This window comes from Mycoplana sp. 10N416 (genome assembly GCF_056394765.1).
This window is the reverse complement of sequence record NZ_JBFTIM010000004.1, coordinates 166,997-282,339: the sequence shown is the minus strand read 5'-3', so window position 1 is coordinate 282,339 and position 115,343 is coordinate 166,997. Positions and strand designations below refer to the sequence as shown.

Below are 115,343 nucleotides of genomic sequence, written 5' to 3'. Positions count from 1 at the left end.
CTTGCGGGACTGGCCGGTGCAGGCGAGGTGGGCGGCATCCAGTTTCAGGTCATCGCGTCGATTTCCTCCGGCTATGGCTATGCCGGCATCGTCGTCGCCATGCTGGCACGACTTTCCCCCGCGGGAATCATACCTGCCGCACTGTTTCTGGCAGCGGTCACCACAGGAGCGGATGAAATGTCGAGGCAGACGGGCGTTCCCTTCTTCATCGCCGACGCGATGCAGGGGATCTGCCTCATCGCCGTGCTCGTCGCGATGACGCTCTCGCGTTACCAGATCCGCTTTCGCCCAACCTCCGACAGCAAGGCCAGCCCATGAACATTTTCGACATCGTCATGGATATCGGCTTCTTCGCCGCTGCCGTGCGGCTCGCCGTTCCTCTCCTCCTCGGAACGCTGAGCGAACTCACGGCGGAACGGTCCGGCGTTCTCAATCTGGGGATTGAAGGGATGATGCTTTCCGGCGCCCTGGCCGGTTTCGGTACCGCGTCGGCGACCGGCTCGTTGTGGCTCGGCGTCACCGCCGCGATCGGGGTGGGAATGCTGGTTGGCGCGCTGATGGCGCTGCTAGTGGTCACGCTCCGGCTTGACCAGACGGTCACCGGTCTCGGCGTCAGCCTGATGGCCACCGGACTGGTGTTCTATAGTTATCGCCTGGGCTTCGGCGAGAGCAGCACGCCGCCGGCAATCACCCCGTTCAGCACGATTCCCCTGCCTTTCCTGTCGGACATACCCTTCATCGGCCCGGTCTTCTTCAACCAGTATGCCCTGACCTACCTCGCCTACCTGCTGGTGCCGGCGCTTGCCTTCTTCCTGTACCGAACACCAGCGGGCCTGGCTCTGCGCTCCGTGGGAGAAAACCCGCAAGCCGCCGCCGCCGCCGGCATCGACCCGATCAGGGTCCGCTTTCTCGCCCTGATCGCGGCCGGCGGGCTCGCGGGCCTTGCCGGTGCCTATCTCAATCTGGCAGCCTTCGGCTCGTTCACCTTCGGCATCATCGCGGGGCGTGGCTGGATATGCCTGGCGCTTGTCGTGCTCGGACGGTGGAATCCGATCGCCTGCGCTGGAGCAGCATTCCTGTTCGGGGCCGTGGACGCACTCCAATTGCGCTTGCAAGCAAGCGGAGCCGTCGACCTGCCCTATCAGCTCTTCCTGGCGCTGCCTTACGCCGCAACACTGGTCGCGATGATCCTCAACGCCAGCCGGGCCGTCGGCCCGACCGCCCTGATGCAGCCCTACGACGCCGAGCAGCGGTAGAATGAATTGATCTAGTCAGGGCGGCGTGTCAGCAGCCGCCTGACGATAGCGACTGCCGCGAAAGCGCGCCGCGATCTTTCGGATTCGCTTGCCACGCTTTAGACCCTTGTTGTCTTTGCCCCGAAACCGGTTCCCACTTTCGGGAGACATGCTCTAGTGAATACGTCGAGGGAACCGGAATTCCGTTTCGGGTCTGTCCAGGTTTCCTGTGGAACGGATCATTCGAGGAAGTTGGCGTCCTTGTTGTCCTCGAGATAGCGCGCCAGGGCGCGTGAGGCTTCGGCCTTCACTGCCGCAGCAATCCAGTGCGAGAACAGCTCGTCATCGTAGGGCTCCAGTCCGGCACAGGCGACGACAATCCCGTCCACGACAGCGCTTCCCCAATAGACGGTATCGCCGCTGCGAAAATGATGCGCCGCCAGTTGGGCGGTCGGGAGCCCCGTCCGGGCCGACATCTCGGCCTTCTTCAAGGCGATGTCCAGATTCGGATAAGTGGAGCGCGAGAGGTCGCCAATCGAAGTGACCAGATAGCACGCGTCCCGAAATGTCGACGCAAGGTCATTCCGCCAGGGATTGATGGTGTCGACCGCGGTCACCACGATCGCAACGCCGACGCGCCCCGGCATCGTCTGGCGCATCGTCAGCTCGAGCGCGGGCCGCACCTTGTCGAAAGCATTTTCGACAAGCGTCTTGTTCAGGATCGATGACATGCGTTCCCCTTACATTTATTCCGATTTCGGGACGTCAGACGACGCCCGCCCAGGTCGTGCGACGCCAATCGGCGCAGGCGACCGGAGCGCCGTCGATGATACCGGCTGCCGTGACGGCCCCGGCCCGCATGTCACCATCCGGCATTTCGGTCACGGCATGGCCGAGCGAGGCCAGGATTTCACGGCGGCCATGGCTCCTTTCAATGAGCAGGCGACCGTTTTCGCTGCGCCAACGCGGGCGATCGATGGCCTTGGCCAGATCCATCTTCTCCATCACCAGGGCGCTGATGACCTGGAGCAGCGTCTGCACCTGTCCGTCGGCGCCGGGCGTCGACAGCGCGAGCGGTCCACGAGGCGTCTCCAGTATTGCCGGAGCCAATGTATGGACAGGCCGTTTGCCCGGCGCGGCGTCATTGGGCGCGGCGGTAAAGCCCCCCGCGCGATTGTTGAGCGTGAAGCCGCATTCCGGAACGAAGACGCCGGAGCCGAAATCATCAAACACGCTGACCAGCGACGATATGCAGTAGCCGTGACGGTCGGCGACCGAAACACCTGCGGTATGCAGGTAGGCGCGCGGACCGCCCCTGTTCGCGGCCTTGTCCAGATCGACCGTCAACGGCATGTCCAGAAGGCTTTCACCCTCGGCGATGCGGTCACGGAAAGCGAAACTGGCTTCAGTCAGCTCGATGCCGGCGTGATCGATCCGGTCCAAGGGAATGTCTCCCAGCGCAGACAAAGCCTTGGCCGACATCGCCAGCAGAACCCCCTGCGAGATCGGCGGCTGCACCAGCAAGCGCATGCCGCGGAAACCAACCGAGATCGGGTCGGCGACGACCGTCTGATGGGACGCGAGGTCTTCCAGGTCGAGGTCTCCACCATGCGCCTGCACGGCTCGCACGATGGCGTTGGCGCAGACGCCGGAATAGAAGGCGTGGCGACCTTCCTTGCCGATCCGGTCCAGGGTCATGGCCAGCTCTTCCTGGACGACCAGATCCCCCGCCGCGGCCGACAGGAGTTCCCACTGCGCCGCGCCGTTGCGCTCCAGACGGGCGCGGTGTTGCTGCACGGCGTGCACGAGGGACGGCGGCATCGGCATTTTCAGGCGCGCCAGCCGCACGGCCGGTTCGAGGACCTGGTAGAGAGGCATTCGCCCATAGGCGTCGAGCAACGCGCACCATGCGCTGACCATGCCGGGCACGGTCACGCTTGCCCCTCCGTCGTCGGAGATCGACTTGAGGTGTCGTGGCGCCGCCCCCGTGCCGTTGAAGGCGCGGGTTCGACCGCCGGGTTCGCGCACCAGGCACAACATGTCGCCACCCAAGCCGCAGGCATTGGGCGCGACGACAGCCAGCACCGCCTGCGCAGCCACCAGCGCGTCGGCGACGCTGCCACCGGCAGCCAGGATTTCCTGGGCGGCCGCCGCGGCGAACGGATCCGCCGCCGCCACGGCTCCTCCACGCCCTGTCAGGACGGGCCTTTCGTGAGATGCAAAAGCATCGGCAAGCATGGTATTTCCCCCATCTTCTGTCATATCGCTGTGTACCCGCCATCGACCACGATCGAGGTTCCGGTGATGTACCGGGACGCAGGCGAGGCCAAGAACAGGATCGTGCCCGCGACATCCTCCGGCGTTCCCTGCCGCCGCATCGGGATCTGCCGCAAAAGGTTCTGTTCGGCTGCAGCCGGATCGGACTGGAATGACCAGAACGAGTCGTTGAACGGCGTTTCGATCCAACCAGGCAGGAGGCAATTCACACGTGTCCCCTGCGGCGCCAGTTCATCGGCGAGAGCGCGGCAGAGGCCGAGCAGACCCGATTTGGTCGCGTGATAGGCCGGCATGCCCGCGTGCCCCCGGAGCGCACCGGTCGACGCGGTGAAAATGATGCTGCCGTTGTCTGACCGAGCCAGTGCCGGGGCCGCTGCCTGGGCAAGGAAGAAGGGGCTCGACAGATTGAGGGCAAGCGACTTCTGCCATCGTTCGGGCGTCCAGTCTTGCAGCGGCGCTGACTCCAGCACCGCAGCGTTGGCAAAGACACAGTCCAGCTGACCGAATGCTGCCAATGCCGCCTCGACCGCCGCGCGAGGACCGTTGCTGTCAGCAAGGTCGCAGATGAAGGCGCGCGCCTCCCCCTTGCCGGGCTCGGACACCGCCTGTTCGGTACGAACACCGTCGATATCCGCTAACAATACGCAATCGCCTTGCGCCCGAAGGGCGCGCAGCGCCGCCAGGCCGATGCCCGACGATCCACCGGCGACAAGAACCACACCCATGGCTTACTCCAATGTTTGATTGCCGGGCGCCGCGCAGATGGTCAGCGCGGCCGCCATATAGACCCCGACGCAGTCCACGACGTCGTTTTCGAAGACATAGTCGTTTATGCCGGAAGCGAGCTCGGCCTGCGGCCCGTAGCACACCGCGCCGACGCCCCTGGCGCGCCAACGCACCGCGTCGCTGGCCGGAAGACGCACCACCGGTTTGCCCGGTTGCCCGCGAATGGCGGCGCTGGCATCGAGCATGGCCCTGCACAGCGGATGTTCGATCGGCGTCCAGCTCGGGTTCCAGCCCTTGATCCGCCGCACCACAATTCCACCGATTGCTTCGGCCTGTGCCTGCAGCCGGGCTTCCACCTCTTCGATCGTCATGCCCGGCGGGACACGGAAGTCGACTTCCGCAACGGCTTGCGTCGCCACCTGGCTGACGAAACTGCCGCCCTGCAGTGTTCCGACGTTCACCGAAAGTCTCAGGTCATGCGGGCCGGCGCCTTCGCCAAGGATCTCCATGTCCTTCGGAGGGGCCACCCTCTCTTCGTTCCAGGCATCAATGGCCGTCAGGAGCCGAGCCAGCCGGGCGGTCGCGGAGGTGCCGACCCCTGTCAGCATGCCCTGTCCCGCCGGCGCGTGCGCCTCGATGGACACCCAAAGCAGGCCCTTTTCGGCGACGGCCAGACCCATGTGTCCCGGCCCCTCGGCGTTGATGAGAAAGTCGCCAGTGAGACCCGGGTCGTCGGCCAGAAGAAACGCCGCGCCGTCCGGGCCGAACACGACCTCATCGGCGACAAGGGTCAAAGTTACCCGCCCGGCGAGCATGGAGCGATACCGGTGCAGGCCGACGAAAGCCATCGCGAGGGCGGCCGAGCCGGCTTTCATGTTGCCGATGCCCAACCCGGTCAGCCGCCCGGCATTCCTGCCCATTTCGAAGACAGGCACCGACCAGGCGGCCTCGTCGCCGGGGTTGAGCGTATCAAGGTGCCCGTTGAGAACCAGATGCGGCCCGGGACAGGCGCCGTCAAAGGTGCAGACGAGATTTGGCTTGTTGCCTGTGGCGGCGACGATCCGGGGCTCCAGCCCGTTTTCCTGCAGGAATGCCTTTATCACCGCAACCGGCGCGGTCGTGTCGCCCACCGGCTGTGGGCTGCGCGCAGCCACCAACTGCGCGCACAGATCGACCAGTCGCTCCCTGCTTGCCTCGGCAAGTTGTCTCGCGGTCTCGGCGCCAGTTTCTGGAATCGTCATCAGCCGACCTGCCATCCGCCATCGACCACATGTGATTGCCCGACCACGTAGCGCGCGAGATCCGAGGCAAGGTAGACGTAAGCGCCCGCCAGTTCCTCAAGCGGCCCAAGCTTGCCGATCGGGATTTTCGCCTCGAAGTCCCGTTGCAAGCTTTCCGCGCTCGTGCCGCGAAGTGCGGCACGCTCGCTGAAGAGCGCCCGGATCATCTGGGTGTCGATCTGGCCAGGACAGACGCTATTCACCAATATGCCCTTCTCGGCCAGTTCGGCAGCGAGGCTCTGCATCAGGCCGATCATGCCGAACTTGGACGCCGAATAGGCGCTGTTCTCGCGTCCGCCGCGTACCCCGAAGAGCGAGGCGGTGAAGATGATCCGTCCGGGGCGATGGTTGGCGACCATACGCCGGGCAAAGGACGTCGCGGTGATGAAGGCCCCCGTGAGGTTCACGTCGAGAACCCGGCGCCAAGTCGCCAGATCCATGTCGATCGCATGCTTGAGAGCGAGGATCCCGGCATTGGGCACCACGATGTCGACGCCACCCTCCGAAAAAAGTGCGTCGGCGCACCGCTCGGTGGCATCCTGATCCGTGACATCAAGGGAAACAACGCTTGCCCGCCCGGGAGCGAGTGAATCGAGCCGCAGCCGCGCAGCGTCGATCATACGCTGGTCGATATCGGCTGCGATCACCTTGGCGCCCTGTTGGAGAAAAGCTTCCGCCACCGCGAGCCCGATGCCTTGGGCACCGCCAGTGATGAACGCCGTCTTGCCGGCGAGCAGGGAATTGACGTGGCCGTTCATGATGTCCTCCGGTTCAGGCCGCGACGGTCTCGGACGCGCGTCCGACGATGCGCCGGTATGCTTCCTCGTCGGTCGCCCCCTCGCTGCCGATCGCGACGATGCGGGATTGCGGCCCGATGGCGAACCTCTCGCGCAACTCAGGATCGAGTGCGGCCGCAATCAGGCCGGCGGTGGCAGCGCATCCGGATTCACCCGCGACAATGGCCGGGTCACCATCGACGCCATCGGCAAGAACCCGCATGGCATCGGGCGCCGCCTCTTCTGGCAACGTGATTACGCCGTCGACGGCATGTTTCAGGATGATCCACGCCGGGGCGGACACCGTACCTGCAGCAAGACAGGCCATGACCGTGTCTGTGTCGCCCGGAACCGGAGTCGGCTCACCTGCGGCAATGCTGCGGAAGACGCAATCTGCGCGATGCGGCTCCACGACGATTATCTGCGGTCTTTCGGCGCCCAGCTTCTCCCAGTAATGCGCACCGACCGCCGCCGCGAGCCCGCCGACGCCGGCCTGTACGAAGACATGCGTGGGCCTGCTGTCGCCGAGTTGCGCCAGTATTTCGTCGGCGACAATGGTGTAGCCTTGCATGATCAACACGGGAACCCGTGCGCCGGCTTCCTCCGACGTATCGCCCGCAAGCCGCCAGCCATTGGCGACAGAGTCGGCGGCGCATGCCTGAACCGAATCGTCGTAGTGTCCTTTCACCCGGACGATACGAGCGCCGAAGCGGGCGATCTCGCGCTCACGCGTGAGGCTGACATGCTCATGAAGGTAAATGACGCAGGCGCAGCCGAACATCTTGGCGCCCCAGGCCACCGACCGGCCATGATTGCCGTCGGTCGCCGCCGACACCGTCACCTGCTCGACATGCTCGCGATATTTCCCGGCGATTAGCTCGGCCGCAGTGACATGCTCGGCGATCTTGTTGGCCGCAAGGTGGTTCTGCAGGATCGCCAGCACCGCATAGGCGCCACCGATCGCCTTGAAGCTCTTGAGGCCCAATCGCTGGCCTTCGTCCTTATAAAAGAGCTGTCCGACATTGAGCCGGCCGGCCATGCCCCGCAACGGGATCAAGGGTGTTTCCCGATATCCCGGCCAGGACGAGATCTCGGCATGAGCCTTGCGGAAGCCGTCCTGGCTTAGAACGCGTCGCTCGGTTTCCCCATAAGGCCGGGAGCGATCTGAATGGGCGTTTCGAACTGCCCGTGCGACGAAGCGCGTGAGTTCCATGAATTCAATTCTCCAAATTGGGCCAGGCGGATTTTATTGACCTGGCCCGGTCTCGAATTTACGACCGCTTGGCCAGTTCCTCGAACCACTTGTCTCGCAACCTGACGTTCTCGCCGTTGCGGACGACATCGCGGATGAAGGTATTGAGGAAGTTCAGGAAATGCTGCTCGCCGGGGCGGATGGCGTATGCCAGGCCGACGGGCTTGACCAAGGTATCCTCGCCGTTGAGGACCGTCAGCCGCGACGCGAGCGCCGGGCTGCGCACTTGCAACAGGCGCAACGTGCCGGGATCGATGAAGGCGGCGTCGGCCTGGCCGGAAGCGACCTCGCCGATCCATGCAGCGATATCGTTGGTCACGACGCCGCGCACATTGGCCTGCGGGTACAATTCCTTCGGATAGCTTTCCTCGACCGTCCCGCTCTCGCCGACGAATGTCACCTCAGGCGAGTTGAGGGTATCCATCGAGGTGATGCCGGACTTGGCGTTCACGATGACGTGGAAGCCATAGGTGAAGTAAGGTTCGGTGAAGTCGACGACGATCGCCCGCTCTGGCGTGGCGAAGAGGTTGGCGAAAACGGCATCGTATTGGCCAGCCTCAAGCCCCGGGATGATCGTGGCCCATGTGTTGGGAACGATTTCAAGCTGAACCCCGAGGACCTTGGCCACCTGCTCTGCGAGATCGACGTTGAAGCCCTCGTATTTGCCGGTGGTCGGGTTCGGCGACTGCCAAGGCGGGCTCTCCGCCATGCCCACCCGAAAGACCCCTCGCTCCTTGATCTCCTTGACGAGATCGCCTGCGAAGGACGGCGTCGCCGCCAGGGCCACCGCGATAACCAGAAGTGCTTTGAACAAGCCCAGCATCCGCATCAGTTGCTTCATTTCCATTCCCCTTTTTTGATGGATTTATTCATGCCGGAATTTGGTCAGGTCGCCTCTCGCGGAACCTTCAGCAGACTGAAGAAGCTCGCCCTGGCAGGGCGCGAACGCGCGCCCTGGCTGCCCAGTCGTCGTTCGAGTTGCCGGGCATAGAGAGTGACCGGAAAGATCATCGCGAAGTAAATGATCGCGATTACCGAAAGGAATGTGAGGTATTGGTATGTCCTGCCGCCAAGCAGATAGGCCTGAAGGGACAGATCCATGACGCCGATGGCGGACAGAAGCGTCGTATTCTTCAGGAATTCCGAGAAGTAGTTTACAAGCGGCGCGATGACGAACCGGAACGCTTGCGGCAGGATGACCACCGCCCACTTGGGGAACGCCTTCAGCCCCAGGGACTCCGCCGCTTCCTTCTGCCCCCGGGGGACCGCCTCGATTCCGGCACGGAATATCTCCGCCAGGAACGCCGCGCCGATCAGCCCGAGCACGATCGATCCGGCCCAAAACCCGGATACTTTGGCGTCGAAGATCAGCGGAATGCAATAGTACGCCCAGAAGATCATTATGACTTCCGGCGTGATCCTGAAAAACAGGATGTAGCCCCGCGCGATCGCACGGAAGACAGCCGACCTGGAGATGCGCATCGCGCAGATCGCACTGCCGAAGGTCAGCGCGATGGTCGCGCCCACCAGCGCGATCGCGAGGGTCACTTTGGCACCGTCGAGAAGCGATCCGCTGTTACGGAGGACCAGTTCAATGTCCATGCGCGGCTCCTCGCTTGAGCGCCTGTTCGGCGTAGTAGCCGGAGACGCTGATCCCCACGCCGACCGCGAAGGCGAGCAGCGCTGCGGTGGTGTAGATCTCAACAGGCTGGAAGGTGAAGGTCGACAGCCGGCTGGCGGTCTTGAGCAGGTCGTCGATCGCCAGGATCGACAGGATCGCCGTCGCCTTGAAGATACTGATGATCGTGCCGACGAGAGGCGGAAGCATAAGGCGGACCGCCTGCGGCAGGATCACCTTTCGCCAGGTCACATAGGCGCGCATCCCGAGTGCATGCGCAGCCTCGAACTGCCCCTTGCCGACGCCAAGAATGCCGCCGCGGATGATTTCACTGCAATAGGCGGCAACGTTGAATATCAGAGCGATAGAGGCACTCTGGAAAGGCGTTGTGGCGACGCCGGTCAGTCCCGGAACCGCGAAATGGATCCAGATCGCCTGGACGAGGAGAGGCGTCGACCGCCAAAACTCGACGAAAGCAAGCGCCGGCCAGCGCACGAGCCGTCTGGGCGAGAGATTGGCCAGCGCCAGCACCGTGCCGACAATGACGCCGCCGCAAAGGAACCCGATCACGGTGAGCAGAATGTTCGTCAAGAGCCCGCCGAAGAGCACGGGCAGATAGGTCCATGAAACGGAAAAATCCAGCGATCTCAGGAAGTTGTAGTCAATCATCAACATCACTCGATTGGGCGGGATCTTGGGCTCTGCATGACCTGGGCCCTAGCGATCCGGAAATGCCGGATGCCACAGCCTTCGCGCCGGCGAATCTTCCGTTCCTTTGCCGGACGGATAACTCACCAGTTCGAACTGCATTCCCCACGGCGCCAGGAAGTAGACCCACAGCGAGCCTTGCGCCGGCCCGCTGTCGATCCGCTGGATGTTACCAAGGACCTTGATGCCCTCGCGCTGGAGATGGGCGATGGCTGCATCGATGTCATCGACATAGAACGCGATATGATGGCCGCCAATGTCGCTGTTTCGCGGCGGCGACGCCACCTGGTCAGGCGCCGTGTACTCGAAGATCTCGAAGTTCGGACCGCTCTTGCAACGCACGAATCCCCAGCGGAAACTGGACCGCCTGTCGACGCCGATCTGGCGCTCCATGAAGTCCGGATCGGAATAGGCGCCGCCGTCGAGAACGAACTCGCAGCCGATCACGCGCACGAAAAAGTCGATCGCGGCGTCGAAATCAGGAACCGTTATTCCGATATGCTCGGCGCCCCGCAGTCCCGGCAATCCAGTTGGTGCTTGCATCGTCAGCCATCCGCTCCGGCCAGGTGGGAAGACAGGAGGCGGTTCACCGCCGCCGCAGCTTCCATCATTGGCATGTGACCGGCATCGGCGATGCGCTCGACCTTGACGTTGCCGGGCAGCGCGTCGCCTTGCGAGGACGGAATGACGGCATCCTTTTCGCCCCAGACGACCAGCACCGGCGCATCGACCTGTGCGAGCGAGGCGCGAAGATCGAGGGCCTGTCTGCCTCCGGCGACCAGGTTTCCGGAAATCGCCTCGAGCGCTTCGGACACCCCGTCCAGTCGCTTGAAGCGCAAGACATTCTCCACCATCTCGGCGCTCATGGCATCAGGCTGGGCAAAGAGCTTGGAAAGAACCTCCTTCATCGGCTTGCGCCGATCCGCAGCAAGGAACCCTTCGATGTAGTCGACGGAGATTTCCGGGCCGAGGCCGGCGGGCGCCACCAGCGCCAGGGAACTGACGCGATCCGGCGCCGACGCCGCAATCGAGAGCGCAACCGCCCCCCCGAGGGAATGGCCGACCAGATGCGCCTTGGCGATCCCCAGTGCATCCAATGCATCGATGATCGCAGCCGCCATGTCTTCCACTTTTCCGGACGGCACGGTCGGTGCCGATCCGCCATGCGCCGGCAGGTCGATCACATGGACCGCGCGGTTCTGAGCAAGGGCGTCCTGGGTAAACAGCCACGTTCCGCCATCACCGCCAAATCCATGGATGAGCACGACGGGTGTCGTTTCACCGCCGCCAATGCTGAGGACATTGAGCCGGTGCGGTCCAGCTTCGACCAGGCGCGGGGTCGGATCGCCCGCGCCGTCGGCATCGGATGAACCGGCGCGTCCGGCATAGCTGGCGATAAAAGCTTCGACTTCGCCCTCAGGGACGCTCATCTCCGCCACGACGGCCAGTAGGGCCCCCACCGGCGCGGTTGCGCCTTGATCGACAACGACCCGGCGAAGCAGGCCCTCAACCTGGCTTTCGACGACATTGGTGATCTTCTCGGTCTCGACTTCCATGATCTCCTGGCCGAGCGAGATACGCGTGCCCTCTTGTGAGAGCCAGGCGGCAAGGCGGCCTTCAGTCATGGTCATGCCCCACTTGGGCATCGTGATCGCTTGGATGGTCATGATCGTTATTTCCTGTAAGCCATGGTCTTGCGTACGGCTTCTGCGATCCGCCTTGCATCCGGCAGATACGCCGCTTCGAGATTGGGCGCGTAGGGCACCGGCGTGTGCGGCGCCGTCACTTTCATGATGGGGGCCTTGAGCGCGCCGAAGGCGTTCTCGGCAATGATGGAGGAAATATCGGCGGCCATGCCGCAGCGCGGATTGGCTTCATCGACAATGACGACGCGGCCGGTTTCTTCCGCCGTTTCGAGGATGGTGTCCACGTCGAGCGGCGATGTCGTCCTGGGATCGACTACCGTGCAGTCTATGCCTTCCGCGGCCAGAATCCTGGCCGCCTCCTGCGCGAAGTGCACCATGCGGCCGATCGCAATAATGGTCGCGTCACTTCCTTCCCGCACGATGTTGGCTTCACCGAACGGCACCACATACGCACCGTCCGGCACCTCGCCCACTGTGTCGTAAAGCACCTTGTTCTCCAGGAAGATGACCGGATCGTCGTCGCGGATCGCCTGGATCAAGAGGCCCTTGGCGTCGTAGGGATTCGACGGGATCACCACCTTCAGACCCGGCACATGGGTGAAGATCGGATAGAGCGCCTGGCTGTGCTGGCTCGCCGAACGCGTGCCCGCGCCGAAGGTGGCGCGCAGGACAAACGGCGTCACCGCCTTGCCGCCGAACATGTAGCGGAACTTGGCTGCCTGGTTGAATATCTGGTCGAAACAGACACCGAGGAAATCGACGAACATGATCTCGACAACCGGGCGCAATCCGGTGACCGCGGCTCCAGCCGCAGCCCCGACGAACGCGCTCTCGGAAATCGGCGTATCGCGCACGCGCGTCGGGCCGAATGCGCCGAGCAGCCCCTTGGTGACGCCAAAAGCGCCACCCCAGGCATCCTGCTGGCCGGACGCGCCGGCACCGCCTGCGATGTCCTCGCCGAGCACGATCATCTTGGGATCACGCGCCATTTCGTGGTGGAGGGCCTCATTGAGGGCCTGACGGAAAGATTTTTGCGGCATTTTGATCTCGCTCAGGCGTAACGGACGTAGACGTCTGTGGTGAGTGTATCGAGAGAAGGTTGTGGAGCGCCCCTGGCTGCCTTGACGGCGCCGTCGATCAGGGCCTGAACCTCCGCGTCGACCGCGTTCAGGTCGCCTTCGGCGAGAAGCTGCGCTTCGCTGACGCGACGGCGGAAGATGGTCAGGCAGTCGCGGTCGCGGCGCATCGCCAGCTTTTCCTCAGCGGTACGGTAGTTGTCCGGATCACCGCTGAAGTGGCCGTAGTATCGCGGTGTTTCGATGTGAAGGAGCGTCGGCCCCTCCCCCCTGCGGCCTCGGGCGACGGCCTCACCGGCAGCGTCGTGGACGGCAAAGAAATCGACGCCATCCACCTTGATGGCAGCCATGCCGAGCGCCTCTGCGCGCTTGACGATTTCGCCAGCCACAACGAAGGAACTCGCCGTCGCCTCGCCAAACCCGTTGTCTTCCACCGCGAAGATCACGGGAAGTTTCCAAACCTGCGCGAGGTTCATGCTTTCGGCAGTTGTGCCCTGGTTGATCGCCCCGTCGCCGGTGAAGGCGACGGAGACATCGCTACGCCCGAGAACCTGAGCGGTCAGAGCTGCTCCGCAGGCGAGCGGCGGACCGCCGCCGACGATGCCGTTGGCACCAAGCATGCCTTTCGAGAGATCGGCAATGTGCATCGAGCCACCCTTGCCCCGGCAAATCCCGCTTTCCTTGCCGAAAATTTCGGCCATCATGCCGTCGACATCGCATCCCTTGGCGATGCAATGGCCATGGCCGCGGTGCGTCGAGGCGATGTGATCGTCCTGGGTAAGATGGAGGCAGATCCCCACGGCGGATGCCTCCTGACCCGCGTAGAGATGCGTGTTGCCCGGGATGTCGCCGCTCGCCATCTCGGCGCTGACGCGATCCTCAAACATGCGGATCGTCCGCATCATGCGATACGCTTCAAGCAATTTATCGCGTGATAGTTGCATTCCCGTCATTTCGAACTCCGGCGCGGCCAGCGCATTGGCGGTGGAAACTAGATTCGATGTTCAATTTTGAGGATAGAGAGAAGGCGCGCGGAAATTTATCAAACATTGACTTTTTGCGAGAAAGATTTGCGCCAAAACGCGAATAACGCAAAAAAAGGGGCAACAGATGCTAGATGCTTTCGACGCTAAACTTCTCAATCTCATGCAGACAGACACACGGCGGACCGCGCAGGAGCTGTCCGAGGCCGTTGGCCTCTCGCCGTCGGCGTGCCTGCGCCGCCTCAACCGGCTCCGCGAATCCCGGGTGATAGAAGCCGAGATTGCCGTTGTCTCACCGGCAGCGGTCGGACATCGGCTCACAATGGTGGTGGAGGTCTCGCTCGAGCGCGAACGGCCGGACATCATGAGCGACTTCAAGAAGATGATGCGCGCGACACCTGAAGTTATACAATGCTACTACGTCACCGGTGAGGTCGACTTCATTCTCATCGTCGCCGTCAAGAGCATGAGCGACTACGAGACCTTCACCAATGATTTCCTGTTCAACAACAAGAACATCAAACGCTTCAACACACTTGTCGTCATGGACCGAGTGAAAGTCAGCCTGGCGGTACCCATCGAGTGACAAGGGAAAGGGCATCGGGGGGATGCAGGAACGTGGTCAAAGGACATCACCTGCGGCCACACAAGCCTTCGAATCAGGCAAAGCTCGATAGCCTCGTCAAAGCCTGCCTCGCAGCCACCGTGACGGCTCAGGAGCCTAAAACACGAGGAGAGGATACGGGCACCTCGTCGACGTCACGAACAGGGCGTTAACCAAGCGTTAAGAACCTTCAGGGTAACTCTTTCCCTACCGGGAGGATCTTGCCGAACAATTCGTTGGCGAAACGATTGGGCAGGTCCAGCCCCCAACGGGATTTCCCGTTCTGAGCGCAGGATTTCGGGGCTGCCGCCGGCTTCGAACACATGATGTCCTTCCCGCGCGCGGCTCCTCAGAGCCATGTATTTTCAACCTTTTTCGACGTGTACTCGCAGTATTTTTTTCCAGATTTCCATTTTGGGGATCAAGGCTCTGAAGGAGCCAGTGCATTCTCGATATCAGGAAATGACGTTACGATTTAAAGGTACGCCCCATGGTATCGACCGTTTCCTCGCTTTCCATCAGTCAGATTCGGGCCCTCTCCACGGCTGCAATCCAAGCCTGGTCTTCACAGGACGTAGCCGCCCTCAGCGCTGACCAGATCGGCGCGATGAGCTCGCGCCAGGTTGCAAGTATCGACGCACAACACGTCCGCACCCTGCAGGTCGGCGCCGTGTCGGCGGGCGCCATCGTCGGCCTGACGGTTGACCAGTTGGCCGTCCTGTCGTCGCAGCAGATTCAGGCCCTGTCGACCAGTCAGGTTGCCGCGCTGTACTCACGCCAGATCGCCGCGCTCGATACCGATCAGATCGCCGCCTTCACCAGCACGCAGATCGGCGCATTCACCGCCGCTGAAATCCGTGCACTGTCGCCCGAGGACATCGCGACCTTCACGACCGACGAAATCGCGGCGATCCGACCCGATGCACTGACGGCCCTGTCCACCGCCGCTGTCGCAGCGCTTTCCACCGCCCAGGCGGGCGCACTGAAATCCGCGCAGATCGCAGCCTTGTCGGCCGCGCAGACGGCCGCCCTGTCTGCTGGCGGGCAGCTCGGTGCGCTGAGCACCGCGCAGATCAGCGCGTTGACGTCGCGCCAGGTCTCGGGTCTCGATGTGACGGCCCTTTCGGCGCCCCAGACCGCCGCCCTGTCTACGAACGTGATCGGAGCGCTAAAAAGCACGCAGATCGCCGCGCTCTCAACCAGTCAGGCCGCAGCGCTCACCAGCAACCAAATCGCTGCTCTAACGCCGATCGCGTTGCGCGCCATGCCGCCCGAGAACCTGGCGACCTTCGAGACCGCTGAGATCGCGGCGATCGACGCCAGGGCAATGCCGGCCCTCACACCCGACGCTATCGCCGCCCTTTCCACCGCCCAGGTCGCAGCGCTGACACCGGGGCAGGTCGCAGCACTCTCGACCGCCCAACTCGCCACCCTGACCACCGGCCAGGTGGGCGCGCTGAGCACGGCGCAGATCGGCGCGCTGACCGGACGCCAGGTCGCGGGCCTCGATATAACGACGCTTTCGACCGGCCAGACCGCCGCCCTGTCGACGGCCTTCATCGCGGCTCTGAATGGCAGCCAGATCACCGCGCTCTCGACCGGCCAGGCAGCGGCCCTGACGAGCGGCCAGATTGCAGCACTGTCGGCGGCCGGGATTGCCGGCCTGGAGGGCGAGGATCTCGCAACCTTCACGACCGACGAAATCGCGCGCATCAAAACGCAGGCACTGGCGCGGCTCTCCACCGACGCCGTCGCCGCCCTTTCCACCGCCCAGGTCGCGGCGTTGACGCTGGAGCAGGTCGCGGCGCTCTCGACCGCCCAGCTCGCCAACTTGACCTCCGGCCAGATGGGCGCGCTGAGCACGGCGCAGATCGGCGCGCTGACCGGACGCCAGGTCGCGGGCTTCGATGTAACGACACTTACGACCGCCCAGACCGCCGCCCTGTCGACGGCCTTCATCACCGCGCTGAAAAGCAACCAGCTTGCCGCCCTCTCGACCGACCAGGCAGCAGCCCTGACGAGTGGCCAGATCGCCGCACTGTCTGCCACCGCCGCCGCCGGCATGGAGGGCGAGGATCTCGCAACCTTCACGACCGACGAAATCGCACACATCAAGACACACGTGCTCGCGCGGCTGTCCACAGACGCTATCACTTCCCTTTCCACCGCCCAGGTCGCGGCACTGACACTGGAGCAGGTCGCGGCGCTCTCGACCGCCCAGCTCGCCAACCTGACCACCGGCCAGATGGGCGCGCTGAGTACGACGCAGATCGGCGCGCTGACCGGACGCCAGGTCGCCGGCTTCGATGTGACGACACTTTCGACGGCCCAGACCGCCGCCCTCTCGACGGCCTTCATTGCCGCGCTGAAGGGCAACCAGATCGCAGCCCTTTCGACCGATCAGGCGGCGGCACTGACGAGCGGCCAGATCGCGGCCCTGTCATCGGCCGGGATCGCTGGCCTGGAGGCCGAGGATCTCGCAACCTTCTCCGCGGATGACATTTCGCTTATCGACTCCCGGGCACTGGGGCGGCTTTCCGCAGGCGCCGTAGCCGCACTGAAGAGCGACCAGATTGCGAAACTGACAACAAGCCAGATCACAGCCCTGTCGCAGGAACAGATCGCCGCACTGTCGTCGGCGCAGATCGATCTTCTCAACAGCACGCAGATCGGCGCGCTGTCCAGCAAGCAGATCGCGGCGATGCTGCTGGAGGACATCAAGACCTTCACGACCGACGAGATCGCGGCCATCAGTTCCAGTGCCGTTAAGGGGCTGTCCGCATCCTACTTTGCCGGACTGAGCCTGGCACAACTCGACAGCTTTACGACCGCACAGGCGCAGGCGTTGACCAAGGCGCAAGTGGATGCGGTGGTGGCGGCCTACACCGAATTCGGCGGCCCCTGACTATCGCATCACCAGCTTTTCCCGGCAGACGAATTGAACGGATCGCATGTTGCATGCGATCCGTTCATGCTTTCGGGTAGAGACGTGTTGCGACAGAAAAAACAATCATTTGGTGCACTTTTAACCGAAAGTTAAGCTGTACCAAATAGGGTCCTTACGAAGCGAAAATCTCTCGCGGACAAAGATGCTTTCGAGCCGCCGCTGCTGGCAAGATGGCATTCAGTCGAGGGATGATTGCTTTCACGGGCGTAGGGATCAGAGACATTCGTTGCTCTGGAAGCATGATGCCATTCCAATGCGCTGGCTCGCGCGAGCCATGTTTCACCTAGCACCAACGCCGGTCAAGGGCGGTGCCGGGCTTGCGGATGCCGGTGGCGGCTCCGGGAGAACGGTAGCGTCGCGCGATGCGCAAGGGCTTTAGACCCTTGCCGTGAAGCCCCTTGGATTATCGGAGGTGAGGCGGGTGATTGCGTCTGCCAACTTTAATCCTGGAGCATATTTTCATGGGTCTCACTACTTTTGTTTCGAACCTGTCCACCGCACAGATCAAGGGTCTTTCCACTAACTCGGTCAAGGCACTCGACACCGCCGCCGTCGCGGCTCTGAAAAATGAGCAGGTCGCTGCGCTTACCTCCAGCCAGCTTGCAGTAATCGACAACGATGAAATCAGCTCGCTGAAACTGAGCAACCTTTCGACCGGCGCTCTCGCTGGCCTGACGCTCGGCCAGTTGCGGGAGATCAACACCGACACGACTGATGCGGTGGCTCTTACGGCCAGCCAATACGCCTATCTTTCCACGGACACGATCGGCGGGCTCCTGGAGGCAGATCTGGATAAGCTCAGCGCAGGCGACGTAGGCAGCCTGACGTCCAAGCAGGTCGCTGCACTGAAGCTCGACCAGTTCAGCGCAACGTCCGTCGTCAATCTGAGCAAGGACCAGGTTGGCAAGCTGTCCGCGGCCCAGGTCACAGCCCTCAAGGACGAGGCTGCCGCAGCGCTGACCGTCAGCCAGCTCGAAGGCCTGAGCGCCGCCGGCGCCGCCGGTCTCGAAGCGGCGGACATCGCCGCACTCTTCAACGATGCGACGAAGGGTGCTGCCAACGTCGGCGCTCTCAGCGCCAAGGCGGTTGCCGGTCTGGGCGCCAACATCGCCCAGCTCGACGGTGTCGGCGGCGGCGCGCTGTCGGTAGACCAGATCAAGGGGCTTACCACGGCACAGGTCAGCGTCCTGACCAACGACGAGATGGACGGCTGGGATGCCACCAAGATCGCGGCCCTGTCTTCGCAGCAGATCCAGGCCCTGAACATCGCCGAGCTCAAGGATACGCAGGCTGGCGCGCTGACGGCGACCCAGATCGGTGCGCTCGACGCAGGCAAGATCGCAGCCGTCAACAAGGATGGCTTCGCCCTGTGGGATGCCGCCAAGCTCGGCGCCATCAGCGCCGCCGGCGCCGCCGGCCTGACCCCCGACCAGGTTGCCTCGTTCAACACGGCCGACGTGAACGCCCTCAATGCGAAGGCCTTCGCTGCCCTGTCGCCCACGCATCTGGCATCGCTTGACGACGGCATCATCGCTGGCCTGAAGGCAGAGCATGTCAAGGCGCTGACGTCCGCCCAGATCGTGGCGCTGACCGACAACCAGGTCACGGCCCTGACCGGCGCCCAGCTCAAGGAAATGTCGTCGGCCCAGATTTCGGCCTTCGAAGATGGCGATATTGCCCGCTTCACCGACGTCGAACTCGCCGAGATGTCCAGCGCCGCCCTCAAGGGCCTTCAGGAGGACGACTTCCTGACCTTGACCGACGCTCAACTCGACAAACTGACAGGCGGCAAGGAAACGGCGTTCACGCAGGACCAGGCCAACTGGATCATCGCCGCCTATACCGAAACCGGCGTCCAATAATCAGCAAGGCGGCGGGCGCGGCTTCGGCTGCACCGCATCCTCCATCGGAACACCGGAACGGGCGGCGCGCAAGCGTCGCCCGTTTTCATTTTAGGCGCCCTCACGACAGCCAGCCCCGCACAAGCCCGGCTGGCAATAAGCGCAAGGTGTTTCACTGCGCCTGCAATTGCGGCTCCGTGCCGCTCGTCGGAGGGACGTCATGAATGTAAAGACCGCCTTGGCTCCAGACCCGGCATCGCCTCTGGTCACCGTGTTCCAGCAGGCGCGCAGCCAGAAACTGTCATTGGCGGACCTGTTGCAATCGGCCGAGGCCTTGGCGACGGCGGGCCTGCTCGCCCAGGCGGTCGAGCTCTACAAGACCTGGATCGCCTTCAATGACAGCAACCCGCTGCTGCACATGGCCTGTTTCAACTACGCCGTCGCGCTTCGCCAGACGGGCGACGTCGTCGGCGCGATCCATGCGCTGCAGGCTTGCCTGAAACGGGATCCGGCCTTCGGTCCCGCCTATATCAATCTCGGCCGCGCCTTCGAGGACTGCGGCCAGATCGACCAGGCCGTGCGGCAATGGCTGGCCTTTGCAGAGGCGACCAGCGAAATCACCCCCGAGAAGCTGGGCCACCGCCTGATGGCCCTCCAGCACACGGGGCGCGTGCTGGAAAACGCCGGCCGACTCGAGGAGGCGGAAACCGCGCTTTGGCAGGCGATCGAGCTGCAGCCTTCGAAACCCGAAGCGGCTCAGCATTGGCTGTCGACACGCCAGCACCAGTGCAAATGGCCGGTCCTCGTTGCATCGACTCATGTCACTGCCCGCCAGCTGACCGATGCATTCTCGCCGTTGACGCTCGGCTGCTATGCAGACGACCCGATCTTCCAGCTTGCCAAGGCCTATCGCTACAATAAATCGTTGGTCGGCCGGCCCGACATCAGCAGCGTCCCGCGCAAGCCGGCGCGGCGCAAGTCGGGTACGGGCCAGCGCCTTCGGGTCGGCTACGTTTCATCGGACCTGCGCCAGCATGCCGTCGGTTTCGCGCTCAGCGAAGTGCTGGAACTGCACGACAAGAACAGCGTCGAGGTTTTCGCCTATTACTGCGGGGAACCGTGCGTCAACGATCCGACCCACGACAGGATCAGAAACGCCGTGGATTGCTGGCGCGATATCGCGACGATCACGGATATCGACGCGGCAAAGCTGATCTCCGCCGACGAGATCGATATCCTTATCGACGTCAACGGATACACCAAGCACGCCCGCACGGCGATCTTCGCCTATCGACCGGCCCCGGTCATTGTCAATTTCTGCGGTTATCCGGGTTCCATGGCCAGCCCGTACCATCAATACCTGATCACGGACGATCATATCATCCCGGCGGAAAACGAGATCTACTACACCGAGAAGGTCCTGCGGATCGCCTGCGGTCAACCGATCGACCGCAAGCGGGAGATTGCCGCACGGCCGACCCGGGCGGAAGCGGGCCTGCCGGAGGGCGCGTTCGTCTACGCCTGCTTCAATGGCATGCAGAAGATCACTGAGGAGTGCTTTGCGCGCTGGCTGTCGATCCTTTCGGCCACACCCGACAGTGTGCTCTGGCTGCTCGGCGAGAACGCGAGCGCCAACAAGCGCTTGCAGCAGAAGGCCGAAGAGGCCGGCATCGCCGCCGAACGCATCATCTTCGCCGGCAAGATGCCCAACCCGAAGCATCTCGCCCGCATCGCACTCGCCGACCTGTTCCTGGACACGCACCCCTATGGCGCACATTCCACTGCCGCCGATGCGATCACCATGGGATTGCCGGTTCTGACCGTTGCCGGCAAGAGCTTCCCGGCCCGCTTCTGCGCCAGCATCGTCGCCGCAGCCGGCATACCGGACCTGATTTGCGCATCCCCGGAGGAATATGTGCAGCGCGCCATAGCGTTCGCTCATGATCGCAAGAGCCTTGAGGCTGTCCGCGAGACACTCGCTCAGAACCGCGACACCTCTGTCCTGCGCGACATGCCAGGGCTGGCCCGCCGGCTGGAAGAACTGTTCTGGCAGATGCAGGGCGAGGCCGAGCGCGGCGAAACGCCGGTGCCGGACCTGCTCAACCTCGACGTCTATTACGAGATCGGCGCGGAGCTCATCCAGGCGCACATCGCGTTCGAAGGCGAAGAGGCCTACCGCCACCGCTACACGGAGAAGCTGGCCCGCTGGCACGAATTCTCACCGCTCCCGCACGATACCCGCTTGTGGACTGCCCCGAGCGCGGACGCGTGAGCGAACGATGACTTCAGGCACCATCGGAATCGTCGGCGCAGGGCTTTCGGGCGCCGTTATCGGGCGCACACTTGCGGAAGCGGGCCATCGGGTGGAGATCTTCGATGCCCGCAATCACGTGGCCGGCAACTGCCATACCGAGCGTGACCCCGAGACGGGCATCATGGTCCATGTCTATGGTCCGCACATCTTCCACACGGACGATGCGGAGGTCTGGGACTATGTGAACCGCTTCCAGACATTCCTGCCCTACAAGAACCGCGTCAAGACGACCAGCAACGGCCATGTCTATTCCCTGCCCGTCAATCTTCACACGATCAACCAGTTCTTCGGCACAGCCTTGCGGCCGGACGAGGCCCGCGCTTTCATCGAGACGCGAGCCGATCAGTCAATAACCGATCCGCAGACCTTCGAAGAGCAGGCCCTGCGCTTCGTCGGACGAGACCTCTACCAGGCGTTTTTCGAAGGCTACACGCAAAAGCAATGGGGTTGCTCGCCAATGGAGCTACCCGCCTCAATCCTGAAACGCTTGCCTGTCCGTTTCAATTACGACGACAACTACTTCTTCCACAGACACCAGGGCATGCCGGAAAATGGATATACGGACATGGTCGAGCGCATCCTCGACCATGCCAATATCGTCGTACAGCTCGAGACGCATTTCGACCGCGCCGAAAGCGCCGGCTTTGCTCACATTTTCTATTCCGGCCCACTAGACGGCTATTTCGACCATGAATTCGGCCGGCTCGGATACCGCACCCTCGATTTCGAGCGTTTTACCTATAGCGGCGACTATCAGGGCTGCGCCGTGATGAACTACGGCGACTTCGCCGTGCCCTATACTCGCATCACCGAACACAAGCATTTCTCCCCATGGGAAGAGCACGCCGAATCTGTCTGCTATCGCGAGTTCTCGCGGGAATGCGGCCCCGGCGACACGCCCTATTATCCCATCCGGCTGGTGAAGGAGAAGGAACAACTGGAGCGCTACGTGGCGCGCGCGCGACAGGAAGCAGCCGTCACCTTCGTCGGTCGGCTCGGAACTTACCGCTATCTCGACATGGACCTGACGATTCGGGAAGCCCTCGACACCGCTCGCCTCTATCTCGCCTGCAGGTCGCAGGGCAGCGCCATGCCCGCCTTCGCGCAGCCGCCGGTCTGACCCGGTCGGCTGGAGCGAGGCAGGGGAAGCCTATTGACCCGCGCGCGTTGCGTCAGTTCGCAGCGAAGCAGTAGAACAGCCCGTCGCCGCCCGTGCTCTTGAAGGCCTCGAGCGTGCAGCCGCCCCGCGTCGGATGCGAAGCATTCCAGGACTTGGCTTCGGCGGATTCATCCAGGCCCGTGCGATCACTGTGGCCCACGATTGCAGCCCCGTCCGTCCCGCCCATGGTCCAGTTCCCGCAGGTTTCAGGCGCGGCTGTGCCATCGGGCTTGGAGCCTGTGAGCATGTCGTGGCGGTTCGGTGTGTCACCGCGACCGTTGATGACCTCCCCCTTCTCGTTGAGGGCGGTCTGTTTCGTCAGGTTGTTCTTGTCGCTGTGCAAGGAGGCGACGTCGTCGGCAATTTTCTCGCCTTTGGCATTGTACCAGGGACCGGCGCCGATTCGGTCCTTTGCATTCTCTGAATCCGTCGAGAGGTAGGCCTTCCAGGTCTTGCCCGTCGACCCTGCGGCACTTGCGAGCTTGTCGCAATAAGCGTCCGCCCCCTGCAGGCCGCCAAGATCCCCGCCCTGGCCCGGATTGACGCTGGTGACAAAGAAACTCATGCTCGTGTCCTGCGCATGGGCCGTCCCGAAACAGGCCAAGGCGACTGCGATCACTGCAAAGCGATGTTTCATCGATCTTTCTCCCTGGTGCACAATTGTCGCGCGAGCCTATCGGCAGCCTCGCCGCGAGTAAAATCGAAATCCCGTGAAGTCAGATCGCGTCGTTACCGCCGGACTGACGGCGGCCCCGAAGAGCGACAGTCCTCGCTCGGGACGAACGCGCCAGCATGAAGCGCACGCGGCGTGCCGTTCCGTATGCCCCGTTCCCTGCCAAGTTGGGGGCATTCCAGAATCGGCAGCGCGTCGGAGTGGCGAAACTACCGGAAGACCCGAACGCGGTTCCTTTGTGAGACGGCGACAAGATTGCCGGGAACGGGCTGGAGCCGAAACGCTCCACCCGAAAGGCTGCCATGGTCGCGCGCCAGCGTGGGAAGCGGTGACTCGGCCCCGCGACTTCACCGATCTTAGCCGTTGGGCTTCGGTTCCGGCTCCGGCTCCGGTTCGGGCTTCGGTTCGGGCTTCGGCTCGGGCTTCGGTTCGGGCTTTGATGGACTGACATCGTATGGACCGCGGTCAGACGCCCCGCTTGCCCAAGGTGGGTTCCAGGTGTGCGACTTATCGGGGGGAACACATCCCGCGAGGGCCGCACTTCCCACGAGCATCCCCGCTAACACCAGTCGTGAAGCACTGTTATTGAGAACTACAATTTTGCTCATTATCCCCTGCTCTTCTCCACTTTAAGTATCCGGGCGCTGTAGCGTGTGGCTGAGAGCAAGTAAATAAAAAATCAACCTGTAGGCGAAACGCGGGTATCGTTGCGGCCACCACTGATCCTGTCCCGCAGGCCATCCGCCTGCATTTCGACGGCAAGACCGCGCAACTGGTAAACCTCGGAACCAGTGACTTGAAGTTGACGATGACGAGGAGTGACGACATCGAACGGGAGACGGACAAGCTCTACCGTCAGGCGCGCGAGGGCGGACCGCCGTCCACCTGTCAGGACAACGTCCGCAGCGGTCCAGGTACGATGCCCTTACGGACAGGTGAGCAGCACCGGGACGGCCCAAAGCGGCCCGATTTCGGAAGATTGATTGAATATATCCATTAGTTTGCGCTAATATTCTGGCCGCGCCACCGGGGTTCACGGGGTGCCGCAGCAAGACCCAAGGTTTCATTCAGATTTAGCCGTACACCTCGGCAGATGGAGGAACCATGCGTAGCACTCACAACAGATTGATGGGTTTGTGTGCAGGCGTCGCTGCGACCTTGACCATGTTCGCGTTCGCGCCGGCAATGGCTCAACAGACCACCGGCGTGCCTGGCTCACCCGACGCCACGACAACGGTCGACGGCCGCTACCTCCCTCCACCACCCCAGCCATTTCGTGGCGACATCGGCCTCAACGCAGTTCAGTCGAAGATGGCGTGGCCAGCGCGTGTGGTGCCGCCGAATGGCGCGCCGAATATCCTCCTGATCATGACCGACGATGTCGGCTTCGGTGCGCCCTCGACCTTCGGCGGCGTCATACCGACGCCAACGCTCGATCGTATCGCCGCCAGCGGCCTACGCTACACCAACTTCCATTCGACCGCGATGTGCTCACCGAGCCGTGCCGCCATCATCACCGGCCGCAATCACCATAGTGCGGGGTATGGCGTCGTCGGCGAGATGGCGACCGGGTTCCCTGGCTACAACAGCATCATTCCCAAGGACACCGCCACGATCGGCCGCATCCTCCTGGAGAACGGCTATCGCACTTCCTGGTTCGGAAAGGATCACAACACGCCGACCTACCAAACCAGTCAGGCTGGGCCGTTCGACCAGTGGCCGACCGGCATGGGTTTTGAGTACTTCTACGGCTTCGTCGCCGGCGACACCAGCCAGTGGTCTCCGCTGCTGTATCGCAACACGACGCGGATCAGTCCCTATGTCGGGCATCCGGGGTGGAACCTGACCACCGCCATGGCCGATGATGCCATCGACTGGTTGAACCAAATGAATTCCGTCGACCCGTCGATGCCGTTCCTTCTCTACTATGTCCCGGGCGGCACCCATGCGCCACATCATCCGACACCCGAATGGATCAAGAAAGCGACTGACCTGCACCTGTTCGACAAGGGCTGGAACGCGCTGCGTGACCAGATTTTCGCCAATCAGACGAAACTCGGCGTCATCCCGCAGGATGCCAAGCTCACGCCCTGGCCGGACGATCTGCTGAAGACTTGGGACACCCTGTCGGCCGACGAGAAGAAAATGTTCATCCGACAGGCCGACGTCTACGCCGCGTACCTCATGTACACCGACCATGAAATCGGCCGCGTTGTGCAGGCGGTGCAGGACCTTGGCAGGCTCGACAACACGCTCATCATCTTCATCAGCGGCGACAACGGCGCGAGCGCCGAAGGCACGGTGAATGGTACGCTCTCGGAGGTTCTCGCCATCAACGGCGTCAATATGCCGGCCACCGAACAGTTGAAGTATTACGATGCTTGGGGCACCGACCGGACCTTCCCGCTCTACGCGGTGGGATGGGCCTGGGCATTCGACACGCCGTTCAAATGGACCAAGCAAATTGCCGGATACTTTGGCGGCACCCGCCAGGGCATGGCGATTTCCTGGCCGGGTCATATCACCGACAAGGGTGGCATTCGCACCCAGTTCCACCATGTCATCGACATCGTGCCGACCATCCTGGAGGCGACGGGCATTCCCGCACCGGTCATGGTCGACGGCATCGCGCAAAAGCCGATCGAAGGCGTCAGCATGGTCTACAGCTTCGACAAGGGCAATGCCGAAGCGCCGTCACCGCACCGCACCCAGTACTTCGAGATGATGGGCGAGTATGGGTTCTACAATGACGGCTGGATGCTCAGCGCGGTTCCCATCCGTCCGCCCTGGGAGATCGTCGGCAAAGCGATCGAGAACCCCGCAACCGCCTACAAGATGGAGCTGTACGATGTCCAGAACGACTGGACGCAATCCACCGATGTGGCTGCTGCCAATCCTGACAAGGTGCGGGAGATGAGGGACCTGATGTTTGGCGAGTTCGCCAAGTACCAGGTGCTACCGATCGACGCTTCGGCGATGACGCGCTGGGTATCCCAGCGCCCTTCGCTGACGGCCGTGGCGGCGAAGGTTCGATTGTTGCCGAAGGCGGGCGCTTGGGCGGATACGGATTGTACCTGGTGAAAGGGAAGCCTGTATTCACCTACAACCATCTCGGGCTCAAACGGGATCGCTGGGAAGGCCCGGATGAACTCTCACCCGGTAGACACACCTTGGTGTTCGACTTCAATTATGACGGGCTTGGTTTTGCCACGCTTGCCTTCAACGATCTGAGCGGCGTTGGCCGTCCCGCTACCGGAACACTGACGGTGGACGATAAAGTCGTCGCGACGCAAAGAATGGAGAACACCATTCCATTCGGTCTTCCACTGGATGAGACGTTCGACGTTGGCTCGAAGACTGGCACGCCAGTCGACGATCGCGATTATCAAATTCCATTCACCTTCACTGGCAAGCTCAACAAGCTGTCGATCACTGTCGAGCCACCAAAGCTAACGCCGGAGGATGAGCAGAAGCTTCGGGACGCGTCTCGGGCCGCTCAGGACGCAAAGTAGCGGTGAAGGCAATCGGACGGCCAGTGCGTTACTCGTTCATCAACTATGCGTTTTCGCCCTAAGCGTGACAAAGTCGAACGAGAGCAGCGGGTTGCCTTGATGATGCTGTCCAGCTCTGCCCACCGGCCAGCATCTGGACGATAGCAGGGCTGCGCTCGGCATCTTCCGGGCGTCCCCTGTAGACGCCATCGTTCTTGGCCTTGGCAATGCCCTGCGCCTGTCGCCTTCTGCGGTCCTCACAGTCCTTGCGGGCATTGGCTGCGAGCATGTCGAGCATCATGCCGTTGATGGCGTCCAGTATACGGCTCTGGATGTCTGCCACGCTCGTCTGCGGTCGGGCATCAGGTAAGATGGGGACGGAGATTAGACCAGACCCCTGTCGCACAGACGGCGGAATGTTTTTGCGGGTGGAGTATTAGCAACAGCCGAAAATTGGTCTGAAACGCTGGTCTGACTTGGTCTGGGCCGTCGTCGAGCACGTCAGTTAACTGGCTGAATTTCTCCGATCTTTAGAGAAGATAGATTTAATGGTGGAGCTAAGCGGGATCGAACCGCTGACCTCTTGCATGCCATGCAAGCGCTCTCCCAGCTGAGCTATAGCCCCATCAAGGGTCCGGCGAGGCCGGTTCCGGGATACCGAACCGGGGTTTTCCCGGGCAGGTGCGGCTTCATACTTCCGGTTTCCGAAGATGGCAAGCCGAAAAATCCTTTCCGGCCGGATTTTTTTGATTCCGGCCGGAAAAACAAAATCTTAGGCTTCCTCGTCGTCGCCGGTGACGCCGATGATGCCCGTCATGTCGTTGTCGTCGTCATCTTCGTCCTGCTCGAGGAAGGTGTCGTCCTCGTCGCCCATCTCGACGTCTTCGTCGTCCATATCCGGCAGATCGTTGCCGCCTGCTGCTTCATCATCAGCGTCCTCGAGCGAAACCAGTTCGACGTCCGTGTTCTCGGTATCGACCTCGTTGACCTCTTCGTCCTCATCCTTTTCCAGAACGGCGGCCGCAGAGGTTTCCTCAAAGAAGGAGAGCGGATAGGACTTGCCCGTGTAGGGCGAAACGATCGGATCACGGTTCAGGTCGTAGAATTTACGGCCGGTTTCCGGGTCAATGCGCTTGGTTCCAAGTTCCGGTTTTGCCACAGTCAAAGCCTCTTGAATGGCCGAATATTTCCGGCGAAGCCGGATAACCGGCGGGATGTTCGAGAAAAAGAATTAGCCGGCTCCCATAATCGTCTTGCCCGCCGCTGTCAAAGCCTAAGTTTACAGGGCTTTGCGAGGCCGGCGCGCGCATGAAAAACGGCCATGGCTTTTTCCCAGGCAAGGAGGATGACGCTTCCGGTGCTTTGTGCTAGCAAGCCGCACAACTTCGGTGGGGGATGGCGCCAGGACAATCGCGTTCGCAGATCGGCCGGCCGTCCAGCACGCTCTGAATCGAGGATCTCCGTTCCATGTCGCATGGTGCCCAGCCAAAGCCCGCAACCGCACGCAAGTCATCGACCGCCCTTTCCGGGACCGTCCGCATCCCAGGCGACAAGTCGATCTCGCATCGTGCCTTCATGTTTGGCGGGCTTGCCAGCGGCGAGACGCGGATCACCGGCCTGCTCGAAGGCGAGGACGTGATCAACACCGGCAAGGCCATGCAGGCCATGGGCGCGAAGATGCGCAAAGAGGGTGACACCTGGATCATCAACGGGGTGGGCAACGGCGCGCTGTTGGCACCCGAGGCACCGCTGGACTTCGGCAATGCCGGCACCGGCTGCCGCCTGATGATGGGCCTCGTCGGCGTCTATGACTTCGATTCGACCTTCCTCGGCGACGCCTCGCTGACCAAACGCCCGATGGGGCGCGTGCTGAACCCGCTGCGCGAGATGGGCGTGCAGGTGAAAGCCGCCGACGGCGACCGCCTGCCGGTGACGCTCCGCGGACCACAAGCGGCAACGCCGATTACCTATCGGGTGCCGATGGCCTCCGCCCAGGTGAAGTCGGCCGTTCTGCTCGCCGGCCTCAACACGCCGGGAATCACCACGGTGATCGAGCCGGTGATGACGCGCGACCACACGGAGAAGATGCTGCAGGGTTTTGGTGCGAACCTGACGGTCGAGACGGATGCAAGCGGCGTTCGCACGATCCGCCTGGAAGGCCAGGGCAAGCTGAGCGGCCAGGTGATCGACGTGCCCGGCGACCCCTCCTCCACCGCCTTCCCGCTCGTTGCCGCCCTCCTCGTGCCCGGCTCCGACGTGACCATCCTCAACGTGCTGATGAACCCGACGCGGACCGGGCTGATCCTGACATTGCAGGAGATGGGCGCGAACATCGAAGTCTTGAACGCGCGCCTTGCCGGTGGAGAGGACGTGGCCGACCTGCGCGTGCGCCACTCGCAACTGAAGGGCATCACCGTGCCGGAGGACCGTGCGCCCTCGATGATCGACGAGTACCCGATCCTTTCCGTCGCCGCCGCTTTCGCCGAGGGCACGACGGTGATGAACGGGCTGGAGGAACTGCGGGTCAAGGAAAGCGATCGCCTGTCCGCCGTCGCCGTTGGGCTGAAGCTGAACGGCGTGGACTGCGACGAGGGTGAAGCGGCGCTGGTCGTGCGCGGACGTCCCGATGGCAAGGGCCTCGGCAGTGCGTCGGGCGCGGCCGTCGCCACCCATCTCGACCACCGCATCGCCATGAGCTTCCTCGTCATGGGTCTCGCCTCCGAACACCCGGTGACGGTGGACGATGCGACGATGATCGCCACCAGTTTCCCCGAGTTCATGGGGCTGATGGCGGGGCTAGGTGCGAGGATCGAAAGCAACGCCTAAGATTGCAACCCTCCCGGGAATGAAGCGTTAATGCCCGTCAGCTAGGTTTCGCTGAAACCGGAGGACAGAGCATGACGAAGCTCCCCAGCCGCCTTGTGCGCCGTCTCGCTGACGGGCGCGTCGTCTATCGCCGGCTCCCGCGGGCGAAGGCGGTAATACTAAGCGAGGCGGATTATCAGGCGGTTGAGACGCTGGGTCAGCGCAAATCGTTGAGCGCCGTGGCAATCGCATTCTCGATGCTCATTTCGTTCCTGCTGTATCGTCAGGGTGTGCTGCCAGCGCCATTTGCAGCTATAAGCGCCGCGGCCGTCTTCTCTCTGTCGTTCCTGGCCGAGGCGGTCTGGGGCAGGCGACAGAACGCAATCCTTGACGCAGCTCCGCTGTTCGAAGGTGAGGGACTAGAACCTGTTCCATCGAGGCTGGATTTGATCCTCTCAGCTCCAACTCTCCTCCTTGGAGCGATGGACAATAAAGGGCTTCGCTCAGGTATCATCCTCTTCGGTGGGATCCTGTTCGCATCCTTGTTCGTGCTCTGGAAACAGATCGAGGGCAGCGACCCGACTGTTCCCGACACCCATCCCGTTGCCCTTGTCCTGGCGGCAATCGCTTCCGCCATAGCCTTGCGAGCCCATCTTAAGGAGCGCCAGAGACGGAAGGCAGAGCAGTCACGATAGGTGTTCCCATCCTTGCAGTGTCACCATTCGCCTTGCGATCGCCAAAGCGTCAGAGATGCGCTCACGGCGGCGGACCTACTCATTCGCACTTGGCATCACGGCCCATTCTCCGGTAACACGAAACGTGAAGCGATCCCGAAACAAGGAAATTCAATGACGACGATTGCTATCGACGGTCCAGCGGCTGCCGGCAAGGGCACGTTGTCCCGCCGGATTGCCGAGGTCTATGGCTTTCATCACCTTGATACCGGCCTGACCTATCGCGCCACCGCCAAGGCGCTGCTCGACCGCGACCTGCCGCTCGACGACGAAGCCGTCGCCGCCGATGTCGCGCGCAAGCTCGACCTTTCCCACCTCGACCGCGGCGTGCTTTCCGCCCACGAGATCGGCGAAGCCGCCTCGAAAATCGCCGTCATGCCGACGGTGCGGCGCGCCCTTGTCGAGGCGCAGCGGGCGTTTGCCCGGCGGCAGCCCGGCACGGTGCTCGACGGGCGCGACATCGGCACCGTCGTCTGCCCAGACGCCACCGTGAAGCTTTTCATAACGGCCTCACCCGAGGTCCGGGCCCAGCGCCGCTACGACGAGATCATCGCCAATGGCGGCACGGCGGACTACGACGCCGTGTACGATGACGTGCGCCGCCGTGACGAACGCGACATGGGCCGCGCCGACAGCCCGCTGCGCCCCGCGGAAAACGCGCACTTGCTTGACACCTCGGAAATGGATATAGAGGCGGCGTTTTTGGCGGCGAAATCCATCATCGATGCCGCCCTTAAGCACTAGAGCGACAGCCGTCCCCGCGCCGGTTTAGCTTCCCCTTGGGGAAGCGGACGTGCCTCGCTTTTTGTCAACGCTAACCCCCCGGCGCCCGTGCCTTCATCCGGCACACCAGGAGTTTCCATGTCCCAAGCTAATCCCACGCGCGACGATTTCGCAGCCCTCCTGCAGGAATCGTTTGCCACCCACGACCTGGCCGAAGGCTATGTCACCAAGGGCATCATCACCGCCATCGAGAAGGACGTCGCCATCGTCGACGTCGGCCTCAAGGTCGAGGGCCGCATCGCGCTCAAGGAATTCGGCGCCAAGTCCAAGGACGGCACGCTGAAGGTCGGCGACGAAGTCGAAGTCTATGTCGAGCGCATCGAAAACGCTCTCGGCGAGGCTGTTCTGTCGCGCGAGAAGGCTCGCCGCGAAGAAAGCTGGGCCAAGCTCGAAGTCAAGTTCGAAGCTGGCGAGCGCGTCGAAGGCGTCATCTTCAACCAGGTCAAGGGTGGCTTCACCGTCGATCTCGACGGCGCCGTTGCCTTCCTGCCGCGTTCGCAGGTCGACATTCGTCCGATCCGCGACGTCACGCCGCTCATGCACAACCCGCAGCCCTTCGAAATCCTCAAGATGGACAAGCGCCGCGGCAACATCGTTGTATCGCGCCGCACGGTTCTCGAAGAGTCGCGCGCCGAGCAGCGTTCTGAAATCGTTCAGAACCTCGAAGAAGGCCAGGTTGTTGACGGCGTCGTCAAGAACATCACCGATTACGGTGCGTTCGTTGACCTCGGCGGCATCGACGGCCTGCTGCACGTCACCGACATGGCCTGGCGCCGCGTCAACCATCCGTCGGAGATCCTGTCCATCGGCCAGCAGGTCAAGGTTCAGATCATCCGCATCAACCAGGAAACCCACCGCATCTCGCTCGGCATGAAGCAGCTCGAGAGTGATCCGTGGGATGGCATCGGCACGAAGTACCCGACCGGCAAGAAGATCTCCGGTACGGTTACGAACATCACCGACTACGGTGCGTTCGTCGAGCTGGAGCCGGGCATCGAAGGCCTGATCCACATCTCCGAAATGTCCTGGACCAAGAAGAACGTCCACCCCGGCAAGATCCTGTCCACGAGCCAGGAAGTCGACGTGGTCGTTCTCGAAGTCGACCCGACCAAGCGCCGCATCTCGCTCGGCCTCAAGCAGACGCTCGAGAACCCGTGGGAAGCCTTCGCGCACAGCCACCCGGCTGGCACCGAAGTCGAAGGCGAAGTCAAGAACAAGACCGAATTCGGCCTGTTCATTGGCCTCGACGGCGACGTCGACGGCATGGTCCACCTCTCCGACCTCGACTGGAACCGTCCGGGCGAGCAGGTCATCGAGGAGTACAACAAGGGCGACGTCGTCAAGGCTGTCGTTCTCGATGTGGACGTCGACAAGGAGCGCATCTCGCTCGGCATCAAGCAGCTCGGCCGCGACTCGGTCGGCGAAGCTGCCGCTTCCGGCGATCTGCGCAAGAACGCTGTCGTTTCGTGCGAAGTCATCGCGATCAACGATGGCGGCATCGAAGTGAAGCTCGTTGACCACGAAGACATCACCGCGTTCATCCGTCGCGGCGACCTGTCGCGTGACCGCGACGAACAGCGTCCGGAGCGTTTCTCGGTCGGCCAGACCGTTGACGCGCGCGTCCTGAACTTCTCGAAGAAGGATCGCAAGATCCAGCTTTCGATCAAGGCACTGGAAATTGCCGAAGAGAAGGAAGCCGTCGCACAGTTCGGTTCGTCCGACTCGGGCGCTTCGCTCGGCGACATCCTCGGCGCGGCTCTGAAGAACCGCGGCAACGCGGAATAATCTCCGCGTCAGTCAAAATAAGGAGCCCGCGGGGAGCGATCCCCGCGGGCTTTTTTCATGATCGGAGTGCCGCACGGGCGAGCGGCCCGCGCCCTTGCCGATCAGGTCCAGTAGTCCCCAAGCTTCTGGTAGAAGGCAAAGCCCGGATCGGGTGGACCGGCAAGCTCCTCCATCTTGCGCCTGCGGTCCGGCAGATCGGGATCGGCATCTGCCGGCTCCTCTGCCTGCTGATCGTCGTCGCCTGCTTCTTCATTGCCGTCGTCAGGCTCGTTGTCGTCCGCCGTGTCAGACGTCCCTTCCTCGTTACCCTCCTCGCGACGGAGAGCCTCGCCGCTCTCGAGATCGTCCTGCGCAAGCTGGTGAGGGACGACGGGAAAACCAAATCCCTCCCGCAACGCTAGCGGCATGAGCAGCCTTTCCAGCGGTCGATCCAATAGGGGAAGTGCATTCGCAGCCGTTCGTGCGAGCTTGTCGCCCTGCTCGGTCCTTGGCTGCAACGCCTCGGCGCTCTCTTCCTCGCGCGGTGCGGCGGGCACGGCAGCGGGGCCCGCGTCGCCGCCGGCGCCGTCCGACTGGGATGGCTTGGGGCCTCCCGGTTCGTTCCCACCCGCTCGGTCGGTCGTGCCCGGCTTTGCCTCGAATGTGCGCGGGTCTGGGGCTGAATCGTCAGCGGTATGTTCGGGCAGCGGCGTCTGGTCCACAGCATCCGGTGGCGCCTCGGGCAGCGGCGCTTCCAGCAGCAGGCGCAGAACGAGCGCCTCGTCGTCCGTCAGGTTGGAAATGATGCCGGCTACCAGTCGCTGCATGCTTTCCTGGGGCGTCCCGCGGGAACTCCCAATTGGATTGGCTTTGCCTGTCAACCGATCACCCGCATCGGCGTCGAGCCGTGACTGGCCGTTGCTCATGCTGTTTTCCGGCGCCTTCGCCGCATCAAAGCGTAAACGGGCGCTGTCGTTGCTCCCATGCTGCAAAACGCTGGGGGCGCCCTGCGTTCCAGTTCCAGCAACGGCGGAGGCCTGCGTCGACATTCTGACAGCGGCAGGCGCCATCGTCGGCCCCGGCTCGATACGCGAGCGGCCGTGGCTTGGGCGCGCTTCGCCTCCAGCCTCGAACATCCTGCGCAAAGTCGCCTGCAAGGCCCTGCTGTCGCCTGCACCCGGATTGACTCCGCCGGAGGGCCCATCCCGCCCAAACTTCCGCGACGAGGCCGCAAGCTGCGCCTCCAGGCCGGCAAAGCGCCGATTGAGCCTGCCGGCCACTCGGTCGACATTCGGAGTGTCGGTGGCGATGGCAAGCAGCGCCTGCGCCAGCCGCTGCGCGTCCCGACCTCCGGGATTGCGGATGATCTCCATCAGCACACGTGTTGAAGCAACGGACAGCGCCGTCGTCAGCAGCCGCTCGATCGACGGCCGCATCTCGGCCGGCAGACGCGAAAGCAGGTTCGCAAGGTGCTTGGCCGGTTCGTTGTCCTTGCCGTCGCGGGGCGGCATCGTCTTCATCGCCGCAAACAGAACGTCGAGCAGTTGATGGGCGACCGCGCCCTTGTCGCCCCTTTGAGCGATCTGGCGCATCATGGCCTCGAGCAGACGAAGAACCACGGCGGCTCGCAGGTTGGCCAGCGCCTCGGCGGAAAGCACCGGGCGTGGCCCGCCCTCGGTGCTCGGTTCCGGCGGCGGATTTGGGACTGTGACTTGTGTCGCCAGGCGCGGCAGCATCACTTCCTCCATCCGGCATCTTCTGCGCGCCGCCATCCGACTGGCACGATGCCTCTCTCCAACGATCCATGGTCAAACTGGGAGGGCATCATGCGCGCCCATCAGGTTCGGACTGGCTGGCGGCCCGCGCGGCGAGGGCCCTGCAAGCACGCGCGGCAAATCGTGGCCGCGGATGCAAGAACTGACGATGCACGCACCGACAGCGATCGGTTCGCCGATCTCCTGCCGGGATGTCGCGCAAGACAATCAATGGGCCAAGCCTCTCATCATATGGTTAACACCTGGTAAAATCGGCTCTGCCAGACGTTACAGGCGGGGGCCGCGCTGGCGGACTCCGAAATGCGGGGCATCGCCCAAAGGGAGCGGAGACGAGCTCTGGCCGGGACCATCAGCGCGCAAAATCGCGATGCTTTTTTGGCTTGCACATCGTCCTGCCATTTCCGATCTTCACGATATGCCTGGCCAGCATCATTGGAGGTCCCAATGTCCGTACGCCCGCCGCAATCGCTTGCCCGACCGACGTTCTCCGGTTTCAACGTGCTCGAATACGAGTTGATGGCCGAACGCGCCGACGCGCTTGGCCGCCACGGGCTCAAGGTCGAAAAGGTACTGGAGCGATTGAAGATGGATGCCGGGCCTGGGTGCGAGCCGAAACTGCGCGAGGACCTGCTGGACTCGGCGGCGGATGCCGTCTGGGCCTTCTTCATCCAGCGCGAGATGTGCGGCCTGCGCGACCAGCGTGACATCATCCGCCGCTACGAGATCCCGAAAGCGGTCCTCGCGCGGGTCGGGATCGTGCGCAAAAGTGGGCCGTAGGGAACGGGTTCAATCAGCGCGCATGACGGCCTGGTTCAGGCGGCCTTGCGCCTCAGCAGGTCGTAAATCCCGATATCGTCGACGGGCAGCACCAGCACATTGTTTTGATCGATGGCCTCGGATAGCTGCAGGATGTCGCGCATCTCGTTTTCCGCTTGCGCGCCCAGTGCAGCGTTCGACAGGTTCCCCGCACCGTTCTCGGCCGAAGCGTTACCGCTTTCGGTTGCGTCGTCATTGTCCGCTTCGTGCCTGACCGCCTGGGATGCAAGGACCTGGATGATCTGCAGGCTGCCGTCGGTGGATGCCGTTGCGTCAACAGTGCTCTCAACACCGTCGAGGTGCTCCTTCACGGCGTCCTGCTGTTCGCGGACGTCTTCCAGCTTCTCGGCGTTCTCGAGATTCTGGATGTCCTGCTTGCGCTCCGCTTTTGTCTCAGCGTCCTCGACCCTGCCCGGTTCGGACCTCGTATCGCGCTGTTTCAGTTCCTCGACGGTCTTCGGATCCGCGACATCCTCAAGACGCTGAAGCACCTTGCGCATCTCCCGCGTCATCGACTTGTCGTCTTCGGCCTTCTCTGCCAGCGCCGCCTTTACCTTCCGGGCCGCCTCACCCCAGGGATTGGCGATCGCGTCGATGATGTCCTGCGCCTTCAGGCCAAGCTCCTTCAGACCGGTCTTCTCTTCGATGCGATCGACGTTCTCGGGCAAGGTGGCACGCACTGACATCAGCGCGGCGGAGATCTGTTCACCGAAGTCCTTCTCCTCTCCGGTCAAGCCTGCTTCCTTGGCAATGCGCGCGGCCATTTGCGCCGCGGGGTCGGCGCCCGTCGTTGCCGTGCCATTGAGGACGGCGATGACATCTTCTTCGGGAACACCCAGCGATTTCAGCGAAATCTTGACGGGCTTTCCAAGCGAATCGGCCTTCTGGTACTCCAGCATGGCCACAGCGTCACTGAGCCGTTGCGCAAAGGCTTTTCCCGATTCGTCATGTCCCTGCGACAGTCCCACTGCCGACGCGAAGCGTGCGATCAGGGTCGCCAACGGATCTGGATCGCCCTTCATCGCGCCAAAGAAATGGGCGTTGATCTTTTCGTTCGCCGCCGCCGAGACCGGATCGGCATGTGTTCCGACGATTCTGTCGTTCTTGTCCTTGCCCGCGGCCTTGTCCTCGGCCTCCTTGCGCCGTGCCTCGATGTCTTCGAGCATCGAGCGAAGCTGGTCGGTCGCAAATTGGCCGTTTGACTGTTGAAACGGCGGGAGCATGCAATTGTCCTGATTGCAAAATCGATAGACTCTGCAGCAGAGGATAAAGAGGCATGGTTAAGCCGGTGTTACCCGGGGCACCTGCAGTATTCGGGACACCGGCTCCTCAGCTATGGGCGAAGATATCGGTTTCTTCCCAGCCGAGCAGATCGAGCTTGGCCCGCGTCGGCAGGAAGGCGAAGCAGGCCTCCGCATGTTGCAGTCTTCCGTCCCGGACAAGCCGCGCCATGAGCTTGTCGCGCAGTGCATGCAGGTGCAGCACGTCGGAAGCGGCATATTCGAGCTGCGCCTGCGACAGCGTTTCGGCAGCCCAATCGGAGGACTGCTGCTGTTTGGAGATATCGATGTCCAGGAGTTCTTTCAGATTGTCCTTCAGGCCGTGCCGGTCGGTGTAGGTCCGCGTCAGCCGCGAGGCGATCTTGGTGCAGAACACGGGCGAACAGGTGACGCCGAAGGTGTGAAAGAGCACGGCGATGTCGAAGCGGCCATAGTGAAAGATCTTCTGGCGGGACGGGTCGCTCAGCATTGCGACGAGGTTGGGCGCGCGCGTCTGGCCGGCGGCGATCTTGATGACGTCGGCCGTTCCGTCCCCAGGCGAAAGCTGGACGACGCAGAGCCGGTCCCGGCGCGGGATCAGGCCGAGTGTCTCGGTGTCGATCGCGATCGCACCGGTGTAGCGCGCCGCATCCGCCGCCGGGATGTCGCCCTCGTGATATCGTATTGCATTCGCCATCGAAGACCCCACATGAAACCGCACAAACTTTGAGTGCGCTATATCGCATGTTTGGCCGTCGGGGTACTCCAAAGCGGCGATATGGCGCGCCGATCAGAAGACCAACGATGAATAAGCCCTTTAGACACCGCACTTTGAGCTGCCTCCTCGCTCTTTTCCTCTCGGCGCTCCCGCCAATGGCTTTTGGGCAGCCGCTGGGTGCATTCACCGTCGACGGTGGAAGTGAGACATTCACCGACCTTCCCGGCGTCAAAGCCCCGGAAGACGCGGCCCAAAAGGACGAAGTGGTTTGCACGCGAGATTACGAGGAGACCGAGCCGCGTCGGTGGGGTGAATTAAAGCAGCCGGTCTACACATGCACGCAGAACGGCCGGACGTTTACCAGCCGCAACCCGCCCCCTTCGCGCGAACGTGATCTGCGGGGTATCGGCTGGTAGCCTGACACGCGGCGTGCCCGTATTATCGGGCGCTCAGAAAGAGTAGCGATTGACGAGCGGGGGGAAAGCCATGACCGAGACGACCAAGCCACTGGTAATCAGCGCGCCCGAGCCGCGAACACTCGATCTGATCTTCACACCCGAGGCACTTGGACGCCTCAAAACAAACTACCGGATTGTCGAGGCAGATTCCGAAAACATCGGCAGGCTCGACGACTCCATTCTTTCCGAGGCACGCTACATCATCGGCCAGCCGCCGCTCTCGGCAGAGACGCTTGGCCGGATGCCCGAGTTGCGCTGCATCCTCAATGTCGAGAGCAATCTCATCAACAACATGCCCTACGACATCCTGTTTTCCCGTGGGATTCATGTGGTGACGACCGGGCAGGTTTTTGCCGAACCCGTCGCTGAACTCGGCCTCGCCCTGGCACTGAACCTTGCCCGCGGCGTCATCGATGCCGATGTCGATTTTCGCGAGGGGCGCGAACGCTGGGGCGGTGAAGGCAATGCCGGCGCGCGCCTCGTTTCCGGTTCCGACATCGGCATCATCGGTTTCGGCGACCTTGGGAAGGCGCTGAACCGTGTCCTGTCAGGCTTCCACGCCCGCATCCGCGTCTTCGACCCCTGGATGCCGCCGTCGATCCTGAGGGAAGCCGGCGTCGAACCCGCCTCGCTCGACGCGGTCCTGTCGGAGAGCGATTTCGTCTTCGTCGTCGCCGCCGTGACCAGCGAGAACAAGAGCTTTCTCGGCGCCGAAGCCTTTGCGCGGATGCGCAAGGGGGCGGCCTTCATCCTGCTCAGCCGCGCCGACGTCGTCGATTTCGACGCCCTGATCGCGGCCGTCGAGAGCAGCCGGATCGTCGCTGCGAGCGACGTTTACCCGCAGGAGCCGCTTGCGGCGGATCACCCGGTCCGACGGCTCAAGGGCTTCATCCGGTCGGCCCATCGGGCCGGCGCGCTCGACAGCGCCTTCAAGAAAATGGGCGAAATGGTGCTCGAGGACATGGACCTGATGGACCGCGGCCTTCCACCCATGCGCTGCAAGCGGGCGGAGCGGGAGACCGTGTCACGCATTCGCTCCAGGCCGGTGAGCGTGAACTGATACGAACTCTCCCGGCGGCCTCCCGGCGAGACCGGTGGACCCTAGTGGCCAGGATGCAGCGCGTCGTTCAGGTACATGCAGGTGAGCATAGTGAAGATATAGGCCTGGATCACGGCCATCAGCAGTTCGAGGCCAGTAAGGGCAACCGTCATGGCGAGCGGTGCGATCGCAGACAGCATGCCGAGCGATCCCAGACTTCCGAGGCCGACGACGAACCCCGCAAACACCTTCAGCGTGATGTGGCCGGACAGCATGACGGCGAAGAGACGCACGGAGTGGCTGACCGGCCGCGAAAGGTAGGAGATCACCTCGATCGGAACGATGAGCGGCGCCAGGACGATCGGAACGCCGGAGGGCAGGAAGAGGCGAAAGAAGCCAATACCGTGGCGGACCACCCCGCAGATCGTCACCGTGAGAAAGACCAGCATCGCAAGCGCGAAGGTGACGACGATGTGGCTCGTCACGGTGAAGGCGAACGGAAACATGCCGATCAGATTCGCCGTTAGGATGAACATGAAGAGCGAAAAGACCAGCGGAAAGAAGCGCGCTCCGGCCTCTCCGGCATTCTCCCGCAACGTTTTGGCGACGAATTCGTAGAGGAGTTCGCTCGCGGACTGCCAACGATCGGGCACCAGCAGACGGCGGCTCGTCGTGAGCACCAGAAACAGGCTGGCGGCGACGACGGTAAGCACCATGTAGGCCGCGGAATTGGTGAAATCGATATCAATCGCGCCGAACTCGGCAACGTCGAAGAGTGATCTGATTTCGAATTGTTCGATTGGCCCCGCCATCATCGACCCCTTGGTTGGTGGGGCCGTCCCCGACGAAGCGTAGCGGCATAGGTCGTCCTATGCAGGGTCCCGGGTACTACGGCGCCGGATGCTGATCAACCTGCTGCGACAAAATGACCGAAGGCTTCCATCGCCCCCTTCTCCCGCCTGGGCGCCGAAGCGGACCGCCTAAGGGTCCGGCGGAGGACCTCCTGACGATCCTATAACGGCAGCCTCGTCACCAGCAACGGCCATCCCCGCCTCGATCGTCGCAACCCAGGCGCGCGCGATCGCGAGCCCAGCAGCGTCGGCGTCCGGTCCATGGGCGGCGGCAAGCTCATCGTGACGTTCGAGCCATCCTGGCGACACACGCTCGATCTGATCGGGAAAGACGTCGCGCCAGTGCTCGGCAACGCTTCGGTCGACCTCGAAATGAAACTGCGTCCCGTAAGCTGCGCGGCCGAGGCGAAAGGCCTGGTTGGCAGCGATCGCATTGTGCGCCAGATGCGTTGCCCCAGCGGGCAGCGTGAAGGTATCGCTATGCCATTGGAAGATCGGGAACGTACCACCGACCGATGCCAGCAGCGGGTCAGTGAGTCCCTCGTCCGTGGGATGGATGTCGCACCAGCCGAACTCCGCTGCCACGCCGATCAGGTTTGTCGCACCGTAGCCACGCGCCAACAATTGACTGCCGAGGCAGACCCCCAGGACCGACTTTCCGGCGTCCCCGTATTGGCGCATCAATGCCGCCAGGTCGGGCAGATAGGGGTGCTTCTCATCATCGATCGCCGATTGCGGCCCGCCCATCACGACGAGGGCATCGTGACTGACTACATCCTCCGGCAGGGCCTCCCCGGCATGGGGCCGGCACAGCACGATTTCGGCCCCAGCCTCCCTGAGCGCCGTCTCGACCTGCCCGAGGACCGTCACCCTGTCATTTTCGACGACAAGCACCCGCATCAAACAATTCTCCTTGTCCGTGAACACGTGCAAGGAAGCACGGGCGGGCGGGCGTTTCAAGGACGCACAAAATTGCCCGGCTGCGTTCGCAGCCGGGCAAGGCGGGGAGGATTTCGAAGGCAAGTCGAACATGCCATGAGATCCGCGGCCTGGCTGTTCCCTACGGAACAGCCTCTACCCCGTCGATATCAGGCGGTTTCCTTGAAGAGGACGTTCTGGTCGAGCAGGTAGCGGGCAAACAGCGGCAGGCTGGCGGCACCGATGGTTCGCGCCTGACTGCCGGCCTCGCCCTCGAGTATCTCGGGCATGATCACGCCCTGCAGATCGTGCCGGTCGAGCGCGATGCGGGTGGCGATCACGATCCGCTGCCGCACCCAGGCCGGAAAGCCGCCGTCGATCACCGCCGCCGAAAAGTCGATGACGGAGGCCGCGGCGACGAGCGCCTGGGCGAGTGCTGCAGCAGTATCCTGGATCCACGTCTCGAGCAGTTCGCCGAAATCGATCCAGTCGTCCGGCGAATACCACAACGGTCTCGGGTCGATGCCGCGGGCACGCAGATGATTCTCCAGCACGAAGATCGAGGCGATCTTCAGCAGTTGCACCGTCCTTCCATCCCTGCCCTGCACGGGCAGCGGGCCGATCGCGCCGGCCGTTCCGGTGCGGCCGGAAAAGAGTGCCGAATTGAGCACGACGCCGCCACCGATAAAGGAACCGATGAAGAAGTAGATGAAATCGGGATAGCGCTGGCCCAAGCCGAAGACGAGTTCCGCGGCGCAGGCGCTGGTCGCATCGTTCTGAAGGAAAACCGGGTGGCTGACGCGACGGGCGACATCCCGCTGCAGGTCGACGCCGCGCCAGCGATCCATGTCATGCTGCGGCGCGCCGACCTCTGCGGCCCAGTTCCACAGCTCGAACGGCGTCGCAATGCCGATGCCGGCGATGCGCTGACGCTGCTCATCGGTGAGTTGCCCTTCCAGTTCGGCAATGCCATCGATGATGAACGACAGAATATCGTCCGGCATGGGATAGGCGTAGATGCGGCGCACCTGCAGTCGGACCTGGCCGACGAAATCCATCACGGCGAGCTCGGCGCTGCGTCGCCCGATCTTGACCCCAAAGGAATAGACCGCATCCGGGTTGAGCCGCATGGGGATCGACGGCTGGCCGACTTTGCCGCGCGTGGGCTCGCCACGGATCAGCAGTCCATCGGCCTCGAGCGCGCGCATGATGACTGTGACGGTCTGGGCAGAGAGACCGCTGCGGCGGGCAATTTCAGCCTTGGACAGTTCGCCGTGCCGGCGCACCAGCGACATGACGAGCCGTTCGTTGTAGGCCCGCACGCGCACCTGGTTCGACCCGCCGGACGGATCAAGAATCACCGCCGGCGAGATCGCCGGTGCGGTTGTCTCAGCCATGCAGGTCTCCTCCCGAAATCCGGCAAGGGATTCAATTCGAGTCTTCTGCGCCATCCCCAATTCCCGGGCATGCGCGTTGCTCTGCGGGCTATGCCCCGATTTGCCGCAGCATGCCACAACGAATTAATAATTCAATTCGATTTATTTATTGACAACACCCCGGCTTCGGTGCTTCCCTTGAAAGTGGAAGCGCGACCACGGACCTGCGGAGGAGCAGGCGGGCATCGGCATCCTGGATGCCCAGACGGCATCGACCATTTCGTCCTTGGGAGGATTACATGAAGAAGACCATTGTGAGCGCTGCTCTCGGCGCACTCGCGCTCGGCGTCGCATTTGCTTCGCCTGCCGCCGCTGAAGATGTCACCGCCTGCCTGATCACCAAGACCGACACCAATCCCTTCTTCGTCAAGATGAAGGAAGGCGCGACGGCGAAGGCCAAGGAACTTGGCATGACGCTGAAGGCCTACGCCGGCAAGATCGACGGTGACCATGACAGCCAGGTTGCCGCGGTCGAATCCTGCATCGCCGACGGCGCCAAGGGCATCCTGATCGCCGCTTCCGACACCAAGGCAATCGTCGATCAGGTCAAGAAGGCGCAGGACGCCGGCCTGCTCGTGATCGCGCTCGATACCCCGCTCGACCCGGCGACTGCCGCCGATGCGACGTTCGCAACCGACAACCTGATGGCCGGCAAGCTGATCGGCCAATGGGCCGCCGCCACCATGGGCGACAAGGCGAAGGACGCCAAGATCGGCTTTCTCGACCTGATCCCGTCGCAGCCGACCGTGGACGTGCTGCGCGACCAGGGCTTCATGATCGGCTTCGGCATCGATCCGAAGGACCCGAACAAGATCGGCGACGAGGACGACCCGCGCATCGTCGGCCACGACGTGACCAACGGCAACGAGGAAGGCGGCCGCAAGGCGATGGAAAACCTCCTCCAGAAGGATCCCGACATCAACGTGATCCACACGATCAACGAGCCGGCCGCCGTCGGCGCCTACCAGGCGCTCAAGGCCGTCGGCAAGGAGAACGACGTGCTGATCGTCTCCGTCGACGGCGGCTGCCCGGGCGTCAAGTCGGTTGCCGAAGGCGTCATCGGCGCCACCTCGCAACAGTACCCGCTGATGATGGCCGCGCTCGGCGTCGAGGCGATCAAGAAGTATGCCGAGACCGGCGAGAAGCCGAAGCCGACCGAAGGCAAGGACTTCTTCGATACCGGCGTGGCGCTCGTCACCGACAAGCCGGCCGCCGGCGTCGAATCGATCGACGTCAAGACCGGCACGGACAAGTGCTGGGGCTAGCCCTTTCGCCCCAACACCGCGGGCATGAACCGAAGGGCGGCCCGGCCGCCCTTCGCACACCGACGCTTTGACAAGACAGCAAAAACCGCGCAGCTTTCCATGAGTGCCGGGCCTGTTGGTCGCAGGCGGGCGGCGCGGAACGCACGCACCCCAATGAAGCGGGGCACGGGAGGAAGGTCATGGGCGAGCCCAACCTAGCCGCACAACCCCAGGACTTCGAGAAGGTCCTGGTCCACAGCGCCACCGAGGTCGCGTCGTTCGACACGCACGACAAGACCGCGGTCCAGAAAATCCAGCATTTCCTGCATTCGACGCCGGCCGCAATCCCGTTCATCGTGCTCGTGGCGGCGATCATCATCTTCGGCATGGCGATCGGCGGAAAGTTCTTCTCCTCCTACACGTTGACGCTGATCCTGCAGCAGATCGCGATCGTCGGCATCCTCGGCGCCGCCCAGACACTGGTCATCCTGACGGCCGGCATCGATCTGTCGATCGGCGTCATCATGGTGTTTTCCGCCGTGATCATGGGCAACTTCGCCGTCACCTACGGCCTGCCCGCGCCGCTGGCGATCCTCAGCGGTTTTGCCGTCGGCGGACTCTGCGGCTTTCTCAACGGCTTCCTCGTTTCCAAGATCAAGCTGCCGCCCTTCATCGTCACGCTGGGCACCTGGTACGTCATCATGGCCACCAACTTCATCTACTCGGCAAACGCGACCATCCGCGAAGCCGATGTGACGGCGGTGACACCGCTGCTGCATGTCTTCGGCATCAGCTTCAAGATCGGTTCGGCCGTGTTCACGCTCGGCGTCGTGATGGTGGTTCTGCTCGTGTTCGGCCTCTGGTATGCGCTCAACCACACGGCCTGGGGGCGGCATCTTTATGCGGTCGGCGACGACCCGGATGCTGCTGAACTCTCCGGTATCCGCGTCGATCGCGTGCTTCTCGGGGCCTACACGCTGGCCGGACTGATCGCGGCGCTCGCCGCCTGGGTCTCGATCGGGCGCAATGGCTCGATCTCGCCTTCGGCCGCCGTCACCGACTACAACCTCCAGGCCATCACCGCAGCCGTGATCGGCGGCATCTCGCTGTTCGGGGGGCGCGGCTCGATCCTCGGCACGCTGATCGGCGCCATGATCGTCGGCGTGGTCTCGATGGGCCTCAACATGCTCGGCGCCGACCCGCAGTGGAAGGTCTTCCTCACCGGCGTCCTCATCATCACGGCTGTCGCCGTCGACCAGTGGATCAGAAAGGTAGCAGGCTGATGGCAAGCGATCCGATCCTCACCGCACGCGGCCTGACCAAGCGCTATGGCCGCGTCACCGCACTCGACAACGCCGATTTCGACCTCTATCCCGGCGAGATCCTTGCCGTGATCGGCGACAACGGCGCCGGCAAGTCGACGCTGATCAAGGCAATCTCCGGCGCCGTTACCCCGGACGAGGGCGAGATCAGCCTGGACGGCCAGCCGGTGCATTTCCGATCGCCGATCGAGGCCCGGCGCGCCGGCATCGAAACCGTCTACCAAAACCTCGCACTTTCTCCAGCGCTCTCGATCGCCGACAACATATTCCTCGGCCGCGAGATCCGGAAACCCGGCGTGATGGGATCGTGGTTCCGCAAGCTGGACCGGTCCGCGATGGAAAAATTCGCGCGCAACAAGCTCTCCGAGCTCGGCCTGATGACGATCCAGAACATCAACCAGGCCGTCGAGACGCTGTCTGGCGGCCAGCGCCAGGGCGTTGCCGTGGCGCGCGCCGCCGCCTTCGGCTCCAAGGTCATCATCCTTGACGAGCCGACCGCAGCGCTCGGGGTGAAGGAAAGCCGCCGGGTGCTGGAACTGATCCTCGACGTGCGCTCACGCGGCCTGCCGATCGTGCTGATCTCGCACAACATGCCGCATGTGTTCGAGGTGGCGGACCGCATTCACGTCCACCGGCTTGGCCGGCGATTGTGCGTCATCGACCCCAAGCAGCACACCATGTCGGACGCGGTCGCCTTCATGACCGGCGCCAAGGAACCGCCTGTGGAAGCGCTTGCTGCATGATCGCGACCGTCGACGATATCGCCGCGGAGGTCGCCCGCCGGGCGAAAGATGCAGGACGTTTCCTCATCGCCATCGCCGGTCCGCCCGGTGCTGGCAAGTCGACGATGGCCGACCAGTTGGCCGAAGCCCTGAAGACAAGGGGAGAAAGCGCCGAAGTCCTGCCCATGGACGGCTTCCACATCGATAACGGCCTGTTAATCGAGCGCGGGCTCCTGGCGCGCAAGGGCGTGCCGGAGAGTTTCGACGTCCGCGGCTTTCTCGACATCCTTCGCGCCGTGCGCGCGGCCGACCAGGAGGTTCTGGTCCCGGTCTTCGACCGATCGCGCGAGATCGCCATCGCCTCGGCGCGAGCCGTTTCACCCCGGCATCGTTTCATCGTCGTCGAGGGCAACTACCTCTTGCTGAACCAGGGCGAGTGGACCGACCTGGAAGGCCTGTTCGACTACTCGATCATGCTCGCGCCGCCGATCGAGGTTCTTGAGGAAAGACTCTGGGCGCGCTGGCGCGGCTACAAGCTGGGTGAGGCAGCCGCGCATGCGAAGGTCTACGAAAACGACCTGCCGAACGGGCGCTTGATCCTGGAAAACCGCAGACCGGCTGACCTCACCCTGGAGCAGGGTTGATCCCCCTACATTGCGCCCGGGCGCGAATCGTTGCAACGTCGCCCGGACACAACCTTGGTGTGCAAGCACTCAGCCATGGGGCCAGAGGGATCATGAATTTTCAGGAAGCAGTCTCAACCGTCTTTTCGAAGTATACTGATTTCACCGGGCGCGCGGGTCGTTCGGAGTTCTGGTGGTTTGCGCTTTTCAACCTCCTCGCCTCGGTGGTCCTCGGCATGGTCGACCAGGCGATCTTCGGCCAGGAGATCCTTGGCTTCATCTTCGCGCTCGGCGTGCTCCTGCCGGGCATCGCCGTGGCCGCCCGGCGTCTGCACGATACCGATCGCTCCGGCTGGTGGCTGCTGATCGTCCTCGTTCCGCTGATCGGCTGGATCGTGCTCCTCTACTGGTACATCAGCGAGGGCACGCCGGGGGCGAACCAGTATGGTGGCCAGCCGGCCTGAGGCGGCAAAAGGTTTGCCACAGGCCCTGTCGGGGTGATAATGCGCGCGGCATCCCATCAAGTTAGCCGCGGAGTTCCAGCGCATGCAAACAATCACCATTCGCCGCCCCGACGACTGGCACCTGCACCTGCGCGACGGCGAGATGCTGAAGGGGGTGATCGGCGATACGAGCCGTCACTTCGCCCGCGCCATCATCATGCCGAATCTCGTTCCGCCGGTGGTCACCACGGCGGACGCGACCGCCTATCGCGAACGGATCATGGCGGCGGTGCCGGCCGGCGACCGCTTCCAGCCGCTGATGACGCTGTACCTGACGGAAGACACCAGCCCCGACGACGTCGAGGCCGGCAAGGCGAGCGGCCTTGTCACGGCGGTCAAACTCTATCCTGCCGGCGCGACGACGAATTCGCATGGCGGCGTGCGCGACATCGAAAAGGCGATGCCGGTGCTGGAGCGGATGGCGAAGATCGGCCTGCCGCTCTGTGTCCATGGCGAAGTAACGACACCGTCGGTCGACATCTTCGACCGCGAAGCGGTGTTCATCGAGACCGTGCTCGATCCGCTGCGCCGGCGGCTGCCGGAACTGAAGGTCACGATGGAGCACGTGACGACGAAGGACGGCATCGACTACATCAGGGCGTCGAAGGCCAACCTCGCCGGGTCGATCACGACCCATCACCTGATCATCAACCGCAATGCCATCCTGGTCGGCGGCATCAAGCCGCACTACTACTGCCTGCCGGTCGCCAAGCGCGAGCAGCATCGCCTGGCCTTGCGCGCCGCTGCCGTCTCCGGCGATGCGCGCTTCTTCCTCGGCACCGATTCTGCCCCGCATGTCGATCCGTTGAAGGAATGCGCCTGCGGCTGCGCCGGCATCTACACCTCGATCAATACGATGAGCTGCCTGGCGCACGTGTTCGAGGAAGAGAAGGCGCTCGACCGTCTGGAGGCCTTCGCGTCGCTGAACGGGCCGGCCTGGTACGGCTTGCCCGCCAACGACGAGACGATCCGGCTCGTGCGCCGCGAGACGCCCGTCGCCTTCCCGGCGAAGATCGAGACTGGCGCCGGGCCCGTCACGGTCTTCGATCCGATGTTCCCGCTTTACTGGGACGTGGAGGCCTGACCGCGCAAGCAGGTCAGCGTGCCAACGCTCAGAACTGACGGCCGATCCGGGCGTCGACCGACTGGCCATTGGCGCTGCGGACGGCGACGTCCTTGGTCAAGTTAACCTCGCATCGCCGCCTGCACTATCAAATGGGTGGTCGCAATCTATGCGGCATGCGCACATCCGCCGACACGGCTTCCCTGTAATGCCGTGTCGATAGCTGAAATGGCCCTCGTCAGAGGGTCGCGCCGACTTCGCGCAACTCTTTCAGTGCCGGCGCCTTGGGCAGCCAGATCTTGTCATAGGCCGCGATGATGTCTGCAGTGTTCTGCAGGTCAACGTCCACGATCTTGATTCCGGAATCCTTGAAGTTCTGGAGAAGCGTGGCCTCCTTGGCGACGGTTGCGTCGATTTGCTTGTCGAGCTCCTCGCGGGTGAGGCGCGTGATGATCTCACGGTCTGCTTCGGGTACACCCTTCCATACGCGGGCGGATGCCAATGCAACACAGGGCATGAAAATGGCGTTCATCCGCAACATAGTCTTGGCGACCTTGTCGTAGCGCTGGTTCCAAGACAGATCGAGGTCGGCTTCAAGACCATCCACCTGACCGTTCGACATGGCGTCGAACACCTGCGGTGTCGGGATGGGCGTCGGGGCTGCACCGAGCAACTGATAGAAGTCGCGATAGGCCGGTGTCGTATTGATGCGCAGCTTCATGCCCCTGATGTCGTCAATGCCAGCGGTTTCCTTGCCGGTGAAGACGACGCGCAGGGTCGTGATGCCATAGCCAAGGCCGATCGTGCCCGTTTGAGCAGGCAGCACATCCAATAGCTTGGTTGCAACAGGATGGCGAACAAGCTTTGCTACCTTTTCCGTGCTCGATACGAGCCATGGTGCGTTGATGGCCGCGATCTGCGGAATGCGCGAGCCAAGCTCGGCCGTCATGATCCAACCTAGATCCAGCGCGCCCGACTGCATCTGCTGCAACATCGCGCCTTCATTCCCGAGCTGGTTCGACGGAAAAACCTGAATCGTGAGACGGCCGTTGGTTTCCTCCGAAAGGCGCTTCCCGACGGCCTCGGCCGCAACGTTCCAGGGATGGCCAGGAGGCGTGGTGATCCCGAGCCGGTAGATCTTGGCGCTCTGCGCACGCAGGATCGAAGGTGCGGAAACAGCCATTGCTGCTCCCAACGAGAGCGTTTTCGTGAAGGTTCGGCGTGTAATGGTCATGGTGGTCCCCCTCTATGTGAGTTTGCGGTTACGAAAAGTAGGTTGAAAGCGCCGGGAAGATCGAAAGCAGCACCAGAATGATGCAGCAGATAAAGAAGAACGGCAGCGTCACGATGAACATCTTGCCGGGCTTCGCTCCGGTCACGGCGGCGGCGATGAAGAAGTTCAGACCAACCGGCGGCGACAGGAAGCCCAGGACCAGGTTTATGACGGCGACGACGCCAAAATGGACCGGATCGATGCCATAGACGTCCGTTGCGATGGGCAGCAGGATCGGAATCGTCATGATCAGTCCAGGCGCTCCGTCGATCACCGTCCCGATGACGAGCAGGATCACATTGACCAGAAGCATGAACGTGACCGGGTCTTTCGCGATGGTCTGGATCCATTCTGCTACACGCTGGGGGACCATCCCGTACACGAGAACCCACGAGAATACGGCTGCGGCTGCAATCAGGAACAGAATGCCTGCCGACAGAACCCCTGCCTTGATGAACATGTCAGGGAGCTGCTTCAGGCGGAGATCGCCCGTGACGAAACGGCCGACGAGGATCGCTGCAATCACGCCCATCGCCGCAGCTTCCGTCGGGTTGGCAAGCCCGGTCACGATCGACCCGACGATGATCAGCGGAATGATCAGTGTTGGCACTGCCTTCAGCGTAATGGCTACCCGCTCACGCATCGGCAAACGCTCACCGCGCGGATAGTTGTAAACGTATCCCATCAGGGCAATGACGATGCAGAAGGCCGCAGAGAGAATGATGCCGGGGATAATGCCCGCGGCCAGCATGGTTCCAACCGGCACCTGCGCGATGACGCTGTAGACGACGAACATGATCGACGGCGGAATGATCGGTCCGAGCATGCCGGCATAGGCGGTCAGTCCTGCGGCGAAGGTCTTGTCATAGCCTTTGCGCTCCATTTCCGGCACGACCATCTGGGACATCAGTGCAACCTGCGCCGCTGCCGAGCCGAGAATGGAAGCCACGAACATATTGGCCAGCAAATTGACATAGGCGAGCCCGCCCTTGAGGGCGCCGACGAAAGCCATCGCCATATCGATAATGCGCCGTGTAATGCCGCCGCCATTCATGATCTCACCGATGAGAATGAAAAGCGGAATGGCAATCAGGCCATAGCTGTCCAAACCGGTAAACATCTGGGTCGGAAAGGATATGAACAGAACCGTATTGTCAGTTTGCCAGATGTAAGCTGCCGCCGTCAGGCATAGCACGATGGAGATCGGCAGACCGATCAACATGAAGGCAACGAATGCGCCGAAGGTAACCATCAGGCAGCTCCTTCTGCAGTCGTCAGCGAAACCTGCTCGCGCTTGCAAGCAATTCCGAGATCTTCAAGCAGGTTGGCTGCACAGTGTACGATTAGTGTGACAGCAAAAATCGGCAGGATGAGATTGACGATCCAGGTCGGCCATTCCAGCGTCTGGGTTTTTTCCGTGTAGAGGAAGTTGAACGTTTCTGCCGCATAGCCCTGTGCGTCGAAACCATGGGAAGCAATTCCCGCAGGATCCATCCAAACCCAGCACATTACTAAAAACCCGATAGCGAACGCCAGCGACATTGCGGTGGCGAGCGCCCGCAAGCGTGCAACCCACTTGGGCGGCAAGTGATCGGAAAGAAGGGTAACAGCAAAATCGATACGGAGCCGCGTCATAACCGAGGCGCCAATGAAGCCTAGCCAGATCATCGCGAAAATCGAAGCTTCATCGATCCAATAGATCGGCACCTTGGCAAAGCGCGTCACCACGTTCACCAATATCAGGGCCAAGAGCACCGTTATGAATATTCCGGCCAGGAACTTTTCGCTCCGCAGGATCGCCTGGGATAGTCCGGTGATTTTTTCCGCCCAGCCACACCGGCTCGACGGCTCCTCTGCAGACGACATTGCGTGCACTCCTCCCTTTGCATACTTATTGTATTCATAAAGTATGCGATATTTCTGGTGTCAACTGCTTTCCGGTATGAGGGGAGAAAAACCCACTATCCGTAGCCGGCGCGCTCGTCAGATTGCGGGATTTAAACTGAGATAGCGCGCTGTCATCGGCGATGACCTTCCCGACCTCGTAGGCTTCTGTGGCTGCGGGCGCCTGCGAAAACTGGCGATTGTCGCTGCTGCGAACGCCATCACATCGTGGTGAAAAGCGCTATCAGGGCGAGGCCGGGGACACCCAACGGCCAACGCCATCGATGCGACGGTGAGATCTACACCTCGATCAACACCATGATCTGCCGGCGCACGTGTTTGAGGAAGAGAAGGCGCTCGACCGGCTGGAGACCTTCGTGTCGCTGAACGGGCGGCCTGGTATGGCCTGCCCGCCGACGGGGGACGATCTGTGCGCCGCGAATCACCCCTCGCCTTCCCCACGAAGATCGAGCGCCGGGCCGTCACCGTTTTCGATCAGATGTTCCCGCTCTACTGGGATGTGGACACCTCACCGCGCAGGCACATCACCGCGTCACGATCAGAATTGACGACCGATCCTGGCGTCGACCGACTGACCGTTGGCGCCGCGGACGGCAAAGTAGAGCATGATCGCCGCCCAGAGAATTGATTTCTCCGCCCCCATCAGTCCTTCAGCCTTGACGACCCAGTGGAAGTAGACGGTTACAGCGAGAACGATCATCGAGGCGAACGCGGCCGGCCGCGTGAATAGGCCGATCGCGATCAGAATGCCGCCGAAAAACTCGGTCGCCGCCAACAACGGCGACCAGATCGCGCCCGGATAAAAACCGAGGCTTTCCACCATGCCGACCGCTCCGAAGGGATTGAGGATCTTGCCGTAGCCATGGACGGCGAAGAGCGCCCCGGCAAGAATGCGCAGCAGAGTCTCTGTGCTTTCGCCAAGGGAGGAATAGACCGGGCCAAGGAGGGGCAGGATCAATCGGGGCTGCCGAGAGATGGTATCGCTCATGAGGAATCCAATCAGGAATTTTTTGCACCGCACACCGTTTCGGGGCAGCGCTCTTCCGGCGCAAGATCGGCCGCGGTAAAGCCTGATGAACTCAGTTGACATGTTCGTGAACCGCGCAGCAACTCACTTCAAAAGCGGTCCGCGTGCCCGGACGCCTGCCCACCACTAAGGAAAGACAATCATGAACGAGCAGAAGCCCCGCATCTCCATCCTCTACTGCACGCAGTGCAACTGGCTTTTGCGGGCAGGCTGGATGGCACAGGAACTCCTGCAGACTTTCGGCGACAGCCTGGGAGAAGTTGCGCTGCTACCGGGTACCGGCGGCAGCTTCGAAATCCGGGTTAACGACGAACTCATCTGGGAGCGCAAGCGCGACGATGGGTTCCCGGGGCCGAAGGAACTGAAGCAGCGCGTGCGCGACGTGATCGAGCCGGATCGCGATCTCGGCCACGTCGACCGAAGCTGAAAATGCCGGGTTGCCGAATTGCCGGCCGCTTGCTCAACGATAGGGCGAGGAGCAGACGCGATAAACGCCGCCGCCGGCATGGTAGCGGTTCGTTCCAGGGTCGTAAGTGCGGTAACGATTGAGGCACCACGTCACGTGGGAGTCGTAATTGCCGTAGTCGGGCGCGTAGTACGGGCTGTCATAGGTTTGATAATAGGTCCGGTACGGCGGATAGTAGGGTCGGTTGTACGGGCCGTTGTAATAGGGCCGGTAGTACGGCCGGTAGATCGGCCAGTAATACGAACGATAGTAAGGCTGATAGATTGGATTGTTATAAGGCCGATAGAAGGGGCTATAAAGCGGCGTGAAGTTCCAGCAGCTATAGGCATTGCACACGGCACGGGCCGGAACGACGTCGGATCCAACCACGTGATCCGGAAAAGCCGGCGGCAAAGCGTTGACGGAAAGCGGGAACAGAACAGCCGCAAGACCCATGGCGCCGGCTGGAGCGAGACTGCGAAACCTGGACATTGCGATCCTCTCTGACTTTTCCAAAAAGGCGATTTCCTATTGCATTCCCTCTCTGCGTCTTACTTCGACGCGTTTCCGCGCCGTATAATTCCCTAGCCTTTCGCGCGCTCCGTCCAGCACCGCATTTCTTGGAAGCAGAGGACAAGGCGAAGAAAATCGGGCATGAGATGCGGGTTGCATCAGCATACTACAACTCGGAGCACGGCATGAGTCTGAAATTCGGCACCAGCGGACTGCGCGGTCTTTCACGCGAGCTCGAGGGTCCACCGGCGGCACTCTACGCCACCGCCTTCGCCCGCCATCTTCTCGGTTCCGACCTCGCCAGGCCGGGCGACGCGGTTCTCGTCGGCCGCGATTTCCGCCCATCGAGCCCGGCGATCGCCACGATCGTCATCGCCGCGCTGCGGCAGGCTGGGCTTGCGCCGCGCGATTGCGGCACGATTCCGACGCCGGCGCTTGCGCTCCTCGGGATCAAGTGCGGCGCCGCGAGCCTGATGATCACCGGCTCGCACATTCCCGCTGACAGGAACGGCATCAAGTTCTACCGACCGGATGGCGAGATCGGCAAGGCGGACGAAACGGCAATCATGGCGATCGCCGAAACGATCGCAGCCAACGGAGAAACCATTCAACCATCGGCCACCACGGCAAGCGATGCGTCCGGTGACGCCGAGGCCTTGTTCCTCGAGCGCTATGCCGGCCTGTTGCCGCCGGGGGCGCTGACCGGGCTGCGGATCGGCGTCTACCAGCACAGCACCGTCGCGCGCGACCTTCTCGTGACCGTTCTTTCCGGCTGCGGTGCTGAGTGCATCGCGCTCGGGCGCTCGGACACTTTCATTCCGGTCGACACGGAAGCGGTGCCTGTCGAGACGATCGACCGGATGCGCGGCTGGGCAGCCGAGCATCGGCTCGATGCGATCGTATCGGCGGACGGCGACGGCGACCGTCCGCTCGTCGCCGACGAGACCGGCACGCCGCTGCGCGGCGACCTGCTCGGCCTGATCGCAGCGAATTTCCTCGATGCGGATGTCGTGGTGACGCCGGTGACCTCGAATTCGGGGATCGAGACCGCCGGCCGCTTCAGCGTGCTGCGGACGCGTGTGGGGTCGCCCTTCGTGATCGCGGCCATGGACGAGGCTGTGGCGAAAGGCGCCAGGGCTGTCGTCGGCTTCGAGGCGAACGGGGGCACCCTGACGGGCACGCCCTGCACGGTCAACGGCAAGGTTCTTGCGCCGCTTCCGACCCGCGACTGCTTCCTGCCTGTGCTTGCCGTCCTCGCGTTGGCCGCCAAGAGTGCACAGCCGCTTTCCGCCGTCGCCTCCTCGTTCCGCCTGCCGTTCGCCGCCGCCGACCGTCTGGAAAACTTCCCGATCGAGACCAGCGCGGCGCTGATGGCCATGTTGCGCTCGGGTCCTGCAGCTCTTGCAGCCTTCCTGGCTCCAATCGGCGTGCCGACACGCACGAGCGACCTCGACGGGCTGCGGGTGACGCTCGCGGACGAGCGAATCATCCACTTCCGCCCTTCCGGCAACGCCCCGGAAATGCGCTGCTACGTCGAAGCGGCCAGCGAGGAAGTGGCGCAAACCCTTCTCCAACAGGGCCTGGCCATGATCCGTGACTGGGCGGCGCGCCCCAATTGAAGGATTTGCACATGTCATTGCAAAAACTTCAAAAAGCCCGTTGACACCGACGGGCTATCCCCGTACATCCGCCTCCGTCGCCCAGATGGCGGAATTGGTAGACGCGCCAGCTTCAGGTGCTGGTACTCGCAAGGGTGTGGAGGTTCGAGTCCTCTTCTGGGCACCAATTTCACGTTCCGGATCGTCCGGTACAGCTCAAAAAACCCCGCGTTAGCGGGGTTTTTTGTTGCCCTTTTGCAAGGTTTTCGTCCGCTCGCATCCATCGGCGGCCACGGGCATCCAAAGAATTTGATGGCATTTCTGATGGCATTTTGCTGGGACGCCATCAGTTGGCAAAGAGCGGCAAGGCCGTGCGTCGCACCTACCATCGTGCCTCCTACTGGGATGAGCGCCTCAAAATGGCAGCCTGGCTCGATGGCCCACTGCCTGACCCAGTGGTGGCCGTCGCCGATAAGGTTCCGCTGAACGAAGTCTGCGCTGCCAAGGAGCGCCGCGGCTTCATCAAATGGCTGCGCCCGAAACGGTTTGGCCCCCTTATCGCAACGATGTCGTCAAACCAGCCTTGGAATGGCCTCGAGGAGCATCCTTGTGTAGGCATCCTGCGGCGTTCTGAAGATGTCCTCTGTCGTGCCTTCTTCCACGATCTTGCCGCGGTACATCACGACGACGCGATCACAAAGATGACGCACGACCGAGAGGTCGTGGCTGATGAACAGCAGTGTGAGGCCGAGTTCCTTGCGTAGCGTCAGCAGCAGATTGAGAATCTGCGCCTGAATCGAGACGTCCAGTGAAGCTACCGGTTCGTCACAGACGATCACCTCGGGTCGCATGGCAAGCGCGCGGGCGATCGCAACACGCTGACGTTGTCCGCCCGAGAACTGATGCGGATAACGGTCGGCAACCGCGGGATCCAGGCTGACCGCCTCGAGCCACTTTGCAACATAGCTGCGTGCGTTGGCTCGTGTCGTAAGACCGTGGGCGATCGGGCCTTCGGCGATCGATTGCCCGATCGTGCGGCGCGGATCGAGCGATGCGAAAGGATCCTGAAAGATCATCTGCACCTTGGTCGTCAGTTTCCGGCCCTGCTGGCTGTCCAGCATGACAGGTGCGCCAGCGAGCCTGATTTCGCCTTCGGACGGACGATAGATGCCGCACACCATGCGTCCCAGCGTGGACTTGCCGGATCCCGATTCTCCGACCAGCCCCAGGGCTTCGCCTCTGGCAATGGAAAGGCTGACGTCATTAACCGCCAGCACCGCTTTTCTCGGCTTGACGATACCCAGCCGCTCGCCGATGCGCCCCCAGAAGCCGCTTTTCCATTCGAAGCGCTTGACCGCCCCCTTCACGGTTACGAATTCCGGGTACGGCTCTGCCGTTGTCGCGACGTCATTCGCCTGGAAAGCCTCGTTTTCGCCTGCTTGAGCACCCAGCAACTGGCCCGGCTTGGCGCGTGATGGCAGTGCATCCAGCAGCAGTTGCGTGTAGGGATGGGTCGGCGCGCGCAGCACGTCGGCCGCCGGGCCGGTTTCCACGATCTTGCCGGATTTCATCACCGCAATGCGCTTCGAGATTGATGCCACCGTGGCGAGATCGTGACTGATCCAGATCATCGAGATGCCCAACTCGGCGACCAGTGCCTTAACCTCGACGAGGATCTCGGCCTGCACCGAGACATCGAGCGCCGTCGTCGGCTCGTCGGCAATGACCACTTTCGGTTTGTGCAACAGAGCAATGGCAATGGCCACGCGCTGGCGCATGCCGCCGGAAAACTGATGCGGATAGAAGTCCACCTTCTGCTCCGGGTCGACGATGCGCACCTGCCGCAACGCTTCGACACAGCGAATGCGTGCCTCAGCGTCAGACAGGCGCTCGTGGGCTCTCAGCGCCATGGCCATCTGGTCGAGGACCGTCAGCACCGGGTTGAGCGTCATCATCGGATCCTGAAAGACCATCGAGATTTCCCGACCGCGGATCTTGCGCAGATCAGCTTCACTGAGGCCGACGAGTTCGCGGCCTTCCAGCTTGATCGACCCCTGAACAATGCGCCCCGGCTTGTCGATCAATCCGATAAGCGAGAAGCCAGTGATCGATTTTCCGGAGCCGGATTCGCCGACGAGACCGAGAATCTCACCACGCTCGAGGTGAAAAGAAATGCCATCGACGGATTTCACCGTGCCGGCGCGCGCTTCGAAGTGGGTGTGAAGATCGGTGACTTCGAGAAGGGGAGCCGTCATTTCTTCAGCCTTGGATTGAGCTGGTCGCGCACCTGGTCGCCGACAATGTTGATTGCCAGGATGAGGATGATCAGAGCGACACCGGGATAGATAGAGATCCAGTAGCGGCCCGACAGGAGGTACTGGAAGCCGGTCGAGATCAGCATGCCCAACGAAGGTTCCGTGGGCGGCAGGCCGACACCAAGAAACGACAGGGTGGCTTCAAGCGAGATCGCACTGGCCACCTGCACGGTCGCGACGACAATCAATGGAGGCAGGGCGTTGGGGAGAATGTGGCGGGTCACGACGAACCAGCCGCTCATCGGCACCGAAAGCGCCGCCTCGACATAGTCCTTGTTGCGCTCGGCTGCGGCAGCACCATGCGCGGTGCGGACGAAATAGGCGTATTGCGAGAAAACCAACGCGACAATGAGCTGGCTTTTGCCCTGTCCAAGAAGTGCGGCCACGACGAAAGCGAGCAGGATAGCCGGGAATGACAGCTGCAGATCGACCAGCCGCATGACGAGTGCCTCGAAGCGGCCGCCAACATAGGCCGCCGCCGATCCCACGAGGGCGCCGATCGTGAATGCGATGGCGCCGGCCAGAAGTCCCATCTGCAGGGAAATTCTGAGCCCATAGAGAATGGCGGAAAACAGGTCCCGGCCCTGGCTGTCGGTACCAAGGATATGGATGTATCCGCCCTGCCCGATATAGCCCGGCGCCCGGCGCGCATCGCGCAGGACAAGGCTGGCAAGGTCGTATGGGTCCTGCGGCGCGATGAGGGGCGCAAAGACGGCCAGTAGGATGATGGCAACCACTGCAATGGCGGCCGCCACCGGGACCGGATGCCGGAAAAATTCGGCCCAGAACCCGTTGGACGAACGCGGCGTCACCGATGTCGCTGTCATTTGCCGCCTCCCTGCCGCATGCGCGGATCAAGCACGGCATAGGCGAGATCAACGACGAGATTGATTGTGATGAACAAGAGCGAAACCAGCATCAGATAGGCGACCATGACCGGGCGATCGAGAGAGGTGATGCTGTCGATGATCAGCTTGCCGAGGCCGGGCCACGAATAGATCGTCTCGGTCACGACGGCGAAGGCGATGGTCGACCCCAGCTCCAGCCCGAAGACGGTCACCAGCGGGATGGAGATCAGGCGCAGGACGTGCCTGCACAAAATGGTGTACTCATCGATGCCGGCGGCACGGGCAAACTTGATGGTGTCGGTCAGCATGACTTCGCGCGTGCCGGACGCCGATAGCCGGATCATCATCGACATCTTGAACAGCGACAGGTTGAGCGCCGGCAAGGCCAGGTGATGCAAGCCATTGGGGGTCAGGAAACTCCATGGCACGCCGAACAGCGTGATGGTATCGCCGCGCCCTCCCGCCGGCATGATGCCGAACTGCACGGCGAACACCATGATCAGCATCAGGCCGATCCAGAAGGTCGGCACGGAAAAGCCCAGGATGGACAGGGCCATGATCGCCTTGGAAAGCCAGCTGTCGGGCTTGTATCCGGCATATACGCCGAGCGGTATCCCAACAACGCTCGCCAGCAGGATGGCGATCACGGCCAGTTCCATCGTCGCTGGAAGGCGGGATGCGATGAGCTCGGAAACCGGCATGTTGTAGACGAAGGAACGGCCCAGATCGCCATGGAGCAGGCTGTTCATGAATTGCAGATATTGCTGCCACACCGGAAGATCGAGGCCGTATTGCTCGATCACCCGCTGGCGGATTTCCTGCGTCGCATCGGGAGATATCAGCACGTCCACCGGATTGCCGATCACGAAGACGCCCATAAATACCAGCATCGACATCACCAGCATGACGAGCATCGCCTGCCAGATTCGCCGCACGATAAATGCAATCATCAGTCCTGTCCCCACTCGCATCCCGGCAGCCGGCTACGGGATAAATTGTGCGGCCCCTGGCGGAACATCCCGTTTCCGCCGGCGGCCGATCAGTGCCAGTCGTTCTCCAGCAGGGCGCGGGTTTCCGTGACCGCGACGTCCCAGATCGCCAGCATGTCGGCGTCGGGCCGCTCGAACAGGCCGTGGTAGTTGCCCTCGCCGAGGCGCTCGCGCTTGCGGCCGGCATCGACGCGCGCCAGGCCGTCGAAATCGACTCGTTCCTGGACATGCTCTGGCTGGGCGACGCCTTCCAGGCGGGTCCACGGAAAATTCTCCATCCAGGACGCGTGCGACGCGCGGTTGTCGATTTCAAGCACCTTGGCCATGGTCTTGGGCGCCCGCCACCAGTCGTGCATCTTCACGCTGGCGTCCCGGTTGCGGTTCAGCCATTCGGATACGACCGTTGCCGCCGGCGTGTTGCCGCCATGTCCGTTGACGACCAGGATGCGCCGGAAGCCGGAACGGTGGAGGCTGTCGAGAATGTCCTCGATCACGCCGACATAGGTCCGCAGGCTGAAGGACACGGTGCCGGGAAAGTCGGCGAAGCTGGAGGCCAGGCCGTAAGGCACGACTGGGAAGACCGGCACGCCGAGGGGGGCGGCTGCATCCAGCGAAACCTTTTCGGCAAGGATCATGTCCGTGCCGAGGCTGAGGCGCGCATGCTGCTCGACACTGCCGATCGGCAGGATGCAGCGGTCATCCGTCTTGACCCGCTCTTCGACCTGGCTCCAGTTCATCGCATTGATATGCATCCGAAAATCCTTCCGACCCTATTCGCTTTCGTCTCTCGTGGAGATGATTTCCGAAAACAGTAACCTCTAAATCGCATCATACACAAGTTCCAATTGGAACAAAAAATGCGTTTGACATAGCTAATGCGCCCAGTATTTTGTCCTAAATGGAACCTAATCGCGGGGGAGAGGCGATGGATGATCCGATCAGGATAGCGCTTTTCGAAGGTCGCGCAGGGCGTGCGGAAGCCGTCGATGAACGGATTGACGAGAGCGACATTCTGCACGCCAAGCTGTGGTCGAACCCGTGCTGGCTCTCCTTCCGCATCAACTATCTCGCCCTGCACTACAACAATCCGGTCTACGGCATGATTGGTGCCGACCACGATTTGTTGCGACCGGAATTCGTGGTGCTTTATTCGCTGTTCCTGAAGGACCGCACGACGCTTTCCGAGGTCGTTGCCGGTTCCGGTTTTCCCAAGAACACGCTGAGCCGCGCCACCCAGAAACTGACCCGACTCAAGCTCATCCGGCGAGAAGAGGATCTCGGCGACCTTCGTCGCGTGGTGCTGTGCCTGACAGATGCAGGGCGTGCGATCGTTGAGGCAAAGATGACACCGATGATCAAACGCGAACGCATGATGCTGGAGGCTCTGAGCCCGGCCGAACGCATCATGCTGTCCGACATCCTGGCCAAAATGGTCATCGCGTCCCGCGATTGGCCGGAAACGATCTCCTCCTCCGACGCGCCTGCGATCGAAGAGTAGAAAACCACGAAATCAAAGCAGGGAACTACATGAACATGCAGAAACAAATACGTGCGCTGATGCTTGGTACTGCACTGCTGCTGACCGCCGGTCAGGCGCTGGCCGCCGATCTGGTGATGGCGATCAAGGCTGGGCCAGCTTCGATGGATCCGCATTTCACGGCAACGGCCGCCAATGCAGAAGCCACCAAGCATATTTTCGACACGCTGATCCGCTCCGGCAACAATCTCGAGCTTGAACCGTCACTCGCCCTGAGTTGGGAAGCGCTGGACCAGACGACCTGGGAATTCAAGCTTCGCCAGGGCGTGAAATTTCACGATGGTTCCGACTTCACTGCCGAGGACGTCAAGTTTTCGATCGAGCGTATTCCCAATGTCACCGGCCCCAACCCGGCGACCATCTTCGTGCGCAGCGTCAAGTCAGTGGAAGTTGTCGATGCTCACACTGTCCGCGTGAAGACCGAGAAGCCGGCCCCCAATCTGCCGAACGATTTCGTGCGCCTGTTCATCACCTCGCATACGGCAGCTGCCAACTATTCGACGCAGGAAACCGCTGCTGAAGGTTTCAACAGCGGCAAGGCAACGATCGGAACCGGCCCTTACAAGTTCATCTCGTGGGCGCCGACGCAGGATCTCATCCTGGAGCGCTTCGATGGATATTGGGGTGGTGCCGAGCCGTGGGATCGCGTCATCCGCAAGGAAATTCCGAATGACGCAGCTCGCGTGGCCCAGCTGAAGGCCGGTCAGGTCGACATCATTTCCAAGGTTCCGGCAGCGGACGTGCCGGTCCTGGAACAGGACTCCGCGCTTTCTGTCGTGAAGAACGAGAGCATCTACATCAGCTACCTCGAGTTCGATTTCCGCGAAAGCAGCCCGCAGGTCTTCGCCAAGAACGGCGCGAAGCTCGACAAGAACCCGATGCTTGATCCGCGCGTCCGCGAAGCGTTCGATCTGGCGCTGGATCGCGAGACCATCGTCGAGTTCGCACTGGAAGGCATGGCCGTCGTTCCGACGCAGCTCGTGACCGCCAACATCTTCGGCTATGACAAGTCGCTTGAAGCGCCCAAGTTCGATGTGAAGCGCGCCAAGGAACTGCTGACGGAAGCCGGCTACCCGGATGGCTTCAAGATCACGCTGAACTATGCCAACGATCGCATGCCATCGGAACTCGGACCTACGATTGCGCAGATGCTGGCGAGCATCGGCATCACCGCCGATGTCAGCGGTGTGCCGGCTGCCGTCTTCAATCCGGCCAAGACCCGCGGCGAATATTCGCTGTACATGGCAAGCTGGGGCACGCTGACGGGCGAGGCAAACTATATGCTGTCGTCGTTGATGCACTCCAATGAGCCTGCCAAGTCGCTCGGCGCATTCAACGTTCGCGGCTACGCAAATCCGGAAATGGACAAGCTGATCGAGGATGCCGCCGCCGAGATGGATGCGGATGCCCGTCGCGGCCTGCTGGAAAAGGCCAACGGCCTGGTTGCAACGGATCGTCCCGATTTGCCGCTGGCAACGCTGCTCAGCGCCTGGGGGCTCAAAAAGGACAAGGTGGTCCTGACGCCGCGCGCCGACGAAGACACCTTGGCAATGAATATCCGTCCGGCGAAGTAATCCGGGCAAGTACCCAAAAAGGCCGGGCCCAGCGCCCGGCCTTTCCCGTTGTAAAAACGATTGAAAGGACAAAAACATGGCCAAGGTTGCCCTTGCCATTCATGGCGGCTGTGGAGTGATGGCCAAGCTTGACTTGAGCGATGCCGAATGGACGGCCGCGCGTCACGATCTGGCGCTCTCGCTCAAGGCTGGCTGGACCGTACTGAGTGCTGGAGGTTCCGCGCTCGATGCGGTCGAAGCGGCAGTAGTGGTCATGGAAGACAGCCCACATTTCAACGCAGGGCATGGTGCGGCACTGAACGAGAACGGCGTCCACGAGCTTGATGCCTCGATCATGGACGGCGCCACATTGGCGGCAGGGGCCGTCAGTGCCGCCCGCTCGATCCGCAACCCTGTCAAAGCTGCGCGTGCGGTCATGGAAAAAGGCGACGCTGTGCTGCTCACCGGGGGGGCGGCCGACCAGTTCGCCGAGAAATCCGGACTCGCTGTCGAACCGCAATCCTATTTCACGACCGAGCGTCGCGTTCAGGCGCTTGCCGCCATGAAGGCTCATGAAGCCAGCGGGACTGCCGCCGCCGCAAAGGAATCGGAAAAGCACGGCACGGTCGGCGCGGTCGCCCTGGATGCATCCGGTCACCTGGCCGCCGCCACGTCGACGGGCGGCTACAACAACAAGCCCGACGGGCGCGTGGGCGATTCACCGATCATTGGCGCGGGAACCTATGCGCGCGACGGCATCTGCGCCGTATCCGGCACCGGCAAGGGTGAGTTCTTCATTCGCCATGTTGTCGGGCACGAAATCGCAAGCCGCATGGCCTATCTGAACGAAAGCCTCAAGTCAGCATCGGACAAGGTCATTCATCAGGACCTGAAGCCGCATCAGATCGGTGCGGGACTGGTCGCCGTGGCCGCAGACGGTTCGATCGCCGCTCCCTACAACACCGATGGCATGTTCCGCGGCTGGGTGACCCGCGAAGGCGAAATCTTCGTCGCGACCCATGACCAGGTTTTCCAGCTCGAAGAATTTCCCGCCTGACTTTCTGAGTGGCCTCGATCCGAGCAGATGCAGCAAGCCAGGCGCGGGCCGTGCAACCCGCGCTTGGCATCGAGTTTGCCTTGGTGGAGGAGATGGTCATGGGGCACGGTAGTCGCCGACTCTTTCGATAATCCTGACGGGGGCGTTTCTCCGCTGGCCTTCACCGCTGGATCTTTGCTAGATCGGCCTTCTAATTTTCAACGTTGATCCGAAAGAACCAGCACGGCAGCGACGTGACAGGCTTTCATTCTTGCGACCAAGGTAGCGAAGATGAACAAGCCTTTTGTTTCGTTGTGTCCAGAAATCACTCGGACACACGCACTGATCCTGATGGACTGGTTAGAAGATGAACGCGTCACGCGCTACCTGAGCGATTCCCGCAGTGTGTCTCGATTCATCGCACAGGCCATCGACCGAACTCAGTTGCCGATCCTGACACATCTGTTCAATCAGGGCGGCCGCTTCTTTATGGCTTACGACCGAAACGATACCCCGGTCGGCTTCGTCCGTCTGGTCAAGACAGGCGCTGAGTGTGAAATAGTCTTGGTCGTCGGAGACCATGACAACTGGGGGCACGGACTTGGCGCCAGCACCATCCGCGAAGGTTTGAAGCTCGCCTTCCTCGACATGCGAGCCGAGAGCGTCATCGCCAAAATTCACCCGAACAATACGCGCTCGCTAAAGGGTTTTGAACGCTGCGGTTTTCTTCTCAAACTCGAAACACCAACGCTCAATTCTCTGTCCATGACCTCTGGCCGGTATCTCCAACTCCTGCGCGAAGGCGCCATGGCAAAATCGACCGACATCTACGTCACGGAGATCGACAAAGCACGGCTCCAGAGCCTGATTGAGTTCGAGCAAGGGGCGGCAATTGTCGAGCTTGAACACGAGATCGAGAGAGCCATTGTCGTTGATCCTCAGCACGTCGCGCGCGATGTCGTGACAATGAATTCCAGGGTCGTGCTGCAGCTTGACGATGAACAAAAGGAAGTGGGTCTTGTCTATCCGCAAGACGCCGACGAACGCTCTGGTAAGCTATCGGTGCTCTCCGACGTCGGCGCCGCGATCCTGGGCTATCAGGAAGGCGATGCCATCGACTGGAGGGTTACAGATCGTACGCGACGTATCCTGATCGAAAGGGTGATCTACCAACCGGAATCGTCCGGTGATTTTCATCTCTAGTTGCACTGTGGCAAACCTGCTTGTCGAGTTCGTCAGCAGCCTGACAAGCAGGAGCGACGGGCAGGGCTTCCGGTTACGCAACGCTCATCGAAGGAGGAGCCGAACCCCGAAAGGCTCAAGACCTGCCCGCTGCGGCCCCGATCGTTGATTCCATCAAGGGAGAACAAGAGCCACCGTGATCTCCCACGGCGGCTCCTCTTTTGTAGATCGATCCCTCAGAACTGCTTTGCGGCTCTGGCTCTTCCGCCGACGGACTTCTGTCCATCGCCCTCGACGTTGAACAACAGGCTCGATTCAAACATCCAGAAGCTGGCCGTCTCCAGGGTCAGGCCGGCCGTCAGCGACGCGTAAGCGCCCGAGCCTTCGAGGCCGGCATAGCCGCCCGTGACGCCGAGCTGCGGGGTCAGCATCGATCCGCTCTCCAGCGCGAAGGACCGGGCGATCTCCGCCCCCAGGCTCACGCGGAACTGCTCCTCGTCAAAACCGTCGATGTCGATCTCGTCGCCCGTGGCGTTGCTGATCGTGTAGTCCTCGACCTTCTCGTTGAAGTAGATCGCCCTGAGCTGCGGCGTCAGGACCGTCACCTCGTCGAGTTGCCAGGCGCCCTTGATCGCCGTGTCGATCAGCCAGCGTTTGGTATCGAAACTGCCGCCCCAGAAGGCCGTGTCGATATCGTTGGCGGAGCCGCCGTAAAGCAGGCTCGCATCCCAGAACACGCCCTTGCCGATCTCGAGCGAGGCATAGGGACCGGCGAGCCAACCGTTGCCGGTCAGCTCGGCGTCTTCGTCTGTCGGATCGGTCATCCGGTCGTAGTGGAACGACAAGCCGATCAGCGCTTTTTCCGAAAGCAGGTAGTCGGCGCCCAGGCTGATCATGCCGAAGCCGCCCCACGGCGGGTGTTTGCCTGTGACGAGCCTTGAAGCCATCAGCCAAGCCCACCAAGGGCGACTGTCGGCCGACGAAAAAGCGGATTTTGGACGCGGAAAACTGCTAAGATACAGTTCCGGAGTGGGAGCCCCACCGATCATGGAACGCCGCCTGACCGCAATACTGGCCGCCGACGTCGTCGGTTACAGCCGCCTCATGGGCCTCGACGAGGCGGGAACACTCGCAGCGCTGAAGACGCATCGGCGCGAGATGGCGGACGCCAAGATCGATGAGCATCAGGGGCGCATCGTCAAGGTCACCGGCGACGGCATGCTGGTCGAATTCCCGAGCGTGGTGAATGCAGTCGCCTGCGCCGCCGACATCCAGCGCAGGATGCGCGAGCGCAACGTCGACGTGCCGGATGACCGCCGCATCGAATTTCGCATCGGCATTCATCTTGGCGACATCATCTTCGAGGACAACGACATCTACGGCGACGGTGTCAACATTGCCGCGCGCATCGAGAGCATTGCCCAGCCGGGCGGTATCGCGGTGTCCGGCTCCGTTCGCGACAATGTCGGCAACCGGCTCGACCTCGCCTTCGAGGACAGGGGCGAGCAGCAGTTGAAGAACATCGACCGGCCAGTACGGGTCTTTAATGTCGGCCTCTTTCAGCACGCTCCGCCGCAGGGCGCAGCGAGCGCGGCGCCCAAGGCAGCGCTGGAAAAGGAAAAGCCTTCGATCGCCGTGCTGCCCTTCGACAACATGAGTGGCGATCCGGAGCAGGAATATTTCTCCGATGGCATCACGGAAGACATCATCACCGACCTGTCGAAGATTTCCGGGCTCTCGGTCATCGCCCGCAACTCCGCGTTCACTTACAAAGGCAAGTTGGTCGACATACAGGACGTATGCCGGCGCTTCAATGTCGCTACCGTACTTGAAGGAAGTGTGCGCAAAGCCGGACAACGCGTGCGGATCACTGCACAGCTTATCGACGGCAAGGATGGAACGCACCTATGGGCCGACCGCTACGACCGCGACCTGACCGACATCTTTGCGATCCAGGACGAAATCACGCACACAATCGTCGACCAACTCAAGGTAAGGCTCCTGCCTGAAGAGAAGAAGGCGATTGGACAGGCGCCGACAGCGAATGTCGAAGCCTATACCAACTATCTGAGGGGCCGCGAGTTTTTTCACACGCGCACCAAGGGATCGTTGCAACTGGCGCGGCGCCTCTTCGCCAGGGCGGCTGATCTCGATCCCAACTACGCGCGCGCCTATGCCGGGATCGCCGATTGCGATTCGGCCCTGCATGCCTGGCACGGTGCAGAGATCTCGCTCGAGGGGCTGTTTGCGACCTGCGCCAAGGCGCTGGCGCTTGATCCCAGCCTCGCCGAAGCCCATGCCTCGCACGGCCTTGCGCTGTCGACAACCGGCCGGCACGGCGACGCGGTCGCCGAATTCGAACGCGCGATCGCGCTGGATCCGAATTCCTATGAAGGCCATTACTTCTATGCCCGGCACTCGTTCGCAGAAGGCGATCTGGAAAAGGCAGTTGAACTCTACGAACGCTGCGCCGACATCAATCCCGACGACTACCGGTCGCCGCTCCTGGTCATGAACGCCTTGCACTCGCTCGGTCGACACGACGAGGAGGCCAAGCTGGCCGCCGTGGGGCTCGAGCGGGCGCAGCGCGCCCTCAGGCAGCATCCCGAAAATTCCGATCCCGCCCAACTCGGCGCCATCGCCCTCATTGCTCTTGGCCAGCATGAACGGGCCAAGGAGTGGGCAGATCGCGCCCTGGCGATCGATGCAGACGACAACAATGCGCTGTACAACATTGCCTGCGTCTATTCGCTGCTCGGCGAGCCCGATCGCGCCATCGACCTGCTGGAACCCTACTTGCAGAAGGTGGGGCCGCACATGAAATCGTGGTTCAAGAACGATTCGGATTTCGATCCTATCCGAAGCCATCCACGCTATGCGAAACTGCTGGAACTGATGGACTAGGCCGGGTGGAGCTCCGGCGCGAGCGGGTCGCGCCGGAGCTTGTCGAAACGGATCAGCCGAACAGGGCTGCCGTCTTTTGCATCGTTATCCAGATGCCCCAGAGGATCGGGATACCCACGACGGCCCAGGCTGCGGCCGCCTTGGCATCGAGGCCGCCCTTGCCAATGCCGAAGGAGCCGGTTGGTCCCTGATGGGCCGTCGCGGCGGTCTTCGCCTGCAGCTTCGCGACCTCCTTGTCGGACATGAACCACTTGGAGTCGAGCGGCTTGACCATTGCATTGGCGATCACGCCAATCACCAGCATGCCCGCGAGGATGTACATGGTGAAGTCGTACACCTGTTCGCGCGGAATCCCGGCTGCGATCTGGAGCTCGCGAATGTAGTTCACGACCACAGGGCCGAGGATACCGGCGGTCGCCCAGGCGGTGAGCAGGCGTCCGTGGATCGCGCCGACGAACTGCGTCCCGAAGATGTCAGCCAGATAGGCAGGGATGGTGGCGAAGCCGCCGCCATACATCGACAGGATGATGCAGAAGATCCCCACAAACAGGAGCTGGCTGCCCATGCCGGCCGCGGTCGGAGCGAGTGCATACAGCACGATGCCAAGCAGGAAGAACGTGTAATAGGTGTTTTTCCGACCGATCTTGTCCGACAGGGACGCCCAGAAGAACCGGCCGCCAATATTGAACAGCGAAAGAAGACCGGCAAATCCGGCGGCAATCGCCGCGATGGCAGCCCGCTGCGAGCCATCAAGGTCGGTGAAGCCGAGCTCCGGCAAGCCAATCAGGCGACCACCGAAAATTTCCTGAAGCATTGGCGAGGCCATGCCGATCACGCCGATCCCGGCGGATACGTTCATGCACAGGACGATCCACACCAGCCAGAACTGCTTGGTCTTATGGGCGTCGCGCAGGTGGACGTGACGCGTCGTGATCATCGCCTGGTTGGATTTCGCGGGCGGTGTCCAGCCTTCCGGCCGCCAGCCAGCCGGCGGGATGCGGTAGCCGAACGCGCCCCCCATCATGAATACGAGATAGATCGCAGCCATGACCAGGAAGGCCTGCCAGACGCCGACAGACGTTTCGCTCTGGAAGTGGTTCATGAGGATGTCGGCAAGCGGCGCTCCGATCATCGCGCCGCCACCAAAACCCATGATCGCCATGCCGGTCGCCATGCCGCGCCGGTCCGGGAACCATTTGATCAGCGTGGAGACGGGCGAGATGTAACCAAGCCCGAGACCGATGCCGCCGATGACGCCGGCGCCGACCCACATCAGCCAGAGCTGGTGGCTGATGATGCCTATTGCTGCAAGGACCATGCCGCCGCACCAGCAAAGCGCGGAGACGAAGCCTGCCTTGCGCGGCCCGACCTTTTCAAGCCAGCCGCCCCAGATGGCTGCCGAACAGCCGAGCAGGACGAAGAACAACGTGTAAATCCAGCCGAGATCGGAAACGCGCCAGTCACAGCTCGTGGTGACGAGCGCGCTCAACAGGCCCATGTCGGCGCAGGTCACCGGCTGGTCGATGCCGATTGCGCGCGACAGCGGCAACCAGAACACGCTGAAACCGTAAGCCATGCCGATGCACAAATGGATGCCGAGCGCTGCCGGTGGGACCAGCCAGCGGTTGAAGCCCGGCTTGGCAACAATCCTCTCCTTGTCGAGAAGGCCGCCGTAGGGGCCGGCCCCTCCGGTGAATGTTTCTGTAGCTGTAGACATAATTCTCCTCCGGCCCGCGACAGGCATCTGCTGGCGGGACCATCCTGATGAGTGGTGATTGTGCTTGGGGCCCATCCTCCGTGGGCGCAGCCGACCGTACTACGGCGTGACCATTCGACTCATTCGCTCCTCCGCCTGGTTCACGCTCATGCAAAGCAACATGCATGCCAGGCTATAACATCAAGCAATTTCATATGCTTAATGAATGCGGAGAAGTCTCCCATGGACATTTTGTCCGCAGCCGACAGACAAAATGTCCGGAACCTCAATCGGCTTCCGGCAACCAGATGGTGAAGGTAGTGCCCTTTCCTGGCGTGCTTTCGACGGAGGTGGCGCCGCCCTGCCGACTGATCAAAGTCTGGCTGATCGACAGTCCAAGACCGGTCCCATCCCTCCGCTTGGTCGTGAAGAATGCGTCGAACACTTTTTGCAGCAATTCTTCACTCATGCCGATGCCGGTATCTGCAACCACGAGCGCGATACCTGGTCGACCATCACGATCCTCATCGCGTGTTCGAAGCGTCAGGCAGCCGCCGTCCGGCATGGCATGGATCGCGTTCACGATCAGGTTGACCAGGACCTGCTGCAACTCTGTCCGGTTCATCAGCAGCAATCGGGTCGTGCCCGCTTCGCGAACCACTCTGATGCGGGCCTTGTTCAACAGGTGTTGGACCAGCGGCAGGCTGTCCGAGATGACGTCTTCGGGCGCGTGGCGCTCCATGTAGCCGGCATATTCTTCCGGTCGCGCGAATTGCAGCAGCTTGGTCACGATCTGGCTGATGCGGTGGATCTGTTCGTCGAGCAGCCGGAATTCCGTCCGCGCCTCGTCAGCCCGCTCGCCCATCACCGAGCGAACGACTTCAAGGTTGCCCTGCATCACCGCGATAGGATTGTTGATCTCATGTGCGACGCCGGCGGTTATCTCTCCGATTGCCGCCAGCTTTTCCGACATGATGAGCTGCTTCGTCGTGGCCTCCAGACGGTGATTGGCCAGCTGAAGCTCGCGCGTGCGTTCCTCGACACGTGCATTCAGCTCCTCGTTCCACGCACGCAGCTGGCCGTCCCGCTCCTGCAACTGGTCAAGCAGATGATCGAGATGCACCGCCACGCGTCCGATCTCGTCATTCGCCGGTCGGACCTTGGTGCGTGCGCCAAGGTCGCCATCCTCCACGCGGGCAATGGTGCGGGCCATGCGCTCGAGAGGCAGAAAGATCGAACCTGCCCAGCGCAGGAACAGGGGCACTGTCGCAGCCGCAATGACCAGAAAGGCGAACAGGATCGTCAGGAGGCTCTCGCGCTTGGCCTCCGTGAATGGTGCTTCCAGGAAGCCGACATACAGCATGCCGACGCGTTTGCCGTAGCTGTCGACGATGGGCTCGTAGGCCGAAATGTACCAGTCATTGACGACGAATGCGCTGTCGAGCCAGGTCTTGCCCTTGTCCAGAACGGCGGAGCGGACAATAGCCGAGACACGCGTGCCGAGCGCGCGGCGGTCCTCGAACAGGCGAACATTCGTGCTGATGCGGACGTCCTCGACGAAGAGCGTCGCCGTTCCCTGGCTTCCCTCGGGAAGGCTGGCTTCGCGGTAGACAAGGTCGTTGATCGTGTCGATGAACTCCAGGTTCTGGTTGAGAAGGATGCCTCCAATCAGCGCGCCGACTGTGCCGTCGGGGAGCGGCGTCGCATAGGCGGAATGGACGACCATGCCGCGCGCCTCGGTGCTCTTGTCGGTGGGAACAGCATTCGGCGTCGGGACAAGCTCGATGCGGGCGCGCCCTGCAAGCTCACCCGCAATTGCGGAGAGATCGCTTTCCTCGAATATGTCGATGGCGGTCTTGCCGGCTCCGCCCAGCGCCTCGCCAACGATTGGCCAGTCGAGCCGCACAGTCTGCGTCTGCAACGGATGCGCGGAGGCGAGGACGTTGCCCCGTTGGTCGATCAGGTAGAGGAAATCGAACGAAAGATCGCGCCGCTTCTGGTCGAGGAGGGAATTCAGCGCAGCAAAAGGCTGTTCGTCTTGTCCGATGACGTCCCTGAACCGCGCCGACGCAGCAAGCGCACCGATCTGTTCGCCCGTGTTTTCCAGAATGCGGGCGAGATATTGGTGCGCGATGGTGAGGTCGCCATTCACCTTGGAAATCAGCGTTGCGTCGAACTTGCTGTTCCAGCGAAGGACAGTAACGCCGAGCAACAATGGCAGAAGCACAAGCGTTGGCAAAAGCGCGATTGCCAGCAGGCGAAATCGGACCGAACGTCCGCCCTGCCGCTCTGTATTGGCCGCATGCACTGGCTGTTCAGGCATTCCACACCGCGCATTTGCGGTCGATTGTCTTGCGTGACACGCCAAGACGCCGCGCCGCCTCTTCGCGGTTGCCGCCGACCTCCCGCAACACGGCGAGGATGTGGCGGCGCTCCATCTCGGCAAGGCTTTCCGCTTCCTGCCTGGCCTGCGCCTGGGGCAGTCCATCATATGCAAGCTGCTCATAGGGAAACCGTCCGAGGATCAGCGTGCGTTCGATGAGGTTGCGTAGCTCGCGCACGTTTCCGGGCCAGGGATAACTGGCCATCGCTTCGCGCGCGGCATCATCGAGCGCAACTTGAGGGACCCCCAGCTGCTGCGACAGCTTCGTCATGAACAGCGACGCCAGATCCTGCACGTCGTTCCCGCGCTCCTTGAGCGGCGGGAGATGAATCTGGAGCACATTGATGCGAAAATAGAGATCGGCCCGGAAGCGGCTCGCCTGGACCTGCTGGGCAAGATCGGCGTTTGTCGCAAATATGAACCGCAGATCCACCGGTACCTCGCGTTCGGCTCCGACCGGGCGGACACGTCGATCCTCCAATACCCGCAACAGCTTGCTTTGCAGGGACAGCGGCAGTTCGCCGATCTCATCGAGAAACAGGGTGCCGCCGTGCGCATGCATGAAGAGGCCCTCACGGGCGCTTCCGGCATTGGTGAAAGCGCCCTTCAGGTGGCCGAACAGTTCACTTTCAATCATGTCCGGAGGAATGGCAGCGCAATTGACCGGCACAAAGGGCTTGTCGGCGCGGTCGGACAGGGAGTGCAGCGTGCGCGCCGCGACTTCCTTGCCGGTTCCGGATTCGCCCGTCAGAAGAACGGTTGTCGGCAGCGGCGCAACCCGGGCAATGGTTTCGCGGACCCGCTGGATCGGCTCGGATTCACCGATGAGCCGGTCCCGCAGCAGCATATGATCGGACGCGGCCCGCAACTCGAAGCGCAGCACGTTGTTCTCGCGCTGCAGGCGCAGGCGGTCGAGGCACCGTGCAACAGCATTGATAATCTGATTGGAGCGGAACGGCTTCAGCACGAAGTCGGCCGCGCCGGCGCGAAGCGCCTGGATCGCGGTCTCGAGGTCGGCAAAGGCCGTCATCAGGATCGCTTCGGCGAAAAAGCCGATCGCCCGTTGCTCGGCAAGCCAGTCGACGCCATTTCGCCCCGGCATGATGTTGTCGAGGATGACGACGTCGAAATGCTGCTGGTCGAGCTTACGGGTCGCCTCTTCCGTGTCAGCCGCTTCCTCTATCCGCTTGCAGCGGGGTCCGAGGGTGCGAACGAGGAAGTTGCGCATCCCGGGCTCATCATCGACGACCAGCACCGACGCATGCGCAAGCCACGGTCCAAATTCCGGATCCCGGCTCGAACGGTCGATATTGCGGATTGCCGATGCTGACATTCTTTCCCCCAATGCTCCACGCCGCCGAACCTAACCGAACCGGCCGAAGATGCAAAAGGGAGGTTAGGGATTGTTGCAAGGCTCACGAGTGGTCAGGGGATGACGGTGTTTCCAGCTCTCGCGCGCTCCAGACGAGCTTAAGCGGGACATGGGCGAAAGTGGAGTTAGCCGCTCGCCTCGGGGTCGCTCGACCAGAACAGTCGTTTCGCATATGCTAACATAAGTGGGACTGCTCTGCGGCCAACTCCATTGTAGCGGAGACCAACCAGATTGGGAGGCAAGCGCACGAGCATGACGCGACCACCCGTTACAGTCTCGGTTCCCGGGCAGATCGACCTGATCGACGAGGTCATTGCTTCGTTCCCAAGGGGAAGGATACTTGATCTCGGCACCGGTTCCGGTCTCGCCGCGCGGCAATTTCACGAAGCGGGCTGGGAGGTCACTGCCACCGGCTTCGACATGGACGCCTATCTGGACAACAATCCTCTGCCCGCGGGAATCCGCGTCCTCGCAGATGTCGATATTTGTGACGCCCACCAGCTCGAGGATGCGGAATTCGACGCTATCTGGTGCGCCCACGTGCTGGAGCATGTGTCGAACACGGGACTGGCCCTGGACGAACTGCGTCGGTTGTTGAAGCCCGATGGCTGGTTGTTCATCGCGGTACCGCCATACAAGGATACGGTTGTCGGCGGGCATGTGAATAGCGGCTGGAATTTGGGGCTGCTGATGTATGTGCTGGCCGATGCAGGGTTCGGACTGGCTCATGGCCGCTTCATCCATCACGGTTACAACGTTTTCGCTATGGTCCAGCGCGGACCGGGACGGTTGCCCGCAGGGATCCTTCGCCGCGCAAACGGCGACATCGAAACTCTGGCTGAGGCCGGTCGCTTTCCTGAAGGCTTTTCGCCGCGCCAGGGGTTCAATGGACGCCAGCGTTCGGTCAACTGGCTTTGGAGCCACCCGCCGCATGCCATCCCTGCGCGACGCAGCGAACTTGCCTCGCCCCCACCGATCGCACCCATGCGGATCGGCTTCTTCGTGCCCTGGATCACCAAGGGCAAAGGGGGCACCGAAAATGTAGGCCAGATGATGGCCAACGCCATGGCGCAGCGCGGGCATGAGGTGACGATCTTCACGTTCGACGACAAGCGCGCGCCGTCGCGCAGGCCCTTGGATGATCGAATTGCGCTTGTGCATTTGCCCGAGACCGAGGACGAACCCGCCGATCAACAAATGGCCGTCGAAGTTTCCAGTCGCAACCTCAACGTCCTGGTGGGGCTGCACATGAACCGCACCATGCTGCGCTATGTCCGCTGCGCCCACAAGGTCGGCTTGCCGCTGGTCCTGTCCGAACATGCCGATCCGCGTCTCCCCAATCTGATCGGCGCCTTCCCGGCCGACGAGCGCGACATCGCAATGGCGGGGGCGACGCTGATCCATCTGCTGCTCGATGATTTCGTCGAGACGCTGGATCCTTCGATCCGCGGCAAGGCACGTGTCATTCCAAACACCATTCCAGAACCCGGGAAGCTGGCCGACCCCGGCGCCGACAAGGAGAAACGCACACTTCTCGCGGTATCCCGGCTGGTGGCGCGAAAAAACCAATCACGCGTGATCGAAGCGTTTGCCCGGCTGGCCCCTGATTTCCCGGAATGGCGGCTGCAAATAATAGGCGACGGGCCGTTCCGGCGGCAACTCGAGGCACAGGCAGGGACACTGCACATCGTCGACCGGATCGACTTCGCCGGTGAACATGATGACGTCTACCCCTTCTATGCCGATGCCGACCTGTTTGTGATTCCCTCGTTCCTGGAAGGATTTCCGCTGACGCTGTGCGAGGCGATGGCGCATGGTCTGCCCGCAATAGGCTTCGGCTTCTGTGCGGGTGTGCGGGCCCAGATCAAACATTGGGAAACCGGACTTCTCTGCGAACAGAGTGACGAGATCGAGGTGCTCGAATCCGCGTTGCGGCGGATGATGGGGGACAGCGTACTACGCGCGCAGGCGGGACGAGCAGCTCGGCAAGTCTTTGTCGAACGCTTCAGCAACGCCACCGTCCATTCCGCCTGGGAAAACATGCTGGCCGAAGCGCAGCAGATTCATTCGCCTCCGCGTCGACCCGACCACGCCACCGTCATGGCGGTCCGCCTGTGGGAGAAGGTGTGGCGGCCGAGTACAGGGCATGGCGCCAACTAAGCGGAAATCCGGAACAATTGAACGATGAGCAACGTAAAAGCTTTTCTCCGTTTCAAGGAACAGCTCGAAACCCGGCAACTGGCGCACGACCCGGATCGCGATATCCGCGAACATGTCCTGTCTCTTACCGGACGGAGGGTTGGTTTCGGTTATGTTTCAGAGACGCTCAAGTCGCGTTTCGGCGCCAATTTGCCCAACCTGTTCAAGGACATTGTTGCGGTGGACAAGCCCGGCATCGAGAGTGCCGATGTGTATCTGGCCTTGGGAACCATCAGTTCCGAACCGGAGAAATCCCACAAGGGTGCGGTGCGCCTGTTTAACGCCGCGCCGGTCACCAAAGATATCCTGCTGTTCGAAGCCGGTTTTCTCGCCACGACGCATAGCTGGGCGCATAGCTTCAAGGACGGCAACCCATCCCAGGCGTGTCTGGGATACGTGTACGATGACATCGCGCACTACTTCATGGCCGACTACCCCAATCGCCTTATCCAGAAGTTGAACGGTCACGAGACACCCTCAGACGAAGAACTGGCCCGGGCGGCACGATTGCTGGAGCGGATCGTCAAGCAACGCATCAGCAAGTACAACGCCCAGCCCATGCAGGCCCCGGTCATGACAACGGGATATCCGCGGCGGGTGCTGGTGTGCGACCAGACCTACGCCGACGCCTCGACTGTCTATGGCAAGGTGGGAGACGTCGAATTCGAGCGTATGCTGCTCGCCGCCATTGCGGAAAACCCGGATGCCGAAATCCTGGTCAAGACCCATCCAGATTCGGTCTGGGAAAAGGACAAGCGCACTGGCTATTACGCACACCTGCAATCGACTGGTCGCGTCCGCATCCTCCGTGATCCGGTCAATCCCTATGTGCTGTTCGACCTGGTCGATACCGTCTATGTCGGCACCAGCCAGATGGGTCTCGAAGCGCTGTTCGCGGGCAAAAAGGTGGTGACGTTCGGCGCCCCCTTCTATGCCGGCTGGGGTCTCACCGAGGACCGTCAAAAGATACCGCATCGGCAACGCAACCGGACCCTGACGGAGATATTCCACTACTTCTACATCTGGTACACGATCTATCATCTCCCCGGCCGCAACGGGCCGGCCGAGATCGAGGATGTGCTGTCCTACATCGAAAGGAACCGTCCCTATCCCTTGCCGCTAACGGAAGCCGAGATCACCGCACCGCCCCGGGTATCGGTGATCCTGCCCGTGCATGGGGTCGAAAAATATATCGAGGAATGCATCACCTCGATCCAGCGCCAAACCTTGCGCGAGATCGAGATCATACCGATCAACGACGCATCACCCGACGGCTCCCAGACGATTATCGATGGGCTGGCGGCAGAAGATCCCCGCATCAGACCGATCCTATTGTCCGAGAACATTGGCCAGGGCTTTGCGCGCAACCGCGGCCTCGAAGCGGCGCGAGGCGAGTATATATTCTTCATCGATTCCGACGACTGGATTACCGATTCGGAACTTCTCAGGAAACTGGTCGCGGTGGCGGACAAGACCGGCGCGGACATGATCCGGTCGAAGAAGGCAGGCGAAGCTGTCTTCGACAGCGATGACACGCTCATCACGATCCGGGAGGACGAGACCGAGCGGCACTTTTCGAACGACATCGACAAGACGACCTTCCGCGACAACCAGGACATTCTGCACAATCGGCACTTCTGGTTGTGGATGTACAGGCGCAGCTTTATCGAAAAGAACAGCATCCGCTTCTTGACCACGCAGTGGGAGGAGCGCGCCTTCCTGCTGAAGGCACTTCTGAGCGCCGAGGCGCTTTCTCTGACAACCTTTCCTGGCATCATGTATCGGGTTCGGCCGGAATCGACCGCACGCCGAGAGAAAGGAACCACCGACGTTGAAAGGTTTCTGCAAAATTTTGAACAGATCTGCGCTCTTCTGAAGGAACATGGCGCCGTAGATCGCAGCAGTCCGTTGCGCCCACATCTGAACTTCCAGATTTCGCAGTTTTTCCATCTCCTGTTCTTCGGCTTCTGGTATCCGACTCTGACGCAGGCAGGCGGCCGTCGGGAGCCCTATCTGGAAAGGCTTGCAAAGGCGCTTGAGGAGGTTGATTTCCAAAGCACGGACCTGTCGGACGCACCGCTGGTGGTCAAGAAGGACTACTCCCTGACGCAAGTTTATCGCTTGATCACGACGGCTCTGCGCGCGCGGAAATTCAAGTGGATAGAGACCGCCGTGGCCTCTCGTCCCGTGGCGCAAATCAAGCTCTATCAGGAATTACTGAAGGCGCCCTCGACCATGGCCCATGAGGAGTTTCAAGCAGCGCTTAGCCTCTATGCCCGCAACGAACTGGTCGAGAGTCGCGGACCGACGCTGGAGAGCCCCGCGAAACCCCGTATCGTCATCCATATCGGCGCGACGAAGACCGGCAGCACCTTCATCCAGCACATGCTGGAGAAGAACCGCCCGGCCCTGCTGCGCCAGGGCGTCTGGTTTCCGGAAGTGGGCCTGTATTGGCAGCCCACCCGGCCCCACAAGCAGGCCGGTCATTCCGAATTCACCCGCTCGGCCGTTCGCAACGACCCGCCGCTGCGCGATCATATCCGCCGCGGTCTGAACCTGATGGATGGGCGCATCCACACCATCGTCTTGTCCAGTGAGGCCTATTTCCTGAACCGGAACGCCCATCAGTTGGCCAACTACTTTGCGGGCCATCCGATCGAAATGGTCGTGTACCTGCGGCGGCAGGACGAATGGGCCAATTCGCAGTATTGCGAGTTCGTGGCGGGAGGGGCCGTCGGGCGCGTGGATGTACCCATCGACGAATGGTTGAAACTGCCGGAAACGCGTCGACGGCTGGACTACATGGTGCCGCTGAAAGCCTGGACCGACACGATCGGCATCGAAAACGTCCACGTGCGTATTTTCGATCGGAAGGAATTTGAAGGGGGCGATCTGATCACGGACTTTGCGCAGGCAGCCAAGCTGCCGGAATTGCTGGACCTGCCGCGTCCGGACGCGCGCGAACAGAATGACGCGCGATTGGCGAACGGTCATGTCGAGCTCTTGCGACTGTTCAACCAACGCCCTTTTGCCTCTCAGGAGAAATATTTCAATTTTATCGAGGAGTCCGGCACCGCGCTGACCGGATGGCGGCGCGACCACGGAATGCCGCTGCCGAAACCATGGATGCTGTCCGTGGAGCAGGCAGATTCGATCATGGCCGAATTTGCGCCCACCAACGCCGCGATCGCCCGCGATTATCTGAAGCGCCCGGACATGTCGCTGTTTGGTCCGCGCGGTCCCATTCCGGATCAGATCCCGGTTTTCGCCGGGGAAATGGCGTTGGTGGAGCAAATCTATCAACGGCATGCCCAGCAGAAAGGGGCGGTTGCTTTCGATCCGAAAGTAACGGTCATCAGGGCCACCTGGCCGCTCATCAAGCAAATCCGTGTTGCGCTCAAAAAAGTCTGGCTTCGCAAGTCCATAGTCTTCGAGCGTCCACTGCTGTGGGGGAACCCGTTCACGCTTGAACCTCGCAATATTGAGCGATATGGGATCATCAAGAAGCAGTGGCCTAAGCGCAAGAGAGCAAGGGTCATATTGAAGAACATCTACCTTGGCCGGCCGATTTTGTTTCGGTGAACAAGACCGATCCAAGTCGAGCTTGAGAGGACGACGCATGCCGATAACTCACCTGGAACGGCTCGAGGCGGAAGCAATCCATATCTTCCGTGAGGTTGCGGCGACGTTCTCGAAGCCGGTGATGCTGTACTCGGTCGGCAAGGATTCGTCCGTGATGCTGCACCTGGCCATGAAGGCCTTCTATCCGGCAAAGCCTCCCTTTCCCTTTCTGCATGTCGACACCACCTGGAAGTTTCGGGAGATGATTGCCTTCCGTGACCGGATGGCCCGGGAACTGGGTTTTGATCTGCTCGTTCACATCAATCCCGACGGCATCGAGCAGGGTATCTCGCCTTTCCAGCATGGCTCCAGTGTCCATACGCATGTGATGAAGACCGTGGCCCTGCGCCAGGCGCTCGACAAGTTCGGCTTTGACGCCGCGTTTGGCGGCGCCCGCCGCGATGAGGAGAAGTCGCGCGCGAAGGAGCGCATCTTCTCGTTCCGCAACGCCTCCCATGCCTGGGATCCCAAGAACCAGCGCCCGGAAATGTGGAAAACGTACAATACCCGCGTCGCGCCTGGCGAATCGATCCGGGTATTTCCGCTGTCCAACTGGACGGAACTGGACATCTGGCAATACATCCTGAAAGAAAACATACCGATCGTGCCTCTCTACTTTGCCGCGAAGAGACGGGTGGTGGAGCGAGACGGAATGATCATCATGGTCGATGACGAACGCATGCCGTTGTCGGCGGCCGACACGGTCGAGGATCGCATGGTCCGCTTCCGCACCCTGGGCTGCTATCCGCTGACCGGCGCCATCGAGTCTGACGCGGCGACGCTGGAGGAGATCGTCGGCGAAATGCTCACCGCCAGAACCTCCGAACGCCAGGGTCGTCTGATCGACAAGGACGAAGCCGGCTCGATGGAAAAGAAGAAGCGGGAGGGGTATTTCTGATGTCCTACGCTGTCTCGGACAATCCTGGGAAAGGGATCGCGGAGTACCTGCGCGAACAGGAAAACAAGTCGCTGCTTCGCTTTATGACCTGCGGATCGGTCGACGACGGCAAGTCGACGCTGATCGGCCGCCTGCTCTACGACACGAAGTTGATCTTCGAAGACCAACTCGCCGCACTCGAGCGCGACAGCAAGAAGCACGGCACCGTCGGAGAAGACATCGACTTCGCCCTCCTGGTCGACGGTTTGGAGGCGGAACGGGAACAGGGCATCACGATTGACGTGGCCTACCGGTTCTTTGCAACGGAGCGGCGCAAGTTCATCGTGGCCGATACGCCCGGTCACGAAGAATATACGCGCAACATGGCGACGGGGGCGTCCACCGCTGACCTCGCGATTGTTCTCGTCGACAGCCGCCAGGGCATCCTTCGCCAAACCCGCCGGCACTCGTTCATTGCCTCGCTGCTCGGCATCCGCCACGTCGTGCTCGCGGTCAACAAGATCGACCTGGTCGGCTACGACCGCGTCGTCTTCGACCGGATTGTCTCCGAGTATCTCGAGTTCGCAAATAGTCTGGGCTTCAAGACGATCCAGGCAATCCCAATCTCCGCTCGCTTCGGTGACAACGTCTCGCACCGCTCGGAAAAGACGCACTGGCACGCCGGGCCGAGCCTGCTCGAACACCTCGAAACCATCCCAATCGAGACCGATGGGCTCGACAAGCCGTTCCGCTATCCGGTGCAATATGTATCGCGGCCAAGTCTCGATTTTCGCGGGTTCGCCGGCCAGGTCGCGTCCGGCTCGATCGCGGTGGGCGACGAGGTTGTCGTGGCAAAGTCGGGCCAGACGTCGCGGATAAAGGAGATTGTCACTCACGGCGGTCTCCTGGAGCGTGCGGTCGAGGGACAGGCGGTGACCCTGGTCCTGGAGGACCAGCTCGAGGTTTCCCGCGGCAACATGTTGGTCGCCCCCGACAACCGCCCGCATGTGGCCGACCAGTTTCAAGCACATGTGATCTGGTTTGACGCCGACGCCATGATCCCGGGCCGCAGCTATATCCTTCGAACGGAGACCGACACCGTCAGTGCGACGGTCACGACGCTCAAGCACAATGTCGACGTGAACAGCTTTGCGCACATCGCCGCAAAGGCATTGCACATGAATGAAGTCGGCGTCTGCAACCTTTCCACTCAGGCGTCGATTGCCTTCGACAGCTATGCGACCAACCGCGCGACTGGCAATTTCGTGCTGATCGATCGCCTCAGCAACCGCACGCTTGGCGCTGGAATGATCGACTTCCCGCTGCGCCGGGCACAAAACGTCCATTGGCAGGCGCTCGAGGTCAACCGTGACGCGCGCGCGGCACTCATGCATCAACGGCCTGCCGTCATCTGGTTCACGGGCCTGTCAGGCTCCGGCAAGTCGACGGTCGCCAACAACCTGGAGAAGCTTCTCCATGCAAAGGGTCGGCACACCTATATGCTCGACGGCGACAACGTCCGGCACGGGCTCAATCGCGATCTCGGGTTCACCGAGGAAGACCGGGTCGAAAACATCCGCCGCGTGGCCGAGGTGGCCAAACTGATGGCGGATGCCGGCCTTATCGTCCTGGTATCCTTCATCTCGCCGTTCCGCTCGGAACGGCGGTTCGCGCGGGAACTGATGAATGAGGGCGATTTCCTTGAGGTCTACGTCGACACGCCACTCGAAGAGTGCGCACGCCGCGACCCCAAGGGCCTTTACAAGCGTGCCCTCAGCGGCGAAATCAGAAATTTCACGGGCATCGACTCACCCTATGAGCCTCCTGAAAATCCTGACCTTCACCTGAAGACGGTTGGCACGGAGCCACACGAACTCGCCACCCGGATCGAAAGCCTTCTAGAGCGACGGATACATGGAACAGAATCGGATGATCGGGATATTTGAAGAGGCGGCATTGGCCGCCGGCAGCGCGATCCTCGAGGTCTTTGATGCCGGCCCCACTGTCTCCCTGAAGGCTGATTGCTCGCCCGTGACGGAAGCGGACGAGCGTGCGGAGGCGGTGATCGTGAACATCATCTCCGCAGCCTTCCCGGACATTCCGATTGTTGCGGAGGAAGCTGCTGCCGCAGGGCACGTCCCCGAGACTTCGGGCGGCCGCTTCATTCTGATCGATCCCCTCGATGGCACGAAGGAATTCATCGGTCGCAACCCCGAGTTTACGGTGAACATAGCCCTCATCGAGGACGGGGCACCGGTTCTTGGCGTGGTCTATGCGCCCGCGAAGGGCATTGCCTACAGCGGATGCGCACAGGGCGCGGAGAAACTCCTCGTCGGCGCAGATTTCAAGATCGCCGGTCGCGAAAGAATCCAGGTTCGGCCGTGCGCCGCGCCGCTGGTCGCGGTTTCAAGCCGCTCGCACAACAGTCAGGAAACCGAGCAGTTTCTCGTCGACAATGGGATTACAGAACACAGGTCCGTGGGGTCGTCCCTCAAGTTTTGCATGGTCGCCGAGGGGCAAGCGGATGTTTATCCTCGCTTCGGGCGAACCATGGAGTGGGACACGGCCGCCGGCGACGCCGTTCTCCGCGCGGCCGGCGGCACGACGGTCAAGGTCGACGGAGAGCCGTTGACCTACGGCAAGACCAAGCAGCCGTCGGACAGCGATTTCGCGAATCCCTCGTTCATCGTCTGGGGAAATCTGGACGATCGTAAACACTAGGCCTGACATTGCCGCTCATTGCACGGAGCGGGGCACGGTGGTCGCGCGCCTTGCGCACTTGCTGATCCACAACGAACCTTGTCCGCGTGGCGACCCATTCCCTCGTCTCTACAGCCCGTAAGGAACGATGCGGCGCAGGTGGTGATCGACGTGCAGGCGCCGCTTGAAGGGCGGCACGGCACGGCTGGCGCAGTTGGACCGCTCGCAGATGCGGCAGGAGATGCCGATCGGATCGAACGCCTCGGCGTTTTCCAGGTCCATGTTGTCGGCATAGACGAAGGCGGGCGCGTAGGAGATCTCGCAGCCGAGCGCCAGCGCGTATTCCGGCCTTGCCGCCCGGAACCCGCCGCTTCCCTTCGAGGCATGCGTGGCCAGACAGAGATAGCGCACGCCGTCCGGCGTCTCGGCGAGCTGTCGCAGGATCCGACCGGGACGCTCGAAGGCCTCGTGCGCGTTCCAGAGCGGACAGGCGGCGCCGAAGCGAGCGAACTGGAACTTTGCCGCACTGTGGCGCTTGGTGATGTTGCCGGCCCGGTCGATGCGGGCAAAGAAGATCGGCACACCCTTGCGGCCCGGCCGCTGCAGCGTGCTGAGGCGATGGCAAACCTGCTCGATCGAGGCACCGAAGCGGGCGGCGAGCAGTTCCAGGTCGTGCCGCAGTTCCTGCGCGGCCTCCAGGAACGTGCCGTATGGCAGCAGCAATGCGCCGGCGAAATAGTTCTGCAGGCCCATGCGACAGATCTCCAGCGCCTCCTCGGAACGAAAACCCGCCCCTTGCGCCACTGCGTCAATTTCCTGCGAAGCCTGCAATTGCGAGATCTGCAGCGCCAATTGGAAATCACGGGTAGAAGCGGCGGCATAGGGATTGATCGTCAACACGCGCGCGGTCGGGTCATAACGGCGGATCGCGTCGTCGCCGGCGGCACCACGGGCCACCCGCACGCCAAAACGCTTGTCCAGATAGTCCGTCAACGCCGACTGGTTGTCGCCGCCGCCAATGCCGAGCTCGCCAGCCAGCCGTTCGGCGATCATGTCGAGCTCGTGGATGTAGTTGTCGACGAAATGGAAGAAATCGCGCACCTCTTCATACGGCGTCGTCTCGGCCGGGCCGCCGGCGCGGCCGAGCGTGGCGTCGAAGCTCGCAAGACGTTCCGAGTTGCGGCGATAGGCCTGATGACAGGCGATCAGCGAATGCGCCAGGCCGGGGGCGTTCTGGGTGACGAGCTTCAGCTCCTGCAGGCTCGGCGAGTAGGTCTCGAACAGCGGATCGGTCAACGCCTCGGAGAGCGCCGACAGCAGCCGGTCGTTCTCGCCGACGGAGAGTTCGGAAATGTCGAGGCGAAACTTGTCGGCGAGCGCCAGCAGGACGGCAGCCGAAACCGGACGCTGGTTGTTCTCGATCTGGTTGAGGTAGCTGGTGGAGATGCCGATGCGCTCGGCGAACTGGCTCTGCGTTGTGCCGCTCGCCAAGCGAAGATCGCGTACCTTGCGGCCGATGAAGAGTTTGCCGATCGCCATGACTTGCTCAATCGTGTTTGCAAATTCGCAGTTTCAATTTTGCTATTTTATATTTCTGCCTTTGCACATCTTCAACTGTTTTCAAGCACGAAAGATCGGCATAATGGCGCCCGATACAGGTTCCAAGGGAGTAAAAATGCGCCCCATACTCGAACAGTTGCAGGCCCGTCGCGACGAGGCCTACCTCGGCGGCGGCCAGAAGCGGATCGACGCCCAGCACGGCAAGGGCAAGCTGACGGCGCGCGAACGTATCGAAGTGCTGCTCGATCCGGGCTCGTTCGAAGAATACGACATGTACGTCACCCACCGCGCGGTCGATTTCGGCATGGCCGAGCAGAAGATCGCCGGCGACGGCGTCGTCACCGGCTGGGGCACGATCAACGGCCGCCAGGTCTATGTGTTCAGCCAGGACTTCACCGTGCTCGGCGGCTCGCTGTCGGAAACACATGCGCAAAAAATCTGCAAGGTCATGGACATGGCGGTGCGCAACGGCGCGCCGGTGATCGGGCTGAACGACAGTGGCGGCGCCCGCATCCAGGAGGGCGTCGCCTCGCTCGCAGGTTACGCGGAAGTGTTCCGCCGCAACGCCGAGGCCTCGGGCGTCATCCCGCAGATTTCCGTCATCATGGGCCCCTGCGCCGGCGGTGCGGTCTATTCGCCGGCGATGACCGACTTCATCTTTATGGTGCGCGACAGCTCCTACATGTTCGTCACCGGCCCGGACGTGGTGAAGACGGTGACGAACGAGATCGTCACCGCCGAGGAGCTTGGCGGCGCCGGTACGCACACGAAGAAGTCCTCGGTGGCCGATGCGGCCTACGAGAACGACATCGAGACGCTGGAGCACGTGCGGCTGCTGTTCGACTTCCTGCCGCTCAACAACCGCGAGAAACCGCCCACACGCCCGTTCCATGACGATCCGGCGCGACTGGAAGCCCGGCTCGATTCGCTGATCCCCGACAGCTCCAACAAGCCCTACGACATGAAGGAACTGATCCTGGCAATCGCCGACGAGGGCGATTTCTTCGAGCTTCAGGAGAATTTCGCCAAGAACATCGTCACCGGCTACATCCGGCTCGAGGGCCAGACAGTCGGCGTCGTCGCCAACCAGCCGATGGTGCTGGCCGGTTGCCTCGACATCGATTCCTCGCGCAAGGCCGCCAAGTTCGTGCGCTTCTGCGACGCCTTCAACATCCCGCTGCTGACGCTGGTCGACGTGCCGGGCTTCCTGCCGGGCACTGCGCAGGAATATGGCGGTGTCATCAAGCACGGTGCCAAGCTGCTGTTCGCCTATTCCCAGGCGACCGTGCCGATGGTGACGCTGATCACCCGCAAGGCCTATGGCGGCGCTTATGACGTGATGGCCTCGAAGCATATCGGCGCCGACGTCAACTATGCCTGGCCAACCGCGGAGATCGCCGTGATGGGCGCCAAGGGCGCCACCGAAATCCTCTACCGCTCGGAGCTCGGCAATCCGGAGAAGATCGCTGCGCGGACGGCCGAATACGAGGAGCGCTTCGCCAATCCCTTCGTCGCCGCCGAGCGCGGCTTCATCGACGAGGTGATCATGCCGCATTCGTCGCGCAAGCGCATCGCCCGGGCCTTCGCGGCGCTGCGCAACAAGCAGGTCGATACCCGCTGGCGCAAGCACGACACGATACCGTTGTAAGGGAAGATCAGAACCCATGGCCAATCTTCCCGACATGACAAAGCATCGTGGCTTCCCTTCCGGCATGCCGGGTACGGGTGTCCAGTTCACCATCCGCCGCGCCAATCCGAAAGGCGTGACGCCGGTCAAGGCGCTGCCCCGTCGCGCCCGGCCGGGCTCGGCCGAGCACAAGATCGATGCCGCCTTCCTGCATGCGCTCTGGCACCATTTCGGACCGGAACCATTCGAGCGTGGCAATCTCGATGCGGCCCGGCTCAACCTGCTCTTCGGACGCGAGGTGTTGGCGGCGGAAAAGGATTTCGACCCGACCTCCTACGAGGCATTGCTGGTGATCGACGAGAAGGTGGCCCGTGCCTCCTTCCCGGAATCGTTTGAAGACGTGATGGAGATCTAGTCTTGCCGTTCAAGAAAATCCTGATTGCCAATCGTGGCGAGATCGCCTGCCGCGTCATCAAGACCGCCAAGAAGCTCGGCATCCCCACCGTCGCCGTCTATTCGGATGCCGACCGTGACGCGCTGCATGTGCAGATGGCCGACGAGGCGGTGCATATCGGCCCTGCCCCGTCCGCCCAGTCCTATATCGTCATCGACCGGATCATCGACGCGATCCGCCAGACGGGGGCCGACGCCGTCCATCCCGGCTACGGCTTCCTGTCTGAGAACGCAGCCTTTGCCGAAGCGCTGGAGAAGGAAGGGGTCGCCTTCATCGGCCCGCCGGTCGGCGCGATCCAGGCGATGGGCGACAAGATCACCTCGAAGAAGATCGCCGCCGAAGCCGGCGTCAACACGGTGCCCGGCCACATGGGCCTGATCGAGAATGCCGAAGAAGCCGTGAAGATCGCGTCTTCCATCGGCTATCCGGTGATGATCAAGGCGTCCGCCGGCGGCGGCGGCAAGGGCATGCGCATGGCCTGGAACGACCAGGAGGCGCGCGAGGGTTTCCAGTCTTCCAAGAACGAGGCGAAGAACTCCTTCGGCGACGACCGCATCTTCATCGAGAAATTCGTGACCCAACCGCGCCACATCGAGATCCAGGTGCTCGGCGACAAGCATGGCAACACGCTCTATCTCGGCGAGCGCGAATGCTCGATCCAGCGGCGGAACCAGAAGGTGGTCGAGGAAGCCCCCTCCCCCTTCCTCGACGAGGCGACCCGGCACGCCATGGGCGAGCAGGCTGTCGCCCTTGCCAAGGCGGTCGGCTACCATTCGGCGGGCACTGTCGAGTTCATCGTCGACGGCCGCCGCAACTTCTATTTCCTCGAAATGAACACCCGCCTGCAGGTCGAGCATCCGGTAACCGAGCTGATCACCGGCATCGACCTCGTCGAGCAGATGATCCGGGTTGCCGCCGGCGAGAAGCTCGCCATCAGCCAGAAGGACGTGAAGCTCAACGGCTGGGCGATCGAGAGCCGGCTCTACGCCGAGGATCCCTACCGCAACTTCCTGCCCTCGATCGGCCGGTTGACGCGTTACCGCCCGCCGGCGGAAGGCAGGCATGCGGACGGCACGGTCGTGCGCAACGATACCGGCGTCTACGAGGGCGGCGAGATTTCGATGTATTACGACCCGATGGTCGCCAAGCTGTGCACCTGGGGTTCGGACCGTACCGCCGCCATCGACGCGATGGGCCGGGCGCTTGATGACTTCGAGGTCGAGGGCATCGGCCACAACCTGCCCTTCCTGTCGGCGGTGATGGGCCACAAGCGCTTCCGCGAAGGGCATCTGACGACCGCCTTCATCGCCGAGGAATTTCCGGACGGCTTCCACGGCGTCGAGCCGGACGCCGTGTCGGCGCGGAAGATCGCGGCCGTGGCAGCGCTGATCAACGACCGCCTGCAGCGCCGCGCGACGAAGATTTCCGGAACGATCGGCAACCATCGCCGCCGCGTCGGCGCGGACTGGGTCGTTGCCTTCGGGCGCGACACCGTCGACGTGACGCTGGCGCAGGAAGGCGACGCCTCGCGGATCACGTTTGCCGATGGGGAGACCGTCGCGATCCGCAGTGACTGGCTGCCGGGCCAGACGCACGCGACCTTCTTCATCGACGACGTGCCGATGGGCGTGAAGGTCAACAAGACCGGCCATGCGCTGCGGCTGCGCTGGCAGGGCATCGACGTGATCGCCCGCGTACGCGAGCCGCGCGTCGCCGAGCTTGCCAGGCTGATGCCGGTGAAGCTGCCGCCGGACACCTCGAAGATGCTGCTCTGCCCGATGCCGGGCCTGATCACGGCGCTCGCGGTCTCGGAAGGCGACACCGTCGAGGCTGGCCAGGCGCTGGCGACGGTCGAGGCGATGAAGATGGAGAACATCCTGCGCGCCGAGAAGAAAGCGGTGATCAAGCGGGTGCCGGTCTCGGTCGGCGCCAGCCTCGCCGTCGACGAGATCATCATGGAGTTCGAATAGAGGGTGTAGAGTGGGCATCGGCGTTTGCCTCCTCATCCCGGGGATTGCCCCTCACCCTAGCCCTTTCCCCGCAAGCGGGGAGAGGGCACCGGAAGCGCTCCTTTGCCAAAGCTGGCAAGAGGAATGCAGGCGGAAGCGGCTCCCGCCTTCCCCCCGCAAGCGGGGAGAAGATCCCGGCAGGGGGATGAGGGGCCGACGCAGCCTCGAGATGACCCGCGATTGCCCGCACGAACTAAAATCGGAGCAGAACGATGACCGAGAAGACCATCAAGGACTGGGAAGCGCTGGCCGAGAAGGAGCTGAAGGCCTCGCCGGAGACACTGACCTGGCGCACTCCGGAAGGCATTGACGTCAAGCCGCTCTACACGGCCGAGGATCTCAAGGGCATCGATCACCTCGCCTCACTGCCCGGCATGGCGCCGTTCGTGCGCGGGCCGCGCGCCACCATGTATGCCGGCCGGCCCTGGACGATCCGGCAATATGCGGGTTTCTCGACGGCCGAGGAATCGAACGCCTTCTACCGCAAGAACCTGGCTGCCGGGCAGAAGGGGCTGTCGGTGGCCTTCGACCTCGCCACCCACCGGGGCTATGACAGCGACCACCCGCGCGTCGTCGGCGACGTCGGCAAGGCGGGCGTGGCGATTGATTCGGTCGAGGACATGGCAATCCTGTTCGACGGCATCCCGCTGAACGAGATGTCGGTCTCGATGACGATGAACGGCGCGGTGATCCCGATCCTCGCCAGCTTCATCGTCGCCGGCGAGGAACAGGGCGTTTCCCGCGCAGATCTGTCCGGGACCATCCAGAACGACATCCTGAAGGAGTTCATGGTCCGCAATACCTACATCTACCCGCCGGAGCCCTCGATGCGGATCGTCGCCGACATCATCGCGTACACGGCCAAGGAGATGCCGAAGTTCAACTCGATCTCGATCTCCGGCTACCACATGCAGGAGGCCGGGGCGACGCTGGTGCAGGAGCTGGCCTTCACGCTGGCCGACGGCCGCGAATACGTCCGCGCCGCCCTAGCCAAGGGGCTGAACGTCGACGACTTCGCCGGCCGCCTCTCCTTCTTCTTCGCCATCGGCATGAATTTCTTCATGGAGGCCGCGAAGCTGCGCGCCGCACGCCTGCTCTGGACCCGCATCATGCAGGAGTTCGAGCCGAAAAAGACCTCGTCACTGATGCTGCGCACCCACTGCCAGACCTCCGGCGTGTCGCTGCAGGAGCAGGACCCCTACAACAACATCATCCGCACCGCCTTCGAGGCGATGTCGGCAGCCCTTGGCGGCACCCAGTCGCTGCACACCAATTCCTTCGACGAGGCGATCGCGCTGCCGACGGAGTTTTCAGCCCGCATCGCCCGCAACACCCAGTTGATCCTGCAGCACGAGACGGGCGTCACCAAGGTCGTCGATCCACTGGCCGGCTCCTACTACGTCGAAAGCCTGACCGACGAACTGGCCACACAGGCCTGGGCGCTGATCGAGGAAGTGGAAAAACTCGGCGGCATGACCAAAGCAGTCAACGACGGCCTGCCGAAGCGGATGATCGAAGAGGCTGCGGCGCGCCGCCAGGCGGCGGTCGACAAGGGCGACGAGGTGATTGTCGGCGTCAACAAGTACCGGCTGGAAAACGAGCACCCGATCGACATCCTTGAGATCGACAATAGCGCGGTGCGCGCCGCCCAGATCAAACGCATCGAGGAGACGAAGCGCCGGCGCGACAGTGCCAAAGTACGCGAAGCCCTCGCGGCACTGGCTGAGGTCGCGCGAACCGGAGAGGGCAACCTGCTTGCGGCCGCCGTCGAGGCGGCGCGGGCGCGCGCCACCGTCGGCGAGATTTCCGATGCGATGCGCGAGGCGTTCGGCGACCATGCGGCCACCCCGAAGGTCATTAAGGACGTCTATGGCGAGGCCTATCGCGACGAGCCGGAACTTGCCGTGCTGAAATCGCGGATGTCGGGCGTTTCCGAAAAACTCGGGCGCAAACCGAAGATCATGGTTGCCAAGCTCGGCCAGGACGGCCACGACCGCGGCGCCAAGGTGATCGCCTCGGCCTTCGGCGACATCGGTTTCGACGTCCTCGCCGGCCCGCTGTTCCAGACGCCGGAAGAGGCGGTGGAAATGGCGCTCGGCGAGAAGGTCAACGTCATCGGCGTGTCCTCGCTCGCGGCCGGCCACAAGACGCTGCTGCCGCAACTGGTCGAGGACCTGAAGAAGAAGGGCGGCGGTGACGTGATCGTCGTCTGCGGCGGCGTCATTCCGCGCCAGGACTACCAGTTCCTGCACGACCACGGCGTCGCCGCCGTGTTCGGCCCCGGTACCAACGTCATCGAGGCGGCGAACTCCGTGCTCGACCTGCTGGAAGGCCGCCGGCGCAATATTTGACGTCCGCTTGATTCAGCCGGCGCATCACTGACAGACCGATAATGTCGTCATCCCGGCCTTTGAGCCGGGATCCAGCCGCGCCGCGTCTGCGGCGCGAACAGACTCTTTAGCGCGCAAGGACTTGCGCGCGCTGGATGCCGGATCAAGTCCGGCATGACGGATCGGTTGGAACCGCCCCAACGGCTGAACAGCCACGACAAGCTCTGGAGTGGTCGTGCCAGCAACCGGCTCCCGACTCCTTCAGTCTATCCTACGTACTCCACCCTGCGCTTGCGTCCCTCATCCGCCCTGCCGGGCACCTTCTCCCCGCAAGCGGGGAGAAGGAAGGGAGCCGCAACGCCACCGTTCCCGCTCCCTGCTTGCGGGGAGAGAGTCAGGGTGAGGGGCAAAGTTGCGACCGAGATCGCGCCGTTTCCAGGTCGCGCGTAGTAAGCCGCACCAAAACGCCGCCGCGGCCCACCCGTTCACCACCATAACGCCGCGGCTGCCCCCTTCAGCTGGCCTTGACGTATTCCACCTTGCGGGCGAGCCAGCATCCGACGGTGAGGCCGCTGACCTGGCCCTCGCCGTCTCGCCGAACCACGATCGTCCAGTCGCCGGGCGCCGGCGCGTCCATCGAGCGGCGGCAGCAGAGCCGCCAGACGTCTTGGCCAACCGGATGGATCGGGTGCATGGCGCCCTTGCCGAGAAAGCCGTCAAAGGCGCCATGCCAGGCGCCGCCGGCCGAGACGATCTCGAGCGATGCCTCCAGCTCCTCCGACACGAAGCGGCCGGCAATGTCGTCGCGCAGTCCGGCGGGAATGCGGCGGGCGATGGCGCGCAGGTTCTCGCCGGGCCGTTCCATCCGGATGGAGTCACCGTCTTGCACCAGCGTCATCGATGCGCCGCAGGCGACACCGTCCGCATCCACCGTCAGCTCTTCCGGCGAGGTGGCAAAGCGCGTGGTCAGCCCGTCTCCGCGGGAAGAGATCCGGAGCAGCAGGCCGGTCGATGGCTCGAGGTAGTTGCCGTTCCACTCGGGTTTGGGACGGGCAGCTTCGGCCTTCTTTTCCGGCCGGCCGAGGGCGGCGCGCAGGACGGCGGTCGCCGTCCCATGCGCATCGCCCTCGTGATTGAACATGACGACCACCGAAAGGCGCTCGGACGCCGCGTGCAGCCGGCGCGCACGGAAGCCGCGGAGCGCGCCGCCGTGGCCGGTCAGTGCAATGTCGTCCACCGTTTCGCGCGCCAGCCCGAAGCCGTAGCGCGAGGCCGTGCCGTCGGCGAAGGGCTGGGGCACGGAAAGGCGGTTGTAGAGACCATCGGGATCGTCGCGCGTGCGGTCGATGAAACGCTCCCAGGCGAGCATGTCGTCCAGCGAGGCGGCGATGCCGGCGTCGCCCGACCAGAAGATGCGATTGGTTGCCGGGAAGAAGCCGACACTCTCGTTGCCCTCATAGCCGACGACGCCGTTCAGGGGGGCCGCCGTGTCGGAGGCGAGAATGGCGGTGTCCATGCCGGCCGGGGCAAACAGCCGTTCGCGATAGACGTCGGCAAGCGGCTTGCCGGCCGCCGCCTCGATCAGGTCGGAGAGGATGCGGAAATTGCCGTTGGAGTAGGAATAGCTGGTACCCGGCGCGAAATGGGTCTTGCGCATGCGGGCGAACAGCCGCGCGGTATCCTCCCGGGAAAACACCCCGTCGGCCATCGCGCCGTGCAGCACCGTCAGCGCCCAGTAGTCGCGCAGGCCCGACTGGTTGTTGCACAGGTCCGCGACCTTGGGCCGCCGATCCTCGAGGTTCGGCAGGTGGCGTGCAAGGGCCGCGTCGAGGCTCGCCGGATCACCGACGATGTCCAGAAGCGCCGCGCAGGTGAACTGCTTGGTGATCGAGCAGATCGGGATCAGCATCTGCGCCGTCATCGGCACGCGCCGGTCGAGATCGGCAAAACCCCAGGCATGGCGCAAAATCACCTCGCCATCCTTGACGACGCCGACGACGCCGCCGGGACCCTTGCTTCGCTCGGGCAAAGATTGGACCATGGCTTGCAGGGCGGCGAGATCGATAGCGGGCATGGGAGATCACTTCGGAGTTGGGTAGGGCGGGACGCATCGCCGATCGGCGGTACCGCCCATTCCTAGCGCGGCCTACGGGCACTGACAACTGGACGGCACCGCCCTTTGACGCCGCGTGTCGAGGCGCGGTTCCAGGAGGCGAAGGAGGGGATGGAGTGAGCAGATGCCCTGGCACGCATTCTTTCACCTGTAGTCGTTCTGACTCCACCGACTTTTCGAGCACCGCGCGTCGGAACCTCGTTCGGCCATTCGTCTTCAAGGCAGACAAGCTGGAGAGAGCAGCATGACCATTACAATTACCGCCTTTGAACGCTCGCCTGACGGCGGTAGGGGCTTGGCGCGTGACATGCGGGTTCGCTGGGCGCTGGAGGAAGTGGGTCAGCCCTACGAGGTTCGCCTTGTTTCTTTCAAGGCGATGAAGGAACCGGCGCACCTGGCGCTTCAGCCTTTTGGGCAGATTCCGACCTATGAGGAAGGCGATCTCATCCTGTTCGAGTCGGGGGCGATCGTGCTCCATATCGCCGAGCGCCATGCGGGCCTGCTGCCTGACGATGCGAATGCCCGGGCGCGGGCGATCACCTGGATGTTTGCCGCGCTCACCACGATGGAGCCGCCGATCGTCGACCGCGAAGTCGCCCGGTACCTGGAAGGCGACGCGGCCTGGTACGAGCAGCGCCTGACCGTCATCGACGAACGCATCCGCAAGCGGCTGAGCGAGCTTTCCGCTCGGCTTGGTGATGCCGACTGGCTCGATGGCGCGTTCAGCGCCGGTGACCTTCAGATGGTGTCGGTGCTGCTCCGGCTGAAGGGATCGGGTCTCCTGGACGAATATCCGAACCTCTCCGCCTATGTCGCCCGCGGCGAAGCCCGGCCTGCATACAAGCGTGCTTTCGCCGCGCAACTGGCGGTGTTCACCGCCGCCACGGCGGAGTGAGAGGGTCTGTTCCGGGTCCACGAGCGGTCACCGGTCTCGTCCACGAGCTTTTCAACAATATCGGTCAGAAATAGGCAATGGCGTCACAACGGCCACCGCCCATCGCGAAGGATATTCAAAATCTTCATCAATCTATGAAACGCCTCTTCCTTCAGTCGGTTCGGCGAGGAAGAAACAATGGTAGTCAAGGCATTCGGAAAGTCGTCCGCAGAGTTGAGGCAGCGGGAAGCTGATCGCCTGGCCGCACTCGAAGACCTCGATCTGCTCGACACCCCAAAAGACGAGGGGCTCGAACGCGTGGTGCGCCTGCTGAAAGAAATCTTCGCGATCGAGATAGGGATCGTTTCCCTGATTGACGCGCACCGCCAATGGTACAAGGCATGCTCGGGCCTCGTGGCTGACGAAGTCCCGCGCGAAGACACGTTCTGCCGACACATTGTTGCTTCCGAAGAGCCTGTCGTGGTGCAGGACGCCACGAAGGATCCGCGGTTTTCGCAGCATCCCGCCGTCACGGGTGATCAGCATATCCGGTTCTACGCGGGCGTTCCCCTGAAAACCAAGCAAGGACATACCATCGGAACCGTATGTGCGATCGACCGCAGGCCGAGATCGTTCGCAGGCAGAGAACTCGTCATCCTTGAGGAATTGGCCGGTGTGGCAATGGACCGGATTACGCTGCTGCAGTCGGCGGCGACGGACGGTCTCACCCAAGCCCTTACTCGTCGCGCCTTCCGCGAGGAGGCCGAACAAATCATCTCGATGGCCCTGAGGCACCAACACAGCCTGTCGTGCATCGTCCTCGACATCGACAACTTCAAGCGTGTCAACGACACCCTTGGGCATGCGGCGGGAGACGAGGTTCTCAAGGTGGTCGCTGCGACCTGCAAGTCCAACCTCAGAGCAGGTGATCTGTTCGGGCGCCTTGGAGGTGAGGAATTTGCGATCATCCTTCCGCATGTCGACCCCGAAGCCGCTCTCGCCGTTGCGGAAAAACTGAGGGCCGCAATCTCATCCCAGGCGATCGATGGAGACTTCGGCTCGCTCAACGTTACCGCCAGCTTTGGCCTGTCAGCGCTTTCGATCGTCACCAAAGAAGTCGATACGCTGCTGGCTCAGGCGGACGCGGCCATGTATCAGGCCAAGAATGGCGGCAGGAACCGGTGCGTTTCCTGGAGGTCACTCCAGGCCGAAATGGGCTCTCGTCGGCGCGTGCTGAAAGCGGGCACCATTTTGTTCAACGCTCGGCGTTCGGTGATTGATTGCACGATCAAATCCCTCGGCGTTGATGGTGCGGGCATAACCGTATCAAATTCCGCCGGCATTCCGCCGGAATTTGTCCTGGTTATCGCTGGCGAAGGCTTCGAGACGAAATGCAAGGTGATTGCGCAAGATCGTCAAAACCTCGAACTATCCTTCGGATAGGTTGCGGACGAAGAGGCTGCCAGACGACAATGCGCTTCAAAGCGGATCAATAGACGATGTCCGCTTTCGGGGGCGGCCGGCGGACCGCCCTTCGTTGCCTCACTCGTCGCCCATCTTCAGCGCGGCAATGAACGCTTCCTGCGGGATCTCGACCTTGCCGAACTGGCGCATGCGCTTCTTGCCGGCCTTCTGCTTTTCCAAGAGCTTGCGCTTGCGGGTGGCGTCGCCGCCGTAGCACTTGGCAGTCACGTCCTTGCGAAGGGCCGAGATAGTTTCGCGGGCGATGACGTTACCGCCGATGGCGGCCTGGATCGGGATCTTGAACATGTGCTTCGGGATCAGTTCCTTCAGCTTCTCGCACATTTCGCGGCCACGCTTCTCGGCCGCCATGCGGTGCACCATCATGGACAGCGCATCGACTGGCTCGCCATTCACCAGGATCGACATCTTCACCAGATTGCCTTCCTTGTGGTCGGTGATCTGGTAGTCGAAGGAGGCGTAGCCCTTGGAGATGGATTTTAGCCGGTCGTAGAAGTCGAAGACCACTTCGTTGAGCGGCAGATCGTAGGTGAGCATCGCGCGCGTGCCGACATAGGTCAGTTCGATCTGAATGCCGCGACGGTCCTGGCAGAGCTTCAGGATGCCGCCGAGATAGTCGTCGGGCGTCAGGATCGTCGCGCGGATCCACGGCTCGTGGATCTCGGAGATCTTCATCACATCCGGCATGTCGGCCGGATTGTGAAGCTCGCGCTCCGAACCGTCGGTCATGAAGAGCTTGTAGACGACCGAAGGTGCGGTCGCGATCAGGTCGAGGTCGAACTCGCGCTCGAGCCGCTCCTGGATGATTTCCAGATGCAGCAGGCCGAGGAAACCGCAGCGGAAGCCGAAGCCCAGCGCCGCGGACGATTCCATCTCGAACGAGAACGACGCGTCATTGAGGCGAAGCTTGCCCATCGCCGAGCGCAGGTCCTCGAAATCGGCCGCATCGACCGGGAAGAGGCCGCAGAACACGACCGGTTGCGCCGGCTTGAAGCCCGGCAGGGCCTTTGCCGTCGGGCGTTTGTCCTCGGTAATCGTGTCGCCGACCCGGGTATCGGCCACTTCCTTGATCGAGGCTGTGATGAAGCCGATCTCGCCGGGGCCGAGACTATCCATCGCCACCATCTTCGGCGTCAGCACGCCGACCCGCTCGACCGAGTATTTCGCGTCCGTGCCCATCATACGGATGGTCTGGCCCTTCGCCAGCCGACCCTCGATGACGCGTACCAGCACCATGACGCCGAGATAGGTATCGTACCAGCTATCGACCAGCAGCGCCTTCAGTGGCGCGCTCTCGCCGCCCGGGCTCTTCGGCGCCGGCAGCTTGTGGACGATCGCCTCGAGCACGTCGGGAATGCCGAGACCGGTCTTGGCCGAGATCAGCACGGCCTCGGAGGCGTCGATGCCGATCACTTCCTCGATCTGCTCCTTGATGCGGTCGGGCTCGGCGGCCGGCAGGTCGATCTTGTTGAGGACAGTGACAAGCTCGTGGTTGTTGTCGATCGCCTGGTAGACATTGGCGAGCGTCTGGGCTTCCACCCCCTGGCTGGCGTCAACGACGAGCAGCGAGCCCTCGCACGCCGACAGCGAGCGCGAAACCTCGTAGGCGAAGTCGACGTGGCCGGGCGTGTCGATCAGGTTGAGAATGTAGGTCTCGCCGTTCTGCGCCTTGTAGTGCAGGCGCACGGTCTGGGCCTTGATGGTGATGCCGCGCTCGCGCTCGATCTCCATGTTGTCGAGCACCTGCTCGGACATTTCGCGATCCGCAAGGCCGCCCGTCGACTGGATCAGCCGGTCGGCCAGCGTCGACTTGCCGTGGTCGATGTGGGCCACGATCGAGAAGTTGCGGATATGGTCCAGGGGCGTCGAAGAATTGGTGCTCATTGGCGCCATATAGCAGCGGCTTCAACGCCCGCAAAGCGGTAAATGAACCGGCGCTTTACCATGTTTGCGGTGTGGTGGCAGCGGCATGGTCTTTATACCGATGGCCAGCGACCCGACGGTGCGATCGACGGGCCACCCGCATCGAGGGGTTGTACGGCCACCATGCAAATCCCGATTGCAAAAACGCTGCTCCGGGTCCACCATCGTCGCGGTTTCTAGGGGAGCACGTGCGATGGTTTTCGGACCCTCCAGGCCGCCGATCACAGAGGACGTGGCGGAAGTGATTGCCAAGGACTTGATGGAGGGCGAGGGCCATACCCCGACCTCCGAAACGCCAATCGCCTTTGTCAAACATCCGGCCAATCCCACAACACCGGACCTGAACAATCGGGTGCGCTGGGTGCTCTTCGGCATCCTCGCGGCGATGCTCGTTCTGATCGCCACGCTGATTCTGCGATGAGCAGCCAGCTGGAAAAAACCGCGCCCGACCGGACGCCGGGGGCGGCTGACGCTATTCGCTGTCGGCCCTGGCGAGCGTTTCCAGCGTCGGCATCGAGGTGATGTTGAAGCCGGAATCGACATAGTGGATTTCGCCGGTCACGCCGCTGGAGAGATCCGACAGCAGATACAGCGCGGAACTGCCGACATCGTCGATGGTGACGGTGCGTCGCAGCGGCGAGTTCTTCTGCTGCCAGGACAGCATGGCGCGGGCGTCGGAGATGCCGGCGCCGGCCAGCGTGCGGATCGGGCCTGCCGAGATCGCGTTCACGCGGATGCCGCGCGGGCCGTAGTCGCCCGCCAGATAGCGGACCGAAGCCTCGAGCGCCGCCTTGGCAACGCCCATCACGTTGTAATTCGGCATCACCCGCACCGAACCGCCATAGGTCAGGGTCAGCATGGTGCCGCCCTCGTCCATCAGATCGGCGGCGCGACGGGCGATTTCGGTGAAGGAGAAGCAGGAGATCACCATGGTGCGGGTGAAATTATCCCGCGAGGTGTCCGCATAAAGCCCCTTCAGCTCGTTCTTGTCAGAGAAGCCGATGGCGTGGACGATGAAATCGAGCTTGCCCCAGCGCTCCTTGATCGAGGCGATGACGGCATCGACAGACGCAATGTCCTCGACGTCGCAGGGCAGCAGGAACTCGGAGCCGAGTTCGGCTGCCAGCGGCTTGACGCGCTTGCCGAGTGCCTCGCCCTGGTAAGTGAAGGCGAGTTCCGCCCCCTGCCCGGCCAGCGCCTTGGCGATGCCCCAGGCGATCGAGTGATTGTTCGCGACCCCCATGATCAGGCCGCGCTTTCCCTTCATGATCCCCGTCATTTCGTCTCTCATCCGTTGTAGCGCTGGAAGACCAGCGTCGCGTTGGTGCCGCCGAAGCCGAAGGAATTGGACAGTGCGATGTCGAGTTTGGCGTTGTCGATGCGCTTGCGAACGATCGGCACGCCGTCGAATTCCGGGTCGAGCTCGGCGATATGCGCACTTTCGCCGATAAAGCCCGCCTGCATCATCAAGAGGCTGTAGATCGATTCCTGCACGCCGGCGGCGCCCAGGGAATGACCGGTGAGCGACTTCGTCGACTGGATGTGCGGGATCTTGTCGCCGAAGACTTCGCGAATGGCGCCGATCTCCTTCGAATCGCCGACCGGCGTCGAGGTCCCGTGCGTGTTGACGTAGTCGACTTCGCCCTTCACCGTCGAAAGCGCCTGGCGCATGCAGCGCACTGCACCCTCGCCCGACGGGGCGACCATGTCGTAACCGTCCGACGTCGCGCCGTAGCCGACGATCTCGGCATAGATCTTCGCGCCGCGAGCCTTGGCACGTTCCAGTTCCTCGAGAACCAGCACACCGGCGCCACCGGCAATGACGAAGCCGTCGCGGTTGACGTCATAGGCGCGCGAGGCGGTAGCCGGCGTCTCGTTGTACTTCGAGGACATCGCGCCCATGGCATCAAAGAGGTTCGACATCGACCAATCGAGATCCTCGTGGCCGCCGGCGAACATCACGTCCTGCTTGCCCCATTGGATCATTTCGGCGGCGTTGCCGATGCAGTGTGCGGAGGTCGAGCAAGCCGACGAGATTGAATAGTTGACGCCGTGAAGCTTGAACCAGGTGGCAAGCGTGGCCGACGCGGTCGACGACATCGCCTTCGGCACGGCAAACGGGCCGATGCGCTTCGGGCTGCCGTTCTTGAGCGTGATGTCGGAGGCCTCCACGATCGTGCGCGTCGACGGGCCACCGGAGCCCATGATGATGCCGACGCGCTCGTTCTGGGCGTAGTCCGCTTCGTCCAGGCCGGAATCGGCGATCGCCTGCTTCATCGCGACATGGTTCCAGGCGCCGCCCTGCGACAGGAAGCGCATGGCGCGGCGATCGACCAGATCGGTCGCGTCGAGATTGGGCGCACCCCAAACCTGGCACTTGAAGCCGTGATCGGCGAAGTCCTTGGAAAAGCTGATGCCAGACCTGGCGTCGCGCAGCGAAGCCGTCACCTCGTCCGCATTGTTCCCGATGGAGGACACGATCCCCAAACCCGTGACAACAACCCGTCTCATTTCAACAGACCTTTTCTATTTTTGTCGCTCGATACGCGCAGCGGCCTCACTCGGCCTTGTCTTTCGACAGGCCGACGCGCAGGTCGGTCGCCTGGTAGATCGTCTCGCCGTCAGCCTTCAGCCAGCCGTCCGCCGTGCCGAGAACCAGACGTCCGCGCATGACGCGCTTGAAGTCGATGCCGTATTCGAGCAGCTTCGTATTCGGCCGCACCATGCCCTTGAACTTCACTTCGCCGGTGGACAGCGCCATGCCGCGGCCGGGCTCGCCGAGCCAGCCGAGGAAGAAGCCGGTGAGCTGCCACATGCCGTCGAGGCCGAGGCAGCCCGGCATGATCGGGTTGCCCTGGAAGTGGCAGGGAAAATACCAATCGTCGGGACGCACGTCGTATTCCGCGCGGAGGTAGCCCTTGTCGAAGGCACCGCCCGTTTCGGAAATATCGGTGATGCGATGGACCATGAGCATCGGCGGAAGCGGCAGCTGGGCGTTGCCCGGGCCGAAAAGCTCACCGCGTCCGCAGGAGAGGATTTCTTCATAGTTGAAGCTGGACTGCCTGGTGGTCATGGACTTTTCTTCCCCGGTCCTAAAGTTCTTATCATCCAGCATTAGAGCAGGATGGCACCAAATTGAAAGCGCCGGCTCGATCCCGCGCCGCTGAGGAGAGCCGCATCCCGGTCGAAATGCGGCGTCATTTTCGCGTTCCGCATACATGATGACCGGGTCTACAGCTAGTCTAAAGTGCCGACCGGATCGCCAAACTACTGGTTTTCCGCATTGCGCCGCATGGTCGCACATTTCAAAACTATTGAATCCGCCGGTTCCAAAAGTTATATCGAAACGTCAAGATTGTTCTGCAAGGTCCGGTAAGTGGATTTGTCACCAATGGCGCATGCAAGAGAAGTTAGCCTCGAAGCGCGGTTGCGCGACTGCGGCCTGCGGCCCACGCGGCAGCGCATTGCGCTGGCCGATCTTCTCTTCGCCAAGGGCGATCGCCACCTGACCGTCGAGGAACTGCACGAGGAGGCCGTCAACGCAGGCGTCCCCGTTTCGCTCGCAACGGTCTACAACACGCTGCACCAGTTCACGGAAGCAGGGCTTCTCCGCGTCTTGGCCATGGAAGGCTCGCGTACCTATTTCGACACCAACATTTCCGACCACCATCATTTCTTCGTCGAGGGCGAGAACGAGGTGCTCGACATTCCGTTGAGCAGCATCGAGATCGGCAACCTGCCCGAACCGCCCGAGGGCATGGAAATCGCCCACGTCGACGTCATCATCCGGCTGCGCTCGAAAAAGTCTCGCTGACGCTGGCCTTTCGGAGACCTCTCTTCTGCACCATCGCCGACCTACATCACGTCGTCGGGATGTCGCCCGGGGCGTGGTTTGTAGACGGGAAAGCGCCAGCCGAACCGCAACGCGCCCCCGCGCACGAGAAAGGCGGCGACGAAGCCTGCCGCCGAGGCGGCCGCAAGCGGCGCGCCAACCAGGCCCGCAGCCGTGAACACCGAGGCGCCAGTAAGTGCCGCAGTCACGTAGATCTCCGGCCGCAACAGAATGGTCGGCTCGCTTGCCAGCACATCGCGCAGGATACCGCCGACGCTCGCAGTCATGACACCGGTCGCGACCGCGACGGTCGGAGAGCCCGTCGCCGCCAATCCCTTGGCCGCCCCCATCACGCTGTATGCCGCCATGCCGAGCGCGTCGAACCACAACAGCAGGCGATAGCGCGACTCGAACAAATGCGCGGTGAAGAAGACCACCAGCCCTACGGCGACGCACACGATCAGATAGGTCGGCTTGGCCACCCAGAAAACCGGCGCGGCACCCAGAATCAGATCGCGAAACGTGCCACCACCGATCCCCGTCGCCGCCGCCAGGAAGAGAAAGCCGATCACATCGAGCTGTTTGCGGGAAGCCGAAAGCGCACCGGTCGCGGCAAACACGGCGACGCCGGCATAGTCGAGCAGTTCGAGTATCGTCACGCGTTCCCCTTCTCACAGCGGTCGTCGCGACAGACAGCCAGCCTCGCGACAGATTGATCAGGCAATGATGCGGTCCAAATAGCCCACGCGCGCCGAGAAGAGGCGTGCGGCGCTATCTTGACCGATCCCACCATCATGGAAAGGCCTCGCACGATGTTTTCCCGCTTTGCCCTTCGGATAGCCCTTCTATCCTTTGCCCTGGTCCAGGCAGTACCGGGCCAGGCGGCGGAAATCATCGATAATGCGGTCGCCTACGAGAAGACCCAGGTGGCCGAACAGTGCAAAACGGCGGTCTATGGTGACGACTTCGCCGCCGTCGTCGACTTCAACAATGACGGCCTGGACGACGCGATCACCAATCTCGGCGCGGTCAATTGCGACGGGATCGATGGCAAGCTCTGCGGCAGTGTCGGCTGCCCCCACAATTTTTACGTCGGCGTCGCGGAAGGCGGATATGTCTTCATCGCCAACGCCGATCTCTACGGATACGAACTGAAGAAGCGCTACGGCAACCTCGTGTTCGAGATGAAGGCCAACGCCGCCTCCTGCGGTCGCGACAACGACGAATACTGCATCATCACCAGCCGCGTCCGCGGCCTGCGCTTCGACACCATCTCCAAGAGATAGACGCCGGCCACGCTAGGTCGGGTCGAATCAGCCCGGCAGCAGCGACGGTGTACGCCCGGCGAGGTAATAGGCAAGGAGCCCGACCCATTCCCGCATCGCCGTCGTGGTCAGTTGCGCGTTGGCCGAGGGCTGGGTGAAATCCAGCGCCAACCGCGCGGCGCCGCTCGTGCGGTAATCCGTCGGCCAGGGCAGAACGTTCAGGCCAGCCTTGCCAAACAGCCCGATCGCGCGCGGCATGTGGAAGGCCGAGGTCACCAGCAGGCAATTGTCCAAACCGTTTTCGGCAAGCAGGCTTTTCGTGTTCTCGACGTTCTCGAAGGTCGTCCGCGAGCCGGTCTCCTGAATCAGGCGCCCGGCCGGAATCCCGAAACTTCCGAAAAACTCGGTCGCAACGGCGGCGTCGCCGGCATAGCGGCCACTGAACGAGCCATCTCCGCCGGAGACCAGAATGCGAGTATCCGGATAGGTCTGCGCCAGCCGCAGCGTTTCCACGAAGCGGTCGCCTGCCTGGTTCATCTCCAGCCCGCCGCGCGAAGCGATCACCTCCGCCTCGAAACTGCCGCCGAGCACGATGATGCAGCCCGGCCCGGCGCTCGGCATCGCAGCTCTCGGAATGTGGTTCTCCAGCACCTGCAGCATGACCGTGCCGGTGCTGGTGTAGAGGGCGACGAAGAGGATCAATGCGGACATCGCCATCGACAGCGCCTGCAGGCGTTTTCGACCGAACCAACCGAAGACAAGCGCGAAAACGATGGCGAAGAAGGCCATCGACAGTGGCTGTGCGGCCAGCCAGAAAATCTTCGATGCGAGATAGCTCACGTACACTCCATCAATGACGATGCGTTCAGCGGGGCCGAATCGTTTCCGCGGAGGGAACCACGCGTGAGGCACAAAGAAAAGGCCACGCCGCGCCATTCAGGCCGGCGTCGCTGCCATACTACCTGACCGCAGGCACCGCCTGCTTGCCGCGACGAAGGTAGACGACCCCGGCTGCGAGCAGAACTCCGGCGACGAGGACAGCTGTCGCGACCAGCGGCCGGTAGGCAATCCAGGCGATCGCAATCACCACGGGCCCTATCAGCATCGTCAGGACGAGCGCCACGGCACCGGTACCGAAGCGGACGATCGATCCGATGAACGGCACCACATCGGCGATCACGCCGAGGATCGACAGCATCATCGCAAAGCCGACGAAGATCCCTACCAGACCGCTGGCGCGAACCAACCAGGTGATGAGGGTGTTCTCACTTTGCGCCGCGTCGAACATCCGCGCTGCATCCACGACCCCTGCCTCGCTCAGGAACAGTGTGCGTCCGTTGCTGGTCCGATAGCCGACAAGCCCGTCGCCCCGCTGCGCGCCAACGAAGCTCGCCTCGCCGAGATCGACCCGCTCCAACCGGACGCGCAGATCGCCGACCGCCGGTTTGCGGGGATCTTCGGAGAGGATCGCCCAGCCGTTTTGTATCGATGCGGATGCGTCCACATCGATGATAGCGCCTATTTGCACGGCATCATCGGATGTCAGCTTGATCGCGGTGCTCCGGCCCAGAGCGGCAGCCGCCTCGCCGTCGACCCGGAATGCCCCAAGGCGGGCACTGTCGACGGTGAAGAAAGCCCCCTCGATCGGCATGTCCGGATTGTCGTGCCCGGATTGGCGAAAACCGCCGGAATCAATGGCGTCGCTTCGCCATTCCTTGGCGTAGGTATAGGTTGTGACCGTCTCTTCGCTGCCGCCGAGCTGCTTCTGGGTCTCGGACTTTTCCTGCTGGACCCACTGGTACATTTCCACGATACGCCGGACGGCGAAGGCACGTTCCGCCGAGACGACAAGTTCGTCGTCCGCCGGCACGCCATCGGGCGTAATGGCGCCGGCGACATGCACCAGCCTGCCTTCGTTCGCAGGATCCATCGATGCGCTGTCGACCGAAACAACCAGCCCCGCACCTTCGACCAGCGCCCGGTAGGTCGTCACCGAACGGCCTTCGTTCCAGGCAAGCAGCCAGATGCAGCCGCAGACCAGCACGATGCCGACCAGGATCATGACAAGAGCGTTCTTGAGCCTGGCAAACCAGGACGTCGTGGTCGTTTCGGTAAAGCTCATCGTCAAATCCCCGGCCAAGCGCTGCAATGGCAGCCCGGCTTCTTAAAACGTATCCGAATTAAAAAAGGGAATACGAGGCAGCCGACAGCCCCGCTTAGGCTGCCGTTTCCATCAAGAATGGACGGATTTACCGCTTGCCCCACAGAACCTTGAAGCGAGCGTTGCGGCAGACTTCGCCGCTGTCCTTGAAGGCTTCCTTCAACACCGGCTCATAGGGCAGGCCGCGGTTGGCGACCATCAGGAGCCGGCCGCCGGATTTTAGCGACTTTGCCGCCATGCGGATCATCGCCGCACCGAGGCCGTGGTCGGCGGCGTGGCCTTCGTGGAAGGGCGGGTTCATGACGATCAGGTCGTAGTGGTCGCGCGGCGCTTCGGCGGTCAGGTCCTGCCAGAAGAAGCGGGCCGGCACGTCGGGGCAGTTCTCGGCCATGTTCGCCTTGGCCGCCTCCAGCGCATTGTAGTCCGCCTCGAACAGGTCGACCCCCTTGAGACCGGGCGCCTGCTCGCAAAGCAGCGCCGAGAGATAGCCCCAGCCCGCGCCAAAATCGGCTGCATGGCCGCGGAAGTCGGCCGGAATCCGGCTTGCCAGCAGTTCGGAGCCTTCATCGACGCGATCGTGCGAGAACATGCCCGGCGCGGCGGTGAAGCGGCCTTCGACGCGGACGGACCTGGCCGTCAGCGCCATTGCAGCCTCGCTGACATCGGCAGGACGAGTAAACCAGAACGCGACGCCATGATGCTTCGGCGCGTGATCGCCGCCGAATTCATAACGGTCGATGCGCTTGCGCAGCGACTGGATGCCATCCTCCTTGCCACCGGCGACCAGGATCAGGCCGCCCTCGCGTACGCGCAGCAAGGCTTCGGCGATGCGGTTCTCGTTTTCCCCCTTGTGCTTGCTGCAAAGCACGAGCGCGCCGTCATAGCCCTCGCCTTCGGCAACCGGCACCACCTTCGCGCGCGCCGCCTCCAGCGCCCGGAACAAGGGCCGCAGGGGCTGTACCGCGTCGATCTCCGCCGCAAATCCCTCCGGCGGGCGCTGGCCGGCTTCGGCACCAAGGAAAAGGTAGCGCTGGCCTTCGGCCGGCATGTCGACCAGGCCGGCGGCAAAGGGATGGAACAGGGTTTTAAGCGCGTCGCGGCTCATGGACTGGACTTTCAGGAGGTGTGCGGATTGTTCCCGCTTCTTCAATGAAAAAGGGGCGCGGAACATGCCGCTCCGCGCCCCCGCATTCGATCGAGACGATGTTACTCGGCAGCCTCGCCGCCGTCGCTCTTCTTCTCGGCTGCAACTTCCTTGCCGGTCGCCTGGTCGACGACCTTCATCGACAGGCGCACCTTGCCGCGCTCGTCGAAGCCCATGAGCTTGACGAAGACCTTGTCGCCTTCCTTGACGACATCGGTGGTCTTGGCGACGCGCTCGGAGGAGAGCTGCGAAATGTGAACCAGACCGTCACGCGGGCCGAAGAAGTTGACGAAGGCGCCGAAGTCGGCGGTCTTGACGACCGTGCCCTCGTAGACCTGGCCGACTTCCGGTTCGGCGACGATCGAGTGGATCCACTTGCGGGCCGCTTCGATCTCCTTGGCCGAGGAAGAGGCGATCTTGACGGTGCCGTCGTCCTCGATGTTGACCTTGGCGCCGGTCTTTTCGACGATCTCGCGGATGACCTTGCCGCCCGAACCGATGACTTCGCGGATCTTGTCGACCGGGATGTTCATCACTTCGATGCGCGGAGCGAACTCGCCGAGTTCCGAACGGCTCTCGGTGATGGCCTTGGCCATTTCGCCGAGGATGTGCAGACGGCCGCCCTTGGCCTGGTTCAGCGCGACATTCATGATCTCTTCGGTGATGCCGGCGATCTTGATGTCCATCTGCAGCGAGGTGATGCCGGCTTCGGTGCCCGCAACCTTGAAGTCCATGTCGCCGAGGTGGTCTTCGTCACCCAGGATGTCGGAGAGAACGGCGAAGCGCTCGTCTTCCTTGATCAGGCCCATGGCGATACCGGCGACCGGCTTGGCCAGCGGAACGCCGGCATCCATCAGCGCCAGCGAGGTGCCGCAGACGGTGGCCATCGACGACGAGCCGTTGGACTCGGTGATCTCGGAGACGACGCGCAGCGTGTAGGGGAACTGCTCGGTTGCCGGCAGCATCGGGCGGATAGCGCGCCATGCGAGTTTGCCGTGACCGATTTCGCGGCGGCCCGGGGAACCCATGCGGCCCGTTTCACCGACCGAGAAGGGCGGGAAGTTGTAGTGGAGCATGAAACGCTCCTTGTACATGCCGGTCAGGCTGTCGACATACTGCTCGTCTTCGCCGGTGCCGAGCGTGGCAACGACGATCGCCTGCGTCTCGCCACGGGTGAACAGCGCCGAGCCGTGCGTGCGCGGCAGGAGGCCGACTTCCGAGACGATCGGACGGACAGTGACGAGGTCACGGCCATCGATGCGGCTCTTGGTGTCGAGGATGTTCCAGCGGACGATCTTGGCCTGCAGGTGCTTGAAGACCGCGCCGATGACTTCGGCGGTGTGCTTCGGCTCCGCACCTTCCGGGAAGAAGTGGGCCTTCACCTTCGCCTTGACGGCGTCGACAGCGGCGTAACGGGCGGCCTTCTCGGTGATCTTGTAGGCGTCGCGCAGTTCGGCTTCGGCGATCGCCAGCATCTCGGCCTCGAGCGCGGAATGATCTTCCGGTTCGAACTCGCGCGGTTCCTTGGCAGCGACTTCAGCGAGCTTGATGATGGCGTCGATGACCGGCTGGAAGCCCTTCTGGCCGAAGACGACGGCGCCGAGCATGATGTCTTCCGGAAGCTCCTTGGCTTCGGATTCGACCATCAGGACCGCGTCCTGCGTGCCGGCGACGACGAGGTCGAGCGAAGATTCGTCCATCTCGTCGAGATGCGGGTTGAGGACGTAGTCGCCGTTGATGTAGCCGACGCGGGCGCCGCCGATCGGGCCCATGAACGGGATGCCGGAAAGCGTCAGCGCCGCGGAAGCGGCAACCATCGACAGAACGTCCGGATTGTTTTCCAGGTCATGCTGCATGACCGTGACGATCACCTGGGTGTCGTTCTTGTAGCCTTCCGGGAAGAGCGGGCGGATCGGGCGGTCGATCAGGCGCGAGACGAGGGTCTCGTTCTCGCTCGGACGGCCTTCGCGCTTGAAGTAGCCGCCCGGGATCTTGCCGGCGGCATAGGTCTTTTCCTGGTAGTTGACGGTCAGCGGGAAGAAGTCCTGGCCGGGCTTGGGCGCCTTGGCCGAGACGACGGTGGCGAGAACGACGGTCTCGCCGTAGGTGGCGAGAACCGCACCGTCAGCCTGACGGGCGATCTTGCCGGTTTCGAGCTTGAGCGGACGACCCGCCCATTCGATTTCAACCGTGTGGGTATCGAACATGTCTTGTCCTTACGTGTTGCGGAGATACGCACCGCCGCCTTGCCGGCGCAGGTGGTTCTATCCGCATTCGTGACGCATCATGGGCAAGACAACGGGAGGCTTCCTGTTCCTGGCTCTGCTCACCGTCCGGTTCCGGCGCGTCGCGCCGGCGGACACAGGCGAGCGCCTGAAGCATCCTGCAATCCTGCCCCATGACAGGTCATCGGTTGGTTCCGCAGGTCCGGCCCATCCGGCCTGCTGGAGGTGTCTCGTTCCGATCAGCGGAACAGCAGCGGAAATCTTCCGCGAATACGACTGGCGGGCGTCCCGTGAGGAACGCCCGCCAGGAAACCTTTAGCGGCGGATGCCCAGAGCAGCAATCAGCTTGCTGTAACGGGCCTCGTCCTTCTTCTTGAGGTAGTCAAGAAGCGAGCGGCGGCTCGAAACCATCGTCAGGAGGCCACGACGGGAGTGGTTGTCCTTCTTGTGGCCCTTGAAGTGTTCCGTCAGGTTGTTGATGCGCTCGGTCAGGATGGCAACCTGGACTTCCGGCGAACCGGTGTCGCCTTCGACGGTTGCGTATTCCTTGATCAGCGCAGCCTTGCGCTCAGCAGTGATCGACATCGGTGATCCTTTCTTGAAATGGAGGACTTTGGGTCGCCAATCGCCGGGATGTCGTCCAGCGATGGCCATTAAGGCAGACGGAAACGTGTCCGCATGCTGGCGCTGCCTATAAACCATTCGAGTCCGAAATGGAAGGGGCGTCGATCAGGCTGACCGCGTGCCGGCCCTCACCGCATATCGCCTTCAGACTTCCCCTTCACCAGCCCCCTCGCCTACCCCCTCCTTGAGCTTCGACAACGGGATCGAAAACCGCCATTCTATTCCGTCCGCATGCATTCTACGTTCCAGCTCCGCGTCCAAGGCAATGCCGAGCATGCGTTCCAGCACGACGCTTCCAAAACCCTTCGGTTGTGTCTCGGCCAGGCCCGGATCGAAATTCGAACAGCTTTCGCGCCAGACAAGGTTCAGGCGGTCTGCCTCCAGTCCCCAGGACAATTCGACGATGCCGCTGTCATTGGCGAACGCGCCATGCTTGGCCGCGTTGGTCGCAAGCTCGTGAAGCGCCATGCCCAGCGTTTGCGATGCCTGACTGTCGAGCCGCACCGGCGGCCCGGACACCCGAACCCGTCCGGCATCGACGGGCACGAAGGGTTTCAGCTGGTTTTCGGCAAGCTCGGCGAGGTCGACGCCAAGCGCGGCATTCGTGATCATCAGTTCGGTCGATCGTGCAAGCCCGGCCAGCCGCTTGCGGAAGGAATCGGCGAAGGCCACGGCCGTTTCTCTTGTGCTGACGGACTGGTTCAACATCGCCTGGATGACGGTCAGCTGGTTCTTGGAGCGATGCGCCACCTCGCGCATGAGAAACCGTATCTCGTTCTCGGCCCGTGTCCGTGCTTCGGCTGCCTCCGACAGAGCTTTGGATACCGTGTCGAGCTCCGCGATAACGTGGCGCCGCGGCGGCACGCGTTCGCCCATCCCGAGCCGCTTGGCGTCATGCGCAAGCAGACGCACATCCCGCGAAAGAATCCGTGCAATGAGGACGGCACCTGCCGTCGCCAGCGTGGCGATGATCGCCCCGCCGGCAGTCAACCATAGCAGCGACGACATCGCCGTTGCCCGAACATCCGCCGCCTTCGCCCAGGCAACGATCTTCCAGCCGGTCAGGGGCGAAAAGTCCGTCACGACCTGATAGTCGACGTCCTGATGGCGCGCGCTGCCAAGGCCGATCCGCAAGGCGGGAACCACCTGAAGGAAGAATGGATCGCCGGTGTTGATCGCGGGGTCGGTCGACACGATCACTTTGCCAGCATCGTCCAGCACGGCTGCATTCCACTCCGGAGAAAGAATGTCCGGGTTCACGACCTTGAGCAGATGACCCGCATCCTGCGTCAGGGTCAACAATATCCGCTCGCCGGAATTGAGCCGGACAGGATAATGCACATTGAAGACCCAGTTCTGTGCGGTTTTCCCGAAAAACAGGCTGGATACTGCGGGTCTGTCGGTCGCAAATGCCTTTTCCGCCGTCGCTCGATCCGCTGTCTGGCCGAGCTCGGTGCCATAAGGCACGCGCGAATTCAGTCGCTGCTGATAGTCCGGACCGATCACAAGCAGATGGGCATTCGTCCCCACCAGCGCCGTATCCGCCTGTACCTGCAGGTTCCGGTAGTCGCCAGTCTGCAGATAGTTGGAGGTCGAGAAGAACGCCAGCATCGACAGCATGGACGACACCTCGCGGTCGATCACCCTGTTTACAGACTCGGTCGAGGCTTTCAAAAGCAGTTCAACCGCGCGCTCCTGGGCCTCGTTCGTCCGGTTGAGGACGATCGTGGCGTATATGAAGGAAGGCAGGACGACCACGAGAATGAGGCAGACCAGGTAGAAAGCGACCGGACGGCGCATTCGTTCGCGCCAGCTGTCCCAACCGTTGGGTTGGCTTGGTGCTGTCGGTCTGCCTTTTTTGCTCATCGTCAACCGGGGCCGCTCCGCGTAATGCGCTTCGCGCTACTGCTTGCCTGGCATTGCACCGCCGTCGAAATGTCAGTGTCTGCTGTACCATTCAGCCTTGCGTATTGACGGAAATCAAGTCGCGACATCTGGTCATTCCGCGACATGCAGGCGAGACCCAGCGATCAAATGCCGTGTTTGCAAACGAGCGCCAGGGGAGTATTGCCGGCGTCGTTGCAGATAATTTTCCAGAAAGGAAATCCACGTGAAGCTCTACTATTCGCCCGGCGCCTGCTCGATGGCCTCCCATGTAATCCTCCACGAAATTGGGAAGCCTTTCGAGGTCGAACAGGTTAGCACCAAGACCAAGGTCATGGAGAGCGGCCGGGACTACTGGGCGATCAATCCCAAGGGCGCCGTGCCTGCGCTCGAAATCGCCGAAGGCGAAATCCTCACCGAAGGCCCGGCAATCCTTCAGTACATCGCAGACTCCAATGGCGCGACCGACCTTGCGCCGCCGGCCGGGACCTTGGCCCGCGCGCGCGTGAACGAAATGCTGAGCTTTGTCGGATCGGAGCTGCACAAGGCGTTCAGCCCTATCTTCCAGCCCGGCAAGACGGATGCGGAAAAGGACGCCGCACGCGAAATGGTCGGCAAGAAGTTCGCCTGGCTGGAATCGTGTCTCGCCGATGGCCGGGCCTACTTGACCGGCTCAGCCTTCACGGTCGCGGATGCCTACGCGTTCGTCGTCGCCAGCTGGGCAAACGTCACCGGCATTTCGCTTGCCGCCTGGCCCAATCTCACGGCTTACGTCGAGCGGATCGCGGCGCGCCCGTCCGTTCAGGCGACGCTGAAAGCCGAAGGTCTCGCCTGATCGGCTAAATTGTGCGCGCGGCCCGGCCGCGCGCATCGGCTTAGCTGAACACCCGCTTCGGGCGGAATTCGCCGCCGCCGATCTCGCCGATTGCAACAAGCTTGCCGCGCGCCGTGACATAGGCCTCGTCGGCGGTTACCGGTGCGTCGCGGCCACGCAGGATGATCGGATTGCCCATCCGCAAGCGATGCGCCTGGTCGTCGTTGACGACGATCTGCGGCAGGCTCGACAGCGCCTCGGCGGTCTCAATCAGGAACGCATCCAGGGCCGCGAGCCGCTCGGCCTCGTCTTCGATCGACTCAAGCGCAGTCAGATCCGCAAGCGGGACCATGTCTTCCTCGCCGAACGGAGCGACATAGGTGCGGCGCAGTTCCGAGATATGACCGTAGCAGCCAAGATCGCGACCGAAATCGCGGGCAAGCGCGCGCACATAGGTGCCCTTTCCGCACTCGACCTCGAACTGCGCCGTGTTTGCGTCCGGGCAGCCGAGAAGCGTCAGGCGATGAATTTCGACCTCGCGCGAGGGTATTTCCACCGTCTCGCCGTCACGGGCAATGTCATAGGCGCGTTCCCCGTCGATCTTGATCGCCGAGAACTGCGGCGGGACCTGCTGGATGACACCGGTATAGCCCGGCAGCAAGGCCTTGATCGCATCCGCGGTCGGGCGTGTATCGGACGACCGCGTCACCTCGCCCTCGAGATCGTCGGTCGCGCGCTCCTCGCCCCAGGTCACGGTAAACTCATAGATCTTGCGGCCGTCCATGACATACGGGACCGTCTTCGTCGCATCGCCGAGCGCTATCGGCAGCATGCCGGAGGCGAGCGGATCGAGCGTGCCGGCATGGCCGGCCTTCTGCGCCTTGAACAGCCACTTGATCTTGGAAACGGCTTCGGTCGAGCCGAAATCAAACGGCTTGTCGAGGATCAGCCAGCCCGAGATCGGGCGGCCCTTGGGTTTACGTGGTTTGGACATTCGTATCTTCGATTATTGTTCGTCGGTGTCGTCGAGATCGCGGGCGACCTCGGGCGAGCGCAGCAGCTCGTCGATCTTCTGGTAGTTGTCGAAGCTCGTGTCGTCGCGGAAGCGCACGTCCGGCATGTATTTCATCTGCCTGAGCTGCGGCCCGAGCCTGCCGCGGATGTATTTCGCATGTTTGTTCAGCGCCTCGATAACGGCGTTGTGATCCGACACGCCAAGCGGGGTGACATACGCCGTCGCGTGCTTCAGGTCGGGCGACATGCGCACTTCGGATATGGAGATCACCGTCTTCTCGATCAGCGGATCGCGCACTTCGCCGCGCTGCAGGACCTGCGTGATCGCCGCCCGCACCTGTTCGCCGACGCGCAGCATGCGCTGCGAGGGGGCGGAGGAAGTTGCTCTGGTCATTGTCGTTACCTTCAAAAAAATGCGAGCGCCGAAAACTCCGGCGCTCGCATGATAGCTGAGTGGACGAGCCCTTACAGCGTGCGCGTGATGTGCTCCACGCGGAAGCACTCGATCGTGTCGCCGGCGCGGATGTCCTCGTAGTTTTCGAAGGCCATGCCGCACTCCTGACCGGACTGCACTTCCGAGACCTCGTCCTTGAAGCGCTTGAGCGTCTTGAGCTTGCCCTCGTGGATGACGACGTTGTCGCGGACCAGGCGAACGCCGACACCACGCTCGACCTTGCCTTCGGTGACGCGGCAGCCGGCGACCTTGCCGACCTTGGTGATGTTGAACACCTCCAGGATCTCGGCGTTGCCGAGGAAGGTCTCGCGGCGCTCCGGCGACAGCAGGCCCGACATCGCCGCCTTCACGTCATCCATCAGGTCGTAGATGATGTTGTAGTAGCGGATCTCGATGCCCTGACGCTCGGCGAGGCTGCGGGCCTGCGCGTTGGCGCGGACGTTGAAGCCGATGATGGCGGCGTTCGACGCTTCGGCGAGCGAGATGTCCGACTCGGTGATGCCGCCCGCGCCCGAATGGACGATGCGAGCGCGCACCTCGTCGGTGCCGAGCTTTTCGAGCGAGCCGGCGATGGCTTCGATCGAGCCCTGCACGTCACCCTTGATGACGAGCGGGAACTCCTTCAGGCCGGACGAGTGCAGCTGGCTCATCATCTGCTCGAGCGAGCCACGCGAACCCGACTGGCGCGCCACCTGCTTCTCGCGGGCGAGGCGCTGGCGGTACTCGGAGATTTCGCGGGCACGGCTCTCGCTCTCGACGACGGCGAACTTGTCGCCGGCAGCCGGCGTACCCGAAAGGCCGAGAATCTCGACCGGCGTCGAGGGACCAGCAGCCTTCACATGCTCGCCCTTGTCGGTGACGAGGGCGCGGACGCGGCCCCACTGGTCGCCGGCAACGATGATCTGGCCCGGGGCCAGCGTACCCTTCTGGACGAGGACGGTGGCGACGGCGCCGCGGCCGCGATCGAGTTCGGCTTCGACGACGACACCTTCGGCGGTGCGGTTCGGGTTGGCCTTGAGATCGAGGATTTCGGCCTGCAGCAGAACCGCTTCGAGGAGCTTGTCGAGGTTGGTGCCGTTCTTCGCCGATACCTCGACGTCGAGCACTTCACCGCCCATGGTCTCGACGAAGACCTCGTGCTGCAGCAGCTGCGTGCGCACCTTCTGCGGGTCGGCCGTCGGCTTGTCGACCTTGTTGATCGCCACGATGATCGGCACGCCCGCCGCCTTGGCGTGGTTGATGGACTCGATCGTCTGCGGCATGACGCTATCGTCGGCTGCGACGACGAGGATCGCGATGTCGGTCGCCTGCGCACCGCGGGCACGCATCGCCGTGAAGGCGGCGTGGCCGGGGGTGTCGATGAAGGTGATCTTGTTGCCGTCCTGCTCGACCTGGTAGGCGCCGATGTGCTGGGTGATGCCACCCGCTTCCCCGGCCACCACGTTCGCATGGCGAATGGCGTCGAGCAGCGAGGTCTTGCCGTGGTCGACGTGACCCATGATGGTGACGATCGGCGGGCGCGACACCAGCTCCGCCTCGTCGTCGGAAACGTTGAAGATGCCCTCTTCGACGTCCGATTCCGATACGCGCTTGACGGTGTGGCCGAATTCGCCGGCGATCAGCTCCGCCAGGTCGGCGTCGATCAGGTCGCCCGGCTTCATCATCTGGCCTTCCTTCATCAGGTACTTGATGACGTCGACGGCGCGTTCGGACATGCGCTGCGACAGTTCCTGAATCGTGATGGTTTCCGGCAGAACGACTTCGCGCGAAATCTTCTCGCGGGTCTCCTGCATCATGGAGCGCTTGAACTTCTCCTGGCGGCGACGCATGGCCGACAGCGAACGGCCGCGCTGCGTGCCGTCCTCGTCCGTCGACGCTGTCGTCAGCGTCAGCTTGCCCTGGCGGCGTCCCTCGTCGCCCTTCGGGCGGGCCGGCACCTTGGCAGGCTCGGGACGCGTGACCTTGCCGCGTGCCGGACCGCTTGGACCGCGTGCGCGGCTCTCCTCTTCTTCGGTTTCACGGCGACCGCGTGCGCCAACAGCTGGGGCGGCGGTCGGGGCGGCCGGACGGGCGCCCTGCGGACGCGGCGCTACAACGGGGGGAACAACTGGCGCTTCGACGGGTGCGGCAGCCTGCTCGACGATGGTCTCGCCGCGCGCTTCGGCAGCGGCCCGGAGCTCGGCCTCTTCCTTCTCGCGCTGGATGCGCGCTTCCTCATCGGCCTTGCGGCGCGCTTCTTCCTCGACCTTGCGGCGCGCCTCTTCCTCGGCGCGGCGGCGCGCGTCCTCGACCTCGCGCACCTGCGCTTCGGCAAGCGCCCTGCGGCGGGCCTCGATCTCTTCCGGCGAAAGCTGGTTCAGCACGACACCCATGCGCGGGCGCTGCGGTTCCTGGCGCGGCGGCGGAGCCGGCTGATGGCGCACGGGCTGCTCGGCGACACGCGGCGACGGCGCCGGCGTATGGACCGGCGGGCGCTCGTCCTCCGGCCGCGACGGACGCCGCTTGCGGGTCTCGACCACGACGGCCTTCGTGCGGCCACGGCCCATGTCCTGACGCACTGTACCCTGCTGAACCCCCGAGGGCTTCAGGGTCAGCGTCTTCTTGCCCGCTACGCTGATCGTCTTGTCGTCTTTGTTGTCCGTCATTCCGTTTCCGTTCCGTTAGATCAGGGCCGGATGCGTATCACCAGACCCTGTCGTTCAATTGGTGTCGCTAGATGCCGGTTTCGGCCGGTCACCCGCGTCATTGCTTTGGCTGGCGAGCGTCGCCCTGCGCCCGAACCGAGCCATCGCCACGGTACCTTTCGAGCATGATTGCGCGCTTCACTACACCCTCACCCGCCTGCCCTGCAAGCGCCGCGGCATGGATAAAAGCATTCTGGCCCAAAAGCGCCTCCATTTCCGCCTCCGTCACGAAGCGGAACGAAGGCACTTCTGTCTCTTCGTCCGCGGCGAACATATAGGCCCTCCGCGCCTGGTCAATCTTGCGGACGCCATCGGCGGCAGCGTCGGCAGCGTGGAACACCGCAAGCGCCGCGCCCGCGCGCACCGCCTTGTCGACGTTCATGCCGCCGGTGATGAACTGTCCAGCCTTGCGGGCCATGTTCATCATGCCCGCAAGCTGCCCCAGGAGGAGCCGTTCAACTTCAGCGCCGAGATCGGCCGATGCCTTGACGTCCGCCTTGAGCGCGCGACCGAAGAGCTTCCTGGCCACCGCCTTGTCGATCAGCGCCCGTTCAGCCTTCACCCAGCACCCGCGACCCGGAAGTTGCCGCTTCAAGTCGGCGACCACATTGCCGTCCGGACCGGCGACGAAGCGGATCAGCATGTCGGGATCGCCGCTCTCGCGGGTCACGATGCACATCCGGCCGAGTTCGCCGTCGTCCTTCGTTCTTTTCTCGGGCAACGGCATCTCCAGCTGCTGCTTACCTCAGGAGGGGACGCCGGTCAGGCGTCCTGCTCCGCACCTTCCACAACCTCAACGGGGGCATCCTCGCTGGCAAGGTCGTCCTCGGTGATCCAACCGGCCGCAAGGCGCGCCTGCACGACCATCGCCTCTGCCTCGGCGCGCGAAATCTCGAACTTCGAGAACAGGCCCTCGAACTTCTTGGTCTCCCCGTCCTTGCGCTCCGTCCAGCCGACGAGATCGTCGGCAGCGCAGCCGGCAAAGTCCTCGATGGTCTTGATGCCGTCCTCGCCCAGCGCGACCATCATCTGCGAGGTGATGCCGTCGATCTGACGCAACTCGTCGGAAACGCCGAGTTCCGTACGCTTGGCGTCGGCCTCGGCCTCGATGCGGTCGAGATATTCCCGGGCGCGCGTCTGGATTTCCGTCGCCGTGTCCTCGTCGAAGCCGTCGATGGAGGCGATCTCGTCGAGGTCGACATAGGCAAGCTCGTCGACGGCAGCGAAGCCTTCGGAGGCCAGGACCTGACCGACCATCTCGTCGACATCGAGGGCATCCATGAACAGGTTGGTGCGCTCGTTGAATTCCTTCTGGCGGCGCTCGGACTCCTCGGCCTCCGTCAGGATGTCGATGTCCCAACCCGTGAGCTGCGAGGCGAGGCGGACGTTCTGGCCGCGGCGGCCGATCGCCAGCGAAAGCTGCTCGTCGGGAACGACCACTTCAATGCGTTCTGCATC

Annotated in this window: 94 protein-coding genes, 2 tRNA genes and 2 pseudogenes (2 of these 98 running past the window's edge); 44 read left to right on the top strand and 54 right to left on the bottom strand. The window is 62.5% G+C overall.

The annotated features are described in order from the left end of the window. Positions 1-318, top strand: partial view of an ABC transporter permease gene (locus tag AC1DDS_RS10630; protein WP_477478876.1) — the end only. It extends 756 nt beyond the left edge of the window; only the last 318 of its 1,074 coding nucleotides appear in the window; its start codon lies off the left edge, out of view; it ends in the stop codon at positions 316-318. Beyond that, positions 315-1,256, top strand: a complete 942-nt coding sequence (locus AC1DDS_RS10625) for an ABC transporter permease (RefSeq protein WP_477478875.1) — start codon at positions 315-317, stop codon at positions 1,254-1,256. The genes AC1DDS_RS10630 and AC1DDS_RS10625 overlap by 4 nt, the downstream gene beginning before the upstream one ends. Before the next feature lie 218 nt (positions 1,257-1,474). Here AC1DDS_RS10625 and AC1DDS_RS10620 read toward each other — a convergent pair whose 3' ends face one another. The 13 genes from AC1DDS_RS10620 to AC1DDS_RS10560 all read right to left on the bottom strand — a co-directional run bounded on the left by AC1DDS_RS10620 (position 1,475) and on the right by AC1DDS_RS10560 (position 13,547). Further along, a complete protein-coding gene (locus AC1DDS_RS10620) occupies positions 1,475-1,966 on the bottom strand; it encodes a hypothetical protein (RefSeq protein ID WP_477478874.1) in 492 nt (163 codons plus the stop codon). A 34-nt stretch (positions 1,967-2,000) separates the two neighbouring features. After that, positions 2,001-3,413 (bottom strand): gamma-glutamyltransferase, encoded by a 1,413-nt coding sequence (locus tag AC1DDS_RS10615; protein WP_477478873.1) that lies wholly within the window; start codon positions 3,411-3,413, stop codon positions 2,001-2,003. Positions 3,414-3,493: 80 nt separating this feature from the next. After that, entirely contained in the window at positions 3,494-4,237 is a 744-nt protein-coding gene (locus tag AC1DDS_RS10610; protein ID WP_477478872.1) for an SDR family NAD(P)-dependent oxidoreductase, read from the bottom strand. A 3-nt stretch (positions 4,238-4,240) separates the two neighbouring features. Continuing rightward, positions 4,241-5,479, bottom strand: coding sequence for a M20 family metallopeptidase (locus AC1DDS_RS10605; RefSeq protein ID WP_477478871.1), 1,239 nt, complete (start codon positions 5,477-5,479; stop codon positions 4,241-4,243). Further along, positions 5,479-6,276 carry an SDR family NAD(P)-dependent oxidoreductase gene (locus tag AC1DDS_RS10600; protein WP_477478870.1) on the bottom strand — a complete coding sequence of 266 codons (798 nt, stop codon included), beginning with the start codon at positions 6,274-6,276 and terminating at the stop codon, positions 5,479-5,481. The genes AC1DDS_RS10605 and AC1DDS_RS10600 overlap by 1 nt, the downstream gene beginning before the upstream one ends. A gap of 13 nt (positions 6,277-6,289) precedes the next feature. Further along, positions 6,290-7,507, bottom strand: coding sequence for a diaminopropionate ammonia-lyase (locus AC1DDS_RS10595; protein WP_477478869.1), 1,218 nt, complete (start codon positions 7,505-7,507; stop codon positions 6,290-6,292). Between the two features lie 58 nt (positions 7,508-7,565). Beyond that, positions 7,566-8,387 (bottom strand): substrate-binding periplasmic protein, encoded by an 822-nt coding sequence (locus tag AC1DDS_RS10590; RefSeq protein ID WP_477478868.1) that lies wholly within the window; start codon positions 8,385-8,387, stop codon positions 7,566-7,568. A gap of 44 nt (positions 8,388-8,431) precedes the next feature. Further along, positions 8,432-9,148 (bottom strand): amino acid ABC transporter permease, encoded by a 717-nt coding sequence (locus tag AC1DDS_RS10585; RefSeq protein ID WP_477478867.1) that lies wholly within the window; start codon positions 9,146-9,148, stop codon positions 8,432-8,434. After that, positions 9,138-9,833 carry an amino acid ABC transporter permease gene (locus AC1DDS_RS10580; protein ID WP_477478866.1) on the bottom strand — a complete coding sequence of 232 codons (696 nt, stop codon included), beginning with the start codon at positions 9,831-9,833 and terminating at the stop codon, positions 9,138-9,140. Before AC1DDS_RS10580 ends, AC1DDS_RS10585 begins: the two co-directional genes overlap by 11 nt. Before the next feature lie 48 nt (positions 9,834-9,881). Further along, positions 9,882-10,415: a VOC family protein gene (locus AC1DDS_RS10575; protein WP_477478865.1), complete on the bottom strand. Its 534-nt coding sequence runs from the start codon at positions 10,413-10,415 to the stop codon at positions 9,882-9,884. A 2-nt stretch (positions 10,416-10,417) separates the two neighbouring features. After that, positions 10,418-11,539 (bottom strand): acetoin dehydrogenase dihydrolipoyllysine-residue acetyltransferase subunit, encoded by a 1,122-nt coding sequence (locus tag AC1DDS_RS10570; RefSeq protein WP_477478864.1) that lies wholly within the window; start codon positions 11,537-11,539, stop codon positions 10,418-10,420. Between the two features lie 5 nt (positions 11,540-11,544). Next, positions 11,545-12,558: an alpha-ketoacid dehydrogenase subunit beta gene (locus AC1DDS_RS10565; RefSeq protein WP_310411964.1), complete on the bottom strand. Its 1,014-nt coding sequence runs from the start codon at positions 12,556-12,558 to the stop codon at positions 11,545-11,547. Between the two features lie 11 nt (positions 12,559-12,569). Then, positions 12,570-13,547, bottom strand: a complete 978-nt coding sequence (locus tag AC1DDS_RS10560) for a thiamine pyrophosphate-dependent dehydrogenase E1 component subunit alpha (RefSeq protein WP_477478863.1) — start codon at positions 13,545-13,547, stop codon at positions 12,570-12,572. 157 nt (positions 13,548-13,704) lie between these two features. Here AC1DDS_RS10560 and AC1DDS_RS10555 point away from each other — a divergent pair, with 157 nt between their 5' ends. The 5 genes from AC1DDS_RS10555 (at position 13,705) to glf (ending at position 22,403) form a co-directional block, all read left to right on the top strand. Continuing rightward, a complete protein-coding gene (locus tag AC1DDS_RS10555) occupies positions 13,705-14,163 on the top strand; it encodes an Lrp/AsnC family transcriptional regulator (RefSeq protein WP_310411971.1) in 459 nt (152 codons plus the stop codon). Positions 14,164-14,671: 508 nt separating this feature from the next. Next, on the top strand, positions 14,672-17,086 hold the full coding sequence (locus AC1DDS_RS10550; RefSeq protein WP_477478862.1) for a hypothetical protein: 2,415 nt from the start codon (positions 14,672-14,674) through the stop codon (positions 17,084-17,086). Between the two features lie 503 nt (positions 17,087-17,589). Continuing rightward, positions 17,590-18,990: a hypothetical protein gene (locus AC1DDS_RS10545; protein ID WP_477478861.1), complete on the top strand. Its 1,401-nt coding sequence runs from the start codon at positions 17,590-17,592 to the stop codon at positions 18,988-18,990. Between the two features lie 199 nt (positions 18,991-19,189). Continuing rightward, a complete protein-coding gene (locus AC1DDS_RS10540) occupies positions 19,190-21,241 on the top strand; it encodes an O-linked N-acetylglucosamine transferase, SPINDLY family protein (protein WP_477478860.1) in 2,052 nt (683 codons plus the stop codon). Between the two features lie 7 nt (positions 21,242-21,248). Beyond that, a complete protein-coding gene (glf, locus tag AC1DDS_RS10535) occupies positions 21,249-22,403 on the top strand; it encodes a UDP-galactopyranose mutase (RefSeq protein WP_477478859.1) in 1,155 nt (384 codons plus the stop codon). 52 nt (positions 22,404-22,455) lie between these two features. On the opposite strand, the gene AC1DDS_RS10530 is transcribed toward glf, so the two are convergent. Beyond that, complete coding sequence (locus AC1DDS_RS10530; protein WP_477478858.1) at positions 22,456-23,079, bottom strand: hypothetical protein; 624 nt, start codon at positions 23,077-23,079, stop codon at positions 22,456-22,458. A 1,140-nt stretch (positions 23,080-24,219) separates the two neighbouring features. Here AC1DDS_RS10530 and AC1DDS_RS10525 point away from each other — a divergent pair. Beyond that, positions 24,220-26,627, top strand: a pseudogene (locus tag AC1DDS_RS10525) (arylsulfatase). A gap of 58 nt (positions 26,628-26,685) precedes the next feature. Here the strand turns inward: AC1DDS_RS10525 and AC1DDS_RS10520 are convergent. The 3 genes from AC1DDS_RS10520 to AC1DDS_RS10510 form a co-directional block, all read right to left on the bottom strand. Then, positions 26,686-26,949 carry a hypothetical protein gene (locus AC1DDS_RS10520; RefSeq protein WP_477478857.1) on the bottom strand — a complete coding sequence of 88 codons (264 nt, stop codon included), beginning with the start codon at positions 26,947-26,949 and terminating at the stop codon, positions 26,686-26,688. 206 nt (positions 26,950-27,155) lie between these two features. After that, a tRNA-Ala gene (locus AC1DDS_RS10515) sits at positions 27,156-27,231 on the bottom strand. Positions 27,232-27,378: 147 nt separating this feature from the next. Then, positions 27,379-27,765, bottom strand: coding sequence for a TIGR02300 family protein (locus AC1DDS_RS10510; protein WP_310412019.1), 387 nt, complete (start codon positions 27,763-27,765; stop codon positions 27,379-27,381). Positions 27,766-28,073: 308 nt separating this feature from the next. On the opposite strand from AC1DDS_RS10510, the gene aroA reads away from it, so the two are divergent. From aroA to rpsA, 4 genes are all read left to right on the top strand, one after another. Further along, positions 28,074-29,432, top strand: coding sequence for a 3-phosphoshikimate 1-carboxyvinyltransferase (gene aroA / locus AC1DDS_RS10505; RefSeq protein WP_477478856.1), 1,359 nt, complete (start codon positions 28,074-28,076; stop codon positions 29,430-29,432). Positions 29,433-29,503: 71 nt separating this feature from the next. Next, positions 29,504-30,106: a hypothetical protein gene (locus AC1DDS_RS10500; RefSeq protein WP_477478855.1), complete on the top strand. Its 603-nt coding sequence runs from the start codon at positions 29,504-29,506 to the stop codon at positions 30,104-30,106. Between the two features lie 153 nt (positions 30,107-30,259). After that, a complete protein-coding gene (cmk, locus tag AC1DDS_RS10495) occupies positions 30,260-30,889 on the top strand; it encodes a (d)CMP kinase (RefSeq protein WP_477478854.1) in 630 nt (209 codons plus the stop codon). A gap of 117 nt (positions 30,890-31,006) precedes the next feature. Further along, positions 31,007-32,713 carry a 30S ribosomal protein S1 gene (rpsA, locus tag AC1DDS_RS10490; protein ID WP_477478853.1) on the top strand — a complete coding sequence of 569 codons (1,707 nt, stop codon included), beginning with the start codon at positions 31,007-31,009 and terminating at the stop codon, positions 32,711-32,713. A gap of 101 nt (positions 32,714-32,814) precedes the next feature. Here rpsA and AC1DDS_RS10485 read toward each other — a convergent pair whose 3' ends face one another. After that, positions 32,815-34,440, bottom strand: coding sequence for a hypothetical protein (locus AC1DDS_RS10485; RefSeq protein ID WP_477478852.1), 1,626 nt, complete (start codon positions 34,438-34,440; stop codon positions 32,815-32,817). Between the two features lie 471 nt (positions 34,441-34,911). Between AC1DDS_RS10485 and AC1DDS_RS10480 the strand changes: the two genes are divergently transcribed. Continuing rightward, positions 34,912-35,244 (top strand): DUF6665 family protein, encoded by a 333-nt coding sequence (locus AC1DDS_RS10480; protein WP_477478851.1) that lies wholly within the window; start codon positions 34,912-34,914, stop codon positions 35,242-35,244. A 35-nt stretch (positions 35,245-35,279) separates the two neighbouring features. Here AC1DDS_RS10480 and AC1DDS_RS10475 read toward each other — a convergent pair whose 3' ends face one another. Together AC1DDS_RS10475 and AC1DDS_RS10470 are read right to left on the bottom strand one after the other, a co-directional pair. After that, positions 35,280-36,506 (bottom strand): hypothetical protein, encoded by a 1,227-nt coding sequence (locus tag AC1DDS_RS10475; RefSeq protein WP_477478850.1) that lies wholly within the window; start codon positions 36,504-36,506, stop codon positions 35,280-35,282. 106 nt (positions 36,507-36,612) lie between these two features. Then, the gene (locus AC1DDS_RS10470) at positions 36,613-37,239 is read right to left on the bottom strand and encodes a ribonuclease D (protein WP_477478849.1); all 627 of its coding nucleotides are present in this window, start codon (positions 37,237-37,239) and stop codon (positions 36,613-36,615) included. A gap of 507 nt (positions 37,240-37,746) precedes the next feature. Between AC1DDS_RS10470 and AC1DDS_RS10465 the strand changes: the two genes are divergently transcribed. After that, positions 37,747-38,778 carry a hydroxyacid dehydrogenase gene (locus AC1DDS_RS10465; RefSeq protein WP_477478848.1) on the top strand — a complete coding sequence of 344 codons (1,032 nt, stop codon included), beginning with the start codon at positions 37,747-37,749 and terminating at the stop codon, positions 38,776-38,778. 41 nt (positions 38,779-38,819) lie between these two features. Here the strand turns inward: AC1DDS_RS10465 and AC1DDS_RS10460 are convergent, their stop codons facing one another. From AC1DDS_RS10460 to AC1DDS_RS10450, 3 genes are all read right to left on the bottom strand, one after another. Then, on the bottom strand, positions 38,820-39,569 hold the full coding sequence (locus AC1DDS_RS10460; RefSeq protein ID WP_477478847.1) for a F0F1 ATP synthase subunit A: 750 nt from the start codon (positions 39,567-39,569) through the stop codon (positions 38,820-38,822). Between the two features lie 168 nt (positions 39,570-39,737). Then, on the bottom strand, positions 39,738-40,508 hold the full coding sequence (locus AC1DDS_RS10455; RefSeq protein WP_477478846.1) for a type 1 glutamine amidotransferase: 771 nt from the start codon (positions 40,506-40,508) through the stop codon (positions 39,738-39,740). 188 nt (positions 40,509-40,696) lie between these two features. Continuing rightward, on the bottom strand, positions 40,697-41,923 hold the full coding sequence (locus tag AC1DDS_RS10450) for an ROK family transcriptional regulator (protein ID WP_477478845.1): 1,227 nt from the start codon (positions 41,921-41,923) through the stop codon (positions 40,697-40,699). Positions 41,924-42,201: 278 nt separating this feature from the next. On the opposite strand from AC1DDS_RS10450, the gene AC1DDS_RS10445 reads away from it, so the two are divergent. The 6 genes from AC1DDS_RS10445 to pyrC all read left to right on the top strand — a co-directional run bounded on the left by AC1DDS_RS10445 (position 42,202) and on the right by pyrC (position 47,460). Then, positions 42,202-43,227, top strand: a complete 1,026-nt coding sequence (locus AC1DDS_RS10445) for a substrate-binding domain-containing protein (RefSeq protein WP_477478844.1) — start codon at positions 42,202-42,204, stop codon at positions 43,225-43,227. A 179-nt stretch (positions 43,228-43,406) separates the two neighbouring features. Continuing rightward, a complete protein-coding gene (locus tag AC1DDS_RS10440; RefSeq protein ID WP_477478843.1) occupies positions 43,407-44,489 on the top strand; it encodes an ABC transporter permease in 1,083 nt (360 codons plus the stop codon). After that, positions 44,489-45,271, top strand: a complete 783-nt coding sequence (locus tag AC1DDS_RS10435) for an ATP-binding cassette domain-containing protein (protein ID WP_477478842.1) — start codon at positions 44,489-44,491, stop codon at positions 45,269-45,271. The genes AC1DDS_RS10440 and AC1DDS_RS10435 overlap by 1 nt, the downstream gene beginning before the upstream one ends. Next, positions 45,268-45,894 carry a nucleoside triphosphate hydrolase gene (locus AC1DDS_RS10430; RefSeq protein ID WP_477478841.1) on the top strand — a complete coding sequence of 209 codons (627 nt, stop codon included), beginning with the start codon at positions 45,268-45,270 and terminating at the stop codon, positions 45,892-45,894. Before AC1DDS_RS10435 ends, AC1DDS_RS10430 begins: the two co-directional genes overlap by 4 nt. A gap of 92 nt (positions 45,895-45,986) precedes the next feature. Continuing rightward, a complete protein-coding gene (locus AC1DDS_RS10425; protein ID WP_477478840.1) occupies positions 45,987-46,337 on the top strand; it encodes a DUF805 domain-containing protein in 351 nt (116 codons plus the stop codon). 82 nt (positions 46,338-46,419) lie between these two features. Next, positions 46,420-47,460, top strand: coding sequence for a dihydroorotase (gene pyrC / locus AC1DDS_RS10420; RefSeq protein WP_477478839.1), 1,041 nt, complete (start codon positions 46,420-46,422; stop codon positions 47,458-47,460). 217 nt (positions 47,461-47,677) lie between these two features. On the opposite strand, the gene AC1DDS_RS10415 is transcribed toward pyrC, so the two are convergent. Genes AC1DDS_RS10415 through AC1DDS_RS10405 form a run of 3 tightly spaced genes read right to left on the bottom strand, consistent with a single transcriptional unit; the run spans position 47,678 to position 50,578 of the window. Continuing rightward, positions 47,678-48,673 (bottom strand): TRAP transporter substrate-binding protein, encoded by a 996-nt coding sequence (locus tag AC1DDS_RS10415; RefSeq protein ID WP_477478838.1) that lies wholly within the window; start codon positions 48,671-48,673, stop codon positions 47,678-47,680. Between the two features lie 28 nt (positions 48,674-48,701). After that, entirely contained in the window at positions 48,702-49,964 is a 1,263-nt protein-coding gene (locus AC1DDS_RS10410; protein ID WP_477478837.1) for a TRAP transporter large permease, read from the bottom strand. Further along, positions 49,964-50,578 (bottom strand): TRAP transporter small permease, encoded by a 615-nt coding sequence (locus AC1DDS_RS10405; protein WP_477478836.1) that lies wholly within the window; start codon positions 50,576-50,578, stop codon positions 49,964-49,966. The genes AC1DDS_RS10410 and AC1DDS_RS10405 overlap by 1 nt, the downstream gene beginning before the upstream one ends. A 303-nt stretch (positions 50,579-50,881) precedes the next feature. Here AC1DDS_RS10405 and AC1DDS_RS10400 point away from each other — a divergent pair. Then, positions 50,882-51,119, top strand: a pseudogene (locus AC1DDS_RS10400) (dihydroorotase); the annotation flags it as partial. 36 nt (positions 51,120-51,155) lie between these two features. Here the strand turns inward: AC1DDS_RS10400 and AC1DDS_RS10395 are convergent. Beyond that, positions 51,156-51,605: a DoxX family protein gene (locus AC1DDS_RS10395; RefSeq protein ID WP_477478835.1), complete on the bottom strand. Its 450-nt coding sequence runs from the start codon at positions 51,603-51,605 to the stop codon at positions 51,156-51,158. Positions 51,606-51,786: 181 nt separating this feature from the next. On the opposite strand from AC1DDS_RS10395, the gene AC1DDS_RS10390 reads away from it, so the two are divergent. After that, positions 51,787-52,071 (top strand): Rdx family protein, encoded by a 285-nt coding sequence (locus AC1DDS_RS10390; RefSeq protein WP_477478834.1) that lies wholly within the window; start codon positions 51,787-51,789, stop codon positions 52,069-52,071. A 33-nt stretch (positions 52,072-52,104) separates the two neighbouring features. Here AC1DDS_RS10390 and AC1DDS_RS10385 read toward each other — a convergent pair whose 3' ends face one another. After that, the gene (locus AC1DDS_RS10385; protein ID WP_477478833.1) at positions 52,105-52,581 is read right to left on the bottom strand and encodes a BA14K family protein; all 477 of its coding nucleotides are present in this window, start codon (positions 52,579-52,581) and stop codon (positions 52,105-52,107) included. 206 nt (positions 52,582-52,787) lie between these two features. Here AC1DDS_RS10385 and AC1DDS_RS10380 point away from each other — a divergent pair, with 206 nt between their 5' ends. Continuing rightward, positions 52,788-54,221 (top strand): phosphomannomutase, encoded by a 1,434-nt coding sequence (locus tag AC1DDS_RS10380; protein WP_477478832.1) that lies wholly within the window; start codon positions 52,788-52,790, stop codon positions 54,219-54,221. A gap of 79 nt (positions 54,222-54,300) precedes the next feature. Continuing rightward, positions 54,301-54,387 (top strand) — tRNA-Leu (locus AC1DDS_RS10375). 385 nt (positions 54,388-54,772) lie between these two features. On the opposite strand, the gene AC1DDS_RS10370 is transcribed toward AC1DDS_RS10375, so the two are convergent. The 4 genes from AC1DDS_RS10370 to AC1DDS_RS10355 form a co-directional block, all read right to left on the bottom strand. Continuing rightward, positions 54,773-56,455: a dipeptide ABC transporter ATP-binding protein gene (locus AC1DDS_RS10370; protein ID WP_477478831.1), complete on the bottom strand. Its 1,683-nt coding sequence runs from the start codon at positions 56,453-56,455 to the stop codon at positions 54,773-54,775. Continuing rightward, the gene (locus AC1DDS_RS10365; RefSeq protein WP_477478830.1) at positions 56,452-57,342 is read right to left on the bottom strand and encodes an ABC transporter permease; all 891 of its coding nucleotides are present in this window, start codon (positions 57,340-57,342) and stop codon (positions 56,452-56,454) included. Before AC1DDS_RS10365 ends, AC1DDS_RS10370 begins: the two co-directional genes overlap by 4 nt. Next, positions 57,339-58,313: an ABC transporter permease gene (locus tag AC1DDS_RS10360; protein WP_477478829.1), complete on the bottom strand. Its 975-nt coding sequence runs from the start codon at positions 58,311-58,313 to the stop codon at positions 57,339-57,341. Before AC1DDS_RS10360 ends, AC1DDS_RS10365 begins: the two co-directional genes overlap by 4 nt. A gap of 89 nt (positions 58,314-58,402) precedes the next feature. Then, entirely contained in the window at positions 58,403-59,104 is a 702-nt protein-coding gene (locus tag AC1DDS_RS10355; protein ID WP_477478828.1) for a creatininase family protein, read from the bottom strand. 173 nt (positions 59,105-59,277) lie between these two features. Here AC1DDS_RS10355 and AC1DDS_RS10350 point away from each other — a divergent pair, with 173 nt between their 5' ends. From AC1DDS_RS10350 to AC1DDS_RS10335, 4 genes are all read left to right on the top strand, one after another. Beyond that, entirely contained in the window at positions 59,278-59,850 is a 573-nt protein-coding gene (locus tag AC1DDS_RS10350; protein ID WP_477478827.1) for a MarR family winged helix-turn-helix transcriptional regulator, read from the top strand. 29 nt (positions 59,851-59,879) lie between these two features. Continuing rightward, the gene (locus AC1DDS_RS10345; RefSeq protein ID WP_477478826.1) at positions 59,880-61,463 is read left to right on the top strand and encodes an ABC transporter substrate-binding protein; all 1,584 of its coding nucleotides are present in this window, start codon (positions 59,880-59,882) and stop codon (positions 61,461-61,463) included. Between the two features lie 76 nt (positions 61,464-61,539). Further along, positions 61,540-62,499: an isoaspartyl peptidase/L-asparaginase family protein gene (locus AC1DDS_RS10340; RefSeq protein ID WP_477478825.1), complete on the top strand. Its 960-nt coding sequence runs from the start codon at positions 61,540-61,542 to the stop codon at positions 62,497-62,499. 270 nt (positions 62,500-62,769) lie between these two features. Then, positions 62,770-63,681, top strand: coding sequence for a bifunctional GNAT family N-acetyltransferase/nucleoside diphosphate kinase regulator (locus AC1DDS_RS10335; protein ID WP_477478824.1), 912 nt, complete (start codon positions 62,770-62,772; stop codon positions 63,679-63,681). A 215-nt stretch (positions 63,682-63,896) separates the two neighbouring features. Here the strand turns inward: AC1DDS_RS10335 and AC1DDS_RS10330 are convergent, their stop codons facing one another. Next, positions 63,897-64,607, bottom strand: a complete 711-nt coding sequence (locus AC1DDS_RS10330; RefSeq protein WP_477478823.1) for an autotransporter outer membrane beta-barrel domain-containing protein — start codon at positions 64,605-64,607, stop codon at positions 63,897-63,899. Between the two features lie 100 nt (positions 64,608-64,707). Between AC1DDS_RS10330 and AC1DDS_RS10325 the strand changes: the two genes are divergently transcribed. Beyond that, a complete protein-coding gene (locus tag AC1DDS_RS10325; RefSeq protein WP_477478822.1) occupies positions 64,708-66,564 on the top strand; it encodes a TPR end-of-group domain-containing protein in 1,857 nt (618 codons plus the stop codon). A 52-nt stretch (positions 66,565-66,616) separates the two neighbouring features. Here the strand turns inward: AC1DDS_RS10325 and AC1DDS_RS10320 are convergent, their stop codons facing one another. The 3 genes from AC1DDS_RS10320 to AC1DDS_RS10310 all read right to left on the bottom strand — a co-directional run bounded on the left by AC1DDS_RS10320 (position 66,617) and on the right by AC1DDS_RS10310 (position 71,976). Further along, positions 66,617-68,281: an OFA family MFS transporter gene (locus tag AC1DDS_RS10320; RefSeq protein ID WP_477478821.1), complete on the bottom strand. Its 1,665-nt coding sequence runs from the start codon at positions 68,279-68,281 to the stop codon at positions 66,617-66,619. A 265-nt stretch (positions 68,282-68,546) separates the two neighbouring features. Then, positions 68,547-70,583 carry a sensor histidine kinase gene (locus AC1DDS_RS10315; RefSeq protein ID WP_477478820.1) on the bottom strand — a complete coding sequence of 679 codons (2,037 nt, stop codon included), beginning with the start codon at positions 70,581-70,583 and terminating at the stop codon, positions 68,547-68,549. Continuing rightward, on the bottom strand, positions 70,576-71,976 hold the full coding sequence (locus AC1DDS_RS10310) for a sigma-54-dependent transcriptional regulator (RefSeq protein WP_477478819.1): 1,401 nt from the start codon (positions 71,974-71,976) through the stop codon (positions 70,576-70,578). Before AC1DDS_RS10310 ends, AC1DDS_RS10315 begins: the two co-directional genes overlap by 8 nt. 291 nt (positions 71,977-72,267) lie before the next feature. On the opposite strand from AC1DDS_RS10310, the gene AC1DDS_RS10305 reads away from it, so the two are divergent. From AC1DDS_RS10305 to cysQ, 5 genes are read left to right on the top strand one after another with little or no spacing between them, the layout of a single operon-like run. Further along, complete coding sequence (locus AC1DDS_RS10305) at positions 72,268-74,175, top strand: glycosyltransferase (RefSeq protein ID WP_477478818.1); 1,908 nt, start codon at positions 72,268-72,270, stop codon at positions 74,173-74,175. 24 nt (positions 74,176-74,199) lie between these two features. Further along, entirely contained in the window at positions 74,200-77,796 is a 3,597-nt protein-coding gene (locus AC1DDS_RS10300; protein ID WP_477478817.1) for a glycosyltransferase, read from the top strand. A gap of 37 nt (positions 77,797-77,833) precedes the next feature. Further along, positions 77,834-78,733, top strand: a complete 900-nt coding sequence (cysD, locus tag AC1DDS_RS10295; protein ID WP_477478816.1) for a sulfate adenylyltransferase subunit CysD — start codon at positions 77,834-77,836, stop codon at positions 78,731-78,733. Further along, positions 78,733-80,658, top strand: a complete 1,926-nt coding sequence (nodQ, locus tag AC1DDS_RS10290; protein ID WP_477478815.1) for a bifunctional sulfate adenylyltransferase/adenylyl-sulfate kinase NodQ — start codon at positions 78,733-78,735, stop codon at positions 80,656-80,658. The genes cysD and nodQ overlap by 1 nt, the downstream gene beginning before the upstream one ends. Further along, positions 80,642-81,433 (top strand): 3'(2'),5'-bisphosphate nucleotidase CysQ, encoded by a 792-nt coding sequence (gene cysQ / locus AC1DDS_RS10285; RefSeq protein WP_477478814.1) that lies wholly within the window; start codon positions 80,642-80,644, stop codon positions 81,431-81,433. The genes nodQ and cysQ overlap by 17 nt, the downstream gene beginning before the upstream one ends. Positions 81,434-81,541: 108 nt before the next feature. On the opposite strand, the gene AC1DDS_RS10280 is transcribed toward cysQ, so the two are convergent. Further along, on the bottom strand, positions 81,542-82,951 hold the full coding sequence (locus AC1DDS_RS10280; protein ID WP_477478813.1) for a helix-turn-helix domain-containing protein: 1,410 nt from the start codon (positions 82,949-82,951) through the stop codon (positions 81,542-81,544). A 136-nt stretch (positions 82,952-83,087) separates the two neighbouring features. On the opposite strand from AC1DDS_RS10280, the gene AC1DDS_RS10275 reads away from it, so the two are divergent. The 4 genes from AC1DDS_RS10275 (at position 83,088) to scpA (ending at position 89,413) form a co-directional block, all read left to right on the top strand. After that, entirely contained in the window at positions 83,088-84,620 is a 1,533-nt protein-coding gene (locus AC1DDS_RS10275) for an acyl-CoA carboxylase subunit beta (RefSeq protein ID WP_477478812.1), read from the top strand. A gap of 16 nt (positions 84,621-84,636) precedes the next feature. After that, on the top strand, positions 84,637-85,014 hold the full coding sequence (locus AC1DDS_RS10270; RefSeq protein WP_310412175.1) for a hypothetical protein: 378 nt from the start codon (positions 84,637-84,639) through the stop codon (positions 85,012-85,014). 2 nt (positions 85,015-85,016) lie between these two features. After that, positions 85,017-87,023 (top strand): acetyl-CoA carboxylase biotin carboxylase subunit, encoded by a 2,007-nt coding sequence (locus tag AC1DDS_RS10265; protein ID WP_477478811.1) that lies wholly within the window; start codon positions 85,017-85,019, stop codon positions 87,021-87,023. 251 nt (positions 87,024-87,274) lie between these two features. After that, entirely contained in the window at positions 87,275-89,413 is a 2,139-nt protein-coding gene (gene scpA, locus AC1DDS_RS10260) for a methylmalonyl-CoA mutase (protein WP_477478810.1), read from the top strand. Positions 89,414-89,906: 493 nt separating this feature from the next. Here the strand turns inward: scpA and AC1DDS_RS10255 are convergent, their stop codons facing one another. Beyond that, entirely contained in the window at positions 89,907-91,466 is a 1,560-nt protein-coding gene (locus AC1DDS_RS10255; RefSeq protein WP_477478809.1) for a D-aminopeptidase, read from the bottom strand. A 283-nt stretch (positions 91,467-91,749) separates the two neighbouring features. Between AC1DDS_RS10255 and AC1DDS_RS10250 the strand changes: the two genes are divergently transcribed. Both AC1DDS_RS10250 and AC1DDS_RS10245 read left to right on the top strand, forming a co-directional pair. Next, complete coding sequence (locus tag AC1DDS_RS10250) at positions 91,750-92,400, top strand: glutathione S-transferase family protein (protein ID WP_477478808.1); 651 nt, start codon at positions 91,750-91,752, stop codon at positions 92,398-92,400. Between the two features lie 177 nt (positions 92,401-92,577). Then, complete coding sequence (locus AC1DDS_RS10245) at positions 92,578-93,822, top strand: sensor domain-containing diguanylate cyclase (RefSeq protein ID WP_477478807.1); 1,245 nt, start codon at positions 92,578-92,580, stop codon at positions 93,820-93,822. A gap of 99 nt (positions 93,823-93,921) precedes the next feature. On the opposite strand, the gene lepA is transcribed toward AC1DDS_RS10245, so the two are convergent. Beyond that, complete coding sequence (gene lepA, locus AC1DDS_RS10240) at positions 93,922-95,754, bottom strand: translation elongation factor 4 (protein ID WP_477478806.1); 1,833 nt, start codon at positions 95,752-95,754, stop codon at positions 93,922-93,924. 223 nt (positions 95,755-95,977) lie between these two features. Between lepA and AC1DDS_RS10235 the strand changes: the two genes are divergently transcribed. Then, complete coding sequence (locus AC1DDS_RS10235; protein ID WP_477478805.1) at positions 95,978-96,205, top strand: hypothetical protein; 228 nt, start codon at positions 95,978-95,980, stop codon at positions 96,203-96,205. Positions 96,206-96,256: 51 nt separating this feature from the next. On the opposite strand, the gene fabI is transcribed toward AC1DDS_RS10235, so the two are convergent. The 3 genes from fabI to fabA are packed head-to-tail and all read right to left on the bottom strand — an operon-like array spanning position 96,257 to position 98,857. Further along, entirely contained in the window at positions 96,257-97,063 is an 807-nt protein-coding gene (gene fabI, locus AC1DDS_RS10230; protein ID WP_477478804.1) for an enoyl-ACP reductase FabI, read from the bottom strand. A gap of 8 nt (positions 97,064-97,071) precedes the next feature. Then, entirely contained in the window at positions 97,072-98,295 is a 1,224-nt protein-coding gene (gene fabB, locus AC1DDS_RS10225; protein ID WP_477478803.1) for a beta-ketoacyl-ACP synthase I, read from the bottom strand. Between the two features lie 46 nt (positions 98,296-98,341). Then, a complete protein-coding gene (gene fabA, locus AC1DDS_RS10220) occupies positions 98,342-98,857 on the bottom strand; it encodes a 3-hydroxyacyl-[acyl-carrier-protein] dehydratase FabA (RefSeq protein ID WP_477478802.1) in 516 nt (171 codons plus the stop codon). Positions 98,858-99,175: 318 nt separating this feature from the next. Between fabA and irrA the strand changes: the two genes are divergently transcribed. Beyond that, entirely contained in the window at positions 99,176-99,598 is a 423-nt protein-coding gene (gene irrA, locus AC1DDS_RS10215; RefSeq protein WP_477478801.1) for an iron response transcriptional regulator IrrA, read from the top strand. A gap of 41 nt (positions 99,599-99,639) precedes the next feature. Here the strand turns inward: irrA and AC1DDS_RS10210 are convergent, their stop codons facing one another. Beyond that, positions 99,640-100,275, bottom strand: a complete 636-nt coding sequence (locus AC1DDS_RS10210; RefSeq protein WP_477478800.1) for a trimeric intracellular cation channel family protein — start codon at positions 100,273-100,275, stop codon at positions 99,640-99,642. Between the two features lie 117 nt (positions 100,276-100,392). Here AC1DDS_RS10210 and AC1DDS_RS10205 point away from each other — a divergent pair, with 117 nt between their 5' ends. Continuing rightward, positions 100,393-100,902, top strand: a complete 510-nt coding sequence (locus tag AC1DDS_RS10205; RefSeq protein ID WP_477478799.1) for a hypothetical protein — start codon at positions 100,393-100,395, stop codon at positions 100,900-100,902. A gap of 27 nt (positions 100,903-100,929) precedes the next feature. Here AC1DDS_RS10205 and AC1DDS_RS10200 read toward each other — a convergent pair whose 3' ends face one another. The 6 genes from AC1DDS_RS10200 to AC1DDS_RS10175 all read right to left on the bottom strand — a co-directional run bounded on the left by AC1DDS_RS10200 (position 100,930) and on the right by AC1DDS_RS10175 (position 108,835). Further along, positions 100,930-101,670, bottom strand: a complete 741-nt coding sequence (locus AC1DDS_RS10200; RefSeq protein ID WP_477479014.1) for a YdcF family protein — start codon at positions 101,668-101,670, stop codon at positions 100,930-100,932. A gap of 169 nt (positions 101,671-101,839) precedes the next feature. Continuing rightward, positions 101,840-103,003 carry a TMEM43 family protein gene (locus AC1DDS_RS10195; protein ID WP_477478798.1) on the bottom strand — a complete coding sequence of 388 codons (1,164 nt, stop codon included), beginning with the start codon at positions 103,001-103,003 and terminating at the stop codon, positions 101,840-101,842. Positions 103,004-103,130: 127 nt separating this feature from the next. Next, positions 103,131-104,147 carry a class I SAM-dependent methyltransferase gene (locus AC1DDS_RS10190; RefSeq protein ID WP_477478797.1) on the bottom strand — a complete coding sequence of 339 codons (1,017 nt, stop codon included), beginning with the start codon at positions 104,145-104,147 and terminating at the stop codon, positions 103,131-103,133. A gap of 101 nt (positions 104,148-104,248) precedes the next feature. Next, positions 104,249-106,393, bottom strand: coding sequence for a polyribonucleotide nucleotidyltransferase (gene pnp / locus AC1DDS_RS10185; protein ID WP_477478796.1), 2,145 nt, complete (start codon positions 106,391-106,393; stop codon positions 104,249-104,251). A 333-nt stretch (positions 106,394-106,726) separates the two neighbouring features. Beyond that, the gene (rpsO, locus tag AC1DDS_RS10180; protein ID WP_112600475.1) at positions 106,727-106,996 is read right to left on the bottom strand and encodes a 30S ribosomal protein S15; all 270 of its coding nucleotides are present in this window, start codon (positions 106,994-106,996) and stop codon (positions 106,727-106,729) included. Positions 106,997-107,179: 183 nt separating this feature from the next. Continuing rightward, positions 107,180-108,835 (bottom strand): sensor histidine kinase, encoded by a 1,656-nt coding sequence (locus tag AC1DDS_RS10175; RefSeq protein WP_477478795.1) that lies wholly within the window; start codon positions 108,833-108,835, stop codon positions 107,180-107,182. 310 nt (positions 108,836-109,145) lie between these two features. On the opposite strand from AC1DDS_RS10175, the gene gstA reads away from it, so the two are divergent. After that, positions 109,146-109,754 (top strand): glutathione transferase GstA, encoded by a 609-nt coding sequence (gstA, locus tag AC1DDS_RS10170; RefSeq protein WP_477478794.1) that lies wholly within the window; start codon positions 109,146-109,148, stop codon positions 109,752-109,754. A gap of 40 nt (positions 109,755-109,794) precedes the next feature. Here the strand turns inward: gstA and truB are convergent, their stop codons facing one another. The 5 genes from truB to nusA all read right to left on the bottom strand — a co-directional run. Then, positions 109,795-110,727 (bottom strand): tRNA pseudouridine(55) synthase TruB, encoded by a 933-nt coding sequence (gene truB / locus AC1DDS_RS10165; protein WP_477478793.1) that lies wholly within the window; start codon positions 110,725-110,727, stop codon positions 109,795-109,797. Positions 110,728-110,739: 12 nt separating this feature from the next. Further along, a complete protein-coding gene (gene rbfA / locus AC1DDS_RS10160; protein ID WP_477478792.1) occupies positions 110,740-111,141 on the bottom strand; it encodes a 30S ribosome-binding factor RbfA in 402 nt (133 codons plus the stop codon). 71 nt (positions 111,142-111,212) lie between these two features. After that, positions 111,213-113,846 carry a translation initiation factor IF-2 gene (infB, locus tag AC1DDS_RS10155; protein WP_477478791.1) on the bottom strand — a complete coding sequence of 878 codons (2,634 nt, stop codon included), beginning with the start codon at positions 113,844-113,846 and terminating at the stop codon, positions 111,213-111,215. Between the two features lie 97 nt (positions 113,847-113,943). Next, positions 113,944-114,612: an RNA-binding protein gene (locus tag AC1DDS_RS10150; protein ID WP_477478790.1), complete on the bottom strand. Its 669-nt coding sequence runs from the start codon at positions 114,610-114,612 to the stop codon at positions 113,944-113,946. A 35-nt stretch (positions 114,613-114,647) separates the two neighbouring features. Continuing rightward, on the bottom strand, positions 114,648-115,343 hold the 3' end of the coding sequence (gene nusA / locus AC1DDS_RS10145) for a transcription termination factor NusA (RefSeq protein WP_477478789.1). The gene runs 912 nt beyond the window's last position; 696 of the gene's 1,608 nt are visible here — the last part of the coding sequence; its start codon lies beyond the right edge, outside the window — the gene reads right to left on this strand; it ends in the stop codon at positions 114,648-114,650.

Excerpts from the sequence above, each read along its gene's own strand:
- truB (WP_477478793.1), bottom strand. The coding sequence starts at position 110,727 with ATGTCCAAACCACGTAAACCCAAGGGCCGCCCGATCTCGGGCTGGCTG.
- AC1DDS_RS10545 (WP_477478861.1), top strand. The coding sequence starts at position 17,590 with ATGGGTCTCACTACTTTTGTTTCGAACCTGTCCACCGCACAGATCAAG.
- AC1DDS_RS10410 (WP_477478837.1), bottom strand. The coding sequence starts at position 49,964 with ATGGTTACCTTCGGCGCATTCGTTGCCTTCATGTTGATCGGTCTGCCG.
- AC1DDS_RS10305 (WP_477478818.1), top strand. The coding sequence starts at position 72,268 with ATGACGCGACCACCCGTTACAGTCTCGGTTCCCGGGCAGATCGACCTG.
- AC1DDS_RS10150 (WP_477478790.1), bottom strand. The coding sequence starts at position 114,612 with ATGCCGTTGCCCGAGAAAAGAACGAAGGACGACGGCGAACTCGGCCGG.
- AC1DDS_RS10245 (WP_477478807.1), top strand. The coding sequence starts at position 92,578 with ATGGTAGTCAAGGCATTCGGAAAGTCGTCCGCAGAGTTGAGGCAGCGG.
- AC1DDS_RS10580 (WP_477478866.1), bottom strand. The coding sequence starts at position 9,833 with ATGATTGACTACAACTTCCTGAGATCGCTGGATTTTTCCGTTTCATGG.
- aroA (WP_477478856.1), top strand. The coding sequence starts at position 28,074 with ATGTCGCATGGTGCCCAGCCAAAGCCCGCAACCGCACGCAAGTCATCG.
- AC1DDS_RS10325 (WP_477478822.1), top strand. The coding sequence starts at position 64,708 with ATGGAACGCCGCCTGACCGCAATACTGGCCGCCGACGTCGTCGGTTAC.
- AC1DDS_RS10250 (WP_477478808.1), top strand. The coding sequence starts at position 91,750 with ATGACCATTACAATTACCGCCTTTGAACGCTCGCCTGACGGCGGTAGG.
- AC1DDS_RS10540 (WP_477478860.1), top strand. The coding sequence starts at position 19,190 with ATGAATGTAAAGACCGCCTTGGCTCCAGACCCGGCATCGCCTCTGGTC.
- rpsA (WP_477478853.1), top strand. The coding sequence starts at position 31,007 with ATGTCCCAAGCTAATCCCACGCGCGACGATTTCGCAGCCCTCCTGCAG.
- infB (WP_477478791.1), bottom strand. The coding sequence starts at position 113,846 with ATGACGGACAACAAAGACGACAAGACGATCAGCGTAGCGGGCAAGAAG.
- AC1DDS_RS10625 (WP_477478875.1), top strand. The coding sequence starts at position 315 with ATGAACATTTTCGACATCGTCATGGATATCGGCTTCTTCGCCGCTGCC.
- AC1DDS_RS10415 (WP_477478838.1), bottom strand. The coding sequence starts at position 48,673 with ATGACCATTACACGCCGAACCTTCACGAAAACGCTCTCGTTGGGAGCA.
- AC1DDS_RS10460 (WP_477478847.1), bottom strand. The coding sequence starts at position 39,569 with ATGGCGGGGCCAATCGAACAATTCGAAATCAGATCACTCTTCGACGTT.
- AC1DDS_RS10195 (WP_477478798.1), bottom strand. The coding sequence starts at position 103,003 with ATGAGCTTTACCGAAACGACCACGACGTCCTGGTTTGCCAGGCTCAAG.
- AC1DDS_RS10425 (WP_477478840.1), top strand. The coding sequence starts at position 45,987 with ATGAATTTTCAGGAAGCAGTCTCAACCGTCTTTTCGAAGTATACTGAT.
- AC1DDS_RS10585 (WP_477478867.1), bottom strand. The coding sequence starts at position 9,148 with ATGGACATTGAACTGGTCCTCCGTAACAGCGGATCGCTTCTCGACGGT.
- AC1DDS_RS10395 (WP_477478835.1), bottom strand. The coding sequence starts at position 51,605 with ATGAGCGATACCATCTCTCGGCAGCCCCGATTGATCCTGCCCCTCCTT.
- AC1DDS_RS10300 (WP_477478817.1), top strand. The coding sequence starts at position 74,200 with ATGAGCAACGTAAAAGCTTTTCTCCGTTTCAAGGAACAGCTCGAAACC.
- AC1DDS_RS10365 (WP_477478830.1), bottom strand. The coding sequence starts at position 57,342 with ATGACAGCGACATCGGTGACGCCGCGTTCGTCCAACGGGTTCTGGGCC.
- AC1DDS_RS10315 (WP_477478820.1), bottom strand. The coding sequence starts at position 70,583 with ATGCCTGAACAGCCAGTGCATGCGGCCAATACAGAGCGGCAGGGCGGA.
- AC1DDS_RS10175 (WP_477478795.1), bottom strand. The coding sequence starts at position 108,835 with ATGCGCCGTCCGGTCGCTTTCTACCTGGTCTGCCTCATTCTCGTGGTC.
- rpsO (WP_112600475.1), bottom strand. The coding sequence starts at position 106,996 with ATGTCGATCACTGCTGAGCGCAAGGCTGCGCTGATCAAGGAATACGCA.
- AC1DDS_RS10560 (WP_477478863.1), bottom strand. The coding sequence starts at position 13,547 with ATGACGGGAATGCAACTATCACGCGATAAATTGCTTGAAGCGTATCGC.
- cysD (WP_477478816.1), top strand. The coding sequence starts at position 77,834 with ATGCCGATAACTCACCTGGAACGGCTCGAGGCGGAAGCAATCCATATC.
- AC1DDS_RS10385 (WP_477478833.1), bottom strand. The coding sequence starts at position 52,581 with ATGTCCAGGTTTCGCAGTCTCGCTCCAGCCGGCGCCATGGGTCTTGCG.
- AC1DDS_RS10405 (WP_477478836.1), bottom strand. The coding sequence starts at position 50,578 with ATGTCGTCTGCAGAGGAGCCGTCGAGCCGGTGTGGCTGGGCGGAAAAA.
- AC1DDS_RS10255 (WP_477478809.1), bottom strand. The coding sequence starts at position 91,466 with ATGCCCGCTATCGATCTCGCCGCCCTGCAAGCCATGGTCCAATCTTTG.
- AC1DDS_RS10565 (WP_310411964.1), bottom strand. The coding sequence starts at position 12,558 with ATGCCGCAAAAATCTTTCCGTCAGGCCCTCAATGAGGCCCTCCACCAC.
- AC1DDS_RS10435 (WP_477478842.1), top strand. The coding sequence starts at position 44,489 with ATGGCAAGCGATCCGATCCTCACCGCACGCGGCCTGACCAAGCGCTAT.
- AC1DDS_RS10430 (WP_477478841.1), top strand. The coding sequence starts at position 45,268 with ATGATCGCGACCGTCGACGATATCGCCGCGGAGGTCGCCCGCCGGGCG.
- scpA (WP_477478810.1), top strand. The coding sequence starts at position 87,275 with ATGACCGAGAAGACCATCAAGGACTGGGAAGCGCTGGCCGAGAAGGAG.
- AC1DDS_RS10350 (WP_477478827.1), top strand. The coding sequence starts at position 59,278 with ATGGATGATCCGATCAGGATAGCGCTTTTCGAAGGTCGCGCAGGGCGT.
- fabI (WP_477478804.1), bottom strand. The coding sequence starts at position 97,063 with ATGACGGGGATCATGAAGGGAAAGCGCGGCCTGATCATGGGGGTCGCG.
- pyrC (WP_477478839.1), top strand. The coding sequence starts at position 46,420 with ATGCAAACAATCACCATTCGCCGCCCCGACGACTGGCACCTGCACCTG.
- AC1DDS_RS10470 (WP_477478849.1), bottom strand. The coding sequence starts at position 37,239 with ATGGCGAATGCAATACGATATCACGAGGGCGACATCCCGGCGGCGGAT.
- AC1DDS_RS10550 (WP_477478862.1), top strand. The coding sequence starts at position 14,672 with ATGGTATCGACCGTTTCCTCGCTTTCCATCAGTCAGATTCGGGCCCTC.
- AC1DDS_RS10570 (WP_477478864.1), bottom strand. The coding sequence starts at position 11,539 with ATGACCATCCAAGCGATCACGATGCCCAAGTGGGGCATGACCATGACT.
- AC1DDS_RS10555 (WP_310411971.1), top strand. The coding sequence starts at position 13,705 with ATGCTAGATGCTTTCGACGCTAAACTTCTCAATCTCATGCAGACAGAC.
- AC1DDS_RS10330 (WP_477478823.1), bottom strand. The coding sequence starts at position 64,607 with ATGGCTTCAAGGCTCGTCACAGGCAAACACCCGCCGTGGGGCGGCTTC.
- AC1DDS_RS10605 (WP_477478871.1), bottom strand. The coding sequence starts at position 5,479 with ATGACGATTCCAGAAACTGGCGCCGAGACCGCGAGACAACTTGCCGAG.
- AC1DDS_RS10600 (WP_477478870.1), bottom strand. The coding sequence starts at position 6,276 with ATGAACGGCCACGTCAATTCCCTGCTCGCCGGCAAGACGGCGTTCATC.
- AC1DDS_RS10595 (WP_477478869.1), bottom strand. The coding sequence starts at position 7,507 with ATGGAACTCACGCGCTTCGTCGCACGGGCAGTTCGAAACGCCCATTCA.
- AC1DDS_RS10620 (WP_477478874.1), bottom strand. The coding sequence starts at position 1,966 with ATGTCATCGATCCTGAACAAGACGCTTGTCGAAAATGCTTTCGACAAG.
- AC1DDS_RS10280 (WP_477478813.1), bottom strand. The coding sequence starts at position 82,951 with ATGGCGATCGGCAAACTCTTCATCGGCCGCAAGGTACGCGATCTTCGC.
- AC1DDS_RS10575 (WP_477478865.1), bottom strand. The coding sequence starts at position 10,415 with ATGCAAGCACCAACTGGATTGCCGGGACTGCGGGGCGCCGAGCATATC.
- AC1DDS_RS10590 (WP_477478868.1), bottom strand. The coding sequence starts at position 8,387 with ATGAAGCAACTGATGCGGATGCTGGGCTTGTTCAAAGCACTTCTGGTT.
- AC1DDS_RS10610 (WP_477478872.1), bottom strand. The coding sequence starts at position 4,237 with ATGGGTGTGGTTCTTGTCGCCGGTGGATCGTCGGGCATCGGCCTGGCG.
- AC1DDS_RS10200 (WP_477479014.1), bottom strand. The coding sequence starts at position 101,670 with ATGGCCTTCTTCGCCATCGTTTTCGCGCTTGTCTTCGGTTGGTTCGGT.
- AC1DDS_RS10455 (WP_477478846.1), bottom strand. The coding sequence starts at position 40,508 with ATGCGGGTGCTTGTCGTCGAAAATGACAGGGTGACGGTCCTCGGGCAG.
- nodQ (WP_477478815.1), top strand. The coding sequence starts at position 78,733 with ATGTCCTACGCTGTCTCGGACAATCCTGGGAAAGGGATCGCGGAGTAC.
- AC1DDS_RS10450 (WP_477478845.1), bottom strand. The coding sequence starts at position 41,923 with ATGGCTGAGACAACCGCACCGGCGATCTCGCCGGCGGTGATTCTTGAT.
- AC1DDS_RS10370 (WP_477478831.1), bottom strand. The coding sequence starts at position 56,455 with ATGACGGCTCCCCTTCTCGAAGTCACCGATCTTCACACCCACTTCGAA.
- AC1DDS_RS10530 (WP_477478858.1), bottom strand. The coding sequence starts at position 23,079 with ATGAAACATCGCTTTGCAGTGATCGCAGTCGCCTTGGCCTGTTTCGGG.
- lepA (WP_477478806.1), bottom strand. The coding sequence starts at position 95,754 with ATGGCGCCAATGAGCACCAATTCTTCGACGCCCCTGGACCATATCCGC.
- pnp (WP_477478796.1), bottom strand. The coding sequence starts at position 106,393 with ATGTTCGATACCCACACGGTTGAAATCGAATGGGCGGGTCGTCCGCTC.
- AC1DDS_RS10345 (WP_477478826.1), top strand. The coding sequence starts at position 59,880 with ATGAACATGCAGAAACAAATACGTGCGCTGATGCTTGGTACTGCACTG.
- AC1DDS_RS10235 (WP_477478805.1), top strand. The coding sequence starts at position 95,978 with ATGGTTTTCGGACCCTCCAGGCCGCCGATCACAGAGGACGTGGCGGAA.
- cmk (WP_477478854.1), top strand. The coding sequence starts at position 30,260 with ATGACGACGATTGCTATCGACGGTCCAGCGGCTGCCGGCAAGGGCACG.
- irrA (WP_477478801.1), top strand. The coding sequence starts at position 99,176 with ATGGCGCATGCAAGAGAAGTTAGCCTCGAAGCGCGGTTGCGCGACTGC.
- AC1DDS_RS10190 (WP_477478797.1), bottom strand. The coding sequence starts at position 104,147 with ATGAGCCGCGACGCGCTTAAAACCCTGTTCCATCCCTTTGCCGCCGGC.
- AC1DDS_RS10475 (WP_477478850.1), bottom strand. The coding sequence starts at position 36,506 with ATGCTCCCGCCGTTTCAACAGTCAAACGGCCAATTTGCGACCGACCAG.
- AC1DDS_RS10480 (WP_477478851.1), top strand. The coding sequence starts at position 34,912 with ATGTCCGTACGCCCGCCGCAATCGCTTGCCCGACCGACGTTCTCCGGT.
- AC1DDS_RS10335 (WP_477478824.1), top strand. The coding sequence starts at position 62,770 with ATGAACAAGCCTTTTGTTTCGTTGTGTCCAGAAATCACTCGGACACAC.
- AC1DDS_RS10380 (WP_477478832.1), top strand. The coding sequence starts at position 52,788 with ATGAGTCTGAAATTCGGCACCAGCGGACTGCGCGGTCTTTCACGCGAG.
- AC1DDS_RS10485 (WP_477478852.1), bottom strand. The coding sequence starts at position 34,440 with ATGGAGGAAGTGATGCTGCCGCGCCTGGCGACACAAGTCACAGTCCCA.
- AC1DDS_RS10320 (WP_477478821.1), bottom strand. The coding sequence starts at position 68,281 with ATGTCTACAGCTACAGAAACATTCACCGGAGGGGCCGGCCCCTACGGC.
- AC1DDS_RS10390 (WP_477478834.1), top strand. The coding sequence starts at position 51,787 with ATGAACGAGCAGAAGCCCCGCATCTCCATCCTCTACTGCACGCAGTGC.
- fabB (WP_477478803.1), bottom strand. The coding sequence starts at position 98,295 with ATGAGACGGGTTGTTGTCACGGGTTTGGGGATCGTGTCCTCCATCGGG.
- AC1DDS_RS10465 (WP_477478848.1), top strand. The coding sequence starts at position 37,747 with ATGACCGAGACGACCAAGCCACTGGTAATCAGCGCGCCCGAGCCGCGA.
- AC1DDS_RS10360 (WP_477478829.1), bottom strand. The coding sequence starts at position 58,313 with ATGATTGCATTTATCGTGCGGCGAATCTGGCAGGCGATGCTCGTCATG.
- AC1DDS_RS10445 (WP_477478844.1), top strand. The coding sequence starts at position 42,202 with ATGAAGAAGACCATTGTGAGCGCTGCTCTCGGCGCACTCGCGCTCGGC.
- glf (WP_477478859.1), top strand. The coding sequence starts at position 21,249 with ATGACTTCAGGCACCATCGGAATCGTCGGCGCAGGGCTTTCGGGCGCC.
- AC1DDS_RS10355 (WP_477478828.1), bottom strand. The coding sequence starts at position 59,104 with ATGCATATCAATGCGATGAACTGGAGCCAGGTCGAAGAGCGGGTCAAG.
- AC1DDS_RS10500 (WP_477478855.1), top strand. The coding sequence starts at position 29,504 with ATGACGAAGCTCCCCAGCCGCCTTGTGCGCCGTCTCGCTGACGGGCGC.
- rbfA (WP_477478792.1), bottom strand. The coding sequence starts at position 111,141 with ATGACCAGAGCAACTTCCTCCGCCCCCTCGCAGCGCATGCTGCGCGTC.
- cysQ (WP_477478814.1), top strand. The coding sequence starts at position 80,642 with ATGATCGGGATATTTGAAGAGGCGGCATTGGCCGCCGGCAGCGCGATC.
- AC1DDS_RS10310 (WP_477478819.1), bottom strand. The coding sequence starts at position 71,976 with ATGTCAGCATCGGCAATCCGCAATATCGACCGTTCGAGCCGGGATCCG.
- AC1DDS_RS10440 (WP_477478843.1), top strand. The coding sequence starts at position 43,407 with ATGGGCGAGCCCAACCTAGCCGCACAACCCCAGGACTTCGAGAAGGTC.
- AC1DDS_RS10270 (WP_310412175.1), top strand. The coding sequence starts at position 84,637 with ATGGCCAATCTTCCCGACATGACAAAGCATCGTGGCTTCCCTTCCGGC.
- AC1DDS_RS10340 (WP_477478825.1), top strand. The coding sequence starts at position 61,540 with ATGGCCAAGGTTGCCCTTGCCATTCATGGCGGCTGTGGAGTGATGGCC.
- AC1DDS_RS10275 (WP_477478812.1), top strand. The coding sequence starts at position 83,088 with ATGCGCCCCATACTCGAACAGTTGCAGGCCCGTCGCGACGAGGCCTAC.
- fabA (WP_477478802.1), bottom strand. The coding sequence starts at position 98,857 with ATGACCACCAGGCAGTCCAGCTTCAACTATGAAGAAATCCTCTCCTGC.